At 47.9% G+C, this 82,529-nt stretch carries 80 protein-coding genes; 45 read left to right on the top strand and 35 right to left on the bottom strand.

The genetic code is table 11. The features are described from left to right. Positions 1 to 156: 156 nt before the first annotated feature. From hemG to FC652_RS17050, 3 genes are read right to left on the bottom strand one after another with little or no spacing between them, the layout of a single operon-like run. A complete protein-coding gene (hemG, locus tag FC652_RS17060; RefSeq protein WP_043921081.1) occupies positions 157 to 684 on the bottom strand; it encodes a menaquinone-dependent protoporphyrinogen IX dehydrogenase in 528 nt (175 codons plus the stop codon). Between the two features lie 9 nt (positions 685 to 693). Next, the gene (locus FC652_RS17055; RefSeq protein ID WP_011079016.1) at positions 694 to 2,151 is read right to left on the bottom strand and encodes a TrkH family potassium uptake protein; all 1,458 of its coding nucleotides are present in this window, start codon (positions 2,149 to 2,151) and stop codon (positions 694 to 696) included. A gap of 45 nt (positions 2,152 to 2,196) precedes the next feature. After that, complete coding sequence (locus FC652_RS17050) at positions 2,197 to 2,820, bottom strand: YigZ family protein (RefSeq protein WP_011149066.1); 624 nt, start codon at positions 2,818 to 2,820, stop codon at positions 2,197 to 2,199. A gap of 247 nt (positions 2,821 to 3,067) precedes the next feature. On the opposite strand from FC652_RS17050, the gene fadB reads away from it, so the two are divergent. From fadB to FC652_RS17035, 3 genes are all read left to right on the top strand, one after another. Next, positions 3,068 to 5,239 (top strand): fatty acid oxidation complex subunit alpha FadB, encoded by a 2,172-nt coding sequence (gene fadB, locus FC652_RS17045; protein WP_176299516.1) that lies wholly within the window; start codon positions 3,068 to 3,070, stop codon positions 5,237 to 5,239. 12 nt (positions 5,240 to 5,251) lie between these two features. After that, positions 5,252 to 6,415 carry an acetyl-CoA C-acyltransferase FadA gene (gene fadA / locus FC652_RS17040; protein ID WP_011149064.1) on the top strand — a complete coding sequence of 388 codons (1,164 nt, stop codon included), beginning with the start codon at positions 5,252 to 5,254 and terminating at the stop codon, positions 6,413 to 6,415. A gap of 160 nt (positions 6,416 to 6,575) precedes the next feature. Then, positions 6,576 to 7,556 (top strand): MDR family oxidoreductase, encoded by a 981-nt coding sequence (locus FC652_RS17035; protein ID WP_176299515.1) that lies wholly within the window; start codon positions 6,576 to 6,578, stop codon positions 7,554 to 7,556. Positions 7,557 to 7,627: 71 nt separating this feature from the next. Here FC652_RS17035 and FC652_RS17030 read toward each other — a convergent pair whose 3' ends face one another. Then, positions 7,628 to 8,569, bottom strand: a complete 942-nt coding sequence (locus FC652_RS17030; protein WP_061059006.1) for a LysR family transcriptional regulator — start codon at positions 8,567 to 8,569, stop codon at positions 7,628 to 7,630. Between the two features lie 153 nt (positions 8,570 to 8,722). Next, a complete protein-coding gene (locus FC652_RS17025) occupies positions 8,723 to 8,908 on the bottom strand; it encodes a hypothetical protein (RefSeq protein WP_011079022.1) in 186 nt (61 codons plus the stop codon). A gap of 131 nt (positions 8,909 to 9,039) precedes the next feature. Here FC652_RS17025 and tusA point away from each other — a divergent pair, with 131 nt between their 5' ends. Next, a complete protein-coding gene (gene tusA, locus FC652_RS17020) occupies positions 9,040 to 9,285 on the top strand; it encodes a sulfurtransferase TusA (protein ID WP_011079023.1) in 246 nt (81 codons plus the stop codon). 40 nt (positions 9,286 to 9,325) lie between these two features. Here tusA and FC652_RS17015 read toward each other — a convergent pair whose 3' ends face one another. From FC652_RS17015 to FC652_RS17005, 3 genes are all read right to left on the bottom strand, one after another. After that, complete coding sequence (locus FC652_RS17015; RefSeq protein WP_176299514.1) at positions 9,326 to 9,586, bottom strand: hypothetical protein; 261 nt, start codon at positions 9,584 to 9,586, stop codon at positions 9,326 to 9,328. Between the two features lie 167 nt (positions 9,587 to 9,753). Further along, the gene (locus FC652_RS17010; protein ID WP_176299513.1) at positions 9,754 to 11,427 is read right to left on the bottom strand and encodes an ABC transporter substrate-binding protein; all 1,674 of its coding nucleotides are present in this window, start codon (positions 11,425 to 11,427) and stop codon (positions 9,754 to 9,756) included. Between the two features lie 298 nt (positions 11,428 to 11,725). Continuing rightward, entirely contained in the window at positions 11,726 to 12,283 is a 558-nt protein-coding gene (locus FC652_RS17005; protein ID WP_176299512.1) for a TMEM165/GDT1 family protein, read from the bottom strand. A gap of 480 nt (positions 12,284 to 12,763) precedes the next feature. Here FC652_RS17005 and glyQ point away from each other — a divergent pair, with 480 nt between their 5' ends. Beyond that, on the top strand, positions 12,764 to 13,681 hold the full coding sequence (glyQ, locus tag FC652_RS17000; RefSeq protein ID WP_011079026.1) for a glycine--tRNA ligase subunit alpha: 918 nt from the start codon (positions 12,764 to 12,766) through the stop codon (positions 13,679 to 13,681). A 13-nt stretch (positions 13,682 to 13,694) separates the two neighbouring features. Next, the gene (glyS, locus tag FC652_RS16995; protein ID WP_176299511.1) at positions 13,695 to 15,776 is read left to right on the top strand and encodes a glycine--tRNA ligase subunit beta; all 2,082 of its coding nucleotides are present in this window, start codon (positions 13,695 to 13,697) and stop codon (positions 15,774 to 15,776) included. Between the two features lie 82 nt (positions 15,777 to 15,858). Here the strand turns inward: glyS and FC652_RS16990 are convergent, their stop codons facing one another. Next, positions 15,859 to 16,224, bottom strand: a complete 366-nt coding sequence (locus FC652_RS16990) for a hypothetical protein (protein WP_176299510.1) — start codon at positions 16,222 to 16,224, stop codon at positions 15,859 to 15,861. A 298-nt stretch (positions 16,225 to 16,522) separates the two neighbouring features. On the opposite strand from FC652_RS16990, the gene FC652_RS16985 reads away from it, so the two are divergent. Next, on the top strand, positions 16,523 to 17,779 hold the full coding sequence (locus FC652_RS16985) for a valine--pyruvate transaminase (protein WP_176299509.1): 1,257 nt from the start codon (positions 16,523 to 16,525) through the stop codon (positions 17,777 to 17,779). Positions 17,780 to 17,871: 92 nt separating this feature from the next. Further along, positions 17,872 to 20,058 (top strand): EAL domain-containing protein, encoded by a 2,187-nt coding sequence (locus FC652_RS16980; RefSeq protein ID WP_217904660.1) that lies wholly within the window; start codon positions 17,872 to 17,874, stop codon positions 20,056 to 20,058. On the opposite strand, the gene FC652_RS16975 is transcribed toward FC652_RS16980, so the two are convergent. The 5 genes from FC652_RS16975 to dnaA all read right to left on the bottom strand — a co-directional run bounded on the left by FC652_RS16975 (position 20,039) and on the right by dnaA (position 27,049). Beyond that, complete coding sequence (locus FC652_RS16975; RefSeq protein ID WP_176299508.1) at positions 20,039 to 20,473, bottom strand: Hsp20 family protein; 435 nt, start codon at positions 20,471 to 20,473, stop codon at positions 20,039 to 20,041. The genes FC652_RS16980 and FC652_RS16975 overlap by 20 nt on opposite strands. 483 nt (positions 20,474 to 20,956) lie before the next feature. Further along, positions 20,957 to 23,374: a DNA topoisomerase (ATP-hydrolyzing) subunit B gene (gene gyrB / locus FC652_RS16970; protein WP_176299507.1), complete on the bottom strand. Its 2,418-nt coding sequence runs from the start codon at positions 23,372 to 23,374 to the stop codon at positions 20,957 to 20,959. Positions 23,375 to 23,392: 18 nt separating this feature from the next. Continuing rightward, the gene (gene recF, locus FC652_RS16965; RefSeq protein WP_176299506.1) at positions 23,393 to 24,472 is read right to left on the bottom strand and encodes a DNA replication/repair protein RecF; all 1,080 of its coding nucleotides are present in this window, start codon (positions 24,470 to 24,472) and stop codon (positions 23,393 to 23,395) included. A gap of 9 nt (positions 24,473 to 24,481) precedes the next feature. Then, on the bottom strand, positions 24,482 to 25,582 hold the full coding sequence (gene dnaN / locus FC652_RS16960; RefSeq protein ID WP_017789607.1) for a DNA polymerase III subunit beta: 1,101 nt from the start codon (positions 25,580 to 25,582) through the stop codon (positions 24,482 to 24,484). Between the two features lie 60 nt (positions 25,583 to 25,642). Then, positions 25,643 to 27,049, bottom strand: coding sequence for a chromosomal replication initiator protein DnaA (dnaA, locus tag FC652_RS16955; protein WP_176299505.1), 1,407 nt, complete (start codon positions 27,047 to 27,049; stop codon positions 25,643 to 25,645). A gap of 312 nt (positions 27,050 to 27,361) precedes the next feature. On the opposite strand from dnaA, the gene FC652_RS16950 reads away from it, so the two are divergent. The 23 genes from FC652_RS16950 to glmU all read left to right on the top strand — a co-directional run bounded on the left by FC652_RS16950 (position 27,362) and on the right by glmU (position 47,506). Further along, positions 27,362 to 28,114 carry an amino acid ABC transporter substrate-binding protein gene (locus FC652_RS16950; protein ID WP_176299504.1) on the top strand — a complete coding sequence of 251 codons (753 nt, stop codon included), beginning with the start codon at positions 27,362 to 27,364 and terminating at the stop codon, positions 28,112 to 28,114. 82 nt (positions 28,115 to 28,196) lie between these two features. Continuing rightward, positions 28,197 to 28,868: an amino acid ABC transporter permease gene (locus tag FC652_RS16945; protein ID WP_176299503.1), complete on the top strand. Its 672-nt coding sequence runs from the start codon at positions 28,197 to 28,199 to the stop codon at positions 28,866 to 28,868. Continuing rightward, entirely contained in the window at positions 28,865 to 29,602 is a 738-nt protein-coding gene (locus tag FC652_RS16940; protein ID WP_011079038.1) for an amino acid ABC transporter ATP-binding protein, read from the top strand. Before FC652_RS16945 ends, FC652_RS16940 begins: the two co-directional genes overlap by 4 nt. Positions 29,603 to 29,829: 227 nt before the next feature. After that, positions 29,830 to 29,970: a 50S ribosomal protein L34 gene (rpmH, locus tag FC652_RS16935; RefSeq protein WP_011079039.1), complete on the top strand. Its 141-nt coding sequence runs from the start codon at positions 29,830 to 29,832 to the stop codon at positions 29,968 to 29,970. A gap of 46 nt (positions 29,971 to 30,016) precedes the next feature. Continuing rightward, complete coding sequence (gene rnpA, locus FC652_RS16930) at positions 30,017 to 30,340, top strand: ribonuclease P protein component (RefSeq protein WP_013572637.1); 324 nt, start codon at positions 30,017 to 30,019, stop codon at positions 30,338 to 30,340. Beyond that, entirely contained in the window at positions 30,307 to 30,564 is a 258-nt protein-coding gene (yidD, locus tag FC652_RS16925; protein ID WP_072599185.1) for a membrane protein insertion efficiency factor YidD, read from the top strand. Before rnpA ends, yidD begins: the two co-directional genes overlap by 34 nt. A gap of 2 nt (positions 30,565 to 30,566) precedes the next feature. Next, entirely contained in the window at positions 30,567 to 32,186 is a 1,620-nt protein-coding gene (gene yidC, locus FC652_RS16920) for a membrane protein insertase YidC (RefSeq protein WP_176299502.1), read from the top strand. Between the two features lie 119 nt (positions 32,187 to 32,305). Next, on the top strand, positions 32,306 to 33,667 hold the full coding sequence (gene mnmE / locus FC652_RS16915; RefSeq protein ID WP_176299501.1) for a tRNA uridine-5-carboxymethylaminomethyl(34) synthesis GTPase MnmE: 1,362 nt from the start codon (positions 32,306 to 32,308) through the stop codon (positions 33,665 to 33,667). Positions 33,668 to 33,718: 51 nt separating this feature from the next. Further along, positions 33,719 to 34,153 carry an FMN-binding protein MioC gene (mioC, locus tag FC652_RS16910; RefSeq protein WP_176299500.1) on the top strand — a complete coding sequence of 145 codons (435 nt, stop codon included), beginning with the start codon at positions 33,719 to 33,721 and terminating at the stop codon, positions 34,151 to 34,153. Positions 34,154 to 34,622: 469 nt separating this feature from the next. Further along, positions 34,623 to 36,521, top strand: a complete 1,899-nt coding sequence (mnmG, locus tag FC652_RS16905) for a tRNA uridine-5-carboxymethylaminomethyl(34) synthesis enzyme MnmG (protein ID WP_176299499.1) — start codon at positions 34,623 to 34,625, stop codon at positions 36,519 to 36,521. Then, complete coding sequence (rsmG, locus tag FC652_RS16900; RefSeq protein WP_176299498.1) at positions 36,518 to 37,153, top strand: 16S rRNA (guanine(527)-N(7))-methyltransferase RsmG; 636 nt, start codon at positions 36,518 to 36,520, stop codon at positions 37,151 to 37,153. The genes mnmG and rsmG overlap by 4 nt, the downstream gene beginning before the upstream one ends. A 10-nt stretch (positions 37,154 to 37,163) precedes the next feature. Further along, a complete protein-coding gene (locus FC652_RS16895; protein WP_176299497.1) occupies positions 37,164 to 37,937 on the top strand; it encodes a ParA family protein in 774 nt (257 codons plus the stop codon). Between the two features lie 24 nt (positions 37,938 to 37,961). Beyond that, positions 37,962 to 38,843 carry a ParB/RepB/Spo0J family partition protein gene (locus FC652_RS16890; RefSeq protein ID WP_176299496.1) on the top strand — a complete coding sequence of 294 codons (882 nt, stop codon included), beginning with the start codon at positions 37,962 to 37,964 and terminating at the stop codon, positions 38,841 to 38,843. 192 nt (positions 38,844 to 39,035) lie between these two features. Continuing rightward, positions 39,036 to 39,425: a F0F1 ATP synthase subunit I gene (locus FC652_RS16885; protein WP_176299495.1), complete on the top strand. Its 390-nt coding sequence runs from the start codon at positions 39,036 to 39,038 to the stop codon at positions 39,423 to 39,425. 8 nt (positions 39,426 to 39,433) lie between these two features. Then, a complete protein-coding gene (atpB, locus tag FC652_RS16880) occupies positions 39,434 to 40,246 on the top strand; it encodes a F0F1 ATP synthase subunit A (protein ID WP_176299494.1) in 813 nt (270 codons plus the stop codon). Positions 40,247 to 40,298: 52 nt separating this feature from the next. Continuing rightward, positions 40,299 to 40,556, top strand: coding sequence for a F0F1 ATP synthase subunit C (atpE, locus tag FC652_RS16875; RefSeq protein ID WP_011079050.1), 258 nt, complete (start codon positions 40,299 to 40,301; stop codon positions 40,554 to 40,556). A gap of 71 nt (positions 40,557 to 40,627) precedes the next feature. After that, complete coding sequence (gene atpF / locus FC652_RS16870; RefSeq protein ID WP_103185196.1) at positions 40,628 to 41,098, top strand: F0F1 ATP synthase subunit B; 471 nt, start codon at positions 40,628 to 40,630, stop codon at positions 41,096 to 41,098. A gap of 14 nt (positions 41,099 to 41,112) precedes the next feature. Beyond that, complete coding sequence (gene atpH, locus FC652_RS16865; RefSeq protein WP_103185197.1) at positions 41,113 to 41,646, top strand: F0F1 ATP synthase subunit delta; 534 nt, start codon at positions 41,113 to 41,115, stop codon at positions 41,644 to 41,646. A gap of 13 nt (positions 41,647 to 41,659) precedes the next feature. After that, complete coding sequence (gene atpA / locus FC652_RS16860) at positions 41,660 to 43,201, top strand: F0F1 ATP synthase subunit alpha (RefSeq protein WP_176299493.1); 1,542 nt, start codon at positions 41,660 to 41,662, stop codon at positions 43,199 to 43,201. 43 nt (positions 43,202 to 43,244) lie between these two features. Beyond that, complete coding sequence (gene atpG / locus FC652_RS16855) at positions 43,245 to 44,111, top strand: F0F1 ATP synthase subunit gamma (protein WP_017419850.1); 867 nt, start codon at positions 43,245 to 43,247, stop codon at positions 44,109 to 44,111. A 35-nt stretch (positions 44,112 to 44,146) separates the two neighbouring features. Further along, entirely contained in the window at positions 44,147 to 45,550 is a 1,404-nt protein-coding gene (gene atpD, locus FC652_RS16850; protein WP_011079055.1) for a F0F1 ATP synthase subunit beta, read from the top strand. Positions 45,551 to 45,568: 18 nt separating this feature from the next. Then, on the top strand, positions 45,569 to 45,991 hold the full coding sequence (locus FC652_RS16845; RefSeq protein ID WP_011079056.1) for a F0F1 ATP synthase subunit epsilon: 423 nt from the start codon (positions 45,569 to 45,571) through the stop codon (positions 45,989 to 45,991). Positions 45,992 to 46,144: 153 nt separating this feature from the next. Beyond that, a complete protein-coding gene (gene glmU, locus FC652_RS16840; RefSeq protein WP_176299492.1) occupies positions 46,145 to 47,506 on the top strand; it encodes a bifunctional UDP-N-acetylglucosamine diphosphorylase/glucosamine-1-phosphate N-acetyltransferase GlmU in 1,362 nt (453 codons plus the stop codon). Positions 47,507 to 47,566: 60 nt separating this feature from the next. Here glmU and FC652_RS16835 read toward each other — a convergent pair whose 3' ends face one another. Next, positions 47,567 to 48,307 carry an amino acid ABC transporter permease gene (locus FC652_RS16835; protein WP_101956571.1) on the bottom strand — a complete coding sequence of 247 codons (741 nt, stop codon included), beginning with the start codon at positions 48,305 to 48,307 and terminating at the stop codon, positions 47,567 to 47,569. Between the two features lie 107 nt (positions 48,308 to 48,414). Here FC652_RS16835 and FC652_RS16830 point away from each other — a divergent pair, with 107 nt between their 5' ends. After that, positions 48,415 to 49,191, top strand: a complete 777-nt coding sequence (locus FC652_RS16830; RefSeq protein ID WP_176299491.1) for a transporter substrate-binding domain-containing protein — start codon at positions 48,415 to 48,417, stop codon at positions 49,189 to 49,191. A gap of 68 nt (positions 49,192 to 49,259) precedes the next feature. On the opposite strand, the gene punC is transcribed toward FC652_RS16830, so the two are convergent. Beyond that, entirely contained in the window at positions 49,260 to 50,465 is a 1,206-nt protein-coding gene (gene punC, locus FC652_RS16825) for a purine nucleoside transporter PunC (protein ID WP_176299490.1), read from the bottom strand. 151 nt (positions 50,466 to 50,616) lie between these two features. Between punC and punR the strand changes: the two genes are divergently transcribed. Beyond that, complete coding sequence (gene punR / locus FC652_RS16820) at positions 50,617 to 51,537, top strand: DNA-binding transcriptional activator PunR (protein WP_011079061.1); 921 nt, start codon at positions 50,617 to 50,619, stop codon at positions 51,535 to 51,537. A gap of 19 nt (positions 51,538 to 51,556) precedes the next feature. Here the strand turns inward: punR and ilvA are convergent, their stop codons facing one another. Genes ilvA through ilvG form a run of 5 tightly spaced genes read right to left on the bottom strand, consistent with a single transcriptional unit; the run spans position 51,557 to position 57,836 of the window. Beyond that, positions 51,557 to 53,086 carry a threonine ammonia-lyase, biosynthetic gene (gene ilvA / locus FC652_RS16815; RefSeq protein ID WP_158123986.1) on the bottom strand — a complete coding sequence of 510 codons (1,530 nt, stop codon included), beginning with the start codon at positions 53,084 to 53,086 and terminating at the stop codon, positions 51,557 to 51,559. Positions 53,087 to 53,089: 3 nt separating this feature from the next. Then, positions 53,090 to 54,931, bottom strand: a complete 1,842-nt coding sequence (ilvD, locus tag FC652_RS16810; RefSeq protein WP_011079063.1) for a dihydroxy-acid dehydratase — start codon at positions 54,929 to 54,931, stop codon at positions 53,090 to 53,092. Positions 54,932 to 54,943: 12 nt separating this feature from the next. Continuing rightward, positions 54,944 to 55,882: a branched-chain-amino-acid transaminase gene (gene ilvE / locus FC652_RS16805; protein ID WP_011079064.1), complete on the bottom strand. Its 939-nt coding sequence runs from the start codon at positions 55,880 to 55,882 to the stop codon at positions 54,944 to 54,946. Between the two features lie 11 nt (positions 55,883 to 55,893). Next, positions 55,894 to 56,178: an acetolactate synthase 2 small subunit gene (gene ilvM / locus FC652_RS16800; RefSeq protein ID WP_011079065.1), complete on the bottom strand. Its 285-nt coding sequence runs from the start codon at positions 56,176 to 56,178 to the stop codon at positions 55,894 to 55,896. Positions 56,179 to 56,189: 11 nt separating this feature from the next. Next, on the bottom strand, positions 56,190 to 57,836 hold the full coding sequence (gene ilvG / locus FC652_RS16795) for an acetolactate synthase 2 catalytic subunit (protein ID WP_011079066.1): 1,647 nt from the start codon (positions 57,834 to 57,836) through the stop codon (positions 56,190 to 56,192). Between the two features lie 469 nt (positions 57,837 to 58,305). Here ilvG and FC652_RS16790 point away from each other — a divergent pair, with 469 nt between their 5' ends. Continuing rightward, positions 58,306 to 59,829 carry a YifB family Mg chelatase-like AAA ATPase gene (locus FC652_RS16790; RefSeq protein ID WP_176299489.1) on the top strand — a complete coding sequence of 508 codons (1,524 nt, stop codon included), beginning with the start codon at positions 58,306 to 58,308 and terminating at the stop codon, positions 59,827 to 59,829. A 38-nt stretch (positions 59,830 to 59,867) separates the two neighbouring features. On the opposite strand, the gene FC652_RS16785 is transcribed toward FC652_RS16790, so the two are convergent. Continuing rightward, positions 59,868 to 60,842 carry a DUF2860 domain-containing protein gene (locus FC652_RS16785; protein WP_176299488.1) on the bottom strand — a complete coding sequence of 325 codons (975 nt, stop codon included), beginning with the start codon at positions 60,840 to 60,842 and terminating at the stop codon, positions 59,868 to 59,870. A gap of 142 nt (positions 60,843 to 60,984) precedes the next feature. Here FC652_RS16785 and FC652_RS16780 point away from each other — a divergent pair, with 142 nt between their 5' ends. Further along, on the top strand, positions 60,985 to 61,866 hold the full coding sequence (locus tag FC652_RS16780; RefSeq protein ID WP_011151432.1) for an acyltransferase: 882 nt from the start codon (positions 60,985 to 60,987) through the stop codon (positions 61,864 to 61,866). A 53-nt stretch (positions 61,867 to 61,919) separates the two neighbouring features. Here the strand turns inward: FC652_RS16780 and FC652_RS16775 are convergent, their stop codons facing one another. The 5 genes from FC652_RS16775 to FC652_RS16755 all read right to left on the bottom strand — a co-directional run bounded on the left by FC652_RS16775 (position 61,920) and on the right by FC652_RS16755 (position 65,845). Further along, positions 61,920 to 62,525, bottom strand: coding sequence for a thiol:disulfide interchange protein DsbA/DsbL (locus FC652_RS16775; RefSeq protein ID WP_011079070.1), 606 nt, complete (start codon positions 62,523 to 62,525; stop codon positions 61,920 to 61,922). A gap of 32 nt (positions 62,526 to 62,557) precedes the next feature. Continuing rightward, positions 62,558 to 63,544 carry a serine/threonine protein kinase gene (locus FC652_RS16770; protein ID WP_013570881.1) on the bottom strand — a complete coding sequence of 329 codons (987 nt, stop codon included), beginning with the start codon at positions 63,542 to 63,544 and terminating at the stop codon, positions 62,558 to 62,560. Between the two features lie 51 nt (positions 63,545 to 63,595). After that, complete coding sequence (gene ccoG / locus FC652_RS16765) at positions 63,596 to 65,017, bottom strand: cytochrome c oxidase accessory protein CcoG (RefSeq protein ID WP_176299487.1); 1,422 nt, start codon at positions 65,015 to 65,017, stop codon at positions 63,596 to 63,598. Positions 65,018 to 65,292: 275 nt separating this feature from the next. Beyond that, positions 65,293 to 65,559 carry a YihD family protein gene (locus FC652_RS16760; protein ID WP_011079073.1) on the bottom strand — a complete coding sequence of 89 codons (267 nt, stop codon included), beginning with the start codon at positions 65,557 to 65,559 and terminating at the stop codon, positions 65,293 to 65,295. A 118-nt stretch (positions 65,560 to 65,677) separates the two neighbouring features. Next, positions 65,678 to 65,845, bottom strand: coding sequence for a hypothetical protein (locus tag FC652_RS16755; RefSeq protein WP_011079074.1), 168 nt, complete (start codon positions 65,843 to 65,845; stop codon positions 65,678 to 65,680). 316 nt (positions 65,846 to 66,161) lie between these two features. On the opposite strand from FC652_RS16755, the gene FC652_RS16750 reads away from it, so the two are divergent. Together FC652_RS16750 and FC652_RS16745 are read left to right on the top strand one after the other, a co-directional pair. Continuing rightward, positions 66,162 to 66,956: a sporulation protein gene (locus tag FC652_RS16750; protein ID WP_043877352.1), complete on the top strand. Its 795-nt coding sequence runs from the start codon at positions 66,162 to 66,164 to the stop codon at positions 66,954 to 66,956. Between the two features lie 152 nt (positions 66,957 to 67,108). Next, positions 67,109 to 67,753: a hemolysin III family protein gene (locus tag FC652_RS16745; RefSeq protein WP_176299486.1), complete on the top strand. Its 645-nt coding sequence runs from the start codon at positions 67,109 to 67,111 to the stop codon at positions 67,751 to 67,753. Positions 67,754 to 67,801: 48 nt separating this feature from the next. Here the strand turns inward: FC652_RS16745 and FC652_RS16740 are convergent, their stop codons facing one another. The 5 genes from FC652_RS16740 to def form a co-directional block, all read right to left on the bottom strand. Continuing rightward, positions 67,802 to 69,247 (bottom strand): TrkH family potassium uptake protein, encoded by a 1,446-nt coding sequence (locus tag FC652_RS16740; RefSeq protein ID WP_017419865.1) that lies wholly within the window; start codon positions 69,245 to 69,247, stop codon positions 67,802 to 67,804. Positions 69,248 to 69,256: 9 nt separating this feature from the next. Next, positions 69,257 to 70,633: a Trk system potassium transporter TrkA gene (trkA, locus tag FC652_RS16735; RefSeq protein ID WP_017419866.1), complete on the bottom strand. Its 1,377-nt coding sequence runs from the start codon at positions 70,631 to 70,633 to the stop codon at positions 69,257 to 69,259. Between the two features lie 55 nt (positions 70,634 to 70,688). After that, positions 70,689 to 71,969 carry a 16S rRNA (cytosine(967)-C(5))-methyltransferase RsmB gene (gene rsmB / locus FC652_RS16730; RefSeq protein WP_176299485.1) on the bottom strand — a complete coding sequence of 427 codons (1,281 nt, stop codon included), beginning with the start codon at positions 71,967 to 71,969 and terminating at the stop codon, positions 70,689 to 70,691. Between the two features lie 83 nt (positions 71,970 to 72,052). Beyond that, complete coding sequence (gene fmt / locus FC652_RS16725) at positions 72,053 to 73,000, bottom strand: methionyl-tRNA formyltransferase (RefSeq protein WP_176299484.1); 948 nt, start codon at positions 72,998 to 73,000, stop codon at positions 72,053 to 72,055. A gap of 31 nt (positions 73,001 to 73,031) precedes the next feature. After that, positions 73,032 to 73,544, bottom strand: coding sequence for a peptide deformylase (gene def, locus FC652_RS16720; protein ID WP_038964320.1), 513 nt, complete (start codon positions 73,542 to 73,544; stop codon positions 73,032 to 73,034). 138 nt (positions 73,545 to 73,682) lie between these two features. Here def and FC652_RS16715 point away from each other — a divergent pair, with 138 nt between their 5' ends. The 4 genes from FC652_RS16715 to FC652_RS16700 are packed head-to-tail and all read left to right on the top strand — an operon-like array spanning position 73,683 to position 76,958. Further along, the gene (locus tag FC652_RS16715; protein ID WP_176299483.1) at positions 73,683 to 74,780 is read left to right on the top strand and encodes a LysM peptidoglycan-binding domain-containing protein; all 1,098 of its coding nucleotides are present in this window, start codon (positions 73,683 to 73,685) and stop codon (positions 74,778 to 74,780) included. Next, entirely contained in the window at positions 74,780 to 75,883 is a 1,104-nt protein-coding gene (gene dprA, locus FC652_RS16710; protein WP_176299482.1) for a DNA-processing protein DprA, read from the top strand. The genes FC652_RS16715 and dprA overlap by 1 nt, the downstream gene beginning before the upstream one ends. Positions 75,884 to 75,885: 2 nt before the next feature. Continuing rightward, positions 75,886 to 76,365 (top strand): DUF494 family protein, encoded by a 480-nt coding sequence (locus FC652_RS16705; RefSeq protein ID WP_026050366.1) that lies wholly within the window; start codon positions 75,886 to 75,888, stop codon positions 76,363 to 76,365. A 23-nt stretch (positions 76,366 to 76,388) separates the two neighbouring features. Continuing rightward, positions 76,389 to 76,958, top strand: a complete 570-nt coding sequence (locus FC652_RS16700; RefSeq protein WP_176299481.1) for a type I DNA topoisomerase — start codon at positions 76,389 to 76,391, stop codon at positions 76,956 to 76,958. Between the two features lie 65 nt (positions 76,959 to 77,023). Here FC652_RS16700 and FC652_RS16695 read toward each other — a convergent pair whose 3' ends face one another. Further along, positions 77,024 to 78,157, bottom strand: a complete 1,134-nt coding sequence (locus FC652_RS16695; RefSeq protein ID WP_039555007.1) for a 5-(carboxyamino)imidazole ribonucleotide synthase — start codon at positions 78,155 to 78,157, stop codon at positions 77,024 to 77,026. A gap of 3 nt (positions 78,158 to 78,160) precedes the next feature. Next, positions 78,161 to 78,646, bottom strand: coding sequence for a 5-(carboxyamino)imidazole ribonucleotide mutase (purE, locus tag FC652_RS16690; protein WP_011079087.1), 486 nt, complete (start codon positions 78,644 to 78,646; stop codon positions 78,161 to 78,163). A gap of 180 nt (positions 78,647 to 78,826) precedes the next feature. Here purE and FC652_RS16685 point away from each other — a divergent pair, with 180 nt between their 5' ends. The 4 genes from FC652_RS16685 to FC652_RS16670 all read left to right on the top strand — a co-directional run bounded on the left by FC652_RS16685 (position 78,827) and on the right by FC652_RS16670 (position 81,566). Then, complete coding sequence (locus tag FC652_RS16685; RefSeq protein WP_176299480.1) at positions 78,827 to 79,378, top strand: L-threonylcarbamoyladenylate synthase; 552 nt, start codon at positions 78,827 to 78,829, stop codon at positions 79,376 to 79,378. 34 nt (positions 79,379 to 79,412) lie between these two features. Then, on the top strand, positions 79,413 to 80,330 hold the full coding sequence (hemF, locus tag FC652_RS16680) for an oxygen-dependent coproporphyrinogen oxidase (protein ID WP_176299479.1): 918 nt from the start codon (positions 79,413 to 79,415) through the stop codon (positions 80,328 to 80,330). Positions 80,331 to 80,465: 135 nt separating this feature from the next. Continuing rightward, a complete protein-coding gene (gene aroE / locus FC652_RS16675; protein WP_176299478.1) occupies positions 80,466 to 81,299 on the top strand; it encodes a shikimate dehydrogenase in 834 nt (277 codons plus the stop codon). Between the two features lie 3 nt (positions 81,300 to 81,302). Further along, a complete protein-coding gene (locus tag FC652_RS16670; protein ID WP_176299477.1) occupies positions 81,303 to 81,566 on the top strand; it encodes a DUF1488 domain-containing protein in 264 nt (87 codons plus the stop codon). A gap of 1 nt (position 81,567) precedes the next feature. Here the strand turns inward: FC652_RS16670 and FC652_RS16665 are convergent, their stop codons facing one another. After that, the gene (locus FC652_RS16665) at positions 81,568 to 82,122 is read right to left on the bottom strand and encodes a gamma carbonic anhydrase family protein (RefSeq protein WP_176299476.1); all 555 of its coding nucleotides are present in this window, start codon (positions 82,120 to 82,122) and stop codon (positions 81,568 to 81,570) included. Positions 82,123 to 82,529: the final 407 nt, after the last annotated feature.

Below are 82,529 nucleotides of genomic sequence, written 5' to 3'. Positions count from 1 at the left end.
CTGATGGGCTCTGGTTTCTTTCGAAGCCTTGCCGTGTCAGCGAGGTGGCATTATAGAGATCGGCGTCACGTTGGCAAGCCCTTTTTCACGTTTTTTTTGATTTTTCTATCGTTCGTTTAAAAAAGAGTCAAAACAAGCAAAAAGTGCAGGTTATTTCTACAAACAAGCAAACTTCTCAGAGAATTGGCGTACTTTCTTCCAGTTGGTGTACTCCACTTCTTTACTGGTGTCCGTCTCTCCGCCAGTTAATGTCATGATGAGTTTGATCATATTTCTATCAAACCAGTTATATCTGGGGTAATAGAGCGCGCCAGCGAAAACACCGATTAGGTTAGGCTGCCAAGGAGACTTTTTAAGAAATGTTCGAATATAAGCGCTTCCCTCTGGCGTATCTTTCCCTTGCTCTTCTTTTCTTGCGGTTAGGTTGACGCAAAAGAACGCCACTTTATGTTCATTCAACTGAGTTAGGTTATGCTGGATAAATTGATAGAGCTTTTGATTCAAATGACCATAGCGAATCGACGCGCCAATCAGCACTTTGTCATAAACAGAAAAATCCACCGTATCGATGTCATGTAGATTCTTCACATCACATTGATAGCTCGGTAACTGTTCTTCTATATATTGAAGGATTTTCTTGGTCTGCCCCTCACGGGAAGAATAAAGAAATAGGGCTTTCACTATCATTTCTCCTTAACTGCGCCAAAACGTAGGGGTTAGCAATATAAGTAAGGTAAAGATTTCTAAACGACCAAAGAGCATAGACACCACCAAAACCCATTTGGCTTTATCGTTCACATCCGCAAAATGCACTGCAACTTCCCCCAAGCCTGGACCTAGGTTGTTTAGCGTCGCTGCGACGGCCGAAAAAGCGGTAAGTTCGTCCATTCCTGTCGCAATAAGTGCGAGCATACAAACGACGAACACCAATGCATAAGCGGAGAAGAATCCCCACACCGCATCCACCACACGTTGCGACAGAGCATTGCCACCCACTTTGATGGTGTAGACCGCTCTAGGGTGAACCAAGCGCTTAAGTTCACGCGCACCTTGCAACGTGAGCAATAAAATCCGAATAACTTTCATACCACCACCGGTTGAGCCTGCACATCCGCCAATAAAAGAGGAGAACAGCAGTAACACGGGTAGAAATAGTGGCCAATCTGAAAATCCCGTGGTGGTGAAACCCGCAGTCGTTGAGATGGAGACTGTTTGGAACAACGCTTGGTCGAAGGCATCGTAAATGGAGTCGTAAGAATGGTGTGCCAACAATAATAAGAAGCAAATGACAAACAGCAGTGCTTGAATAAAGATAAACGCTCTAAACTCTGGGTCTTTCCAATAGTATTTGGGATGAACACCGCCAGAGGCAAAGGCGGCAAAGTGAAGTGAGTAGTTACATGCCGAGATCAGCAGGAAGATAACCGTGATTAAGTTAATCGCATAGCTATCGAAATACCCCATACTGGCGTCGTGGGTAGAAAAGCCACCAATCGCGATGGTAGAGAAACTATGGCTAATCGCATCAAACGGCGTCATTCCCGCCAGCCAGAAAGCCCCCGCACAAGCGATAGTCAGACTCAAATAGATATACCAAAGTGCTTTAGCCGTTTCAGCAATACGCGGGGTCATTTTACTGTCTTTGACTGGACCAGGAATTTCTGCACGATACAACTGCATGCCACCGATGCCTAGAACCGGCAAAATCGCGACCGCCAGCACGATGATCCCCATACCGCCAAACCATTGCAGTATCTGGCGATAGAACAAAATCGCTTTGGGCAGTTCATCTAAACCGACGATAACCGTCGCACCCGTGGTGGTCAGCGCGGAGAAGGATTCGAAAAACGCATCGGTGATCGAAATACTGGGGTTATCAGCGATCAGAAAGGGCAACGCACCAGCACTGCCGAGTACGGTCCAAAACAGCACCACAATTAAAAAGCCATCGCGCGCTTTGAGTTCGTGTTTATGCCTACGGTTTGGAAACCAACACACGGTGCCGCAAAACAGCAGCACAAAAAAGGTCGTAACAAAAGGAACACCCGCACCATCGCGATAAATAAGCGCCACCAACGCGGGCGCAAGCATAGTGACACTGAAGAGTGCGAGCAACAGCCCGACAATACGAATAATTGAACGAAATTGCATGGGTGATTGAATCAATAAAGTCGATAGACTTCCTAGTTGTTATTGTTATTTCCCGATATAAGGCGTCACGAGCGCTTTTGCACTGCTTTTGTTGATCATGGTTTGAGTAAACATCTCCACGTTTCTCACTTCCAGTTCAACCACCAGCACGACGCTCTCACTGTATTGAGCGTCAACCTCAACAGCGTCGAATTGCTGCATTATAGATTGCGCAATTGGTACGAACGCATAGTCTAACTCCAGTCTGAGTTTTGTGGTTATTTTTTTCTCAATTGTTTGAAGCAGCTTGAGCGCCTGCTGCACACCACCGCCATACGCTTTCACTAATCCACCAGTGCCAAGGCGAATACCACCATAATATCGTGTTACGACTGCGGTGATCTCACCAACACCCGACCCAGAGAGCTGCGCCAAAATCGGCTTTCCTGCTGTACCGGATGGTTCGCCATCATCACTAAAACCCCACTTCATTGAATCCTCTGGTCGCCCAGCAACAAACGCCCAACAGTTATGACGCGCATCGGCATGTTGCGTTTTAATCCTCTCTACAAAAGCTTTTGCCGCCTCTATCGTCGGGGTATGAGCAAGATAAGTAATAAAGAGACTCTTTTTGATTTCTTCTTCAAATTGAATCGCTTGGGCTGGGATGAGGTATGGATTTTCGTTCATGACATTCGCACTATCAACAAGAGCGGCAAGTGTAGCATGCCCCTATTCAGAGTGCATAAGATCTGCTTTAACGCACAATGTTAAACACTTGTTTAAAAAATGTATTGAAATTAGACAATCCGAGGTCCACACTAAGCAAACTGGTCTAACCAGAATATAAATACAACACTTTCCACTATACCTACATCGGCGAATGTGCGCCTTAGGTATACAGACAATCCAAGATTGTATGTCATGGAGATAGACAATGATTTACCAAGCCGAAACCCTACAGGTAAAGGAAGTACAAGATGGAGTGGCAGAAATCCTTTTCTGCGCGCCAAATTCCGTCAATAAGCTCGATCTAGCAACCCTTGCTTCACTCGACAAAGCGCTTGATGCGCTCACCGCTCACTACGGTCTGAAAGGCGTGATGCTTACATCAGACAAAGAAGCCTTTATTGTCGGAGCAGATATCACTGAGTTTTTAGGACTGTTTGCCAAGCCAGAAGAAGAACTCGACCAATGGCTTCAATTTGCCAATAGCATCTTCAATAAACTGGAAGATTTGCCCGTTCCGACTGTCGCGGTTGTCAAAGGGCATACCTTAGGCGGTGGATGTGAGTGTGTACTTGCTACCGACTTACGCATTGGTGATAAAACCACCAGCATTGGTCTTCCTGAAACCAAACTCGGCATTATGCCTGGTTTTGGCGGTTGTGTGCGTTTGCCGCGCGTGATCGGCGCAGACAGCGCCATGGAAATCATCACCCAAGGCAAAGCTTGCCGTGCAGAGGAAGCTCTAAAAATTGGTTTGCTTGATGCTGTCGTCGATTCCGATCGCCTCTACGCATCCGCCCTGCAAACACTCACCGATGCCATCAATGAAAAAATTGACTGGAAAGCACGTCGCCAGCAAAAAACCTCAGCGTTAACGCTAAGCAAACTCGAAGCGATGATGAGTTTCACCATGGCCAAAGGCTTGGTAGCTCAAGTGGCAGGGCCACACTACCCTGCACCGATGACCGCCGTTGTCACGATTGAAGAAGGTGCCCGTTTTGCGCGCAATCAAGCGTTAGACATCGAAAGAAAACATTTCGTTAAACTGGCGAAGTCAGAAGAAGCCAAGGCCTTGGTGGGTCTTTTCCTCAATGACCAATACATCAAAGGCATAGCGAAGAAAGCAGCAAAATCCGCCAATAAAGAGACCCAACGTGCAGCAGTGCTGGGCGCAGGTATTATGGGGGGCGGCATAGCCTACCAATCTGCTCTCAAAGGTGTGCCCGTGATCATGAAAGACATCGCGCAAGCATCACTGGATCTGGGCATGACGGAAGCGTCAAAGCTACTCAACAAACAGCTTGAACGTGGCAAGATTGATGGCTTTAAAATGGCCGGTATTCTCGCTTCTATTACGCCAAGCCTTCACTACGCGGGCATCGATAACGCCGATATCATCGTAGAAGCCGTGGTCGAAAACCCGAAAGTGAAAGCAGCCGTATTAAGCGAAGTGGAAGAGCAAGTTAGCGAAGAGACCGTTCTCACTTCGAACACCTCGACCATTCCAATTAACTTGCTGGCCAAATCACTCAAACGACCAGAGAATTTCTGTGGTATGCACTTCTTCAACCCAGTGCATCGCATGCCTTTAGTCGAAATCATTCGTGGTGAACACACCTCCGATGAAACCATCAACCGTGTCGTTGCTTACGCAGCCAAAATGGGCAAATCCCCAATTGTGGTCAATGACTGCCCAGGGTTCTTTGTTAACCGCGTGCTGTTCCCATACTTTGGTGGTTTTAGCATGTTGCTGCGCGATGGTGCCGACTTTACTCAAATCGATAAAGTGATGGAACGTAAGTTTGGTTGGCCAATGGGCCCTGCTTACTTATTGGATGTGGTCGGTATTGATACCGCACACCACGCTCAAGCCGTCATGGCGCAAGGGTTCCCTGAGCGCATGGGTAAACAAGGTCGCGATGCAATTGATGCCTTGTTTGAAGCCAACAAGTATGGCCAGAAAAACGGCAGCGGTTTCTACACGTACACCATGGACAAGAAAGGTAAACCGAAGAAAGCATTCAGTGATGAGATCGTACCGATTCTTGCTCCTGTTTGTGCCGCTCAACAAGCCTTTGACGATCAGACCATTATCCAACGCATGATGATTCCGATGATCAACGAAGTGGTGCTTTGCTTGCAAGAAGGCATCATCGCCTCAGCGCAAGAAGCGGATATGGCGCTGGTGTATGGCCTTGGTTTCCCTCCTTTCCGTGGTGGTGTATTCCGCTACTTAGATAGTGTTGGTATTGCAAACTTTGTCGCAATGGCACAGCAGCATGTTGAACTTGGCACTATGTATCAGGTTCCACAAATGCTTATTGATATGGCTGAAAAAGGGCAAACCTTTTACGGCGCGCAACAGCAAGGTTCTATCTAAGGAGTTCCCACAATGAAAAATGTCGTAATTGTCGATTGTCTACGTACGCCAATGGGTCGCTCTAAAGGTGGCGCCTTCCGCCACACTCGAGCAGAAGATCTTTCTGCCCATTTGATGAAAGGGATTCTGGCGCGTAACCCACAAGTTAACCCAAGTGAGATTGAAGATATCTATTGGGGATGTGTTCAACAAACCCTAGAACAAGGCTTTAACGTAGCGCGAAACGCAGCGCTGCTGGCAGGTTTGCCAATTGAAATTGGCGCTGTGACGGTCAACCGTCTCTGTGGTTCATCGATGCAAGCGCTGCACGATGGTGCGCGCGCCATCATGACTGGCGATGCAGAGATCTGTTTGATCGGCGGTGTTGAGCATATGGGTCACGTGCCAATGAACCACGGCGTGGATTTTCACCCAGGCATGTCGAAACACGTTGCCAAAGCGGCGGGCATGATGGGCTTAACCGCTGAAATGCTTGGCAAGCTGCACGGCATTAGCCGTGAGCAACAAGATGAGTTTGCCGCACGCTCTCACGCTCGTGCCCATGCTGCAACGCTGGAAGGTCGATTCAAAAACGAAATTCTGCCTACCGAAGGGCATGCCGCGGATGGCACCTTGTTCACCTTGGATCATGACGAAGTGATTCGCCCAGAAACCACAGTGGAAGGGCTTTCTCAACTTCGCCCTGTGTTTGATCCAGCCAATGGCACCGTCACGGCTGGCACATCCTCTGCTTTGTCGGATGGTGCGTCTGCGATGTTGATCATGAGTGAAGAGAAAGCCAATGAGCTTGGCGTGACGATTCGTGCTCGTATTAAAGGCATGGCGATCGCCGGTTGCGATCCTTCCATCATGGGTTACGGCCCTGTACCTGCGACGCAAAAAGCACTCAAACGTGCCGGTCTATCGATTGAAGACATGGATGTGATTGAGCTCAATGAAGCGTTTGCAGCGCAATCTCTACCGTGTGCGAAAGACCTAGGTCTGCTGGATGTGATGGATGAGAAGGTCAACCTTAACGGTGGCGCGATCGCTCTTGGCCACCCACTGGGTTGCTCGGGGGCTCGTATTTCAACCACTCTGATTAACCTGATGGAAGCCAAAGACGCCAAATACGGCCTTGCGACCATGTGCATTGGTTTAGGCCAAGGCATTGCAACGGTATTTGAACGTCCTTAACCTCGTCGGTTAAACGCCTTCACTCACTAAGAGCGGCTTGAGCCGCTCTTAATTTATGCGTAAAACGCATTACTATAATGCTAAAGTTTCATTTTATTCATAGTTCACTTGCGCCTACACTTATCCCGTTTGACCTATCTGCAATCGCTGGAGAAATCTCATGTTTCACGCTTTAGTTCTTAATCAGGAAGAAAAACGCACCATCGCCACTATTGAACAAATGGATGAGTCTCAGCTACCCGAAGGCAACGTGCTGGTGGCCGTTGACTATTCATCTCTCAACTTCAAAGATGGCTTAGCGATCACGGGGAAAGGCAAAATCATCCGCAACTTTCCGATGATTCCAGGTATCGACTTAGCAGGTACTGTCATCGAATCACAAGACGGGCGCTACCAAGCAGGGGATCAGGTTGTGCTCACGGGCTGGGGTGTTGGGGAAAATCATTGGGGCGGAATGGCGCAGCGTGCGCGTCTTAACGCTGATTGGTTAGTGCCGCTACCAACAGAAATAGACAGCAAAAAAGCAATGATGATTGGTACTGCGGGTTTCACCGCCATGCTGTGTGTTCAAGCACTGCTCGATGCTGACATCAAACCAGAAGCGGGAGAAATCCTTGTCACCGGCGCAAGTGGCGGTGTCGGCTCTGTGGCCGTGACACTCTTGGCTCAACTCGGTTACCAAGTGGCAGCGGTGACTGGTCGTGTTGAACAAAACGGCCCACTACTCAAACAACTTGGCGCCAGCCGCATTATTGATCGGGTTGAATTTGAAGAGCCCGCTCGCCCACTAGAAAAACAAATTTGGGCTGGCGCAGTCGACACCGTTGGCAGCAAAGTACTGGCAAAAGTGCTAGCGCAAATGGACTACAACAGTGCGGTCGCCGCATGTGGCCTCGCGGGCGGCTTTGATCTGCCGACCACCGTCATGCCATTCATTCTACGTAACGTTCGCCTACAAGGTATCGACTCAGTAATGTGCCCAACGGAAAAACGCATCGCAGCGTGGGAAAAACTGGTAGCGCTATTGCCAGAAAGCTACTTTGAACAAGCGTGTACCGAAGTTGAACTCAGAGAAGCGACAAAATACGCGGAAGACATCACCAATGGCCAAGTGACCGGTCGCGTGGTCATCAAGCTGTAGCTCTTGCCGTACAAATAGCGAAAAAAAGCCGAGTCACACTCGGCTTTTTGCTGTTCTTTCTCCAGCTCGCATTAATCGAGCCCCATATCTTCAATACGTTTGGCAATCAGCCGGCTGCACTCTTCACGCACGACGGACCGCAACCATTCTTGAGCCGGAGAATGTTCACATCGCGGATGCCAAATCATCGAGTAATCAAAGGGGGTAAACTGAAACGGCAACGCTTTCACCACCAAATCGTAGCGCTCGGCAACCAAATAGGCTAAATCGGCGGGGACGGTAATGATCAAGGGCATGGTGTCCACTATCGCCAGTGCCGCTTCAAGATGATAGGCACGCAGCACCATCTTTCGTTGCGGCTGATCGACTAACGCTTGCTCGATCAGCGCTTTCACGCCATCACTGATGGCAATCATGGCATGGGGATAATACAGATAGTCTGTCAGACTCATCTCTTTTCCCGCGAGCGGATGCTGCTTGGAAAGCAAACACAGCACCCCCACTCGGCCCAAGACTTCGCTACGCAGCGGTTCAACCGGACCCGTGGGACGGCAAATAGCCAGATCGGCCCCTTCATACGTCAACTGATCCGCCAAGCGATCGTGTTGCAAAGGAAGAAAATGAAACGACACATTAGGCGCTTCTTGGTAGATCCTCGGCAGAGCAAACGGCAAGATCGTCTGCATCGCGTAATCAGTGGTGGCGATGGTAAACGTTTGAGTGCAGAGATGAGGATCAAACTCAGATGGAGAGAGCAATTGACGTAACGATTCCAGTGGCTCGCCAAGAGCTCGGTCGATCTCTAATGCTTTTTCAGTCGGCAATAAATGTTGCCCTTCACGCGTAAACAGCGGGTCACCAAGCAAATCGCGCAAGCGCCCCAACACTCGACTCATCGCAGATTGACTGAGATTCAAACGCACTGCGGCTTTGCTAACACTGCTTTCTTCAATTAACACTCGCAGTGCCACCAGCAAATTCAGATCTCGACGGTAAATCTCTTCCAACTCCACGTTGAAGCTCCTATCCACGCTCAATGCCTGTGACAATTGTACTCTTCAGGCAAAAAAAATCCCGCCTTTCAGCGGGGAAGCCCAAGAAAAATGGGGATAGTGTCGGAATGAAGTGTCGTTAAATTGGTGAGCGTAGGTTTGTTAACAAAAGCGCTAATTCTCTTGTTCTTCAGATGCACCGGACCATCGATGCATCTCAATCCAAATCCCGATGATGGTTGCGCTCATACCTAAAATAGGCATCAATGAGGTTTCTGCTGGCGTTCTGAACACGAGTGCACAAAACGAGATGAAGCACAAAACCGAATAAATGGTCAATCTATCTAATGCTGTTAGCATCGCTCCCTCCGCCAGTTGTTACCAAATTGTTAACTAAAGTTAAAACAAAATGATCGCTTTGCCAAGTGGTTATTGAATATTTTTTCTACGAAAGTAGAATTCACCGCTAAGTAAGTTAAGAGAATCACATTATGAGCTTTAATCCTGAACTGGCGACCAAGACCTTAGAGGCGGAAGGACTACGCTGCCCAGAGCCAGTAATGATGGTCAGGAAGACAATTCGAACCATGCAAGACGGTGAGGTTTTACTGGTAAAAGCCGATGATCCATCCACCACCAGAGACATTCCAAGCTTTTGTCGCTTTATGGATCATCAACTCATTGCGGCACAAACCGACGAGCTACCCTATCAGTATCTGATTAAGAAAGGCTTATAACGCGAGATAAAAAAACGGCAGCCACACGGCTGCCATTTCTTTATTGATCGAATTCGATAGAACGAATTTCCGATTGCAGCTTATTCAACTGCTTTTTCATCGATCGCATCTCTTCATGCATTGGAATGATGTGAGCAACGCGGATCCACGCTTCTACAGTTAAACCGGTGAGAATGAAAGATCCCGCGACTATCGGGAGCCACATGTCTGTTAAAACCATCGCCAACAAACAGAGTGCTAAACCAAAAGTGAACAGATAACTCTGACTTTTCGCAGTCATACCCATATATCGTGTCAGCATAATGCAACCCTCTCGTCCTCTTTGATAACACTAAAGTATCATGACCATGATGACGTTGATATGTACAGGATCACGCATTTTATCTATTGAAATGTCACATGATGAAACGAGGTGATGCAAAAAAGCCCTAATAACGTAGGGCTTGTAGGAAAAAGCTGAGCAATGAACTAACTGCGTGGTTTTAGATCCAGAACGTGCAGTAATCGCTCGGGCGTGCCTTCCCAAATCATAGGACGACCTTTCGGATTGTCTTTGTTCCACCAGCCAGTAAAACGCTTGGTATTGTATTGGTAGAAATTCGGGCCAGATAACACAGGCACGGTAACCTGATTTTCTGCAATGATAGCCTGAATGCCATGGGCTATTTTTTTCTGCTCTTGAAGGTTTGCCGTTGTGTAGAAGCTATCCAGTAATGCATCTAACTTGTCATTTTTCCAGTGATGCATAGCAAAACGCGGCATCCCTTCTGAAGCTTGCAAACGAGAGTGATAACCACTGTCCCAATACTTATGAGGCGTAGAGCCATGGAAATAGTTGGTATAAGCAATATCATAATCTGCAGAAATCATTCCATTATTGTAAATCGAAAAATCTGGCGTACGTGCTTTCACGTTAATGCCAACCTCGACCAACTGCTCCACTGCGAGCATCACGGTGTTATTAAAATCCGTCCAGCCTTGCGGAGATTGGATCAGCAACTCAAACTTCTTACCCGCTGGTGATTCAACAAAGCCATCGTTATCGAGATCTTTATAGCCCGCTTTCGCTAGCAGAGCTTTGGCCTGCTCCGGTGAGTAGGTCATAAACGGTTTGTATTTTTCATGGGTTGTTTTGTCCGACCAAGCTTCAAATGCGTAGCCAAGGCCAGAGGCAAAATCGTTCAATACCGCATTTCCATAGTTAGCAATATCAATCAACGTTTGGCGATCCAATGCCATCGAGAAGGCACGGCGGAATTGGATATCGTTGAGCACTGGGTGCTTCACTGGATCTTTAGACGCGAAATTGAACACAAACGCTTGGGTTCCCGCCGGTGGGAACCAGTAGCCATGATCGCTCGATGCTTGCATGTAGGTTTGATCAATATCAGGAACAAATGAACCAGCCCAATCGATGCTCGAACGCATCAGCTCCGCCAACACCTGATCATTATGGTTCATTTGCGGCACACGCAAACAGTCCACCTCTAAGTTAGCGTTATCCCAATAATTGGGGTTACGGCATTGCAGGAACAGAGTGCTGGTAAACTGTGGTAATTCGGTAAACGGTCCCGTACCAACTGGGTTTGGGTTCATAAATGCTGCTGGATCAGCCACCTCTTTCCACTGATGCTCGGGCACAATAGGAACTTGAACAATTTCATAGCTGATGTTGGTATTAACTTCATTAAGATGGAAACGTACTTGATAAGGGCTCAGCTTCTCAACCAATTTAATCTTACTATTGATACCGCGATCATCGATGCTGGTATGCGCTTTAACCAGTTCAAAAGTGAAAACCACATCGTCTGCATCAAAAGTCTCACCATCCGACCATTTAACCCCTTTGCGTAAATCAAAGGTGATACTGAGTAAGTCTTCACTTAGAACATATCCTGTCGCCAAACGAAACTCTGGCACGTTGCCATGGAGTTCATTGAAGATGACCAGCGGTTCGAAAATAAAATCACGAGCCGTATGTAAGCGTGATACTGCATACGGGTTAAAGTTGCGAATCAACGAGGCGTTGTGATTGGGAATAATGGTCAGTTGCGACAAATCAGCAACATCCGTCTTGGCTGATGAAGAAGCACTAAACATCAGTGCAGATACGATAGCTGTAGACAACAATGTGTTTTTCATGGTGATCCCTTGTGAACATGACTGCACACAAAATAACCAACCACAATTAAATCATCAATAGAACTAAAAACTATAAAAAACAAATAGTTGAGCCTTTAGTCAATAAAAATAACCATTTGATGATTTAACAACGTACCTCCACGTCACCCCAAAGGAGATTATGTGTTTCACCTCAAGGTTACTGGATAATAATGTCGTAAGAAAACAACAATTTACCTAAAAAATTCAATATGAGCTTGTGCTCAAATTGCGAGGAGGTTAAAAGTTCCCCTCGCATTTGAACCCGAACTCATATGAATTATGAATAAAACGCTGCGCCAATCGCTAATGCAACAAACAGAGCTGCTGTGACTTTGCGGATTAACGCCAATGGCAGTTTATCCGCAGACAGTTTCCCAATCAGCACCACAGGGGCATTGGCCAGCAACATGCCAATGGTGGTTCCTAACACAACCCAGGTCAGTGCATCCGCATACTGTGCCCCTAGAATGGACGTTGCGATCTGCGTTTTATCGCCAATCTCAGCGATAAAGAAAGCAATAAAGCTGGCCACAAAAGGGCCACGGTTTGAGATCTCTTCTTCGTCATCCAACTTATCGGGAATCAACACCCATCCCGCCATGGCTAAGAAACTAGCCACCACCACCCACTTCAACACGTCGGGAGAAAGATAATCGGCAACAACGACACCCAGCCAAGCAGCCAAGGCATGGTTAGCAATCGTCGCGAAAAAGATCGCAGCAATGATTGGGATCGGTTTGCGGTAACGGCTGGCTAACAGCAGAGACAACAATTGGGTTTTATCGCCAATTTCGGCTAAGGCGACAGTAGTAATTGAAATAGCTAAAACGCTCACGACATGCTCATTGGGGCGGGATAATTATAGTAACCATAGACAAACCCCACGCCCCACCCCGGTTCGTGATGTTTGTCTAAGGTCTTGCTAAACTTGAAAGGCTTCAAGTCTCGAACGCCATGGTGATTTGGCACCAATTATGTTGACGGACGAACTCGATGAAAATGGCTTTTCATCCAGTAAGCTACTCCCCAAAGACAGGCGCAATTCTAGCCAGCTTATCCGAACATCTCAAGTAAGAAATCCGTCAAAAACTCCCTTTTAGGAAAAATTCAGTCGATAACGCGGTAAAAATCCATTAAACGAGAAAATTGCCCACGAATTAATCAAGATTAGCTCTACTCCCATGCTGAATATCTGGGTATACTTGATCGTTATTTTATTCAACCGTCATTACCTTCATTCACCCCTGTTGGCAGCAGAAAGCCCAACAAATTCGATGAATGAATCCGTAATAAGAGAATCGCGCGAACCTGACTTATGCAAAAATACGATATCAAAACCTTCCAGGGAATGATCCTCGCGCTGCAGGATTATTGGGCTCAAAATGGTTGTACCATTGTTCAACCGCTGGATATGGAAGTGGGTGCGGGTACCTCTCACCCAATGACTTGTCTACGAGCGCTTGGCCCAGAGCCAATGTCGACAGCTTACGTACAACCTTCTCGTCGTCCGACCGATGGCCGTTACGGTGAAAACCCTAACCGTCTACAGCACTACTACCAATTCCAAGTTGCGCTAAAACCGTCGCCAGACAATATTCAAGAGTTGTACCTAGGCTCTCTAGAAGTTCTTGGTATTGACCCACTGGTTCACGACATTCGCTTCGTGGAAGACAACTGGGAAAACCCAACGCTAGGCGCTTGGGGTTTAGGCTGGGAAGTTTGGCTAAACGGTATGGAAGTGACTCAGTTTACTTACTTCCAACAAGTCGGCGGCCTTGAGTGTAAACCAGTTACTGGTGAGATCACTTACGGTATCGAACGTCTTGCTATGTACATCCAAGAAGTTGACTCGGTTTACGATCTGACTTGGAACATCGCACCTGATGGCAGCAAAGTGACTTACGGTGATATCTTCCACCAAAACGAAGTAGAACAATCAACTTACAACTTCGAGCACGCTGATGTGGATTTCCTGTTCAGCTTCTTCGAACAATGTGAGAAAGAGTGTCAACAACTGCTTGAGCTAGAAAAACCACTTCCTCTACCTGCCTACGAGCGCATTCTAAAAGCGGCTCACGCGTTCAACCTACTCGATGCTCGCAAAGCGATCTCAGTCACTGAACGTCAACGCTACATCCTGCGCATCCGTAACCTGACTAAATCAGTGGCAGAAGCATACTACGCATCACGCGAAGCACTGGGCTTCCCAATGTGTAAGAAAGAACAAGCGTAAGAGGTAGAGTAACATGGCAAAAGAATTTTTAATCGAGCTAGGTACTGAAGAACTGCCACCAACGCAACTTCGTACTCTGGCTGAAGCATTTACAGCAAACTTTGAAGCAGAGCTAAAAGGTGCTGAGCTAACGCACGAAGGTGTGAAATGGTACGCAGCGCCTCGTCGCCTTGCACTGAAAGTCACCGCATTAGCCGAACACCAAGCAGACAAAATCGTTGAAAAGCGTGGTCCTGCCGTTTCTGCCGCTTTTGATGCAGAAGGTAATGCAACCAAAGCCGCTCAGGGTTGGGCACGTGGTTGTGGCATCACGGTTGATCAAGCAGAGCGCATGATCACCGACAAAGGCGAATGGCTGCTGTTCAAACAAGAAGTCAAAGGCCAACCAACGGCTGATATCGTGGTTGAGCTGGCAGCCAAAGCGCTAGCAGGTCTACCTATCGCAAAACCTATGCGTTGGGGTAACAAAACCACTCAATTTATCCGTCCAGTAAAAACGCTGACTATGCTAATGGGTAGTGACCTTATTCAAGGTGAAATCCTAGGCGTAGCTTCTGATCGCGTTATCCGTGGTCACCGCTTTATGGGTGAGCGCGAGTTCACTATCGAGTCTGCAGAGCAATACCCTGCACTTCTAGAAGAGCGCGGTAAAGTGATGGCAGATTACGAAATGCGTAAAGCCATCATTCTTGCTGACGCACAAAAAGCAGCAGCGGCAATCGGCGGTATCGCTGATCTCGAAGATGACCTAGTCGAAGAAGTCACCTCTCTGGTTGAATGGCCAGTGGTACTGACCGCTAAGTTCGAAGAAGAGTTCCTAAAAGTCCCAGCAGAAGCATTGGTTTACACCATGAAAGGTGACCAAAAGTACTTCCCTGTCTACACCGAAGACAAGCAGCTACTGCCTAACTTCATCTTCGTGTCTAACATCGAATCGAAAGAGCCTCGTTATGTGATTGAAGGTAACGAGAAAGTGGTTCGCCCACGTCTTGCGGATGCGGAGTTCTTCTTCAACACGGACCGTAAGAGCAAGCTCATCGATCGTCTGCCAATGCTAGAAAACGCGATTTTCCAACAGCAACTTGGCACCATCAAAGACAAAACCGATCGCATCACGGAACTGGCTGGCTACATTGCTGAGCAAATCGGTGCTGACGTTGAGAAATCAAAACGCGCTGGTCTTCTAGCAAAATGTGACCTCATGACCTCGATGGTATTCGAGTTTACCGATACTCAAGGTGTGATGGGCATGCACTACGCTCGCCATGACGGTGAAGCGGAAGAAGTAGCCGTGGCACTCAACGAGCAATACATGCCTCGTTTCGCTGGTGATGACCTACCATCAAATGGTGTATCTGCAGCAATTGCGATGGCAGACAAGCTAGACACTATCGTCGGTATCTTCGGTATCGGTCAAGCGCCAAAAGGTTCTGACCCATTTGCACTGCGCCGCGCATCTCTCGGTGTACTGCGTATCATCGTTGAATACGGTTACAACCTAGACCTAGTAGACCTAGTGGCGAAAGCGAAGTCACTGTTCGCCCAACAAGATGGTACTAGCCGTTTAACTAACGATAACGTTGAGCAAGAAGTGATTGAGTTTATGCTGGGTCGTTTCCGCGCTTGGTACCAAGACGAAGGCTTCAGTGTCGACATCATCCAAGCGGTATTGGCACGTCGTCCAACGAAACCTGCTGACTTTGACCAACGTGTTAAAGCGGTTTCTCACTTCCGTGAACTGGAAGCGGCAGAAGCACTGGCGGCAGCGAACAAGCGTGTTGGTAACATCCTCGCGAAATTCGATGGCGAGCTAGCAGCAGAAATCGACCTTGCGCTACTGCAAGAAGACGCAGAGAAAGTACTGGCTGAAAACGTGGAAGTGATGACAGAAGCGCTTGAGCCAGCATTTGCCACTGGTAACTACCAAGAAGCGCTAAGTAAACTCGCAGACCTTCGTGAGCCTGTGGATGCGTTCTTCGATAACGTAATGGTTATGGCTGATGATGAAGCACTGAAGACCAACCGTCTAACGCTCCTGAACAACCTACGTAACCTGTTCCTACAGATCGCTGACATTTCTTTGCTTCAGAAGTAATGTATTGCGCTTTGAAGTGATTAAGAGATAAGTAAAAGGGAAGCATCAGCTTCCCTTTTTTGTTTCTTGGCATCCAAACGGCTTAGTTGGTGGCTTCTTGTTCACAGCGAGCAAAGTCATAATGCTCTTCACGACCACCTTTTCCTTTGAAGCCCATACGAACAACAAAGCCTTGGCTCAACAAATCAAGCATATCTTCACATGCCCATTCGTATCCACCTTTCTTAATCGCATGAGTATCCCATTGATAACCGTCAGGTACCCAAACGTAGTAATCAATATAGCCTTCATCGGTGACTTTTAAATCCTGGATCTCTTTCAATTCATCTTGTAATGCTGCCACTACCTCTGGGGCCGCTGTTGGCACACTGGCTTGATAGCTCGTCGTACTACACGCGGCTAAACCTGCCACCAACATGGTCGATAATAAACACTTTCTCATTTTCATTGTAATTCCATTTAGTTATGTAATGCGCACGCATAATACATTCACAACAAGAATAACCACAAAGCCATATGGCGTTCTAATTTATCAAAATGTTATATGGATCATCCGCTCTGACATTTGCTGAATTTTTCTTCTTTATTAAGAAGAATTTCGTGGGAAAAAGTTTCAGCTTACGAGCAATTTCACGCTTTTACTCTCTGTTACATTCAGGTATGTTCAACTATTACTCTATCAGCCAGCAACGTACTGGCCATTTAGGCACACAAAAGCAATCACAATGAATTAGGTATAACAACAAATGCAGTTTTCAAAATTTGGCGAAAAATTTAATCAGTATTCTGGAATAACCCAATTAATGGACGATTTGAATGATGGCCTGCGCACACCGGGTGCCATCATGCTCGGAGGAGGCAACCCAGCCGCTATCCCAGCCATGCTCGAATACTTTCACCAAGCCAGCGAAAACATGCTCTCTAACGGCGAATTGCTTGCAGCACTGGCAAACTACGATGGTCCTCAAGGTAAAGATGTCTTTGTTAAAGCACTGGCACGCTTACTCAAGGAGACCTATGGTTGGAATATCAGTGAAAAGAACATCAGTTTGACCAATGGCAGCCAAAGCGGCTTTTTCTACCTGTTTAATCTTTTTGCTGGTCAACAACCCGACGGCTCACATAAAAAAATCTTGCTACCGCTGGCGCCAGAATACATTGGCTATGCCGATGCGGGGATTGATGAAGACATTTTTGTCTCTTACCGTCCTGAGATTGAGCTGCTCGATAATGGCTTGTTCAAATACCACGTGGATTTCGAACAACTCAAAGTGGATGAATCTGTCGCTGCGATTTGTGCCTCTCGCCCAACCAATCCAACCGGTAACGTACTGACAGATGAAGAAATTCGCAAACTGGATCAGTTGGCCAGAGACAACCAGATTCCCCTCATCATTGATAACGCCTACGGTTTACCCTTCCCAAACATGATCTTTGAAGATGTCGAACCATTTTGGAATGAAAACACCATTCTGTGCATGAGTTTGTCCAAACTGGGGCTCCCTGGGGTTCGCTGCGGCATCGTGATTGCGAATGAAACCGTGACCCAAGCCCTGACCAATATGAATGGCATTATTAGCCTAGCTCCTGGCAGCGTTGGCCCCGCTCTCGGTCACTACATGATAGAGAAGAAAGATCTACTGCACCTCAGTTCAGAGGTGATTAAACCGTTCTACCAACAAAAATCTCAACGCGCAGTTGAACTGCTCCAAGCCGCCATGCCCGATGATCGCTTTCGTATCCATAAACCGGAAGGCGCAATTTTCTTATGGTTGTGGTTTGACGCACTTCCTATCACCACCATGGAACTGTACCAACGCTTAAAGGCTCGAGGCGTGTTGATCGTGCCAGGGGAATACTTCTTTATTGGCCAAGAAGATAATTGGGAGCATGCCCATCAGTGTTTACGCATGAACTATGTACAAGATGATGAGCTCATGCAAAAAGGCATTGCAATCATTGCTGAAGAGGTCAATCGCGCCTATTCTGAAAGATATTCATAATTCTAAAACCATTAAATGATGAAAGCCGCTTTGCTTATCTAAATGGGTAAACTGGTATTCATCTTTGTTTATCTGTCATTTGGTGTACATGGATGAATACCTTTCTCAATATAAAGCATCCTCTCATTGCGACGTTGCTCTTATTTGCATCGATACTCTCAATTACTTTGTGGATTATCCATTTAGTGACCGCCACCAATTTGCGCGAAAAAGAGCTGTTGGTGAGCCAAGTCGCGATGACTCAAGCAAAAAACTTAGAGAAAGAGCTGCACACTGCATTGATCGCCTCCACGCAAATTCTTGCCGTCGAAGTGATTCAAAACAACGGTAACATGGATAATTTTGAAGAGTACGCTCAAGAGGTCCTTTCCTTAAGTAAAGTGATCACCAACGTTCAATTGGCACCGAATGGCATCATTCAATCCATTTACCCTCTCGCTGGCAACGAAAAAGCCATTGGCCACAACTTACTCAAAGACGATGCAAGAAAGAAAGAGGCGCTGAGTGCCGTGGAGTCAGGCAAGCTCACCCTCGCTGGCCCCTTTACCCTAAAACAAGGGGGCGTAGGCATGGTTGCTCGTCGGCCCGTGTTTCTTAAACAGCAAGATAAAAGCGAGTTTTGGGGATTTGTCTCCGCGCTGATTTTGTTAGAAAACTTAATTGCCAGTAGCGATCTGCAGGAACTACAGAAAGATAATCTGCATTTTCAACTCTCGCGCACCCACCCCGACACTAACCAAATGGATGTCTTTTATGGTGAGTCGATATCTCAAGACTGGATCAGCAGCCAGGTCACCATTGACGTGCCCAACAACCAATGGACGCTCATCGTTGGTCTACCACAAAGCCAGCAACTGTATGGCTCTGCGTTAATTCAATTGGCCATTGCTTTCATAGTCAGTGGCTTCGCCAGTTTTTGCTTTTTTTACTACGTCACACTACCGAAGAAGCTGCAACACGCCGTCGAACAAAAGACATTTCAGCTCAAAAAGCTGGCCAATACTGACATGCTTACTGGATTGGACAATCGGCGAAAATTCACGGATGTGCTTAACCAGATTCTACAAAAACCAGACGCACTGGCGCATTGCCACGCCCTGCTATATCTCGATATCGATAACTTCAAGCAGATCAATGACCAACTGGGCCACTATGTAGGAGATCAAGTACTAAAAGTCGTGGCCCAACGCTTGTGCCACCACGTTTCCGATGCGCAATCGATCACACGAATCAGTGGTGATGAGTTCGCCGTTATCCTTGAATATCAAGAGATCGACAGCCTCAAAGCGCGTCTTTCTGCACTGATTGTCGCACTATCACAACCGTGTGAACACATTCCGAACTCTCATCGCCTAACCGTCTCCATCGGCGTCGTGCTTATTCCACAAGATGGCCAAGACCTCACGCTACTGATGCAACACGTGGATTTTGCGATGTATCAAGCCAAGAGCCAAGGTCGCAACCAATATTGTTTCTTTGATAAGTTCATGAAACTCAGAGACGATGAAAAAATCCAACTCGTTGAAAGTTTGAAGATCGCTATTGAGCAAAATCAGTTTGTGCTTCATTACCAACCTATCTATGACATTCGATCGCACCAGATACATTGCTATGAAGCTCTCGTCCGTTGGCTGCACCCAACGAAAGGTTTACTCTATCCCGCAAGCTTTATTGAGCTTGCAGAGCAAAGCGGCTTGATCAATGAGATTGGTGATTGTGTCCTTGCTCAAGCCTGCCAATTTATTGCACAAGCAGCACCAGAGAAACCGATCGTGTCGATCAACATTTCCGCCAGCCAACTGTCCGATCCTCAACTCTTTGAACGGTTTATCGGCATTATCCAGCAGTATGGCGTAGATGCGCATTCGCTGAAGTTTGAGCTGACCGAAACCACCTTGATGCAGAACATTCAGTCCTGTACCAATATCTTGCTCAAATTTAAACAACTGGGTATACAGATAGCGATTGATGATTTTGGTACGGGTTACTCGTCATTAGCTGTGTTGAAAGACGTGCCAGCCAACTATTTAAAAATTGATAAGTCGTTTATCGACCAAATCAATTCCAATACTGGCGATCAGAAAGTCGCGCAAAGCATCATTACTTTGGCGCATCATCTTGATATGCAGGTGATAGCGGAAGGGGTTGAACAGATTGAGCAAGAAGAGTTACTTGCTCAATTTCAATGTGATTTTGGGCAAGGCTACCTGTTTGGTCGCCCTGCCCCAGTCGACTCGCTGCTATTTAACAGCACAGACATCAGTTCTCGAGCAGTTTAGTGCCACCAATGGCAATTTTACGTGGTTGCATCGCTTCTGGAACTTCACGCACCAAATCGATGTGCAGTAAACCATTTTCCATCGATGCGCCCACCACTTTGACGTAATCCGCTAGCTGGAATTTACGCTCAAAGTCGCGCTCGGCAATGCCTTGATAAACGTAGTTTTTGCCGTCTTCGGCTTTGCGTTCACCCTTCACGATCAACATGTTTTCGTTTTGCGTCAAATCGAGTTGATCTTCAGCAAAACCTGCAACGGCCATCGTGATGCGGTAGTTGTGCTCATCTTTTTGCTCAATGTTGTATGGAGGGTAACCGCCAGAACTGTTTTTGGCTGCGCTGGCTTCCATCAGGTTGAACAGACGGTCAAAACCAATCGCATTACGGTATAGTGGTGAGAAATCTACATTACGCATAATCCTATCCTCTTTTAAGCAATAGTCTTAGCCCAGATAAACCTATCTTGTTGGCGTGTTTATGCAAGAAAACGCCGAGCTAAGGGATTCGATAATCCACTCCACAGCCCAACTTTTGGGGACGGGGACATGGTGTCGAATCTAGAGTCAAATTGAGTACTAAACTTCAGTATCCTCTCTTGAGCGATCTGGTTTAGCGATGCCAGAGGCGCTGTTCTTCTCTTGTTGAGCAAGCTAGCCATCCCTCTTCTTAACTAGATATAAGGTCTGGAAATGGGGATTCAAGGGATCAGAAAAAGAATTTTCAGTCTTCGTTTCTAGGGTCTAGGGTCTAGGGTCTAGGGTCTAGGGTCTAGGGTCTAGGGTCTAGGGTCTAGGGTCTAGGGTCTAGGGTCTAGGGTCTAGGGCAGTTTTTCCTAGCCTATGTAAAAATGCCACCTCTTGCGAGGTGGCATTTCATTAATTTTGATCGCGTCTTATCGACTACACGTCTAGGTTTGCTACCTTCAAGGCGTTTTCTTCGATGAAGTTACGACGTGGTTCAACTTGATCACCCATCAAGGTCGTGAACAGCTCATCAGCACCAACGGCATCTTCAATGGTCACACGCATCATGCGACGAGTTTCTGGATCCATGGTGGTTTCCCAAAGCTGATCTGGGTTCATCTCACCCAAACCTTTGTAGCGTTGTAGGCTCAAACCACGACGAGATTCCTTAATCAACCACTCAAGCGCACTTGCAAAGCTGTTCACGGTTTGAGTACGTTCACCACGCTGAATATACGCACCTTCTTCGATCAAACCATCCAGCGCATCCGCCAGCTCTGCCAGCTTCTGGTATTCTTTCGAGTTGATCAGATCCACGCTCAGTGGGTACTCGTGCATCACACCGTGGGTACGAACCACAATCTTCGGTGAGAACAGTCCGCGCTCTGCATCGTGTTCGATTTCAAAGCTGTATTGGCTTGCGCCCACTTCTTTGGCGTTCAACTGAGTAACCAGTTGCTCTGTCCATGCTGCCATTGCTGCTTGATCGGCAAATTGTGTTTCGCTGAGGCGCGGAACATAAATCAGTTCATGAATCAGTGCACGTGGGTAACGACGGCTCATGCGATCCACCAGCTTGATCGCTGCATTGTATTGCTGAACCAGTTTCTCCAGTGCTTCACCGGCCAATGCTGGTGCGTCTGGGTTCACGTGCAGTGCTGCGTTATCCAATGCCAAGGAAATTTGGTACTGGTTCATCGCATCTTCATCTTTAATGTACTGCTCTTGTTTGCCTTTCTTCACTTTGTACAATGGTGGCTGAGCGATATACACGTAGCCACGCTCGATAAGCTCAGGCATTTGACGGTAGAAGAAGGTCAACAGTAGCGTACGGATGTGCGAACCATCGACGTCCGCATCGGTCATGATGATGATGTTGTGGTAACGCAGTTTGTCTGGGTTGTACTCGTCACGACCGATACCACAACCTAGTGCAGTGATCAGCGTTGCGACTTCTTGAGAAGAAAGCATCTTGTCGAAACGCGCTTTTTCTACGTTTAGAATCTTACCTTTTAGCGGTAGGATTGCTTGGTTCTTACGGTTACGGCCTTGTTTTGCGGAGCCGCCTGCCGAATCACCCTCCACTATGTAAAGTTCAGACAGCGCAGGATCTTTTTCCTGACAGTCAGCCAGTTTACCTGGAAGGCCAGCAAGGTCTAACGCCCCTTTACGGCGTGTCATTTCGCGCGCTTTACGTGCGGCTTCACGCGCACGTGCGGCGTCGATAATCTTAGAACAAACGGTTTTCGCTTCGCTTGGGTGTTCGGCCAAGAAGTCGTTCAGTTTGTCTGCCATGAAGGATTCCACTGCGGACTTCACTTCACTAGAAACCAGTTTGTCTTTGGTTTGGCTTGAGAATTTTGGATCCGGCACTTTTACTGAAACAACAGCGGTCAAACCTTCACGCGCATCGTCACCAGAAGTCGCGGTTTTCGCTTTCTTCGAGTAGCCTTCTTTGTCCATGTAGCTGTTCAGTGTGCGCGTCAATGCCGCGCGGAAACCCGCTAAGTGGGTACCACCGTCACGCTGTGGGATGTTGTTGGTAAAACAGTAGATGTTTTCTTGGAAGCCATCGTTCCACTGCATCGCCACTTCCACCGCAATACCGTCTTCACGCTCGGCGTTGAAATGGAATACTTTTTCATGGATGGGGGTTTTGTTGCGGTTCAAGTGAGTGACGAACGCTTGAATACCCCCTTCATACATGAAGTGATCTTTCTTATCTTCTTCGCGCTCATCAAACAGTTTGATCGACACGCCAGAGTTCAGGAAAGAGAGTTCACGTAGACGCTTCGCTAGGATGTCATAATGAAATTCGATGTTGGTGAAGGTTTGTGCACTTGGCCAGAAACGTACCGTGGTACCGGTTTTTTCAGTATCGCCGATAACAGCAAGCGGTGCATCAGGTACACCATGACGATAGGTTTGGCTATGAACATGACCACCACGATAAATCGTCAACAGCACTTTTTCAGACAGTGCGTTTACCACCGAAACACCTACACCGTGAAGACCGCCAGACACTTTGTAAGAGTTGTCGTCAAACTTACCGCCAGCGTGCAATACCGTCATGATAACTTCGGCAGCAGACACGTTCTCTTCTGGGTGCATTTCGGTCGGGATACCACGGCCATCATCGCTAACAGAAACTGAGTTATCCTCATGAATCGTGACTACGATATCTTTACAGTGGCCTGCTAAGGCTTCATCAATTGAGTTATCCACCACCTCAAAAACCATGTGGTGCAGACCGGTGCCATCATCTGTGTCCCCGATGTACATACCCGGACGCTTACGTACCGCATCCAGACCCTTCAGTACCTTAATACTCGATGAATCGTAATTGTTCGACATGAGTTACTCTCTCATTATTTATCCTTGCTCGATTACACCCTGCTCCACATGAAACAGTCGGCCAGAGTCATCGCGCATGTCGCTGATCTGGTTTTCCGTAATCGAACTTACAAAAACTTGAGCCCCCGTCTGTTTCAAGCAATCAGCAAGACGCTTGCGACGTTGACTGTCTAATTCAGAGGCAAAGTCATCTATGAGATAGACGCATTGCTTACCGGTTTTTTCCGTTAGGTGCTGGCCTTGTGCCAAGCGGAGCGCACACACCATTAATTTCAATTGGCCACGCGATAACACATCTTCCACCGGGGTGTTGTTCACTTTTATCCGTAAATCGGCCTTGTTTGGCCCGCTAACGGTATAGCCTAGCGTTTGATCGCGCTCGAAATTCTCTTCCAGTATTTGTTGGTATGGGGTTTCTTTTTCCCAGCCACGATAATACTTCAATTGGATATGAAATTCTGGCAAAAATTCTTGGCACAATTGTTCCGCTTTGTTTTGCATTTGGGCAACGTAATCGGCGCGCCATTGGCTAATCAACTCGGCCAAACGTGCCATTTCCTTATCCCAATAACTCAGCTCTTGATAGCTCTTTGCCGACTTCAACAACGCATTACGTTGTTTGTTGAGGCGCTTAAAACGCCCCCATGCATCGTAAAACGCGGGCTCGGTATGAAACACGCCCCAATCAATAAACGCTCGACGATGCTTGGGCCCATCCGTTAATAAATCGAAGCCTTCGGGATGAATCAATTGCAATGGCAACACTTGTGCTAGCTGCGCTAACTTTTGCCCAGATTGACCGCCTATTTTAACCTCTGTTGTGCCATCGCGCTGCTTATTAATGCCGATCGGTAGCTCAAATTGATCCGAGTTCAAAAAACGACCATGGACAAACAGTTGATCACACTCATTTTGAATCACGCGTCCGGTCAAAGCACTTTTAAATGAGCGCCCATGACCGAGCAAATAGATGGCTTCCAAGACACTGGTTTTGCCACTGCCATTCGGACCAATAAGAAAGTTAAAGCCTGGCGACAGTGCAATGTCGCAGGCTTTGATATTACGAAACTGCTGAATAATCAGACGAGAAAGCGGCATTCAATCAGCTTATAGACGAATTGGCATAACCACGTACATGGCGCTGTCATCATCGACATTTTCAACCAGTGCACTGGCGTTGGCATCCGACATTGAGATTCGCACTTGTTCACAACGCAAGGTGTTCAGCACATCCAATACGTAGCTAACGTTGAAGCCAATCTCAATCGCTTCACCCTCGAAGCTCACGTCCAACATCTCTTCCGCTTCTTCTTGCTCTGGGTTGTTGGCGGTAATGCGCATTTCAGTGCCTGCCAAGTTAACACGAACGCCACGGAATTTTTCATTCGACAAAATCGCCGCACGAGAAAACGCTTGGCGTAATTCATCACAACTTGCTTCCAGTGTTTTGGTTGTGTGTTGTGGCAATACGCGACGGTAATCCGGGAAACGACCGTCCACCAGTTTAGAAGTAAAGACAAAATCGTTTACTTCGGCGCGCAGATTTGAGCTACCAATTTGCAGCGTGACGGGTTGCTCTGGTGTATCCAGCAGTTTAACCAGCTCTTGCACACCTTTACGCGGTACGATGATCTGCTTTTGTGCGAAATCAGCACTCAATGGCGCCTGCGCCACAGCCATACGGTGACCATCGGTCGCGACACTGCGCAGTGTGCTGCCCTCAATTTCAAACAACATGCCATTGAGGTAGTAGCGTACGTCTTGGTTGGCCATCGAGAATTGTGTTTTCTCAATCAGTGCGCGCAATTCGCCCTGAGTGAGAGAGACTTCCACTTCACTTTGCCAATCTTCAATATTCGGAAAATCATTGGCAGGTAATGTGGCCAACGAAAAACGGCTACGCCCAGAGCGCACTTGCACGCGATCGCCTTCCAATACAAACGTGATCACTGCATCGTCGGGTAATCCACGGCAGATATCAAGAAACTTGCGCGAAGGAACCGTAATGCTGCCCGCTTCAAACTCCCCTTCCAAGGTCACTTTACTGATCAGCTCCACTTCTAAGTCCGTGGCGGTCATTGACAGTTGACCATTTTCAACGTTGATCAGCAAATTCCCGAGGATCGGTAGCGTTGGTCGCCCACCGAGTGCACCGGAAACCTGTTGAAGGGGTTTAATAAAATGACTACGTGCGATAGTAAATTTCATGCTTGGCTCTTTACGCTGTCCGCTTCAATAAAGTGTTTAGAATTGTGTCATTCTAACCGATTAAGACGACAGGGTGCGAATCAAGTTAGAGTAATCTTCTTTAATATCGTGGCTCTCTTCACGCAGCTGCTCAATCTTACGACACGCGTGCAGCACGGTGGTGTGGTCACGGCCACCAAACGCATCGCCGATTTCCGGCAAGCTGTGGTTGGTAAGCTCTTTGGCCAATGCCATGGCTAATTGGCGAGGACGCGCAACCGAGCGAGAACGTCGCTTAGAGAGCAGATCGGCCACTTTAATCTTGTAGTATTCCGCCACCGTCTTTTGAATGTTGTCGATGGTCACCAGCTTCTCTTGCAGTGCCAATAGGTCACGCAGTGCTTCACGCACAAAATCAATGGTAATTGGGCGGCCAGTAAAGTTGGCATTGGCGATCACGCGGTTTAATGCCCCTTCTAGCTCACGAACATTAGAACGCAGACGCTTAGCAATAAAGAACGCCACTTCATCGGCAAGGTGAATTTGGTGATCTTCCGCTTTCTTCATCAAGATCGCCACGCGGGTTTCCAGTTCTGGCGGCTCAATTGCCACCGTCAACCCCCAACCAAAGCGTGATTTCAGGCGATCTTCTACCCCATTGATCTCTTTTGGATAACGGTCCGAAGTCAGAATGATCTGTTGGTTACCTTCCAATAGCGCATTAAAGGTATGGAAGAACTCTTCCTGCGAACGCTCTTTGTTGGCAAAGAATTGAATGTCATCGATAAGTAAGGCATCCACACTGCGATAGTAGCGTTTGAACTCTTCAATTGCGTTATTTTGCAGGGCTTTAACCATGTCTTGCACAAAACGCTCAGAGTGCATGTAAACCACTTTGGCGTTGGGCTTGTTATCAACAATGGCGTTGCCAACGGCGTGCAACAAGTGAGTTTTACCTAAACCGGTGCCGCCGTATAAGAACAGTGGGTTGTACGCCCCACCTGGGTTATCCGCCACCTGACGTGCCGCCGCCAAACCCAACTGGTTCGACTTACCTTCCACAAAATTATTGAACTTATGCTTTGGGTTCACATTTGAGCGGTGATTGATGTCAGCGATCGCTTGAGCATCATCATCCCAAGTTTTGTGTACTGGCTTACGTGCTTGCAATTGTGCGGGTGCCGACGATTCGGCCGCCACATCCGCTGGCGTACGCGTTGGCGCAGGTTTTGCCGCTGCAATAGGACGGCTCCCCACTTCAAAACGCAAACTCGGAACATCGTTACCACAATACTCTTGCAGTAAACGATTAATGCTATTGAGGTATTTGTCTCGCACCCAATCCAAAACAAAGCGATTTGGGGCAAACAGAGTGAGCGTATTGTCATTGAGCTCCGCTTGTAACGGGCGAACCCACATACTGAATTCTGTAGCTGGTAGCTCTTCTTGAAGCCGTTGCATACACTGCAACCAAAGCGAAGATGACACGGTGCCCCCACTGAGTACGAAATTAATCTGAAAAGATTGGCAATTTTACCTGTTGATAACCAAGATCGCCAGTGATTGATCGACGATCCAGTGAATAAGATCCAAGTTATTCACAATAATTTCGCTTGATTTTTGCGGATCAACACACCTTGCCCAATGATTACCCACAAGACGATCCACTTTTCCACGGATCTTGGCATTTTATCCCCAAGACCCTCTATTCATCTGGTTATGGTTAATAACAACTAGTTATTTATTCTATTGAGATAAATCACATTAACATCACCTCCCATAAAGATAAGGAGTCACAAGATGAATAACTGGATTAAAGCGAGTATTGCTGCCATCGCGCTTTCTGCAGCAACTTTTCAGGCGGTTGCCGAAGAAGTGGTTAAAGTGGGCATGTCTGGCCGCTACTTTCCTTTCACCTTTGTAAAGCAAGACCAACTGCAAGGTTTTGAAGTGGATATGTGGGATGAAATTGGTAAACGTAACGGCTACAAAGTTGAATACGTGACCGCAAACTTCTCAGGTCTGTTTGGTTTACTTGAAACGGGTCGCATCGATACCATCTCCAACCAAATCACCATGACGGATGCGCGCAAAGCCAAATACCTTTTTGCTGACCCTTATGTGGTAGACGGCGCTCAGATCACCGTACGCAAGGGCAATGACAGCATCAAAGGCGTTGCAGACCTCGCTGGTAAAACCGTTGCGGTCAACCTAGGCTCAAACTTTGAACAGCTATTACGCGATTACGATAAAGACGGCAAGATCAATATCAAGACTTACGATACCGGTATCGAGCATGATGTTGCGTTAGGACGTGCCGATGCCTTTGTGATGGATCGCCTATCAGCACTAGAACTGATCAAGAAAACCGGTTTGCCACTACAATTGGCTGGTGAACCATTTGAAACCATCGCTAACGCATGGCCATTTGTGAACAACGAACGTGGCGTGAAGCTGCAAGGTGAAGTAAACAAAGCCCTTGCTGAGATGCGTGCCGATGGCACAGTTGAGAAAATCTCAATCAAATGGTTTGGTGCCGACATTACTAAGTAACCTGATATACTGCTCGTCACAGCTTTTGTTCTTTAAGGTGGAATTCGCATTCCACCTTTTGTTTTCTTTAAAGGTAACTGGTATGGGATTTGATTTTAACTACATGCTAGAGCTGCTGCCGATACTGCTCAAATACCTCGGCACCACCATGGAAATGGCTTTTCTAGGTCTTATTTTCTCTCTGGCCTTAGCCATTATGCTCGCTAATATTCGCGTATTTCGCATACCGATTCTGGATCCACTGAGCCAACTTTATATCAGTTTTTTCCGCGGCACACCGCTGCTGGTACAACTGTTCCTACTTTACTATGGCTTACCTCAGATCTTCCCAATCATGGTTGGACTCGACGCGTTCAGTGCCGCTGTTATCGGTTTAACACTGCATTTTGCTGCCTACATGGCCGAAAGCATTCGCGCCGCGATTATTGGCATTGACCGTAGCCAGATGGAAGCCAGCTTGTCGGTAGGCATGACCACCTCTCAAGCGATGCGTCGCATTATTTTGCCACAAGCGACTCGCGTTGCTTTACCGTCGTTGATGAACTACTTCATCGACATGATCAAATCCACCTCTTTGGCTTTTACACTAGGCGTGGCGGAAATCATGGCCAAGGCGCAAATGGAAGCCTCCTCAAGCTTCCGCTTCTTTGAAGCCTTTTTGGCCGTCGCACTCATCTATTGGGGTGTCGTACTGGTGCTAACCCGAGTGCAAATTTGGGCCGAGAACAAACTGAATAAGGCGTATGCGAGATGATCAAATTAGACAATATCCACAAACGCTTTGGCGACACAGAAGTACTCAAAGGCATTGATCTGACCATCAACCAAGGTGAAATCATCGTCATAATTGGTTCAAGCGGTACTGGCAAGTCGACCTTGCTGCGCTGTGTTAACTTTCTAGAGCAAGCGGACCAAGGCAAAATCACCATTGATGACATCAGTGTCGATAGCCAACAACACACCAAAGCCGAAGTGCTTGCGCTGCGCCGCCGCACTGGTTTCGTGTTTCAAAACTACGCGTTATTTGCCCACATGACGGCGCGACAAAATATTGCCGAGGGTTTGGTCACCGTTCGCGGCTGGAAAAAAGAAGACGCTCTGAAACGCGCGCAGCAAATCTTGGACGACATTGGTCTGGGAGAAAAAGGCGACAGCTACCCAGCAGCCCTTTCGGGTGGCCAGCAACAGCGCGTCGGAATTGGCCGCGCCATGGCGCTACAGCCCGAACTGTTGCTTTTTGATGAGCCAACCTCAGCATTGGATCCAGAATGGGTTGGAGAAGTCCTCTCATTAATGAAGAAGTTAGCCAACCAACACCAAACGATGCTGGTGGTCACCCATGAGATGCAATTTGCCCGAGAAGTGGCGGATCGCGTGATCTTTATGGCAGAAGGCAAGATTGTTGAGCAGGGATCTCCACAGGATATCTTTGGAAATCCACAGGATCCTCGCTTACAAAAATTCCTACGCCAAGTAGGAATGGAGTAAAGATCCCGACAAAGATCGCGAGATCCTTGAGATTTTACTCACACTCCGTATAATCGCCCGACGGATTTGTTGATACACCACAAAGATTGACACTTTGTGTGACTGTGATTACAATTCCGCCTCTTTGTTGAGAGGCGTCGGTGAACTCTTCTTTATATAGAGAAGAAAACAGACCCACGCCGGGTTAACTTAGAACCTAAAACTACTGATCAGTAAAGGTAATAACAATGGCTACTAAACGCACTTTTCAACCTTCAGTTCTAAAGCGCAAGCGTACTCACGGTTTCCGTGCACGCATGGCGACTAAGAACGGTCGTAAAGTAATCAATGCACGTCGTGCGAAAGGCCGTGCGCGCCTGTCAAAATAATCATTAGCTTATTTTGAATACGTACGCGTTCAATCGGGAGTTACGTTTGTTAACTCCCGAGCATTATCAAAACGTCTTTCAGCAAGCTCATCGAGCTGGCTCTCCTCATTTCACTATCATTGCTCGCAATAATAACCTTTCTCATCCTCGTTTAGGCTTGGCTGTACCCAAGAAGCAAATCAAAACTGCCGTTGGTCGCAACCGATTCAAACGCCTAGCCCGTGAAAGCTTTCGTAACACACAACATCAACTTCCCAATAAAGATTTTGTTGTGATCGCCAAGAAAAGCGCGCAAGATTTGAGCAATGAGGAACTGTTTAAGTTGTTTGATAAGCTATGGCATCGCCTGTCTCGCCCCTCGCGTGGTTAACAATCGGACTTGTCCGTCTTTATCAAGGTCTTATCAGTCCTCTCCTTGGACCGCGCTGTCGTTTTACTCCAACCTGTTCTACATATGCCATAGAAGCGTTGAAAGCTCACGGTTTTGTAAAAGGGTGTTGGTTATCAGGCAAACGTCTATTAAAATGCCACCCTTTGAATGAAGGGGGCTTTGACCCCGTTCCACCAGTCCAAAAACAAGACAGAGATAAATAACGATGGATTCTCAACGTACTCTCCTGGTCCTGCTTCTGGCGCTGGTTTCTTTCTTGCTGTTCCAACAGTGGCAAGTCGCAAAGAACCCAGCCCCTCAAGCCGTTGAACAGGCTCAAACAAGCAACACTTTACCTGCACCATCTTTTGCTGATGAACTGGACCCAGCGCCAGCGCAACAAGCGTCAGCAAAACTCATCACGGTAACAACGGATGTGTTGACTCTGTCAATCGACACTGTTGGTGGTGATGTTGTGGCTGCGGATTTGAACCAATATTCTGCAGAGATGAATTCTGCGAATGCCTTCGAGCTTCTTAAAGATACTCAAGGTCATCAATTCATCGCACAAAGTGGTTTGGTTGGCCCACAAGGCATCGACCTTAGCAGTGCAAATCGCCCAAGTTACCAAGTGGGCGCAGACAGCTTTACTCTGGCTGACGATCAAAACGAATTGCGTATTCCAATGACCTACCAAGCGAATGGTTTGGAATACACCAAAACCTTTATCCTTAAGCGTGGCAGCTACGCGATTGACGTTGAGTTCGATGTGGTCAACAAATCTGGCAACAACGCAACGTTAGGCATGTACGCCCACCTTCGTCAAAACCTGATGGACGCGGGCGGCAGCATCACCATGCCAACCTACCGTGGTGGCGCTTACTCAACCGAAGATACTCGTTATAAGAAATACAGCTTCGAAGATATGCAAGATCGCAATCTGTCTCTTACTCTGACCAATGGTCAAGGTTGGGCTGCGATGATCCAGCACTACTTCGCTGCGGCGTGGATCCCTCGCAACGAGCCAGGTGCAAACCTATACACTCGCGTGATTGGTAACATGGGTGACATCGGTGTTCGCATGCCAAACAAAACCATTGCGGATGGCGATAGCGCTCACTTCCAAGCAACCCTTTGGGCAGGTCCTAAACTGCAAGACCAAATGGCAGAAGTCGCACCAAATCTTGACTTGGTTGTCGATTACGGCTGGTTGTGGTTCATCGCGAAGCCACTGCATTGGCTACTGTCTGTTATCCAAAGCTTTGTGGGTAACTGGGGTGTGGCGATCATCTGTCTAACCTTCATCGTTCGTGGTGCAATGTACCCACTAACGAAAGCACAGTACACCTCAATGGCGAAGATGCGCATGCTACAGCCTAAGCTGCAAGCAATGCGTGAGCGCATCGGTGATGACCGTCAGCGTATGAGCCAAGAGATGATGGAACTGTACAAAAAAGAGAAAGTAAACCCACTTGGTGGCTGTCTTCCTCTCATTTTGCAGATGCCTATCTTTATCGCACTGTACTGGGCATTGATGGAATCAGTTGAGCTGCGTCACTCGCCATTCTTCCTATGGATTCACGACCTTTCAGCGCAGGACCCATACTACATCCTACCGCTATTGATGGGTGGTTCGATGTTCCTAATCCAGAAGATGAGCCCAACGACCGTGACCGATCCTATGCAGCAGAAGATCATGACCTTTATGCCGGTGATGTTTACCTTCTTCTTCCTATGGTTCCCATCAGGTCTGGTTCTATACTGGCTAGTATCGAACATCGTAACTCTGATCCAGCAGTCTTTGATTTACAAAGCACTGGAGAAAAAAGGCTTACACACCAAGTAAGTAATAAAAACAGAGTAAAGAAAGGCGGCCAAAAGGTCGCCTTTTTGTTTTGAGCTGATTACAATTCATCTCATTGATTCATCGACCAAACCATGGGTCGGAAATAAATAGGCTCTTATATGACCACAGATACAATTGTTGCTCAGGCTACCGCGCCGGGCCGAGGTGGTGTTGGTATTATCCGTGTTTCAGGCCCACAAGCCGCGCAAGTGGCATTAGAGGTCACCGGAAGAACACTGAAATCCCGTTATGCCGAATATCTCCCTTTTAAAGCGGTAGACGGCAGCGAACTCGACCAAGGGATCGCCCTGTTCTTCCCAAATCCTCATTCCTTCACCGGCGAAGATGTCCTTGAGTTGCAAGGCCACGGTGGCCCTGTGGTGATGGACATGCTGATTAAACGCATCCTGACCATCCCAGGAGTTCGCCCAGCAAGGCCTGGAGAATTTTCTGAGCGTGCCTTCCTTAACGATAAGATGGACCTCACACAAGCAGAGGCGATCGCAGACCTGATTGATGCCAGCTCCGAAGAAGCGGCCAAATCGGCCCTCCAATCGCTGCAAGGGCAATTTTCTAAGCGTATTCATACGCTGGTGGAATCTCTCATCCATCTGCGCATCTACGTGGAAGCAGCCATCGATTTTCCTGAAGAGGAAATCGACTTTTTAGCCGACGGCAAAGTAGCGGGCGATCTGCAAGCCATCATCGACAACTTAGACGCGGTACGCAAAGAAGCCAACCAAGGCGCCATCATGCGTGAAGGGATGAAAGTGGTGATTGCCGGCCGTCCAAACGCCGGTAAATCGAGCCTGTTGAATGCGCTCTCAGGCAAAGAGTCTGCGATTGTTACCGACATTGCTGGCACCACACGTGATGTCCTCCGTGAGCACATCCATATCGATGGCATGCCATTGCACATCATCGATACCGCTGGTCTGCGTGATGCTTCAGACGAAGTAGAAAAAATCGGTATCGAGCGCGCTTGGGATGAAATCCGTCAAGCCGATCGCGTACTCTTCATGGTCGATGGCACCACCACCGACGCCACCGACCCTAAAGAAATCTGGCCAGACTTTATTGATCGTTTGCCAGAACAAATCGGCATTACCGTGATCCGCAACAAAGCCGATCAAACCCAAGAATCACTGGGGATCTGCCATGTCAGTCAGCCGACGTTGATCCGTTTGTCGGCCAAAACGGGTCAAGGGGTTGATGCATTGCGTAATCACCTTAAAGCTTGTATGGGTTTCTCAGGCAACACCGAAGGCGGCTTTATGGCAAGACGCCGACATCTGGATGCGCTTCAACGCGCTGCAGAACACTTACAGATAGGCCAAGAGCAGCTTGAGGGTTATATGGCTGGAGAAATCCTCGCTGAGGAGCTCCGCATTGCTCAGCAGCATCTCAACGAGATCACGGGCGAGTTTAGCTCTGATGATTTGCTCGGACGTATTTTCTCTTCATTCTGTATCGGTAAATAACCTTAAAGCGTAGCCATTGGCTGCGCTTTTTTTTCGACTCAAGGACACACTATGATTCACATCATCACTGGCAGCACACTGGGTGGCGCAGAATACGTTGGCGATCATCTTAACGATCTGCTGCAAGCTGCTGGGTTTGAAACTCACATTCACAATCAGCCTCAACTGTCTGAAATCCCAAATAGCGATACATGGTTGATCATTACCTCTACCCATGGCGCTGGAGAGTATCCAGACAACATCCAACCATTTATTCACGCTCTGCAAGCCACTCCTCCTAAAATGGGAGATGTTCGCTATGCTGTCATTGCCATCGGAGATTCAAGCTACGATACCTTCTGCGCGGCAGGCCTACACGCCTACTCCTTGCTAGAAGACATCGGCGCGACGCCTATTACAGATTGCTTAACCATTGATGTCTTAAACCACACTGTTCCAGAAGATGCTGCAGAAGAGTGGTTCAATGCGCATATCCAACAATTTTAATTGTGCTAGATGACAAGCGGAGTGACACTCCGCTTTTCTCTGTGAATAACCCACCAAGCTTCCCTCCCTTCAATCTGAACAAAAAACCAACAAACCATCTGTGGATAAAATAGAGAAGATCCCGTGTTTTTCCTATAGTTATCAAAATAATAACTTTCATCCAAACCATGCCCTGTGTATAACCACCATTTTTGATCCCAGGAAATACAAGAGTAGATCAAATCATGATCACATCATTTGATCCGAATAAGATCCATGATCTTGTTGATCATTTATGGGTTATCCACAGGAGAGGTGGATCCTAATAATAGATCCAATAAAAGATCATATATAAAGATCTTTATATATATTTAGAGAGACGATCCTATGATCGAGTGTACGAAAACAATTTTCACTCATAGTTAAAAACAGGTAGAATATCGCTCTTTTTCTTTCACTGTTGAATCCTTTGAATACCTGAGGTCAGTTCATGCTTTATCACGAAACATTTGACGTCATTGTTGTCGGTGGCGGACACGCAGGAACGGAAGCCGCACTCGCATCAGCACGTACAGGTCAGAAGACCTTATTACTTACTCACAATATCGATACTTTAGGACAAATGTCTTGTAACCCTGCGATTGGCGGGATCGGTAAGGGACACTTAGTCAAAGAAGTGGATGCAATGGGCGGTTTGATGGCACAAGCCATCGATCACGCGGGTATTCAATTTAGAACGCTTAATGCGTCAAAAGGCCCAGCTGTACGTGCCACTCGTGCACAAGCCGACCGAGCGCTTTATAAAGCGTACGTGCGTGACTTTTTAGAAAACGCGCCAAACTTGACTCTTTTCCAACAAGCCGTGGATGATTTGATTGTTGAAAACGATCAAGTTCGCGGTGTGGTTACGCAAATGGGTCTGAAGTTTCATGCTAAAGCGGTCGTTTTGACGGTAGGTACTTTCCTTGGTGGTAAGATCCATATTGGCTTAGAAAGCTCCTCAGGTGGGCGCGCAGGGGATCCTCCATCGATCGCGCTTGCACAGCGTCTTCGTGAACTGCCTTTCCGTGTTGATCGTCTGAAAACAGGAACACCTCCACGTATTGATGCACGTAGTGTCGATTTTTCAGTGCTGGAAGCGCAGCACGGTGATAACCCAACGCCTGTGTTCTCTTTTATGGGCGATCGCACTCATCACCCACGTCAAATTCCTTGTTTCATTACCCATACCAATGAGCAGACGCATGAGGTGATTCGCAACAACCTCGATCGTAGCCCAATGTATGCTGGCATCATCGAAGGTATTGGCCCTCGTTACTGCCCTTCTATCGAAGACAAAGTGATGCGCTTTGCCGATAAGAACAGCCACCAAATCTTCATTGAACCAGAAGGTTTAACGACTCACGAACTGTATCCAAACGGCATCTCCACCAGCTTGCCATTTGATGTACAGGTGCAGATTGTTCGTTCGATGAAAGGTTTTGAAAACGCGCACATTGTTCGCCCTGGTTACGCAATTGAATACGATTTCTTCGATCCGCGTGACTTGAAACAGACTTACGAAACCAAGTTTATCCAAGGTTTGTTCTTTGCTGGTCAAATTAACGGCACCACTGGTTACGAAGAAGCGGCCGCACAAGGCTTGATGGCAGGTCTCAATGCCAGCTTGTTCAGTCAAGAGAAAGAAGGTTGGAGCCCGCGTCGCGATCAAGCCTACATGGGCGTATTGATCGACGATCTCTCAACCATGGGTACCAAAGAACCGTACCGTATGTTCACATCGCGTGCAGAACATCGCTTGTTACTGCGTGAAGACAACGCGGATCTGCGTTTGACAGAAAAAGCACGTGAACTTGGTTTGATTGATGATGCTCGTTGGGCTCGTTTCAACCAGAAGATCGACAATATGGAGCAAGAGCGTCAACGTCTGAAATCGACATGGATGAACCCAAGCTCTGTCGGTATTGACGAGCTTAACCAATTATTGAAAGCACCAATGATCCGTGAAGCCAGTGGTGAAGATCTTCTTCGTCGCCCTGAGATGACTTATGAGCAGCTCACGTCATTGGCCGCTTTTGCACCTGCACTCGACGATCTTGAAGCCGCAGAGCAAGTGGAAATTCAAGTGAAATACGAAGGTTACATTAAGCGTCAGCAAGATGAGATTGAAAAATCCCTGCGTCATGAACATACCAAATTGCCAGTGGATCTCAATTACAGCGAAGTGAAAGGCCTATCCAACGAGGTAGTACTTAAACTCAACACCGCCAAACCCGAAACATTGGGGATTGCATCACGCATCTCTGGTATTACGCCAGCGGCCATTTCGATTTTGCTGGTTCACTTAAAGAAAATTGGCATGTTGAAAGTGGGAGAAGAAAACGCATGAGTGCTCTTCGCCAAAAACTGGACGCATTAATCGCGCAAACCGACTTACAGGTCAATGAACGTCAACGTGAACAGCTGTTAGGTTATGTGGAACTGCTCAATAAGTGGAACAAAGCCTACAACCTGACATCTGTGCGTGATCCGCAAGACATGCTGGTGAAACATATCCTCGATAGCATCGTAGTCGCGCCTCACCTTGACGGTGAGCGTTTTATCGATGTCGGTACTGGACCTGGATTGCCTGGTATTCCGTTGGCGATCATGCATCCAGAGAAAACGTTCTTTTTGTTGGACAGCTTGGGTAAGCGCATTCGCTTTATCAAACAAGTTCTCCATGAACTAAAGATTGAAAATGTGACCACGGTGCAAAGTCGTGTCGAAGAGTTCCAACCAGAAGAAAAATTTGATGGTGTTCTAAGTCGCGCATTTGCTTCAATGACAGACATGGTGGAGTGGTGTCATCATCTACCAAAATGCGGTCAAGGTGTCTTTCTTGCTCTTAAGGGATTGCACCCTAAAGATGAAATTGATCAGCTTCCGGAGTGGTGTAGTGTGACAGAGGTCATATCTTTGACTGTTCCTGAGTTGGAAGGGGATCGCCATCTTGTAATCTTATCGCGCAAGGAAAATTAGCGAGGTCATCGTGGGTAGAATAGTAGCAATCGCCAACCAGAAAGGTGGTGTGGGTAAGACAACAACGTGTGTCAATTTGGCGGCCTCAATGGCAGCCACCAAACGTAAAGTGTTGGTCGTTGATCTGGACCCGCAAGGTAACGCTACGATGGCAAGTGGCGTCGACAAGTATATGGTCGACGCTACCGCGTATGATTTACTCGTCGAAGAAACCCCATTTGATCAAGTGGTATGTAAAACCACCACTGGCAAATATGACCTGATAGCGGCGAATGGTGACGTCACCGCCGCTGAAATCAAATTGATGGAAGTGTTCGCGCGCGAAGTTCGCTTGAAGAACGCGTTAGCCTCAGTTCGCGATAACTATGATTTCATCTTTATTGATTGTCCTCCTTCTTTAAACCTTCTTACAATCAATGCCATGGCTGCGGCGGATTCCGTGCTGGTGCCAATGCAATGTGAATATTTTGCGTTAGAAGGTTTAACGGCTCTTATGGATACCATTAGTAAGCTGGCGGCTGTGGTAAACGACAAACTCAAAATCGAGGGATTGTTGCGCACCATGTATGATCCTCGCAATCGCCTATCTAATGAAGTCTCCGATCAACTCAAAAAGCATTTCGGCAGTAAAGTTTACCGCACAGTGATCCCTCGCAATGTACGTTTAGCAGAAGCGCCAAGTCATGGAAAACCAGCGATGTATTACGACAAACACTCTGCGGGTTCAAAAGCGTATTTGGCGCTTGCCGGAGAAATGCTGCGCCGAGAAGAAATCCCAGTTTAACCTTTACCAAAGGAATTGATCCCAATGTCTAAGCGTGGCCTAGGAAAGGGACTGGATGCACTATTGTCCACCAGTTCATTAGCTCGTGAGAAACAACATATCGCAACACACAGCCAAGCTCTGTCTGCTGAAGGTGAGTTAACCGATATTGCGGTCGGTCAGTTGCAACCTGGTGTTTATCAGCCGCGAAAAGATATGTCGCCACAGGCACTCGAAGAGTTAGCTGCGTCCATCCAGTCACAAGGTATTATTCAACCTATTATTGTGCGTGCATTGCAAGATGGTCATTTTGAGATCATCGCTGGAGAGCGGCGCTGGCGTGCCGCTAAGCAAGCGGGTCTTAAGCGTGTTCCTTGTTTGATCAAACAGGTTGAAGATCGTGCTGCGATCGCCATGGCGCTGATCGAAAATATCCAGCGTGAAGATCTTAATGTGATCGAAGAAGCACAAGCGCTCGAGCGATTGCAAGACGAGTTTTCTCTGACTCATCAGCAAGTGGCGGATGTGATTGGTAAGTCACGCACCGCGGTGAGCAACCTGCTTCGATTGAATGGCTTGGAGCTAGAAGTGAAACAGTTTGTTGCACAGAAACTGCTCGATATGGGGCATGCTCGCGCATTATTAGCGTTGGAAGGTGAGCAACAAGTGGAAGTGGCTCAGCAGGTTGCTAGTAAAGCTCTTACGGTTCGTCAAACCGAACAATTGGTAAAAAAGTGTCTCACGCCAAAGGTTGAAGATAAAAATCAGCCAAAAGATGAAGAAATACAGCAAATATCACAAAAATTAAGTGAAAGATTGGGGGCTAAGGTTTCTTTAGTGAAAAGCACCAATGGAAAAGCGAAATTGACGATAAGTATTGATGAGCCTCACAAATTAGAGCAACTAATTGCCAAGCTTGAGAGCTAAATGAGATAATTGATTTAGGTCAATTATGTAAAAAAGCAATTTTTGTACGAAAGTTGTCGGTTTGTAAACAAAACTGTAAGTTTTTGCTGCGTTTTAATTGCAATCAGTTGGACTCACCGTATAATTTTCCGCAACTTCCCAGACCCACAACAAGAGTGGGGGATTGATGGGATTTACTAGAGGTACGAATACATGGTAGCTGCGTTGGCTAGGCCAGGACGAGAGCTTGTAAAGCAATTGTTAATGATCGAGACCGGCGTGGTTATTTTTGTGGCAGCAGGAATAGCTTTAGCTGTGAATGCTGAGTGGGGAGTTTCCTCGCTAATCGGTGGTGGCATTTTTGTCGTCGCCAATGCAGTATTTTCAATATGTGCATTTCTGTTTGTAGGGGCTAGGGCATCAAAATACGTTGCCATTTCCTTCTACACAGGTGAAGCGTTGAAGATTCTCATTACAGTAGTGCTGTTTTCTGTAGCCTACATGTATATGCAGGTGGAACTTGTTCCCCTGAAACTAACCTATTTGCTGGTACTCGGAATTAATATCTTTGCACCAGCGCTATTCATTAACAACAAAAAATAGGATGAGTTATGGCTGCGCCAGGTGAAGCGCTAACACCTTCTGGTTACATTACTCACCACCTAACTAACCTTTCAACTTACAAGTTGGGGTTGGTGGCGGAAGAGTCTAGTTTCTGGAACGTACATATCGATAGTCTGTTTTTTTCTTGGCTTACAGGTCTAATTTTCCTCGGAATTTTTTACTCTGTTGCTCGAAAAACAACAGCCGGTGTACCAGGTAAGCTTCAGTGTGCTGTTGAAATGATCGTAGAATTTGTCGCGACAAACGTCAAAGATACGTTCCATGGACGCAACCCGCTGATTGCACCTCTAGCACTGACTATCTTTTGTTGGGTATTTTTGATGAACTTGATGGACTTGGTTCCTATCGATTTCCTTCCATACCCGGCAGAGCATTGGCTCGGTATTCCTTACTTAAAAGTAGTACCTTCAGCTGATGTGAACATCACCATGGCTATGGCACTAGGCGTATTCGCTCTGATGATCTATTACAGCATCAAAGTGAAAGGTCTAGGTGGCTTTGCAAAAGAATTGGCTTTGCACCCATTCAACCACTGGACAATGATCCCGTTCAACCTACTAATCGAAGTGGTATCGCTACTGGCGAAACCTCTCTCTCTTGGTATGCGTCTATTCGGTAACATGTTCGCGGGTGAGGTTGTATTTATTCTTTGTGCGGCAATGCTACCATGGTATCTACAATGGATGGGCTCGCTACCATGGGCGATCTTCCATATTCTGGTAATCCTGATTCAGGCCTTCGTGTTTATGATGTTGACAATCGTTTATATGTCAATGGCTCACGAAGACAGTGATCATTAATTTTGTTTATTCTTATTAGACTTTTAGTTAATCGCTATAATTGGAGATAGTAATGGAAACTGTACTAAGCTTTTCTGCAATCGCAGTAGCAATCATCGTTGGTCTGTGTGCACTAGGCACTGCAGTAGGCTTCGCGGTTCTAGGTGGTAAATTCCTAGAAGGTGCTGCTCGTCAACCAGAAATGGCTCCTATGCTTCAAGTTAAGATGTTCATCATCGCTGGTCTACTTGATGCGGTTCCAATGATCGGTATCGTAATCGCACTTCTATTCACGTTTGCAAACCCATTCGTAGGTCAATTAGCTGGTTAATCATCGGTATTGAGCGGCATGCATTAGCGTGTCCTTGATGAACACTAATTCCGAATAGAGGGGTAGCTGTTGTGAATATGAACGCAACTCTGCTAGGCCAAGCATTCTCGTTTGCACTGTTTGTGTGGTTCTGTATGAAGTACGTATGGCCACCAATCATGCAAGCGATTGAAGAGCGTCAGAAGAAAATCGCTGACGGTCTACAAGCGGCAGAACGTGCTGCAAAAGACTTGGATCTAGCACAAGCTAATGCTTCTTCTCAAATGAAAGAAGCAAAGCGCACAGCAACTGAGATCATCGAACAAGCGAATAAGCGTAAAGCACAAATTTTGGATGAAGCTCGCGAGGATGCACAGACTGAACGTCAAAAAATCCTAGCGCAAGCAGAAGCTCAAATTGAAGCGGAACGTAATCGTGCACGCGATGAACTGCGCAAACAAGTTGCAACTCTGGCTGTAGCTGGTGCAGAGAAAATCCTTGAGCGTTCAATCGATAAAGATGCGCACAAAGATATTCTCGATAACATTACTGCAAAACTTTAAGTTTGGGGGCGAACATGGCTGATTTTACAACAATCGCGCGCCCCTATGCTAAAGCAGCCTTTGACTTTGCGGTAGAGAAAGGCCAACTAGACCAATGGGGTCAAATGTTGTCTTTCGCTGCTGAAGTAGCCCAAAACGAACAAATTAGTGAGCTGTTATCTGGCTCTATGTCAGCCGATAAACTGGCTGAACTGTTTATTGCGATTTGTGGCGAACAAGTGGATGAATTCGGTCAAAACCTTCTTAAGGTGATGGCGGAGAATGGTCGTCTTGCGGCCCTTCCTGATGTATGCACTCAATTCTTCATTTTGAAGAAAGAGCATGAGAAAGAGATTGATGTAGAAGTGATTTCTGCAACCGAACTTTCTGATGAACAATGTGCAAATATCAGTCAGAAACTTGAACTGCGTCTTGAGCGCAAAGTTAAGCTGAATTGCAGTGTAGATGAGGCCCTACTAGGTGGGGTGATAATTCGAGCCGGAGACTTAGTCATCGATAACTCAGCTCGCGGTCGTCTGAATCGCCTGAGCGATGCATTGCAGTCTTAATGGGGATTGGAGCATGCAACTTAATTCCACGGAAATTAGCGATCTAATTAAACAGCGTATTGAATCTTTCAACGTTGTTAGTGAAGCTCGCAATGAAGGTACTATCGTATCGGTAAGCGACGGTATCATTCGCATTCACGGCCTAGCGGACGTGATGCAAGGTGAAATGATTGAATTACCGGGTGGCCGTTATGCACTAGCACTTAACCTTGAGCGTGACTCGGTTGGTGCGGTAGTAATGGGCCCATATGCTGACCTTAAGGAAGGCATGAAAGTAACAGGTACTGGTCGTATTCTTGAAGTGCCAGTTGGTCCTGAACTGTTAGGTCGCGTAGTGAACACACTAGGTGAACCAATTGATGGTAAAGGTCCGATTGAAGCGAAGTTGACCTCGCCTGTTGAAGTGATTGCACCGGGTGTAATCGACCGTCAATCGGTTGATCAACCTGTACAAACTGGTTATAAGTCTGTCGACTCAATGATCCCAATCGGTCGTGGTCAGCGTGAACTTATCATCGGTGACCGTCAGACTGGTAAAACAGCGATGGCGATCGACGCGATCATCAACCAGAAAAACTCTGGTATTTTCTCTATCTACGTAGCGATTGGTCAGAAAGCTTCTACTATCGCCAACGTAGTGCGTAAACTGGAAGAGCACGGTGCTCTGAAGAACACAATTGTTGTTGTGGCTTCAGCATCTGAATCTGCTGCACTGCAATACCTAGCGCCTTACGCGGGTTGTGCAATGGGTGAATACTTCCGTGATCGCGGCGAAGATGCTCTGATTGTTTACGATGATCTATCTAAGCAAGCGGTAGCGTACCGTCAGATCTCTCTACTGCTAAAACGCCCACCAGGCCGTGAAGCATTCCCAGGTGACGTATTCTACCTCCACTCTCGTCTACTAGAGCGTGCTGCTCGTGTAAACGCAGAGTACGTAGAGCGTTTCACTAACGGTGAAGTGAAAGGCAAAACGGGTTCATTGACGGCTCTGCCAATCATTGAAACCCAAGCAGGTGACGTTTCTGCATTCGTACCAACCAACGTAATCTCGATTACCGATGGTCAGATCTTCCTACAAACTGAACTGTTCAACGCGGGTGTACGCCCAGCCGTTGACCCAGGTATTTCAGTATCTCGTGTAGGTGGTTCAGCTCAGACGAAAATCATCAAGAAGCTATCAGGTGGTATCCGTACAGCACTTGCTGCTTACCGTGAACTAGCAGCGTTTGCTCAGTTCTCTTCGGATCTTGATGAAGCAACAAAGAGACAGTTGAACCATGGTCAAAAAGTAACTGAACTGATGAAGCAGAAGCAGTACGCTCCGATGTCAGTGTTTGACCAAGCTCTAACTATCTTTGCGGCAGAGCGTGGCTATCTAAGCGATATCGAACTATCTAAAGTTCTTGATTTCGAAGCAGCTCTACTATCGTACGCTCGCGGTCAATACGCTGAACTTGCAGCTGAGATCGACAAGACGGGTGCTTACAACGATGAAATCGAAGCTCAGTTCAAGAAACTGGTTGACGATTTCAAAGCAACCCAAACTTGGTAATAGGTCGGTGGCAGTGGCTGCCACCAACTAATGGAGAGTAACGATGGCCGGCGCAAAAGAGATACGTAGTAAAATCGGGAGTGTTAAAAGCACTCAGAAGATTACGAAAGCGATGGAAATGGTAGCAGCTTCAAAAATGCGTCGTTCGCAAGACGCAATGGAAGCTTCTCGTCCATACGCGGAAACAATGCGTAAAGTGATCGGTCATGTGGCAAATGCAAGTCTAGAGTATCGTCATCCGTACCTAGATGAGCGTGAAGCCAAGCGTGTTGGTTACATCATCATTTCAACGGACCGTGGTCTGTGTGGCGGCTTGAACATCAACGTGTTCAAAAAAGCGGTTACAGATATGCAGGCATGGAAAGAGAAAGGTGCTGAGGTTGAGCTTGCGGTAATTGGCTCAAAAGCGACAGCTTTCTTTAAACATGGCGGCGCGAAAGTAGCGGCTCAGGTTTCAGGTTTGGGTGATAGCCCAAGTTTGGAAGACCTGATCGGTTCGGTTAGCGTGATGCTAGAAAAATATGATGAAGGTGAATTGGACCGTTTGTACCTTGTATTTAACAAGTTCGTAAACACCATGGTTCAACAACCAACGATCGATCAATTGCTACCTTTGCCTAAATCGGACAGCAAAGATATGCAGCGTGAGCATTCATGGGATTACATCTATGAGCCAGAACCTCAGTCTCTACTTGATGCATTATTAGTGCGTTATGTGGAATCTCAGGTTTATCAAGGTGTAGTTGAGAACCTTGCTTGTGAGCAAGCGGCTCGAATGGTTGCGATGAAGGCTGCAACTGATAACGCGACCAACTTGATTGACGACTTAGAACTTGTGTACAACAAAGCCCGTCAGGCTGCGATTACACAAGAACTATCGGAAATCGTTGGTGGTGCAGCAGCGGTTTAAGCTTAGGTTAAACGAAACAGTTTAGAGGATTAACGATGGCTACAGGTAAGATCGTACAGATCATCGGTGCGGTAGTCGACGTAGAGTTCCCACAGAGCGATGTACCAAGTGTATACGACGCTCTAAACGTAAAGGACTCAAAAGAGCGTCTTGTTCTTGAAGTTCAACAACAGCTAGGCGGTGGCGTAGTTCGTTGTATCGTAATGGGTAGCTCTGATGGTTTACGTCGTGGAGTTGAAGTAGTAAATACAGGCGCTCCAATTTCAGTACCAGTAGGTACTAAGACCCTAGGTCGTATCATGAACGTGCTTGGTGATGCGATTGACGAGCGTGGTGAGATCGGTGCAGAAGAACTGTACTCAATTCACCGTCCAGCGCCAAGCTACGAAGAACAGTCAAACGCGACTGAGCTTCTAGAAACAGGCGTTAAAGTAATCGACTTGATTTGTCCTTTCGCTAAGGGTGGTAAAATCGGTCTATTCGGTGGTGCAGGTGTAGGTAAGACCGTTAACATGATGGAACTTATCAACAACATCGCACTGCAACACTCTGGTCTATCTGTATTCGCAGGTGTCGGTGAGCGTACTCGTGAGGGTAATGACTTCTACCACGAGATGCAGGAAGCGGGTGTTGTAAACATCGAGAAGCCTGAAGAATCAAAAGTAGCGATGGTTTACGGTCAGATGAACGAGCCTCCAGGTAACCGTCTACGTGTTGCACTGACTGGCCTGACAATGGCAGAGCGTTTCCGTGACGAAGGTCGTGACGTTCTACTGTTTGTCGATAACATCTACCGTTACACACTTGCTGGTACAGAGGTATCTGCACTGCTAGGCCGTATGCCTTCAGCGGTAGGTTACCAGCCAACTCTTGCAGAAGAGATGGGTGTACTTCAGGAGCGTATCACGTCAACGAAGCAAGGTTCTATCACGTCTGTACAGGCGGTATACGTACCTGCGGATGACTTGACTGACCCGTCTCCAGCAACAACGTTTGCGCACTTGGATGCAACGGTTGTACTTAACCGTAACATCGCAGCGATGGGTCTATACCCAGCGATCGACCCACTGGATTCGACGTCTCGTCAGCTAGACCCACTTGTTGTAGGTCAAGAGCACTATGACACTGCTCGTGGTGTTCAGCAGACACTTCAGCGCTACAAAGAGCTGAAAGACATCATCGCAATCCTAGGTATGGACGAGCTATCTGAATCAGATAAGCAAGTGGTTGCGCGTGCACGTAAGATTGAGCGTTTCCTAACTCAGCCTTACCACGTAGCGGAAGTATTTACAGGCGACCCAGGTGTTTACGTACCTCTTAAAGAGACTCTACGTGGCTTCAAAGGTCTACTAGCTGGTGAATACGATGACATTCCAGAGCAAGCGTTTATGTACTGCGGTACTATCGACGAAGCTATTGAGAATGCTAAGAAGCTATAAGGCTAACTAGGAGGCGATATGGCAGCAATAACCTTTCATCTGGATGTGGTAAGCGCGGAGAAGAAAATCTTTTCTGGTCGCGTTGAAACGTTTCAGGTGACCGGTAGCGAGGGTGAGCTGGGTATTTTCCATGGCCACACACCGCTGCTGACCGCTATCAAGCCTGGTATGGTGCGTATTGTTAAACTTCACGGCGAAGAAGAGTTCATTTATGTCTCTGGTGGTATCGTAGAAGTTCAGCCTGGTACTGCAACAGTACTGGCTGATACTGCGATTCGTGGTGAAGAACTAGACGCAGCGAAGGCAGAAGAAGCAAAACGTCGTGCGAAAGAGAACATTCTCAACCAGCATGGCGATATGGACTTCGCACAAGCGGCCAGTGAACTGGCTAAAGCCATTGCTCAGCTTCGTGTTATCGAGCTGACAAAGAAACGTCGTTAATTTTAGCGGTGTTTTAATAGTGATAAAGGCGGTCAATTTGACCGCCTTTTTGCTTAATTTTTATTAGAAATTTTTATCCATAAGTTAACTATTCGTCATTAGCTGGGTAAAATAGCCGACAGAATTTTTGGCAACGTCAATAGGTTATAAATAATGAAATTTAGCGCGGTGATTCTCGCGGCGGGGAAAGGAACCCGTATGTACTCAAACATGCCCAAGGTGCTGCACACGCTTGCAGGTAAGCCAATGGTGAAGCATGTGATTGATACTTGCACAGGCTTAGGTGCTCAGAACATTCATTTGGTGTACGGTCATGGTGGCGACCAAATGCAAGCTGCTTTGGCAGAAGAGCCGGTTAATTGGGTGCTGCAAGCCGAACAATTGGGTACTGGTCACGCGGTGGATCAAGCCTCTCCTCAGTTTCAAGATGATGAAAAAATCTTGGTTCTTTACGGCGATGTTCCGCTTATTTCCTCTGAAACCATTGAAAGCTTGCTTGATGCCCAGCCTAAAGGCGGCATCGCGCTGCTCACTGTCGTCTTGGATAACCCAACGGGTTACGGACGTATCGTGCGTAAAAACGGTCCGGTAGTGGCGATCGTTGAGCAAAAAGACGCGAATGAAGAGCAAAAATTAATCAAAGAGATCAACACGGGCGTAATGGTGGCGACCGGTGGTGATCTGAAGCGTTGGCTTGCAGGCTTAAACAATAACAACTCGCAAGGTGAGTACTACCTAACAGACGTCATTGCGGCGGCGCATGATGAAGGCAATGCGGTTGAAGCGGTTCACCCAGTTAGCCCAATCGAAGTGGAAGGGGTGAATGATCGCGCTCAGTTGGCTCGTCTAGAACGTGCATTCCAAGCAGCCCAAGCGAAAAAGCTGCTAGAGCAAGGTGTGATGTTGCGTGATCCTGCACGCTTTGACCTACGTGGTGAGCTGCAGTGTGGCCTTGATGTTGAAATCGATGTGAATGTGATCATTGAAGGTAACGTCTCCCTTGGTGATAACGTCGTTATCGGTGCTGGCTGTGTGCTAAAAGACTGTGAAATCGATGATAACACCATCGTTCGTCCATACAGTGTTATTGAAGGTGCAACGGTGGGTGAGCAATGTACCGTTGGTCCGTTTACTCGTCTGCGTCCTGGTGCTGAGATGCGTAACGACTCTCACGTGGGCAACTTTGTCGAAGTAAAAAATGCACGTATTGGTGAGGGTTCTAAAGCCAACCACCTGACTTATCTTGGCGATGCTGAAATCGGTCAACGCACCAATATCGGCGCTGGTACTATTACCTGCAACTACGATGGTGCAAACAAATTCAAAACCATTATCGGTAATGACGTGTTTGTTGGTTCAGATAGCCAACTGGTCGCTCCGGTGACGATTGCTGATGGTGCAACAATTGGTGCCGGTACCACCTTGACCAAAGACGTTGCAGAAGGTGAGTTAGTGATTACTCGCGCCAAAGAACGCAAAATTACAGGCTGGCAACGCCCAGTTAAGAAAAAGTAATTATCGCTGGATAATAAAAACGCCGCTGTAATAGCGGCGTTTTTTTATGATGATGACGAACTAATGGCTCGGAATAGCACTGCGCTTTTCTAGCCAACGTACTGCTTGAGATACCATCAAGATCAACAGCAAATATTCCAACACTAAGAAAGTATAAATCTCTAGTGGTAAGTACTCATTCACCACCAACTCATTGGCACGTCTCGTCAAATCACTCAGACCAATGACACTGACCAATGAGCTCATCTTTAGAATATAAACAAACTGGTTGCCGAGCGCGGGCAGCATCTGACGAAATGCTTGCGGCAAAATCACCAGACGCATTTTTTGCCAATAGTTGAGACCAAGCGACTTTGCTGCTTCATGTTGGCCGCGACCGATAGATTGAATGCCACCGCGAAACACTTCTGCCATAAACGCACTTTCCGCGATCGTCAGTGCAATAATTCCTGCCCAATAATGGTCTAGTGAAACATCGAGTAATGTGGGTAGGCCGTAATACACCCACAACAGCAGAACCAATACAGGAATGGCACGTATTACTTCAACGTAAATCCGGTTCAAGCGTTGTAGGGATTTGCGGGGAGAAAGAGCCGGTAGGGCAACCATTAAACCTAGGGTCATGGCAAACAACATACTGAGTAGCGACACGCTGATGGTGTCAGTAAAGCCAGCGATAAGAAATTTCACGTTTGTTAGGCCTTGCTCGGTCGTCGGATCAAGCACATACCAGCCCCATTGATAGTCAGAACATCCAGTGAGTGGCAGTAACATCATTAAACATAAATATCGACAGGTCACACTACACCTTATATCAACTAAAAAAATGGTTGTGTTGCTGCTATGTTATCAATGATGTAACGCGAAATCTCAACTATTTACGGAACAATAAGTTAAAGGAAAATAAAATGAAAAAAACTTGGTTAGCGTTGGGGCTTGGTTTGCTTGCTGCGTCCACTCTGGCTAATGCACAAAGTCGTTTGAATGAGATTCTCGACAACGGGGTATTAAGAGTCGGCACGACCGGGGATTGGAACCCGATGACGATGAAAGATCCAGCTAGTAACAGTTATCGTGGTTTTGATATCGATGTCACGACTGAGCTGGCGAAAGACCTCGGCGTCAAAGTTGAATACGTGGCGACGGATTGGAAAACGTTAGTTAATGGCATCACCGCGGATAAGTATGACATTACAGGCAGCGCATCGCTGAGTATGTCTCGCGCGAAAGTGGCTGGTTACAGTCAGCCTTACTTTTATCTTGCGTTTGTGCCTGTAGTGCAGAAAAAAGATCTCGGTAAGTACTCTGATTGGAGCGATTTTGATAAAGCGGATGTAAAAGTGGCGGCGACTCTGGGGACCGTACAAGAAAAAATGGTGAAGGCGTTTTTCCCTTCCGCACAGCACATTGTGGTTGAAGCCCCAGCCCGTGATTTCCAAGAACTGTTGGCCAAACGAGCGGATGTCTCTGTGACCTCAAATGTGGAAGCGGCGACGCTGGTGGAGAAATTTCAGCAATTGGCGATTGTACCCGTCAAAGAGCCGCGCAAGCCGACACCGATCGCCATGCTATTGCCACAGGATGATCAAGTTTGGATTAATTACGTTAACCATTGGGTTGAACTGAAAAAGACACAAGGTTTCTTTAAACAGACCGCAGAAAAATGGGGACTAAAAGGGTTATAACTGGCTGTTAGCTTCGCCTCGAAATATAAAGCCGCATACTTATTATGCGGCTCTTGTGTTGCTAGAGATTAGATCTCTTCATCACTCACCACGCGTGCATTGTCTGGTGTCGTGAAGTGCTGCGCCAACTCTTTGTTGGAGACGATATAGCCGATCCAAAGTCCGCCCATACAGAGAACAATCGCAATACCGGTGACCGCTTGCGCTTGGCTAGCAAGGGCGGCGACCAGCGCGCTAGATAAACTGCTGACGGTGATTTGTAAACTGTTTTGCAAACCTGCGGCCGTGGCTGGGCTTTGCTTGGCACTGGCAAGTGCACGGTTAACCACGATAGGGTAAAGGGCACCATTCGCCACGGCAATCAAACAGAATGGCGCTAAGATTGGCCAAATAGACGTTAACTGCCATTGTGATGCGATGAAAATCAGCAGTGCCGCGACGCTGAACAGACCAATCAGTTGACGCAGGACTTTTTCATCACCAAATTTACGCACGCCAACTTTACCTAAGTATCCGCCGACCATAAACGCGATGGTTTGCGGCACAAAGCTCATGCCAATGTCTTTGGAATCGTAGCCAAGCTGCGCCATGATTTCAGGCATGCCGGTCAAGTAAGCAAAGAAAGCGGCAGACGCGGTGGCGAACATCAGCACGTTGCCCAAATAGGTTTTTGAGCTGAGCAGATGCTTGATATCCGATGTTACACTGCTTTGCTTTGGCTCATTGGCGACACTAGGCTGTGCCATGGTCGCCGCAACCAAGACCAAACCGAGTACCGTTAACGCGACAAAAATACTGTGCCAACCAAAACTATCAGCCAACACAACACCCAACTGAGGGGCGAGCGCAGGAGAAAGCGCCACCAGCGGCATAATGGTAGCAAAAATTTGTTGGCTACTGCTGGAGTAACGTTTGATGACCATGGCTTGCCAAATCACCGCCGGTGCACACACACCGATTGCTTGCACAAAACGCAAGCTGAGCAGTTGCCAAACTTGATCACTGAACGCCAAACCCAATGAGGCCAGCGTAAACAGAGCAAGGCCTGCTGCTAAGGTATTTCGGTGACCAAACTTATCAGAGGCAAGGCCCCAAAGCAGTTGACCGACCGCCATGCCGACCAAAAAGACCGTTAAGGAAAGCGCGATCTGTTCTGGTCCGGTCATAAAGTCGATTTCCATCGCTTTAAACGCAGGGAGATACATGTCTGTTGCGACAAAGCCGAGCATCGAGAGGGCTGCAAGATACACAAGCTGTAATTTTGAAATGTTCATAGTTATTCCATTCAATTTTTTTCACTACAAATGTTTTGTGATCAGTTGGCGCCAACCCTGATTTATATGCCCTGCTATTCTATTTTTCGCTTTTGAGAAAATAAAACGCTAAAATTCATGGTTATCAATCAAAATTTTTGAAAGGTAAGCTGTGTTTTCAAAGCCATCGCTAGAAATGTTGGATACCGTCGCTCGTTTAGGCAGTTTTACTGCCGCCGCTGAGGTGTTGCACAAAGTGCCCTCGGCCATCAGTTATGGTGTGCGTCAGGTGGAACAAGAACTAGGCGTGTTGCTGTTCCGCCGTTTACCGAGAAAAGTAGAACTGACCCCAGCAGGTGAGCTGTTCATCGCCGAAGCGAGAATGCTGCTAAGGCAGATGGAAGAAGTGAAATCGCAGACGCGGCGCGCGGCGCAAGGCTGGCAATCCACGCTGAAGTTGACGCTGGATAACGTGGTCAAGCTCGACAAACTCAAGCCTTTGGTTGAGGATTTCTATCGCGAATTCGATTTTGCAGAACTGCAAATCAATATGGAAGTGTTCAATGGTTCTTGGGAGGCGATTGCCCAAGGGCGCGCGGATATCGTCATCGGCGCCACCTCGGCCATTCCTGTTGGGGGCGATTTTGAAGTGCGCGATATGGGACGATTGGATTGGGCGTTTGTCATGTCTCCAGCGCATCCTTGCGTGCGTCAGCAAGTGCTGACAGAAGCGTTTGTCAGTCAGTTTCCCGCGATCTGTTTGGATGATACCTCCAGTGTGCTACCCAAGCGCCATACTGGGCATTATCCGCAGCAGCGTCGTCTGTTGTTGCCCAATTGGTACAGTGCTATCGAGTGTTTAAAAAATGGCGTAGGCGTGGGTTATATGCCGCGTCATATTGCCATGCCACTGATCAACGACGGTGTGCTGGTGGAAAAGGTGCTACCGGACGACAAACCGCTGAGTCAATGTTGTCTGGTGTGGCGAAAAGATGACAACCACAAGTTGATTCAGTGGATGGTGGACTACTTAGGAAACTCACATCAACTGCATCAAGATTGGTTGCTGAGCGAAACAAAACGCCCTGTATGACAGGGCGTTTTTAACAGCATTAGGAAAGAAAGAAACGGTAGGATGGGTTATCCGTGACATCTTTGCATTGGTAGCCAAGTTCGCGCAAATGCGCCGAAAAGCGGGATAAATCACTCTCATCAAGCTCAAAACCACACAGTACGCGGCCATAATCGGCCCCATGGTTGCGGTAGTTAAATAGGCTAATGTTCCAGTGTGTTCCCAGTGTGCTCAGGAACTTAAGCAGTGCGCCTGGGTATTCTGGAAACTCAAAGCTGTATAAGCGCTCTTTGAGTGGTTTGGAGGGTTTACCGCCAATCATGTAGCGTACGTGCAGCTTGGCCATTTCATCCTCAGAAAGGTCCACCACTGGGTAGCCGCCTTCGCGTAAGTCGCGAATGATACCATCCAACTCCTCTTGACCATTTTGCAGACGAACACCGACAAAAATATTGGCCAGAGAGTCGTCGTTGTAACGGTAGTTGAACTCCGTCACCGCACGGCCACCAATCAAATGGCAGAACTCAAAAAATGCCCCTTTACGCTCTGGGATGGTCACCGCAAGCAAGCCTTCGCGTTTTTCACCCAGCTCACAACGCTCAGAAACATAACGCAAACCGTGGAAGTTGGTATTGGCACCCGAAAGCACGGTACCCAAGTTGCGCCCTTTGAGTTTGTGCTTCTCGGCATACTTTTTCAGCCCCGCCAGCGCCAGTGCACCGGAAGGCTCAGCAATCGCACGGGTGTCTTCGAAAATGTCTTTGACCGCCGCGCAGATTTCATCACTGGAGACGGTGACGTGATCGTCAATGTAGTGCTGGCATAGACGGAAAGTTTCATCGCCAATGCGTTTTACCGCCACACCATCAGCAAACATACTGACTTGATCCAGTACCACAGGCTCACCGGCATCCAATGCCGCCTTAAGGCAGGCTGAATCTTCAGGTTCCACCGCAATGACTTTGATCTCTGGCATCAGTTGTTTCACCAACACCGCCACACCAGCGGCTAAACCACCGCCCCCTACAGGGACGAAAATGTGGTCGAGATGGCCGTTTTGCTGCAGCATTTCCATGCCGATGGTGCCTTGCCCAGCAATCACTAAAGGATGATCGAAAGGCGGGACAAAAGTGTAGCCTTTCTCTTGAGAAAGGCGTTCGGCCTCGGCTTTGGCTTCATCGAAGTTGCTACCGTGCAAGACGACTTTGCCGCCAAAGCCGCGCACTGCGTCGACTTTGATATCCGGCGTCGTGCGAGGCATCACGATGGTGGTTTCAATGCCAAGGCGCGTGCCTGACAGAGCCATGCCTTGCGCATGGTTGCCCGCAGAAGCGGCAATCACCCCCGCGTCCTTCTGCGCTTGAGACAGATTGGCCACCATATTGTAAGCACCACGCAATTTAAACGAATGCACCGGCTGGCGGTCTTCACGTTTGATCTGCACATTGTTGCCAATACGTGCCGATAAACGCGGCATCTCTTGCAAGGGGGTGACGGTCGCCACTTCATACACAGGAGCGCGTAGTATCTGGCGCAGGTAGTCTGCGCCAGTTTGTTGGGTTAATGACATTGCTTAGCCCTCAAGCTTTGACTTGTCTCTTACCGCGCCTTTATCGGCACTGGTTGCCATGCTGGCGTAGGCTTTCAGCGCGAACGACACTTCGCGTTGGCGAGAGACGGGTTTCCAGCCAAGCGCGTCTTGTTCTGCTCGGCGCTCTGCCATTTCTTGATCGGAAACTTGCAGAGAAATCGTGCGATTTGGAATGTCGATGGCAATCAAGTCGCCCTGTTTGACCAAACCGATCGCGCCACCGTTGGCCGCTTCAGGTGAGGCGTGGCCGATAGAAAGACCCGATGTGCCGCCAGAGAAACGTCCGTCGGTCAGTAGTGCACACGCTTTGCCTAGACCCATCGATTTCAAATACGTGGTAGGGTAGAGCATCTCTTGCATGCCTGGGCCGCCTTTCGGACCTTCGTAGCGAATCACCACCACATCGCCCGCTTTGACTTTGCCCCCCAAGATACCTTCCACCGCGTCTTCTTGGCTTTCAAAAACCACAGCAGGGCCAGTGAATTTAAGAATGCTCTCATCCACACCCGCCGTCTTAACGATACAGCCATCCAGCGCAATATTGCCTTTGAGGACAGCGAGGCCACCATCTTGGCTAAAGGCGTTTTCTTTGGTGCGAATACAGCCTTGGGCACGATCGTCATCCAAGGTATCCCAGCGGCAATCTTGCGAGAACGCTTGAGTGGTACGAATACCCGCAGGGCCTGCACGGTAGAAGCGTTTCACTTCTTCCGAATCGGTCAGCATGATGTCGTATTGGGCAAGCTGTTCTTCCCAAGTGAGGCCAAGCACCGTTTTCGATTGATTGTGCAGTAGGCCCGCTCGGTTAAGTTCGCCCAAAATACCGACCACGCCACCTGCGCGGTGCACATCTTCCATGTGGTATTTCTGGGTTGATGGCGCCACTTTACATAGGTGAGGCACCATGCGTGACATGCGATCGATGTCTGTCATGTCAAAATCCACCTCACCTTCTTGCGCTGCAGCTAAGAGGTGTAAAACGGTGTTGGTTGAACCGCCCATGGCGATGTCTAGCGCCATGGCGTTTTCAAACGCGGCTTTGGTCGCAATGTTGCGTGGCAGTGCGCTTTCATCATCTTGTTCGTAGTAACGCTTGGTCAGTTCAACGATACGTTGGCCTGCACTGATAAACAGTTGTTTACGATCGGCATGCGTTGCGAGCAAAGAGCCGTTACCTGGCTGAGAAAGGCCAAGCGCTTCGGTGAGACAGTTCATCGAGTTGGCGGTGAACATGCCTGAGCAGGATCCACAGGTAGGGCAAGCACTGCGCTCGATCTGTTCGCTCTGCTCATCCGAGACTTTAGGATCCGCGCCTTGGATCATGGCGTCGACCAGATCCAGCTTGATGATCTGATCCGAAAGCTTGGTTTTGCCCGCTTCCATTGGTCCACCCGAGACAAAGATCACCGGGATATTAAGGCGCATTGACGCCATCAGCATTCCCGGGGTGATTTTGTCACAGTTGGAGATACACACCATGGCATCGGCACAGTGCGCGTTGACCATGTACTCCACCGAGTCGGCAATCAATTCACGAGAAGGCAGTGAATAAAGCATGCCTCCGTGGCCCATAGCGATACCATCATCCACCGCGATGGTGTTGAATTCTTTGGCAATACCGCCTGCTGCTTCAATTTCTCTCGCCACCAATTGACCCAGGTCTTTCAGGTGCACGTGGCCCGGTACGAACTGGGTAAAGGAGTTGACCACGGCAATAATCGGTTTGCCGAAGTCTTCATCTTTTACGCCCGTAGCACGCCATAGTGCGCGCGCACCGGCCATATTGCGACCATGAGTGGTGGTGGCTGATCTGTATTTAGGCATTCTGTTGTCTCCCTACTTCTTCTCTGGGTACACGTAATCTAACCAGCCCCACTTATCTTCGGTGGTGCCATTGAATAAGCCAAAGTACGCTTCTTGAACCGCTTTGGTGATTGGGCCGCGTTTGCCTGCGCCCACTTGAATTTGATCGACACTACGCACCGGAACCACTTCTGCAGCTGTGCCCGTCATAAAGACTTCGTCTGCCAAGTAGAGGGCTTCACGTGCGATGTTGGCTTCACGGACTTCATAACCCATCTCTCGCGCGAGTGTCATGATTGAGTCACGAGTGATGCCAGGGAGAATCGCAGCCGTCGCTGGTGGTGTGGTGATGACGCCATTTTTGATCACGAAAATGTTTTCACCGGCACCTTCTGAAAGGTAACCATCAACACTTAATGCAATCCCTTCGGCATAGCCATGTCGACGTGCTTCACCACCAACCAGTAGAGAAGAGAGGTAGTTACCGCCTGCTTTCGCTGCGGTTGGAATTGTGTTTGGCGCAGCGCGGTTCCAGCTGGATACCATGGCATCAACGCCATTTTCCAACGCCTCTTCCCCTAAGTAAGAGCCCCAAGGGAAGGCGGCAATGATCAGATCCATTTCGGTATCAGTGGGAGGACAAACGCCCAAGCCTACGTTGCCAACAAACGCTAGTGGGCGAATGTAGGCATTATCCAGCTTGTTTTGACGCAGAGTTTCGCGAGTCGCTTCCATGATCTCTTCCACCGAAAAGGGGATTGGGAAGCGGTAAATTTTGGCAGAATCTTTCAGACGCTGCGCATGTTCTTGGTGACGGAAGACAATCGGCCCTTTTGGCGTGTTGTAACAGCGAACCCCTTCAAATACCGAGGTGCCGTAGTGCATGGCGTGAGTCAGAACGTGTACATTCGCTTCTGCCCAGGGAACCATCTTGCCATTAAACCAGATATAATCTGCTGTTTTCGTTGCCATTATTGCCTTCCTTATGCACTTACGTGTTGTTGTAGATTGTTGTTAGGGAGTTCGTCGTTACGAATCTTCATCACCTCAACACTACGAATATCCCATAATTTTTCAATTTGATTGGTGAGAAATGAGATAGGGCGATCGCTGTCTACGATGATTTCGACACTGGCGACCTTGCTCTCATGGTTTTGCGTCGCAGCAACTTGTTTGATGACAAAGCCGCGGTGGCGAATGACACGGAGAACACGCTCTAACAGCACGGGTTTGTCATCGGCTTTGATGTCTAATAAATAACGTTCCATCAGTGGCTCTCCTAGGTGTTTTCCAACATATCACTGTTTGACGCACCTGGCGGTACCAGCGGCCACACATTTTCTTCTTCATCAATCAACACATGCAGCAAGTAAGATGTTTTGCTTGCGAGCATCTCTTTAAGTGCTGGTTCCACTTCTTCTTTCTTGGTAATGGTTTTGCCCGGAATATCGAAGGCTTTCGCCAACATGACGAAATCAGGGTTGTCATCAAGGATGGTTTCACTGTGACGACCATCGAAGAACAGCGATTGCCACTGACGCACCATGCCAAGACGTTGGTTGTTCAACAACACGATTTTGACTGGGATTTGGCGGCGCTTCAGCGTGCCTAATTCTTGGATGTTCATCATGATTGAGCCATCACCAGAGATCAGCACTGATTGTGCATCCGGTCTTGCTACCGCTGCGCCCATCGCCGCTGGCAAGCCAAAACCCATGGTGCCAAGGCCCGCTGAGGTAATGAAATTTTGTGGCTCGCGTGGCTGAATGTGCTGCGCTGCCCACATCTGATGTTGGCCTACGTCGGTGGAGACGATGGTGTTGTCCGGCATCAGATCGGAAAGTTGCTTGAGCAGCCCCGGCGCGTAGATGAGCTCTCCCGGGTGGTCGTAACGCCATTTGAAGCCGCTGCGTAAGCTTTCACAGTGATGAACCCAAGGAGAAATATCACGTGTCAGTTCTAACTGAGGCAGGATGACATTGATATCGCCGCGCAACGGAGCGTTGGCATGACGCAGTTTATTGATTTCTGCCGCGTCGATATCAATGTGGATCACTTTGGCGTGAGGGGCGAAGGTTTCTAATTTGCCCGTCACACGGTCATCAAAACGTGCACCTACCACCAGCAAAAGATCCGCTTCTTGCACCACGAGGTTGGCCGCTTTGGTGCCATGCATGCCGAGCATGCCCAAATAGTGAGGGTCGTGACGTTCGATGGTGCCTAACCCTTTTAAGGTGCTGACGGCAGGCATTGGGTTGAGGCGTAAAAATTCGCGTACCGTGTGGGTCGCTTTAGCCAGTTGCACACCACCACCGACGTATAACACCGGGCGGGTGGATTGATCGAGAAGCGTTTGGGCTCGAGCCACATCAACTTGGCTGACTTGGGGTAATGCTGGAGGCGTAAAAGGAGGAAGCAATTCAACAGGCGCTTTTGCAAGCTGGACGTCTTTGGCGATATCGACAATCACTGGGCCCGGTCGTCCGGTTTTGGCCACTTCAAAGGCTTCTGCCAAGGTTGGGGCCAGCTCGTTGATGTCGGTCACTAGGTAACTGTGTTTAGTACACGATAGCGACATACCAATCACATCCATTTCTTGGAATGCATCGGTGCCGATATGAGAACTGGCAACCTGACCGGTGATGGCAACTAACGGCACTGAATCAAGAAAGGCATCGGCTAAACCGGTGACAAGGTTGGTGGCTCCGGGACCCGATGTGGCCATACACACTGCAACATCCTGCGTGGCTCGCGCCATCCCAATCGCTGCCATCGCAGCCCCTTGTTCATGACGACACAAAATGTGTTCAACACCACCGTCATACAAGGCATCGTAGATTGGCATGATGGCACCACCAGGGTAACCAAACACGGTTTTGATGCCTTGCTGTTTTAATGCGGCAACGACTAACTCTGCTCCTGTCATCGTTGGCCTCCTTGGCTACTCTTTTGGTTGTAGCCGTTTCCATACATCTTGCACATAGCGTGCGCTCCCATACTTCCCGTCATTTCTGAACTGTCTAAAAGTGATTCAATCAGTTTAGAACTTCACCAACCCATGGCTGAAAAAAAACCCCCGAACTTTTCAGTGCGGGGGTTTGTAAATCTAGTGGTTATTTTGCGCCCACTCTCCCCCGCGCGGTGCTAATGAGGACCACGATAATCAGGTTAATCAGAGAGTTAATTTGAGCGGCAAAGTTCATCTGTCTGTCGTTAAAATGTTGTGTAATGTTCTACGAAATTGTTTGCGTCACTAGTGGTAACACACAAAACTGTTTCGTGACAAGCAAAAAGTCATTCTTTTTTCACATTTAAGCCTCATCGCTTCACGCTATATAACAGTTCTGTATAAAAAAGCTTGTATTTATAGAACAACTAAAATTGAAGAGGCAGTGATGGGGTTGGCGATTATTCATAGCCGCGCCAGTGTGGGCGTAGAAGCGCCTTCAGTGAGCGTGGAAGTGCACATCAGTAACGGCTTACCGGGATTTACCTTGGTGGGGTTGCCGGAAACCACCGTGAAGGAGTCAAAAGATCGCGTACGCAGTGCGATCGTCAACAGTAACTTCCAATTTCCTGCCAAGCGGATCACCGTCAACTTGGCACCTGCCGATCTGCCCAAAGAAGGGGGACGTTTTGACTTGCCGATCGCACTTGGCATTTTGGCCGCTTCCGAGCAGATCTCAGTTCAGTTTCTCCAGCAACATGAATTTATCGGTGAGTTAGCCTTAAGTGGTGAGCTGCGAGCGGTGAAAGGGGTCCTGCCAGCCGCACTTGCCGCCAAAGGGGTCTCCCGCAGTTTGGTGGTGCCTCATGCTAATGGGGATCAAGCCGCCTTGGTTGGCAAAAACATGCATAAATCGGCGTGCTCACTGATTGAAGTTTGTGCTTACTTATGTGGTCAGCAAGCGCTGGCTTTGCATCAGGCGCCTCAGCGAGAAAAACCCGCGCAACATCATCGTGACTTACAAGACATCATAGGCCAGCAGCAAGGTAAGCGTGCGTTGGAGATTGCCGCTGCGGGCAATCACAATTTACTGTTTTTAGGGCCTCCAGGGACGGGTAAAACCATGCTGGCGTCACGTTTGCGAGATTTGTTGCCTGAAATGAGTGAGGAAGAAGCGATGGAAACGGCGGCGGTGGCTTCTTTAACACAAAGTGATATCAACGAGCACAATTGGAAGCAGCGGCCATTTCGTGCGCCGCATCACTCGAGTTCTATGGCGGCGTTGGTGGGCGGTGGAACCATTCCACGTCCTGGAGAAATCTCACTCGCACACAACGGCTTACTGTTTTTGGATGAGATGCCGGAATTTGAGCGTAAAGTGCTCGATTCAATGCGCGAGCCGCTAGAGTCGGGGGAAATCATCATTTCACGAGCGCAAGGTAAAACCCGTTTTCCCGCTCGCTTTCAGTTGGTCGGAGCGCTGAATCCGAGCCCCACGGGCTATTACGAAGGGAACCAAGCTCGCGCCAATCCTCAGGCGATTTTGCGTTATTTAGGCCGTTTATCGGGTCCACTTTTGGATCGTTTTGATATGTCACTCGAGATCCCCGCATTACCCAAAGGCACATTGGCGGAAGGGGGGGAGCGAGGTGAACCAACGGCGGTGGTGAAGGCGCGAGTGGCGCAGGCGAGAGAGCGAATGCAGCATCGTAATGGCAAGGTGAATGCCCTATTGGGCAGCCGAGAAATCGAAGCGTTTTGTCCACTAAGTAAGCAGGATGCCGAGTTTCTTGAAACTGCGTTGCACCGTTTGGGGTTATCGATTCGCGCTTATCACCGCATCATTAAAGTGGCGCGAACCATTGCCGATTTAGAAGGCGCACCTCAGATAACGCGTGCGCACTTAGCCGAAGCACTCGGTTATCGGGCGATGGATCGCTTGCTCAAACAGCTCACTCTGCAAGCGGTTTAATTGTGGTAAACCCTAGATTAAACCGCATTGGCGATGAGTTAAAACTTGTAGTTTACGCCGACCGAAAGTAAGTAATCACTCTGCTCGTAAAACTCAATATTGGAGTCGGTTTGGTTGTACCCAGCCAGAGCAACGAAAGACCAATCGGAGGAAGAGAAAAGTTGGGCATACTCATAAGCAAGAAATAGACTGAGCTGTTGGTCTTCACGCGTTTTGCCAAACAGTTGACTGGCGGCTTGATAATCTTGCACTTTATAACCTGCGGTTAGAACTAAGCGGTGTTTAGCAAACAGATTAAACCAACTCACTTCAGCCCCGAGTGAATCATAAGAGGCCGCTTTGCCATCCGCTTGATGCTTTAAGTAAACCACAGCGGGCTGAACAAAGCTGGTGGGTTTGAGTCGGTAGCGGTAATCCAGTTTGGCGTAATAACTCTCTCCATCACGTTTGAGGCTTGGATCGGTGATGGTGTCTTTCTCCAGTTCTTTGGTGCCATATGCGGTGTCGAGGTTAACATTGCCACCCCAGAGGTTGTGAAACTGCAGTCGGTACGCAATACCACTTTCATCGGTGACCGTGCGTTTTTGGTTGAGCAGATAAGGATCTTGCCAAGTTTCTCCTGACATCACGGTTGGCAACAATGAAAAATCAATCACCACGCCAGAGCTCAATTGGTATTGATAACCTAACTCAAAGGCCAGGGTACCAACAGCAATGTCCTCTCTTGCGGTACCGAGGTAAAACTGCTGTTCGAGCTGCTGACCAAAGGTGTAAGCGATGTTCCCCAATGGAGCAAACAGAGCGGCACCTTCGCGGCTGGCGCTGTTTGAGTAGTTGCTGATGGTTGCATCCGTTTCCGTATTAAAGTGTGACTGAGAGGCGCCATAGCCAGTCAGTAGTGAGATTTCCCCACTAAACCCTGCGGTGTCACTCAGTCCTGCTTGCGCCATATGACTGAATATCAGTGCGGTGGTGATTAAGATTCGGTTTTTCATTGCAGATCCTTGAGCCATTCATCCTGACGAGGGTGGTTTGCCACAGTTTCGGTCACAAACTAATCTGACCATTTTGACAAAGATTCCAAACTGGGCCGGGAGCAGTATAATTACACGCTGTTTTTTTCTTCATCGAATATAAGAGTTTTCGAACATCACTATGTTGGCATATCTGTTACTTTTTATTAACGTTTTTTTGGTCATTCTTAATTCTGCAATGTGCTCGATGACGATCTGCTTGATTGCGATCGTCAAACTGGTCTTGCCGACTCAAGGGCTGAAAGCGAAAGCAACCGATGCGGCCAACAAAATGATGTGGTTGTGGGCGACGATAAACGCGGTGATTCTCGCTCTGTTTAACCGCATAGAATGGGATATCGAAGGCGGCGAAGGGCTGAAAAAAGAGGGATGGTATCTGATGATCAGTAATCATCTGAGCTGGACTGATATTGTGGTGTTGTGTTGCGTGTTTAAGGATCGTATTCCCATGCCCAAGTTCTTCCTCAAGCAACAACTGCTGTACGTGCCCTTTATTGGTATGGCTTGTTGGGCATTGGACATGCCGTTTATGCGCCGTTATTCCCGGGAATACTTGATCCGTCACCCAGAAAAGCGCGGACAGGATTTAGCAACGACACGTCGTTCTTGTGAGAAGTTTCGCCATACGCCCACCACCGTAGTCAACTATGTGGAAGGCACTCGCTTTACGACTGAAAAGCGTAAAAAAAGTAACGCGGGGTATGATTATTTGCTGCAGCCGAAATCCGGCGGTATCGCTTATACACTCGCGGCGATGGGTGAGCAGTTTGATCATATTATCGATGTGACGTTAGCCTACCCGCAAAATACCGATAAACCTTTCCAAGATATGTTAATGGGTCGGATGCGCAAAGTGGTTGTAAAGATTCGTTTGCTGCCGGTGGATGATCAGGTTAAAGGGGATTACTTCAACGATAAGCCGTATAAACGCCAATTTCAGCTCTGGTTAGGAGATGTTTGGCAAGAAAAAGATCAGTTGTTGAAAGAGATCCACAAAGGATAAACATCAGGGAGCACAACGGCTCCCTGTTTTGTTGGTGAGTTTTTGTTGGGTGTTTACTGTTTTTTCAGCAGGAAGTTCACCAGTTCGAAATACTCATCCATGGTTTTGATGCCTTGAGCCTGCACCAGGTATTTGTTGTTTACAATCACCGCAGGTACACCAGAAAGGCCACTGTCTTTAAACTGCTTGTCAAAACGGCGCACCATCGAATCCACAGCGAAACCGTTAAAGGCGGCATCGAATTTATTCGCATCAACGCCTTCATCAAGGAAGATCTGGCGCAGTTCCGCGTCATCTTTTGGCGCTTTACGCATGTTGTGGATGCGGTTGAACATCACTGGCACCATTTTGTCTTCGACTTTAAGTGCGATCATGGTGGCGTACGCTTTGCTCATTGACGGCCCCATCGCACCACCCATAAAGGAAACGTGGTTTTTTTGCAGTTTTACCCCTTCCGGCAACTGTGCTTTGAGTTGCTGGATGATAGGTTCGAACGTATTACAGTGCGGGCAGTAGAAAGAGAAAAACTCACTTACCATGGGCTTTTTAGAAACTTGCGTATCCAGCACCTTGTAGTGTTCACCTTCTTTAAATTGGGTTGCTGCGTTGGCTGTCAGGCTGAGTAACAGCATCGAAAAAAACGCGAACAGTTTCTTCATCTATTTATTTCTCCGTTATGTTATTGAGGCAGTTACCATTGTGGCATCAATGAAAGAGGGGGTTCTTCCAATGCGGCGATTTGTTCTTTAAACGCCAATACCTGACCTTCCCAGTATTTTGGCTCATTAAACCAAGGAAAAGCGAGTGGGAACGCAGGGTCTTGCCATCGTTTTGCTAACCATGCCATATAATGCACCATTCGTAGACCACGCAAAGGCTCGATCAGTTTCAACTCTTGGTGCGAAAAATCACTAAATTCGCCATACGACTCCAGTAAAATGTCGAGTTGCATGAGCTTTTCTTGGCGATCACCATTGAGCAACATCCAGAGATCTTGAACCGCTGGCCCATTGCGTGCGTCATCTAAATCAACAAACATCGGTCCATCACGCCATAAAATATTGCCGGGATGACAATCACCGTGCAAGCGGATGGATTGAGTGTTTTTTGGCCACTGCGCTTCGATGGCGGCGATGAGTCGGTCGAGATCCTGAAAGAAGCTGTTCTCTAAATGCATCGGGATCATGTTGCATTGTTGCAGGAGTGCGCGTGGCTGATAGAGGTACTCATCTAGCCCTATGCTAGGTCGGTGCTGGAATCTCTGTTTTGCACCCACTTGGTGAATTCGACCGAGGAAGCGGCCAACCCACTCGAGTTGATCGAGATTATCCACTTCAAATTGACGGCCACCGACGCTGTTGAACAAGGCAAATTGGTAGCCTTGATAATGATGTAGGGTAGCACCGTTGATGTTGACCGGCGCGGCGACAGGAATGTCATTTTCCACCAGCTCTTGAGTGAACTGATGTTCTTCAACAATTTGTGCCGGCGTCCAACGCTCTGGGCGATAAAACTTCACCACAAAACGGCGACGCTCTTCATCGGTAAACTGGTATACGCGGTTTTCATAGCTGTTGAGAGGCAATAAGCCTGATTCAGCGCGAATGCCGATGCTCTCAAGGGCATACCACATAAAATCGGGCGTTAATGCGTCAAAATTGAATGCGCCTAGCGACATAGTAAATAAAAAGGCTCATTGCTGAGCCTTTGTCCATGAATTGGGTTGAAGTTACAGTTTCTTGATGAAACGGCTTTCTACTTCAATGGTGAAGTCGTTGCTCTTGTCGTCCAGTATAAACTGAATCGTGCTAATTGGAGAGGAGAGCTTCTCGGGATCCACGCCAAGACTTAATGGTAAATTGAGAACTTCGCCTGGGTTGACCTGAATGGTTTGCTTACCATACCAAGTTGCCTCACTGAGCCCCTTAACATCCAAGTGATATTCTTGCACTTGTTGTGTTTTGTTGATGATTTTGAGGGTGTAGGTGTTTTCCACTTCACCGGCGCTGTTGACGCGGAACAACTGGTTGCGATCGCGAATCACGCTGAGACCAGCAGGGTCAACGGCAGCAATTTGTGCGAAGAACAAACCCAACATCACCAGCAATACCAAGCCATAACCGATCAACTTGGGTCGCATGACTTTGGTGTGTTTCCCAGACAGACGATGCTCGGTGGTGTAGTTGATCAGCCCTTTTTCATAGCCCATTTTATCCATGGTGGTATTACAGGCATCGATACACGCACCACAGTTAATACACTCGTATTGCAGGCCATCACGAATATCAATCCCCGTTGGGCACACTTGCACACACAGATCGCAGTCAATACAGTCACCTAACCCGAGCTGCTTCGGATCGGCTTTGCGTGAACGTGGGCCACGCTGCTCGCCGCGCTGACTGTCATAACCGACGATAAAGGTGTCTTTATCAAACATCGCTGATTGGAAGCGCGCGTAAGGACACATGTGCAAACAAACGATAGAGCGCATCCAACCTGCGTTGGCGTAAGTACAGATGGCAAAGAACATCACCCAGAAAACAGGCCAGAAGCTGGCGTTAAAGGTAAAGAAATCCACCACCAGTTCACGCACCGGGACAAAATAACCGACGAAGGTGAAGCCTGTCGCGAGCGCGATGGCAAACCACGCGACATGCTTTGCGCTTTTTCGCATGGCGAGATTGGGCGTCAGTTTGCCGGAATCTTGCTTGCGGCGTTTGTTGGCGCTGCCCTCGAGTTTCTCTTCAAACCAGATGTACATAAAGGTCCAAACGGTTTGTGGGCATAAGTAGCCACACCACACTCGGCCCAAAAACGTAGTGATGAAAAACAGACCAAAGGCGGCAATCATAAACAGCAAGGCCAGCAAGGTCAGGTCTTGTGGGTAGAGCGTGGTGCCGAAGAAGTTGAACTGTTGGCTACCGATATCCAACAGAATCGCTTGACGATCGCCGTAGGAAATCCATGGAGTTAAGGTAAATAGCAGCAGCAAAAACCAGCCACCATATCGGCGCAGTTTTTGGAATGTGCCTTTACTCTCACGTACGTAAATGCGGTTATTTGGGTTAAACCGATCCCCCTTACCTTTGTGGGTCTTGGGATTAAAGGTTTTCGGAGTCACATCTTTGATATCGATTTTATCCTGACTCATGGATTGATCCTTCTTAGGCTTTAATGGCGCAATTTCTCTTGGTTTGCGCTCACTGACTTTGCTCACAAATGCCGATGTGTTTATACACAATAAGGCTTTGCTAATATTTTAGTAAAAACTGATGGACGACGATTATACAATCAATAACATTTGTATTTCTTTAAGGCTATCAACCTTTAACAACAAAAAGCAGGACAATTAACGCAATTTTTCGCTGAACAGTGGCAGAAAATAAAAAAGCGACCAGAAGGTCGCTTAGTGAATGAGTTGTTAACTTATTTAATGATACCGCGTGCGCGTAGAATCGCTGTTTTGAAATCATCTTCTTGGTCTTTTTTCAGGCCTGGAATCATTTCATCTTTCGCACTGTTACGCATTTTTAGGTGGTAGATCAGAACATCGTCAGTCAGCTCTTCTAGCTTGCCGTGATAACCCGCTTCGCCCGCTAGCTTGACGATAAACTGCAGTAAATTCATCTCTTGGTCTTTTTGCCATTCAGGCTCAAGCAACTCGAGCAGCTCTTCAATACGGTGACACTTCATTTCTTTCTCCACAAATTTTATAGGTCTTTGGTGTAAAGGTATCAAATTGCTTGGCGAAGCAAAATAACAAACCGAGTGGAGAGAAAGAAAAAAGCGCAGCGATGGCTGCGCTTTTTAATTAAGCGGCTTGAACGACTTTAGCCGGAGTCTGCGGCATAAGTGCATTTTTCTCGACCAAGGTCATACCTGAAGCCGTTTTTTTGCTTGTCGGAGCTGCTGCAAAGCCGCTACGACGACGCATCGCACTGCGATTGGTGTGCGAGAACCTGACTGTTGTTGGGCGCATTAAGTTACCTAACTGTCAGGCATATCCATTGCCAATGTAATGGCCTACATTTTTATGAGTTGAGCTTCAGTTGAGTGAAGGTTGGCTCTTTCTGGCTTTCGCCAATCCAAATAAAAGTGTAGGAATAATGATATGCATGCATATCGAACATAGAGTAGCACCGTTATGGTGATCGATCGATAGTTGAGCAGTGGCAGCGATAAAAAAATGTCTGCAAAACGTTACAGTATTGATAAATATCCGATGAGATGTGAGCTAGATAGTAGTACTCAATCAGACATTATCAGTACTATCAGAACAGCAGCAGGAGGTGCGTATGTCATTTTTGAAGAAAACCCTCGCCAGTTTTGGTATTGGAAGCGCGAAAGTCGATTCCATCTTACAGCAAGAAGTGCTTTACCCTGGTCAAGCGGCCAATATTAAGGTGCATGTTTATGGCGGTTCGAGCGAGCAAGAGATCGACAATATTCATTTGAAGCTGTGTTGTCGTTACATTGCGGAAGTGAAAGAAGATCGCGGCAGCAGCTCTCAAGGGCAGCAAACTCGCCGTGTGCCACAAAGTCATGTGCTGGCCAGCTGGAGTCTGCCATACGCGTTTGTCATCAAACCGAGTGAAGAGCGGGTGTTTGATGTCGCATTAGACATTCCGTTCAACACCCCGATTACCATTGGTGATGCCAAAGTGTGGTTGGAAACTGGTTTGGATATCGCTTTGGCGATTGACCCAACAGACAAAGACATTCTCACCGTACGGCCTGATCCTATGATGGACGGCATTTTTACCGCTTTGGAAGAGCAAGGGCTGCGTATTCGCCAAGTGGAGTGTGAGGAAGTGAAAGGCTTTGAACTGCCCTTTGTGCAAGAGTTCGAGTTTGTCCCAACTACAGGGCCATTTCATGGTCGTTGGCGTGAGCTGGAAGTGGTGGCTTATCGTTCCCCAAATGAGCTGAAGTTGTGGTTTGAAATTGATCGCCATCGTGAAGGGGGAAGAGGCATGCTGGCCAGCTTGTTGGGGTTAGGAAAACTACAGCGTGAGTTGGTGTTACCACTGAACTTATCGGCAAAACAGGCGGGAGAGACAGTGCTGGGTTATTTAGAAGAAACGACCTAGCATTCACTAACATGATGATGGTAAAGCGAAAAAGACGCCCTCATTTTAAGCAGACATCAAATAACCAAAATTTAACCTTTTTAGCTTACACGTGTAAGCTAATTGTGACATACTAGAGCAACTATTCCATTAGAGGTTTCAGTGTATTTGCTATGTCAGTCAGTCAATATAGTGTGCGTGAAGAAGTGGCGAATGCAGTCACACACGGGTTAGGCATGATTTTTGGTATTGTTGGCTTGGTGATGCTGTTGGTGAAAGCCACGGAGCACCATGCAGACGGGCTGACCATTGCCAGCATGGCGATTTACGGGTCGAGCATCATTGTGCTGTTTTTGGCCTCGACGCTTTACCATGCCATTCCTCATCCTAAGGCGAAACGTTGGCTCAAAACCTTTGACCACAGTGCGATTTATCTGCTCATTGCGGGCAGTTATACCCCATTCCTGTTGGTGAGTTTACGCACGCCTTTGGCGATCGGCTTAATGATTGTGATTTGGTCGATAGCCTTGTTGGGCATCATTATGAAAGTGGCGTTTGTCTATCGCTTTAAGCGCTTCTCTTTGGTGAGTTATCTGTTGATGGGTTGGTTGTCACTGATTGTGATCTACCAACTGGCGATCTCATTAGACATTGGAGGCTTGACACTGCTCGCCGCGGGTGGATTGATTTATTCGCTTGGGGTTATTTTCTATGTAGCCAAGAAGATCCCCTACAATCATGCCATTTGGCACTGTTTTGTATTGGCTGGTTGTGTGTGTCACTTCCTAGCGATTTATCTTTATGTGAGCCCGGTTTAAACCGGGTTCTTTGTTTTGGGGCTGTAGAAATTGCCGTTTCAACAACACCTAACGGCGCCAGAAAGCAGGAAAAAACAGCACCAATAAGGTGAGAATTTCTAAACGTCCCATCAACATGCCGAAACTGAGTAGCCACTTAGCGGCATCAGGCAGCGGAGCAAAGTTACCCGTTGGTCCAATGATGCTGCCCATGCCTGGGCCGACGTTGGCCACCGCGGTAATTGAGCCAGAAATACTGGTGACGGGATCAAGCCCCATCGCGCTTAAGCCGCCCGCAATGGCGATGATGGTAATGAAGAACATTAAACCAAACGCCACCACAGAGCGCACAATATCATCATTCACTGGTCGTTGATTGTAGCGTTGGACAAAAATGCCTGATGGGTGAATCAGTTTCATGATCTGTTTATTCAGCAGTGTCATGGCGATCTGGAAGCGGAAGATCTTAATACCGCCAGAAGTGGAGCCTGAACACGCGCCAGCCATCATCAAAAACGCAAATAAGGTCGTAGGGAGTGCGCCCCAAGCGGTGAAATCTTCTAGGCCGAAGCCCGTCGTCGTCACCACAGAAACAATGTTAAACATCGCCACGCGCAGTGCATCGGCAATAGTGTAACCGTCACGAATCACCAACCAAGCTGAAATAACCAAGCTGGTGCCTAAAAACAGGTAGGTAAAACCGCGTACTTGAGCGTCTTTGATCAAAGCATCAAGGCGGCGCTTGCGCATCGCAGAAACAAACAACAAAAATGGCAAACCACCCAAGAACATAAATAAGGTGGCGATCCAGTGTGCGCCGTTAGAAAAATGGTTCATGGAACCGTCAGAGGTGGAGTAGCCGCCCGTTGAAAGCGTGGTGAAGGAGTGGTTGATGGCATCAAACAGGTTCATGCCGGTCAGCAGGTAACCAATCAAACAGAGCCCGGTGAGTACCAGGTACACCACCACAATGTTTTTCGCCACGGTTTTGGCTCTTGGGCTGCTTTTGTCTGACCAATCGGAAGATTCCGTTTGGAACAGCTTCATCCCGCCGACGTTTAGCATCGGCAACACCGCAACGGCCATCACAATAAAGCCAATTCCTCCAAGCCATTGCAAGATCGAACGCCATAGCAAAATACTCGGAGCCATGTTATCCAAACCACTCAGCACGGTGGAACCGGTGGTGGTGATGCCAGACATGGTTTCGAAGTAGGCGTCAGTAAAGCTGATGTGGTTGATGAACATAAACGGTAGCGCGGCAAACGCGCTGGCGATGGTCCACACCAAACTGGTGATGAGGAACATATCGCGCACACTGAGTTTAAAGTGTGCGGTGCGGCCAATGCTCAGGCAGACAAACGCGGCAAAATGGGTGATCAACACCGCTTGGCCGAAATCAAGAAAGCCGCCTGTGCCCGTAAAAAAGGCCACAAGGGTAGGGACGTACATGAAAAGGGCGAGCTTGGAAAGCACTAGCCCAATCACAAACAGTACGGGACGAAAGTTCACCATAGGAAAATCCTAGAGGAAGAATGGGCTCGGCTGGAACAGAGCTTCGACGTCTGGCACGTATTTCTTATCGACCAAGAACATCACCACGTGATCATCTTGTTCAATCACGGTGCGGTCATGGGCGATGAGCACTTCTTCGCCACGCACAATCGCACCAATGGTGGTACCCGGTGGCAGTTTGATGTCGCCAACGGCGCGTCCCACTACTTTCGAGTTGCTTTCATCGCCGTGTGCAACCGCTTCAATTGCTTCTGCAGCGCCGCGGCGTAGAGAGGAGACGTTAACGATGTCGGCACGTCGAACGTGGGTCAATAGTGCTGAAATGGTCGCTTGTTGAGGTGAAATGGCCACATCAATGACGCCGCCTTGCACTAGGTCGACGTAAGCACCACGCTGGATCAGCACCATCACTTTTTTGGCACCCATGCGTTTGGCCAACATCGCCGACATGATGTTGGTTTCGTCCTCGTTGGTCAGGGCGATAAAGACGTCGACTTGATCAATGTTTTCTTCCGTCAGTAGCTCTTGATCGGCGGCATCACCACAAAACACGATGGTGTTTTCCAACTCTTCTGACAGCTTTTCTGCTCGCTGTAGGTTGCGCTCAATCAGCTTCACGCTATAGGTTTGTTCTAAACGCTTGGCTAAGCTGGCGCCGATGTTACCACCGCCGACGATCATGATACGGCGATAAGGTTTTTCCAGTCGCTGTAACTCGCTCATCACAGAGCGAATGTGGTTACTGGCGGCAACGAAAAAGACTTCATCATCGGCTTCAATGATGGTGGTGCCTTGAGGACGAATCGGACGGCCTTGGCGGAAAATCGCGGCAACACGGGTATCAATGTGAGGCATGTGTTCGCGTAAGGCAGAAAGTGCGTTACCCACCAACGGGCCGCCATAGTAAGCTTTTACGGCAACGAGGCTGACTTTTTCTTCCGCAAAGCTCACCACTTGCAATGCACCAGGGTATTGAATCAAACGTTCAATGTAGCTGGTCACCAGCTCCTCGGGGGCAATCAAATGATCGACAGGAATCGCGCCGGATTTAAACAGCGCTTCTTTTTGCATTAAGTATTGCGGTGAGCGAATGCGAGCAATTCGGTTGGGGGTGTTGAACAGAGTAAAAGCCACCTGACAAGCAGCCATGTTGGTTTCATCAGTATTGGTCACGGCTACCAGCATGTCGGCATCTTGTGCGCCTGCTTCGTGTAGCACGTCTGGGTGACTGGCGTGGCCATTCACCACTCGCAAGTCATATTTGTCCTGCAGCTCTCTCAGACGGTCGCCATTTTTATCGACAATAGTGATATCGTTATTTTCGCCAACCAGATTTTCTGCCAGCGTGCCGCCAACCTGACCTGCGCCAAGAATAATGATTTTCATACTCTGTTCTCGTAATTCGAAAAAGGCGATTGAAGAGATTCAATCGCCAGTTTGCTTATGCTTGCTTAACCAGCACGGCATAGTAGAAGCCATCCATATCTTCTTCCCCTGGAAGAATCTGACGGCCTGGATTCTCGCGTTCAGAGCCAATCAGTTGTGCTTCTGGTGTTCTTGCGAGGAACGCTTTCACTTGTTCCACGTTTTCCATTGGGGTGATAGAACAAGTAGCGTAAACCAAGGTACCGCCGGGCTTAAGTTGTGCCCACATGGCATCAAAAATTTCGCTTTGTAGCTCAGCGAGAGCCGCAATGTCTTCTGCTCGGCGTAGCCATTTTATGTCAGGGTGACGACGAATCACCCCGGTTGCAGAGCAAGGTGCATCGAGCAAAATACGGTCAAATTGCTCGCCTTGCCACCATTGTTCAGGATTGCGTGCATCACCGCAAATCACTTTTGCTTGAAGATTGAGGCGTTTCAGGTTTTCCGTCACTCTTTTCAAGCGTTGTTCATCGCAGTCCAGTGCCACGACTTCATGAGCAGAGACTCGTTCTAAAATGTGCGCGGTTTTACCACCAGGTGCCGCGCAGCAATCGAGGATCAGTTCGCCATCTTTAGGTTGTAGATAGTTAAACGACAGCTGTGCGGCGGCATCTTGCACAGAAACCCAACCTTGCTCAAACCCTGGCAAGCTGTGTACATCACAAGGGGCGGCCAATTTTATGGCGTCCATCGCTTCACTGTGCAGAGTGCTATCAATGTTTGCATTTTTGAGCAGTTGCAGATATTCGTCGCGATCATGATGAGCGTGATTCACGCGTAGCCACATCGGCGCTTTGTTATTGTTGGCTTCAACAATCGTCTGCCATTGCTCAGGGTAAGCATCTTGCAGGATTTTCAGTAGCCAACTTGGGTGAACGTATTTGCCGGCATTGTGGCTGACAGAAAACTCATCCAATGCTTGTTGTTCACGCTGATAGTTGCGCAAAACCGCATTAATCAAGCCGCGTAAGCGAGGCCCTTTCAGCGCTTGTGCGCCTTCCACCGTTTCACCAACCGCCGCGTGCGCCGGAATGCGCATGTGACCTAACTGGTATAAGCCAACCAAAATGAGGTGATGAAAAACACGTTGTTTACCTTTGAGAGGCTTATCCATCAGCTTACCGGCAATGCTCTCTAGACGAGGTAGGTAACGTAACGCGCCATAGCAGATCTCTTGCAGCAAGGCGTGGTCGCGAGGGCGAATGGATTGTTGAGCTTCAGGAAGGGCGGTCGATAGAGAGTTGCCTCGGTCGACAACTTGATACAAGACGTTTGCAGCCGCAGCGCGAACATTCATGATGAGTACCTTAAAGTTAAAGAGGGCGTCTCTGCCCTCGTAAAGTTCTTAAACTGGGCAAAAATGCCCGATTGCTTGGCAGGTTAACTCAGTACACTACCAACTTCAAACCAAGCGGCGCGAGCGTTGAGAACATCTTGTACTGGCATTGCTTTTTTGCCTGGAATTTGGATCTGTTCCAACACTAGGCAGCCATGGCCAGTGGCGACATAAATGCCGCTTTTATCCGCTTTGAGGATGGTCCCCGCGGGTGCGTCATGACTGCTGGCTTCGACGCGGCTTTGCCACACTTTAATGCTGTTTTCCGCCACTTCGAAATGGCTCATTGGCCATGGATTGAAAGCACGAACACAACGTTCGATGTGCTCTGCATCGTCTTGCCAACTGATGCGTGCTTCTTCCTTGCTGAGTTTCTTGGCGTAGTTTGCTCGCTCGTCATCTTGCTTAATTGCGATGGCTTTGCCAGTGGCGATATCGGCTAAACACTCAACCAGTGCCACCGGGCCAAGTTTGGCCAATTTATCGTACATGGTGGCGCTGGTATCGCTTGCGTCGATCGGTAGCGTGGCAATTTTCAGCATGTCACCGGTATCTAGGCCGATGTCCATTTGCATGATGGTCACGCCCGTTTCAGCATCACCCGCCCAAATAGAGCGCTGAATTGGCGCAGCACCGCGCCAGCGAGGCAGAATCGAACCGTGCACGTTGATACAACCCAATTTCGGTGTATCTAACACCGCTTGTGGTAATAACAAGCCATAAGCGACCACGACCATGATGTCAGCATTGAGATCCGCGAGGGCTTGCTTGGCTTCGTCAGACTTAAAGTTTTCTGGTTGGTAAACCGGAATGTTGTGTTCCAAAGCAATGGTTTTGACAGGGCTTGCCGTGAGTTTTTTCCCGCGACCGGCTGGGCGATCAGGTTGGGTGTAAACTGCAATGACTTCATGCTCCGAAGACAACAACGCCGCCAAATGTTGGGCGGCGAAGTCCGGAGTACCTGCAAATACAATACGTAAAGGCTTGCTCAAGGTACCTTCCTTCTTATGGTATCAGCGCGATTTAGCGCTGTTTCTCGTTAAAGCGTTTGATTTTGGCTAGCTTGTCTTGGATACGTTTGCGCTTTAGCGGTGATAGGTAATCGACAAACAGCTTACCTTGCAGGTGATCCAACTCGTGTTGAATACAGATAGCCAGTAAATCATCGGCTTCGAGGGTGAACTCGTTTCCATCACGATCTAACGCTTTAACCGTGACTTCAGCGGCGCGTGGCACGAGTGCGCGGGCACCTGGGACCGATAGACAGCCCTCTTCAATGCCATCTTCGCCACGCTTTTCTAAAATTTCAGGATTGATTAACACCATCGGCTCGTTACGGCTCTCAGAAATATCAATCACAACGATGCGTTGATGAATATCGACTTGCGTTGCCGCCAGACCAATGCCTTCTTCGTCGTACATGGTTTCTATCATGTCGTCGACGATTTTTTGGATCTCTGGTGTCACCTTTTCAACCGGTTTGGCTACTGTACGAAGACGATCATCCGGGAATGTTAATACTTGTAATACAGACATATGCACTCGAAATGTTGAACTGTGCCGAAACAGCACAAACCTTGTTGGCTCAATTCTAGACATTTTATAGCCTAAATGACAGCATCCTAGCAGCAATTTCCCATTTGTCGCTTCGCTAATCCATCTAGGAGTTAAGGCATGAACTCAGTGCTGCAAGCCGCTTCACGCGTGTTACTACCCTTGTTGTTTAGTGTGAGTGTGGCAGCTCAAGAGTCGCCAGCTCCACTGAATATTAAGCCTGATGCACCTCAAACTTATGTCGTCGTAAAAGGAGATACCCTTTGGGATATCTCAGCGCTCTATTTGGATAGCCCTTGGTTGTGGCCGCGTTTGTGGCAAATCAACCCTGATATTGATAACCCTCACTTAATCTACCCTGGCGATAAGCTCTCGTTAGTTTGGAAAAACGGTCAGCCGATGTTGAGTTTAAAACCGGTGGTGACATTGAGCCCGAAAGCTCGAATCACCGAGAAAAAAGCAGTTCCAACAGTGGATGAAGGGTTGGTTCTGCCTTATCTGCAATCTGACCGACTACTGAGTAAAGAGAAGCTCAGCAGTGTCGCGCGTGTGATGGGAACCAGCGATGGACGAAAATACCTTGCCAAAGACGAGCGTATTTTCATCAGCGGCCAACAAACGGAAACCCATTGGGCGATTTATCGTCAAGTGCAAGAGTTTGAACGAGGAGATCCCGATGCCAACATGATCGCGCTACGTGTGGTTGCACAAGGTGAGCTTAAAGAATCGGCACAAGACTATTCCGGTATTGAAGTGACCAGTCAGCGACAAGAAGTATTGATCAACGACATTGCATTGCCTCAATCTGAAAACCTCGTCGAAGAACTGTCTACGACCTTTTATCCTGCGCCTGCCCCTCAAGATGTTGATGCCAAGATATTGGGCAGTATTGATGGCATCGATTACAGTGCACCAAGCCAAGTGGTGATTTTGGACAAAGGGAAAGTGGACAATTTACGCCAAGGGCATATTTTCGAACTCTATAAAGCCTCAAACAACGTTTATCGTAGCAGTGACAGCCAATTCAGCTACGAGAAAAGTGGTTCTTCCGATGAGATATCCTTGCCGAAAAGTCGCATTGGTGAGTTGATGATCATTCGTCCTTACGAATACTTCAGCTTGGCGTTGATCACCCGCAGTACTCAACCGATCAGCCGTGACATTTTGGTCGTGGCGCCAGTGCAAGTTGACGAATCAGTCACGGCGCAAACGCCTTGATGAGTCAAGATGAACTGCATGCTTGGTTAGCACTCAGTTTTACGCCCAATATTGGAGTTAAGAAGCTAACCAAGTTACTCAGTCTTGATTCCCCGCTCAATATTCTGCGTTATTCCCAAGAGCAGCTACTGTCGCTGGGGCTGTCGTCCCAGCAAATCATCACCTTGCGAAGTACCGCTCAGCAAGACGCTGAAGCCGCCCTTCAATGGCAACAGCTCTCCTCCCAGCATCATATTCTTACCCTTCATGATGGCCTATATCCGCCGCTGATTAAGGAAACGGCTTCACCGCCTTGCCAACTGTTTGTACAGGGTGATCCTCATTGTTTAAACAAGCCACAAATTGCGCTGGTGGGGAGTCGTCATGCGACCATGCAAGGATTGCAACATGCCCGCGATTTTGCAACTCAACTGGTACAGCATGGGCTGGTGGTGACCAGTGGTTTAGCGCTTGGGATTGATGGCCATGCCCATGATGGTGCGCTGACAGCGGGAGGCGAAACCGTTGCCGTTCTTGGTTCGGGCTTTCAACATATTTATCCCGCTCGCCACAAAGGCCTTGCCGCGAGAATTTGTCAGCAAGGTGCGCTGGTTTCGGAGTTTCGTCCCAATACCAAAGCCAAAGCCGAACATTTTCCTCGTCGAAATCGAATCATTAGTGGCTTGTCTCTGGGGGTTTTGGTGGTCGAAGCGGCAGAGAAAAGCGGTTCTTTGATTACCGCCCGTTATGCCGCTGAGCAAGGTCGAGAAGTCTTTGCTTTGCCTAACTCTCTCCATATTACCAATGCACGCGGCGGAAACTTGCTGATAAAAAGCGGAGCGTGTTTAGTCACTGGGATAGAAGATGTGCTGAGTGAAGTGCAAACTTTGCTCGACTGGTCGACAAACCAACAAGCGGATTTATTTTCTTCCTCTAATACGGAAGAACAATTGCCATTTCCTCAGCTGTTAGCTAACGTAGGTAATGAGGCTACACCAGTTGATATTCTAGCAAACAGGACCAATATACCTGTGCAAGAAGTCATGATGCAGCTCTTGGAGCTTGAGCTTTCAGGGCATGTTGTTGCAGTTAACGGTGGCTATATTCGAAGGGGGAGGGGCTAGCTATGATGATGGATATACTGATGTATCTATTTGAAACCTACATCCATAGCGATGCAGATTTACAAGTGGATCAAGATGAGCTTGAAGACGAATTGCTTCGAGCAGGATTTCACCAGCAAGATATCTACAAAGCCCTTCTTTGGTTAGAAGAGCTGGCAGCATTACAAAAAAGTGATGATCATTCTGCGATTTCGCGTTGCAGTGCGATCTCTTCAACACGAGTGTACACACCTAAAGAGATGCAACGATTGGATCTAGAATGTCGCGGCTTTTTGTTGTTTCTAGAACAGATCAATGTGTTAACCACTGAGACTCGTGAAATGGTTATCGATCGAGTGATGGGATTGGAAACCAACGAGTTTGAACTTGAAGATCTCAAGTGGATTATTTTGATGGTGCTATTCAATGTTCCCGGCAACGAGAACGCCTACACGCTAATGGAAGAGCTGTTATACACCAAAGAGCAAGGCATTCTTCATTAAACTGTTCCGCGAATACGGTAGCTATGAGTAGTAAAATTGATCGCACTTTGTTTTCCGCTCACGAGCATGCGCTTGAGCATACGCCTTGTCCGCAATGTGGTGGAGAGTTGGTGTTAAAACACGGTAAGCATGGGGCGTTTTTGGGGTGTAATCAGTACCCACAGTGCGATTACGTCAAGCCCCTTCATCAAAACGATGGCCATATCGTCAAAGAATTGGGGGTTGCTTGCCCTGAATGTGGTAACGAGTTGGTGCTTCGTCAAGGGCGTTACGGTATGTTTGTCGGGTGCAGTCATTATCCACATTGCCATCACATTGAACCAATCAATCAGCCTGAACCAGAGCAGAATCTCAAAGCGTTGTTTGCTTGCCCCGAGTGTGGCAAAGGACACTTAGTTGAGCGTAAAACCCGCTTTGGTAAAACCTTCTATGCCTGTGATAACTATCCGAAGTGTAAGTTTGCGGTGAACTTACCGCCAGTCAAAGGGCATTGTGAAACATGCGGTTTTCCCTTGTTGGTCGAGAAGAAACTCGCCAGTGGTGTGAAGTTACAATGCGCAAACCGCAAATGCCAGCATACTCAATCGCGTTGAGTTCACATTGAAAAGGGTCGCACATGGCGACCCTTTTACTCTTTTATGCATAAGTACAAGCTTTGCTACGCTTGCCACTTTTTTGCAAACTCATGCACCGCGGGGAAGGCTTTTTCATCCAACACATTGGCGAGAGCACAAAGACGGCGCTGCAGCTCGCCGCTGTAATCGCCACACACGTTAATGTGGCCCATTTTTCGGCCGGCGCGTTTCTCTTTACCATACCAATGAATATGGCAACCATCCATCGCCATCACGCTTGCGGGCAGAGTATCTTCACCAAGGATGTTGATCATTGAGGTTTCACGAACCAGCTTAGTGCTCCCAAGTGGTAAGCCACAAACGGCACGCAAATGATTTTCAAACTGGCAAGTTTCTGCTCCTTGCTGCGTCCAATGGCCGGAGTTATGAACTCGAGGTGCAATTTCATTGACCAGCAATTGTCCGTCGACATCGAAAAATTCAAGCGCCAACACACCAACGTAGTTCAATGTTTCAGCGACAGCAGTAAACATGTGTTTGGCTTGCTCTTGTAGGTCCGGTGAGTCTATTGCCGTTGAAAGGCTTAACACACCATTGACGTGAATGTTTTCTGCCAATGGGTAGACTTCGATTTGCCCTTCTTTACCACGAGCGCCAATCAATGAGACTTCACGTTGAAATGGAACAAATTCTTCAGCGACAATCGCTTGAGTTGGCGTGGCTGCGATACAAGCTGCCATTTCTTGCCAAAGGGTTTCAATTTGTGCGGCATCTTTCAAGCGCCATTGCCCTTTACCATCATAGCCACCCAATGCGCTTTTCAACACCATTGGTATCCCAACGTGTTCAATCGCTTTATTGAAGTCTTCACGGGTTTCAATGACGTAGTAATTGGCATTGCGTACGCCTGCATGGTCAAGCAAGGCTTTTTCCAAACGACGATCACCACCTGCCTTAATCGCCTCACTGCTTGGAAGAAATTTGCCACTTGCTTGGCAGATCGCCAATACGTCATGAGGAATGTGCTCAAACTCTGCTGTGATCACATCAACGTGTTCAATCGCTTGCTCCAAGCCGTGACCAAGGAGATGCAATGTCAAAGGATGAACGACATCACCCGTTGTCACATCATAGGCAGAAATCTGAATATTCAAAGGCGCACCGGCTAACGACATCATACGTGCCAATTGCCCTGCGCCTAGAACCAATACGTGCATGATTTAGTCCTCTGCAGGATTTGGGTTAGCGAGGACGCTTTCAGTTTGCTCACTGCGGAAGGCTTCAACTTTGGCCATGATATTTTCGTCGTGAGTTCCAAGGATTTGCGCAGCGAGAAGACCCGCGTTCGCGGCGCCGGCTTCACCAATGGCCAATGTACCTACTGCGATGCCTTTTGGCATTTGTACAATAGAGTAGAGGGAGTCGAGCCCTGATAACGCGCGTGATTGCACGGGTACGCCCAAAACGGGCAAGCTGGTAAATGCCGCCGCCATGCCCGGTAAATGCGCTGCGCCACCTGCACCGGCAATAATCACTTTCAACCCACGCTCTTTGGCGGTTGAGGCATATTCAGCGAGGAGATGAGGAGTTCGATGTGCTGAAACCACTTTGGTTTCGTATTCCACGCCAAATCTGTCCAGCATTTCTGCTGCCAGTTTCATGGTTGGCCAATCTGATTTAGAACCCATGATGATACCGACTTTCATCTCAAACTCCTTCAAGCTGCATAATTGGGTGAGCTGATCAATTTTGTGCGCATTATACGAGGTTTTTTACCTCAAGCAAACGTTTGCGTTTTGATGAAAACCACCACGCGCGTTTTTCGCTGGCATTCGGCGGGTTATTGGCTTATTTGTAATAGGTTGAGTGTCTAGAGAGAAGAAGTGGTGAGTAATTTACAACAAGTCGTGAAGGCGTTAAAGCAAGGTCAAGTGGTGGCTTACCCGACAGAGGGCGTGTTTGGCTTAGGTTGCGATCCTGATAATGAGGTGGCCATTGAGCGTCTTTTGACGATTAAACAGCGACCCAGTGACAAAGGCTTGATTTTGATCGCTGCTGATTTTCAACAGCTCCAACCGTATCTCGATTTAACAAGCTTGTCAGCGGAGCAACTTCAGCGAGTTTTTGCCACTTGGCCCGGTCCTTATACATGGGTCATGCCTGCAAGTGCTCGGGCATCGGCGCTCGTCACGGGCTATCGCCAGACCGTTGCGGTTCGTGTGAGTGATCATCCTTTGGTGCAAAAGTTGTGCAGTGAGTATGGAAAGCCGCTAACCTCTACCAGTGCGAATTTGTCGGGCCAAACGGAGTGTAAAACCGTTGAGCAGGTTCAAGACCAATTGGGCAGCCAGATTTCTGCCATTTTGTTTGGTGAGATTGGTGAGCGCCATCGACCTAGTGAAATCCGCGATGCTCGTACAGAACAATTATTAAGATAGGGATAACCCTGCTCAGCTTCAAAAGGTAGTTTAGATGTCCACAATAGATAAAGAAGCCGTCAAGCGTTACTTGATGCAGTTACAAGATCAAATTTGTCAACGACTTGAACAAGAAGATGGCAAAGCAACATTTATAGAAGACGCTTGGCATCGAGAGCCAGGAGATCGATTGGGTGGCGGTGGCCGGACGCGCGTTATGCGTGATGGCAACGTGTTTGAGCAAGGAGGGGTTAATTTCTCTCATGTGCAGGGTAATGCGATGCCGGCTTCTGCGACTGCACATCGTCCAGAATTGGCAGGGCGCCGATTCGAAGCCATGGGCGTTTCGCTCGTCATGCATCCTCACAATCCCTACGTTCCCACATCGCATGCAAACGTGCGTTTCTTCATTGCTGAAAAAGAGGGGGAAGCACCGATCTGGTGGTTTGGTGGTGGGTTTGACTTAACTCCCTTCTATCCGTTTGAAGAGGATTGCCAATTTTGGCACAACACTGCCAAGGAAGTGTGCGCGCCTTTTGGTGCTGATGTGTATGCGCAGCATAAAGCTTGGTGTGATGACTATTTTTATTTGCCTCACCGCGGTGAAACTCGAGGCATCGGCGGCCTGTTTTTTGATGACCTCAATCAGTGGGAGTTTGATAAGTGCTTTGACTACATCAAAGCCGTTGGTGAAGGGTATTGCGATGCTTACTTACCCATTGTTGAGCGTCGTAAAGTCACAGAATATGGCGAGCGTGAACGCGAATTCCAGTTGTATCGCCGTGGCCGCTATGTTGAGTTTAACCTAGTGTATGATCGCGGGACTTTGTTTGGCTTGCAAAGTGGGGGGCGTACGGAGTCGATTTTGATGTCGATGCCGCCACTGGCTCGCTGGGAATACAGCTATGAACCACAGGCTGATTCGCCAGAAGCAAGCCTTTACCAGCATTACTTAAAACCGAGAGAATGGTAAGCAAGGAATCTCCTCTTCTATTGCTCTTTTCTATATAGATAGATAGTGATAGGGTCATCGTTAATCAGATGGCCCTGTTTTCGCTATAGCTAAGCAAGAGCGAAATAGCTCGGTAAGAACAACAAAGGTAAGGAAATGACTCAACAAATCGATCGTTATGCCGTGTTTGGTAACCCTATCGAACACAGTAAATCGCCATTTATTCACACCTTGTTTGCTCGCCAAACCAACCAGCCTTTAATCTACACCGCAGAAACCGCGCCAAAAGAGGGGTTTGTTGAGGCAGTGAAAGCGTTTTTTGCTGAAGGGGGAAAAGGGTGCAATGTGACTTTACCTTTTAAGGAAGAGGCGTATCAGTTTGCGAGTCGTTTAACAGAGCGAGCCCAATTGGCTGGCGCGGTGAACACACTAAAAAAACTGGATGATGGCGATATCATTGGTGACAACACTGATGGCGCTGGCCTTGTGCAAGACTTGTTGCAGCACCAAGTTGTGTTAGAAGGTGCACGTATTCTAGTGATAGGAGCAGGGGGCGCAGCTCGTGGCGTGCTTAAACCGCTACTCGACCAGAAGCCAGCCTCTCTCACCATTACGAATCGTACTTTCTCTAAAGCCGAAGAATTGGCTGCATTGTTTGCTGCCTATGGATCTGTTAGCGCAAAAGAGATGAATACTGTGACGGAAGAGTACGATGTTATTATCAACTCTACGTCTGCCTCATTGAGTGGTGAGTTGCCTGCCCTCTCTTCATCTATATTTGCCGCCAACAGTACTAGCTATGACATGATGTATGGCAAGGGCGATACCACCTTCAATCAATGGGCTAAGCAACACGGCGCTGCTCATGCCTATGATGGGTTGGGTATGTTGGTTGGGCAAGCTGCTGAAAGTTTCATGCTATGGCGAGGGCTGCGTCCCGGGTCTAAACAAATCTTGCGCGAGTTAAGAAAAAATCTTGAGGGGCTATAAGCGATGAATCAAGCCATCTTATTTCCAGACATGCAATCTTGGGATGAAGCGTCACAATCAGTGAACTTCGCCGCGCAACAATCGGGTGCACTAATAGAGTGTTTTGTGGCGAAACATAAGCTAGAAAAATTATCGGGCTTAGAGCTCGATACTGAGCAAGCGGTGATCGCTGTTTTTATTGATTACCGATTTGATCTGGAAGAAATAGCAGAAGAGTTAATAGAAGATGAAGCCTTCAACGAAGAAGGCCATATCATTATCGACTAGTTTATCTTTCATGAAGGTCTTTTACTTCAGTTAAATAGTCATTCTTGTTTTGGACATAGTTGTCCGCTGACTTTAGTAAAAAAGCTCGTTCTTTCTCTGATAGAGGGCGAGCTTGTTTTACTGGGCTACCGACATAAAGATAGCCGCTTTCTAATCTTTTTCCTGGCGGTACTAGACTACCCGCACCAATCATCACGTCCGATTCAACCACGACAGCATCTAAAACAATCGCACCCATACCAACCAATACACGGTCGTGAATGTCGCAGCCGTGCAGCATCACTTTGTGGCCAATGGTCACGTCATTACCTATTAGCAAAGGATAGCCGTGAGGATTTTCTGCGTTTTTATGGGTCACGTGCAGCACGCTGCCATCTTGAATGTTGGTGCGAGCGCCAATGTGGATATGGTTAACGTCGCCACGTGCCGCAACCAATGACCAAATACTCGAATCATCACCTATTCGAATGTCACCGACAATGACTGAGGTTGTATCGATATAGACGCGTTCGCCTATTTGGGGATGAATGCCTTTATAACTTCTAATCGAACTCATTTTTCTTCCTAATAAAGCCTGATGAATGGTGATATCGGGTGAGAAGAGTAGCAAAAACTCACCCTTTAGAATAAAAAACACTCAAACGACAGGAAAATCAAAAAAAACGTGAAAAAGGGCTTGCCAACGTGACGCCGATCTCTATAATGCCACCTCGCTGACACGGCAAGGCTTCGAAAGAAACCAGAGCCCATCAGTCAAGGCATTTAGCCAGGTGAATCACCTGAAAAAAGTTTCGAAAAAAGTGGTTGACACTAAAACTTAACTCGCTAAAATGGCCGCCTCTTCCGAAGTGATGCGATTCACAAAAGAAGAAAGCTCTTTAACAATATAAACCTATCAATCTGTGTGGGCACTCGTTGATGATAATCCAAAAGATTTATCAATGAACTGAGTGACCAAAACGA

Origin of the sequence: Vibrio sp. 05-20-BW147 (genome assembly GCF_013369385.1) — a bacterium.
In the GTDB taxonomy this organism is placed as follows: domain Bacteria; phylum Pseudomonadota; class Gammaproteobacteria; order Enterobacterales; family Vibrionaceae; genus Vibrio; species Vibrio floridensis.
Note: the sequence above shows the minus strand (reverse complement) of the source record. Positions and strands in the feature narration are given on the sequence as shown.

Excerpts from the sequence above, each read along its gene's own strand:
- FC652_RS17055 (WP_011079016.1), bottom strand. The coding sequence starts at position 2,151 with ATGCAATTTCGTTCAATTATTCGTATTGTCGGGCTGTTGCTCGCACTC.
- FC652_RS17050 (WP_011149066.1), bottom strand. The coding sequence starts at position 2,820 with ATGAACGAAAATCCATACCTCATCCCAGCCCAAGCGATTCAATTTGAA.
- fadB (WP_176299516.1), top strand. The coding sequence starts at position 3,068 with ATGATTTACCAAGCCGAAACCCTACAGGTAAAGGAAGTACAAGATGGA.
- fadA (WP_011149064.1), top strand. The coding sequence starts at position 5,252 with ATGAAAAATGTCGTAATTGTCGATTGTCTACGTACGCCAATGGGTCGC.
- FC652_RS17035 (WP_176299515.1), top strand. The coding sequence starts at position 6,576 with ATGTTTCACGCTTTAGTTCTTAATCAGGAAGAAAAACGCACCATCGCC.
- FC652_RS17025 (WP_011079022.1), bottom strand. The coding sequence starts at position 8,908 with ATGCTAACAGCATTAGATAGATTGACCATTTATTCGGTTTTGTGCTTC.
- tusA (WP_011079023.1), top strand. The coding sequence starts at position 9,040 with ATGAGCTTTAATCCTGAACTGGCGACCAAGACCTTAGAGGCGGAAGGA.
- FC652_RS17015 (WP_176299514.1), bottom strand. The coding sequence starts at position 9,586 with ATGCTGACACGATATATGGGTATGACTGCGAAAAGTCAGAGTTATCTG.
- FC652_RS17010 (WP_176299513.1), bottom strand. The coding sequence starts at position 11,427 with ATGAAAAACACATTGTTGTCTACAGCTATCGTATCTGCACTGATGTTT.
- glyQ (WP_011079026.1), top strand. The coding sequence starts at position 12,764 with ATGCAAAAATACGATATCAAAACCTTCCAGGGAATGATCCTCGCGCTG.
- glyS (WP_176299511.1), top strand. The coding sequence starts at position 13,695 with ATGGCAAAAGAATTTTTAATCGAGCTAGGTACTGAAGAACTGCCACCA.
- FC652_RS16990 (WP_176299510.1), bottom strand. The coding sequence starts at position 16,224 with ATGAAAATGAGAAAGTGTTTATTATCGACCATGTTGGTGGCAGGTTTA.
- FC652_RS16985 (WP_176299509.1), top strand. The coding sequence starts at position 16,523 with ATGCAGTTTTCAAAATTTGGCGAAAAATTTAATCAGTATTCTGGAATA.
- FC652_RS16980 (WP_217904660.1), top strand. The coding sequence starts at position 17,872 with ATGAATACCTTTCTCAATATAAAGCATCCTCTCATTGCGACGTTGCTC.
- FC652_RS16975 (WP_176299508.1), bottom strand. The coding sequence starts at position 20,473 with ATGCGTAATGTAGATTTCTCACCACTATACCGTAATGCGATTGGTTTT.
- gyrB (WP_176299507.1), bottom strand. The coding sequence starts at position 23,374 with ATGTCGAACAATTACGATTCATCGAGTATTAAGGTACTGAAGGGTCTG.
- recF (WP_176299506.1), bottom strand. The coding sequence starts at position 24,472 with ATGCCGCTTTCTCGTCTGATTATTCAGCAGTTTCGTAATATCAAAGCC.
- dnaN (WP_017789607.1), bottom strand. The coding sequence starts at position 25,582 with ATGAAATTTACTATCGCACGTAGTCATTTTATTAAACCCCTTCAACAG.
- FC652_RS16950 (WP_176299504.1), top strand. The coding sequence starts at position 27,362 with ATGAATAACTGGATTAAAGCGAGTATTGCTGCCATCGCGCTTTCTGCA.
- FC652_RS16945 (WP_176299503.1), top strand. The coding sequence starts at position 28,197 with ATGGGATTTGATTTTAACTACATGCTAGAGCTGCTGCCGATACTGCTC.
- FC652_RS16940 (WP_011079038.1), top strand. The coding sequence starts at position 28,865 with ATGATCAAATTAGACAATATCCACAAACGCTTTGGCGACACAGAAGTA.
- rpmH (WP_011079039.1), top strand. The coding sequence starts at position 29,830 with ATGGCTACTAAACGCACTTTTCAACCTTCAGTTCTAAAGCGCAAGCGT.
- yidD (WP_072599185.1), top strand. The coding sequence starts at position 30,307 with ATGGCATCGCCTGTCTCGCCCCTCGCGTGGTTAACAATCGGACTTGTC.
- yidC (WP_176299502.1), top strand. The coding sequence starts at position 30,567 with ATGGATTCTCAACGTACTCTCCTGGTCCTGCTTCTGGCGCTGGTTTCT.
- mnmE (WP_176299501.1), top strand. The coding sequence starts at position 32,306 with ATGACCACAGATACAATTGTTGCTCAGGCTACCGCGCCGGGCCGAGGT.
- mioC (WP_176299500.1), top strand. The coding sequence starts at position 33,719 with ATGATTCACATCATCACTGGCAGCACACTGGGTGGCGCAGAATACGTT.
- mnmG (WP_176299499.1), top strand. The coding sequence starts at position 34,623 with ATGCTTTATCACGAAACATTTGACGTCATTGTTGTCGGTGGCGGACAC.
- rsmG (WP_176299498.1), top strand. The coding sequence starts at position 36,518 with ATGAGTGCTCTTCGCCAAAAACTGGACGCATTAATCGCGCAAACCGAC.
- FC652_RS16890 (WP_176299496.1), top strand. The coding sequence starts at position 37,962 with ATGTCTAAGCGTGGCCTAGGAAAGGGACTGGATGCACTATTGTCCACC.
- FC652_RS16885 (WP_176299495.1), top strand. The coding sequence starts at position 39,036 with ATGGTAGCTGCGTTGGCTAGGCCAGGACGAGAGCTTGTAAAGCAATTG.
- atpB (WP_176299494.1), top strand. The coding sequence starts at position 39,434 with ATGGCTGCGCCAGGTGAAGCGCTAACACCTTCTGGTTACATTACTCAC.
- atpE (WP_011079050.1), top strand. The coding sequence starts at position 40,299 with ATGGAAACTGTACTAAGCTTTTCTGCAATCGCAGTAGCAATCATCGTT.
- atpH (WP_103185197.1), top strand. The coding sequence starts at position 41,113 with ATGGCTGATTTTACAACAATCGCGCGCCCCTATGCTAAAGCAGCCTTT.
- atpA (WP_176299493.1), top strand. The coding sequence starts at position 41,660 with ATGCAACTTAATTCCACGGAAATTAGCGATCTAATTAAACAGCGTATT.
- atpG (WP_017419850.1), top strand. The coding sequence starts at position 43,245 with ATGGCCGGCGCAAAAGAGATACGTAGTAAAATCGGGAGTGTTAAAAGC.
- atpD (WP_011079055.1), top strand. The coding sequence starts at position 44,147 with ATGGCTACAGGTAAGATCGTACAGATCATCGGTGCGGTAGTCGACGTA.
- FC652_RS16845 (WP_011079056.1), top strand. The coding sequence starts at position 45,569 with ATGGCAGCAATAACCTTTCATCTGGATGTGGTAAGCGCGGAGAAGAAA.
- glmU (WP_176299492.1), top strand. The coding sequence starts at position 46,145 with ATGAAATTTAGCGCGGTGATTCTCGCGGCGGGGAAAGGAACCCGTATG.
- FC652_RS16830 (WP_176299491.1), top strand. The coding sequence starts at position 48,415 with ATGAAAAAAACTTGGTTAGCGTTGGGGCTTGGTTTGCTTGCTGCGTCC.
- punC (WP_176299490.1), bottom strand. The coding sequence starts at position 50,465 with ATGAACATTTCAAAATTACAGCTTGTGTATCTTGCAGCCCTCTCGATG.
- ilvA (WP_158123986.1), bottom strand. The coding sequence starts at position 53,086 with ATGTCATTAACCCAACAAACTGGCGCAGACTACCTGCGCCAGATACTA.
- ilvD (WP_011079063.1), bottom strand. The coding sequence starts at position 54,931 with ATGCCTAAATACAGATCAGCCACCACCACTCATGGTCGCAATATGGCC.
- ilvE (WP_011079064.1), bottom strand. The coding sequence starts at position 55,882 with ATGGCAACGAAAACAGCAGATTATATCTGGTTTAATGGCAAGATGGTT.
- ilvM (WP_011079065.1), bottom strand. The coding sequence starts at position 56,178 with ATGGAACGTTATTTATTAGACATCAAAGCCGATGACAAACCCGTGCTG.
- ilvG (WP_011079066.1), bottom strand. The coding sequence starts at position 57,836 with ATGACAGGAGCAGAGTTAGTCGTTGCCGCATTAAAACAGCAAGGCATC.
- FC652_RS16790 (WP_176299489.1), top strand. The coding sequence starts at position 58,306 with ATGGGGTTGGCGATTATTCATAGCCGCGCCAGTGTGGGCGTAGAAGCG.
- FC652_RS16785 (WP_176299488.1), bottom strand. The coding sequence starts at position 60,842 with ATGGCTCAAGGATCTGCAATGAAAAACCGAATCTTAATCACCACCGCA.
- FC652_RS16780 (WP_011151432.1), top strand. The coding sequence starts at position 60,985 with ATGTTGGCATATCTGTTACTTTTTATTAACGTTTTTTTGGTCATTCTT.
- FC652_RS16775 (WP_011079070.1), bottom strand. The coding sequence starts at position 62,525 with ATGAAGAAACTGTTCGCGTTTTTTTCGATGCTGTTACTCAGCCTGACA.
- FC652_RS16770 (WP_013570881.1), bottom strand. The coding sequence starts at position 63,544 with ATGTCGCTAGGCGCATTCAATTTTGACGCATTAACGCCCGATTTTATG.
- ccoG (WP_176299487.1), bottom strand. The coding sequence starts at position 65,017 with ATGAGTCAGGATAAAATCGATATCAAAGATGTGACTCCGAAAACCTTT.
- FC652_RS16760 (WP_011079073.1), bottom strand. The coding sequence starts at position 65,559 with ATGAAGTGTCACCGTATTGAAGAGCTGCTCGAGTTGCTTGAGCCTGAA.
- FC652_RS16755 (WP_011079074.1), bottom strand. The coding sequence starts at position 65,845 with ATGCGCCCAACAACAGTCAGGTTCTCGCACACCAATCGCAGTGCGATG.
- FC652_RS16750 (WP_043877352.1), top strand. The coding sequence starts at position 66,162 with ATGTCATTTTTGAAGAAAACCCTCGCCAGTTTTGGTATTGGAAGCGCG.
- FC652_RS16745 (WP_176299486.1), top strand. The coding sequence starts at position 67,109 with ATGTCAGTCAGTCAATATAGTGTGCGTGAAGAAGTGGCGAATGCAGTC.
- FC652_RS16740 (WP_017419865.1), bottom strand. The coding sequence starts at position 69,247 with ATGGTGAACTTTCGTCCCGTACTGTTTGTGATTGGGCTAGTGCTTTCC.
- trkA (WP_017419866.1), bottom strand. The coding sequence starts at position 70,633 with ATGAAAATCATTATTCTTGGCGCAGGTCAGGTTGGCGGCACGCTGGCA.
- rsmB (WP_176299485.1), bottom strand. The coding sequence starts at position 71,969 with ATGAATGTTCGCGCTGCGGCTGCAAACGTCTTGTATCAAGTTGTCGAC.
- def (WP_038964320.1), bottom strand. The coding sequence starts at position 73,544 with ATGTCTGTATTACAAGTATTAACATTCCCGGATGATCGTCTTCGTACA.
- FC652_RS16715 (WP_176299483.1), top strand. The coding sequence starts at position 73,683 with ATGAACTCAGTGCTGCAAGCCGCTTCACGCGTGTTACTACCCTTGTTG.
- dprA (WP_176299482.1), top strand. The coding sequence starts at position 74,780 with ATGAGTCAAGATGAACTGCATGCTTGGTTAGCACTCAGTTTTACGCCC.
- FC652_RS16705 (WP_026050366.1), top strand. The coding sequence starts at position 75,886 with ATGATGATGGATATACTGATGTATCTATTTGAAACCTACATCCATAGC.
- FC652_RS16700 (WP_176299481.1), top strand. The coding sequence starts at position 76,389 with ATGAGTAGTAAAATTGATCGCACTTTGTTTTCCGCTCACGAGCATGCG.
- FC652_RS16695 (WP_039555007.1), bottom strand. The coding sequence starts at position 78,157 with ATGCACGTATTGGTTCTAGGCGCAGGGCAATTGGCACGTATGATGTCG.
- purE (WP_011079087.1), bottom strand. The coding sequence starts at position 78,646 with ATGAAAGTCGGTATCATCATGGGTTCTAAATCAGATTGGCCAACCATG.
- hemF (WP_176299479.1), top strand. The coding sequence starts at position 79,413 with ATGTCCACAATAGATAAAGAAGCCGTCAAGCGTTACTTGATGCAGTTA.
- aroE (WP_176299478.1), top strand. The coding sequence starts at position 80,466 with ATGACTCAACAAATCGATCGTTATGCCGTGTTTGGTAACCCTATCGAA.
- FC652_RS16670 (WP_176299477.1), top strand. The coding sequence starts at position 81,303 with ATGAATCAAGCCATCTTATTTCCAGACATGCAATCTTGGGATGAAGCG.
- FC652_RS16665 (WP_176299476.1), bottom strand. The coding sequence starts at position 82,122 with ATGAGTTCGATTAGAAGTTATAAAGGCATTCATCCCCAAATAGGCGAA.